The sequence below is a fragment of the Flavobacteriales bacterium genome, from assembly GCA_016704485.1.
GTDB lineage: Bacteria > Bacteroidota > Bacteroidia > Flavobacteriales_F > PHOS-HE28 > PHOS-HE28.
This window is the reverse complement of the sequence record JADJAA010000001.1, coordinates 1-115,343: the sequence shown is the minus strand read 5'-3', so window position 1 is coordinate 115,343 and position 115,343 is coordinate 1. Positions and strand designations below refer to the sequence as shown.

At 49.7% G+C, this 115,343-nt stretch carries 90 protein-coding genes; 41 read left to right on the top strand and 49 right to left on the bottom strand.

Features of this window, described 5'->3' with window-relative positions; translation table 11 throughout:
- Nucleotides 1–38: 38 nt before the first annotated feature.
- Nucleotides 39–1,271 carry a hypothetical protein gene (locus IPF95_00450; GenBank protein MBK6473165.1) on the top strand — a complete coding sequence of 411 codons (1,233 nt, stop codon included), beginning with the start codon at nucleotides 39–41 and terminating at the stop codon, nucleotides 1,269–1,271.
- Between the two features lie 11 nt (nucleotides 1,272–1,282).
- On the top strand, nucleotides 1,283–2,341 hold the full coding sequence (locus tag IPF95_00445) for a hypothetical protein (protein ID MBK6473164.1): 1,059 nt from the start codon (nucleotides 1,283–1,285) through the stop codon (nucleotides 2,339–2,341).
- A gap of 177 nt (nucleotides 2,342–2,518) precedes the next feature.
- On the opposite strand, the gene IPF95_00440 is transcribed toward IPF95_00445, so the two are convergent.
- Complete coding sequence (locus tag IPF95_00440) at nucleotides 2,519–2,725, bottom strand: hypothetical protein (GenBank protein MBK6473163.1); 207 nt, start codon at nucleotides 2,723–2,725, stop codon at nucleotides 2,519–2,521.
- 174 nt (nucleotides 2,726–2,899) lie between these two features.
- Between IPF95_00440 and IPF95_00435 the strand changes: the two genes are divergently transcribed.
- Nucleotides 2,900–4,414 (top strand): hypothetical protein, encoded by a 1,515-nt coding sequence (locus IPF95_00435; GenBank protein ID MBK6473162.1) that lies wholly within the window; start codon nucleotides 2,900–2,902, stop codon nucleotides 4,412–4,414.
- A gap of 38 nt (nucleotides 4,415–4,452) precedes the next feature.
- Here the strand turns inward: IPF95_00435 and IPF95_00430 are convergent, their stop codons facing one another.
- Together IPF95_00430 and IPF95_00425 are read right to left on the bottom strand one after the other, a co-directional pair.
- Complete coding sequence (locus tag IPF95_00430) at nucleotides 4,453–5,910, bottom strand: SusD/RagB family nutrient-binding outer membrane lipoprotein (GenBank protein ID MBK6473161.1); 1,458 nt, start codon at nucleotides 5,908–5,910, stop codon at nucleotides 4,453–4,455.
- Nucleotides 5,910–9,128, bottom strand: a complete 3,219-nt coding sequence (locus tag IPF95_00425; GenBank protein MBK6473160.1) for a SusC/RagA family TonB-linked outer membrane protein — start codon at nucleotides 9,126–9,128, stop codon at nucleotides 5,910–5,912. The genes IPF95_00430 and IPF95_00425 overlap by 1 nt, the downstream gene beginning before the upstream one ends.
- A 153-nt stretch (nucleotides 9,129–9,281) precedes the next feature.
- On the opposite strand from IPF95_00425, the gene IPF95_00420 reads away from it, so the two are divergent.
- The 3 genes from IPF95_00420 (at nucleotide 9,282) to IPF95_00410 (ending at nucleotide 17,772) form a co-directional block, all read left to right on the top strand.
- Nucleotides 9,282–10,517: a T9SS type A sorting domain-containing protein gene (locus tag IPF95_00420; GenBank protein MBK6473159.1), complete on the top strand. Its 1,236-nt coding sequence runs from the start codon at nucleotides 9,282–9,284 to the stop codon at nucleotides 10,515–10,517.
- Between the two features lie 28 nt (nucleotides 10,518–10,545).
- Complete coding sequence (locus IPF95_00415) at nucleotides 10,546–12,039, top strand: T9SS type A sorting domain-containing protein (GenBank protein ID MBK6473158.1); 1,494 nt, start codon at nucleotides 10,546–10,548, stop codon at nucleotides 12,037–12,039.
- A 495-nt stretch (nucleotides 12,040–12,534) separates the two neighbouring features.
- Nucleotides 12,535–17,772 (top strand): M36 family metallopeptidase, encoded by a 5,238-nt coding sequence (locus tag IPF95_00410; GenBank protein MBK6473157.1) that lies wholly within the window; start codon nucleotides 12,535–12,537, stop codon nucleotides 17,770–17,772.
- Between the two features lie 94 nt (nucleotides 17,773–17,866).
- Here the strand turns inward: IPF95_00410 and IPF95_00405 are convergent, their stop codons facing one another.
- The gene (locus tag IPF95_00405) at nucleotides 17,867–19,030 is read right to left on the bottom strand and encodes a hypothetical protein (protein ID MBK6473156.1); all 1,164 of its coding nucleotides are present in this window, start codon (nucleotides 19,028–19,030) and stop codon (nucleotides 17,867–17,869) included.
- 155 nt (nucleotides 19,031–19,185) lie between these two features.
- On the opposite strand from IPF95_00405, the gene IPF95_00400 reads away from it, so the two are divergent.
- The 6 genes from IPF95_00400 to IPF95_00375 all read left to right on the top strand — a co-directional run bounded on the left by IPF95_00400 (nucleotide 19,186) and on the right by IPF95_00375 (nucleotide 24,954).
- Nucleotides 19,186–19,731, top strand: a complete 546-nt coding sequence (locus tag IPF95_00400; protein ID MBK6473155.1) for a methylated-DNA--[protein]-cysteine S-methyltransferase — start codon at nucleotides 19,186–19,188, stop codon at nucleotides 19,729–19,731.
- A 12-nt stretch (nucleotides 19,732–19,743) separates the two neighbouring features.
- Nucleotides 19,744–20,370 carry a toxin-antitoxin system YwqK family antitoxin gene (locus IPF95_00395; protein ID MBK6473154.1) on the top strand — a complete coding sequence of 209 codons (627 nt, stop codon included), beginning with the start codon at nucleotides 19,744–19,746 and terminating at the stop codon, nucleotides 20,368–20,370.
- A gap of 93 nt (nucleotides 20,371–20,463) precedes the next feature.
- Nucleotides 20,464–21,135 carry a DNA alkylation repair protein gene (locus tag IPF95_00390; protein MBK6473153.1) on the top strand — a complete coding sequence of 224 codons (672 nt, stop codon included), beginning with the start codon at nucleotides 20,464–20,466 and terminating at the stop codon, nucleotides 21,133–21,135.
- Nucleotides 21,136–21,168: 33 nt separating this feature from the next.
- Nucleotides 21,169–23,007: a hypothetical protein gene (locus IPF95_00385; protein MBK6473152.1), complete on the top strand. Its 1,839-nt coding sequence runs from the start codon at nucleotides 21,169–21,171 to the stop codon at nucleotides 23,005–23,007.
- A gap of 58 nt (nucleotides 23,008–23,065) precedes the next feature.
- Nucleotides 23,066–24,595 (top strand): hypothetical protein, encoded by a 1,530-nt coding sequence (locus IPF95_00380; protein ID MBK6473151.1) that lies wholly within the window; start codon nucleotides 23,066–23,068, stop codon nucleotides 24,593–24,595.
- Nucleotides 24,596–24,615: 20 nt separating this feature from the next.
- A complete protein-coding gene (locus IPF95_00375; protein MBK6473150.1) occupies nucleotides 24,616–24,954 on the top strand; it encodes a n-acetylglutamate synthase in 339 nt (112 codons plus the stop codon).
- A gap of 30 nt (nucleotides 24,955–24,984) precedes the next feature.
- On the opposite strand, the gene msrA is transcribed toward IPF95_00375, so the two are convergent.
- A complete protein-coding gene (msrA, locus tag IPF95_00370) occupies nucleotides 24,985–25,650 on the bottom strand; it encodes a peptide-methionine (S)-S-oxide reductase MsrA (protein ID MBK6473149.1) in 666 nt (221 codons plus the stop codon).
- Nucleotides 25,651–25,869: 219 nt separating this feature from the next.
- Between msrA and IPF95_00365 the strand changes: the two genes are divergently transcribed.
- Nucleotides 25,870–27,999 carry a T9SS type A sorting domain-containing protein gene (locus tag IPF95_00365; protein ID MBK6473148.1) on the top strand — a complete coding sequence of 710 codons (2,130 nt, stop codon included), beginning with the start codon at nucleotides 25,870–25,872 and terminating at the stop codon, nucleotides 27,997–27,999.
- An 84-nt stretch (nucleotides 28,000–28,083) separates the two neighbouring features.
- On the opposite strand, the gene IPF95_00360 is transcribed toward IPF95_00365, so the two are convergent.
- Both IPF95_00360 and IPF95_00355 read right to left on the bottom strand, forming a co-directional pair.
- Entirely contained in the window at nucleotides 28,084–28,608 is a 525-nt protein-coding gene (locus IPF95_00360; GenBank protein MBK6473147.1) for a hypothetical protein, read from the bottom strand.
- 295 nt (nucleotides 28,609–28,903) lie between these two features.
- Nucleotides 28,904–30,829, bottom strand: coding sequence for a DEAD/DEAH box helicase (locus IPF95_00355; GenBank protein MBK6473146.1), 1,926 nt, complete (start codon nucleotides 30,827–30,829; stop codon nucleotides 28,904–28,906).
- A gap of 195 nt (nucleotides 30,830–31,024) precedes the next feature.
- Between IPF95_00355 and IPF95_00350 the strand changes: the two genes are divergently transcribed.
- The 4 genes from IPF95_00350 to IPF95_00335 all read left to right on the top strand — a co-directional run bounded on the left by IPF95_00350 (nucleotide 31,025) and on the right by IPF95_00335 (nucleotide 37,284).
- Nucleotides 31,025–31,195 (top strand): hypothetical protein, encoded by a 171-nt coding sequence (locus IPF95_00350; GenBank protein MBK6473145.1) that lies wholly within the window; start codon nucleotides 31,025–31,027, stop codon nucleotides 31,193–31,195.
- A gap of 11 nt (nucleotides 31,196–31,206) precedes the next feature.
- On the top strand, nucleotides 31,207–34,038 hold the full coding sequence (locus IPF95_00345) for a hypothetical protein (protein ID MBK6473144.1): 2,832 nt from the start codon (nucleotides 31,207–31,209) through the stop codon (nucleotides 34,036–34,038).
- Nucleotides 34,039–34,229: 191 nt separating this feature from the next.
- Nucleotides 34,230–35,525: a glycosyltransferase gene (locus IPF95_00340; protein ID MBK6473143.1), complete on the top strand. Its 1,296-nt coding sequence runs from the start codon at nucleotides 34,230–34,232 to the stop codon at nucleotides 35,523–35,525.
- Between the two features lie 274 nt (nucleotides 35,526–35,799).
- The gene (locus tag IPF95_00335; GenBank protein MBK6473142.1) at nucleotides 35,800–37,284 is read left to right on the top strand and encodes a polysaccharide biosynthesis C-terminal domain-containing protein; all 1,485 of its coding nucleotides are present in this window, start codon (nucleotides 35,800–35,802) and stop codon (nucleotides 37,282–37,284) included.
- Between the two features lie 24 nt (nucleotides 37,285–37,308).
- On the opposite strand, the gene IPF95_00330 is transcribed toward IPF95_00335, so the two are convergent.
- The 3 genes from IPF95_00330 to IPF95_00320 are packed head-to-tail and all read right to left on the bottom strand — an operon-like array spanning nucleotide 37,309 to nucleotide 39,492.
- Nucleotides 37,309–37,962 carry a class I SAM-dependent methyltransferase gene (locus IPF95_00330; protein ID MBK6473141.1) on the bottom strand — a complete coding sequence of 218 codons (654 nt, stop codon included), beginning with the start codon at nucleotides 37,960–37,962 and terminating at the stop codon, nucleotides 37,309–37,311.
- 30 nt (nucleotides 37,963–37,992) lie between these two features.
- A complete protein-coding gene (locus IPF95_00325) occupies nucleotides 37,993–38,739 on the bottom strand; it encodes an FkbM family methyltransferase (protein MBK6473140.1) in 747 nt (248 codons plus the stop codon).
- Between the two features lie 12 nt (nucleotides 38,740–38,751).
- Nucleotides 38,752–39,492, bottom strand: a complete 741-nt coding sequence (locus IPF95_00320) for a hypothetical protein (GenBank protein MBK6473139.1) — start codon at nucleotides 39,490–39,492, stop codon at nucleotides 38,752–38,754.
- On the opposite strand from IPF95_00320, the gene IPF95_00315 reads away from it, so the two are divergent.
- A complete protein-coding gene (locus IPF95_00315) occupies nucleotides 39,491–40,561 on the top strand; it encodes a glycosyltransferase family 4 protein (GenBank protein ID MBK6473138.1) in 1,071 nt (356 codons plus the stop codon). The genes IPF95_00320 and IPF95_00315 overlap by 2 nt on opposite strands.
- Nucleotides 40,562–40,572: 11 nt before the next feature.
- Here the strand turns inward: IPF95_00315 and IPF95_00310 are convergent, their stop codons facing one another.
- From IPF95_00310 to IPF95_00285, 6 genes are all read right to left on the bottom strand, one after another.
- Nucleotides 40,573–41,508: a DNRLRE domain-containing protein gene (locus IPF95_00310; GenBank protein ID MBK6473137.1), complete on the bottom strand. Its 936-nt coding sequence runs from the start codon at nucleotides 41,506–41,508 to the stop codon at nucleotides 40,573–40,575.
- Between the two features lie 92 nt (nucleotides 41,509–41,600).
- Nucleotides 41,601–42,008 carry a DUF2147 domain-containing protein gene (locus tag IPF95_00305; protein ID MBK6473136.1) on the bottom strand — a complete coding sequence of 136 codons (408 nt, stop codon included), beginning with the start codon at nucleotides 42,006–42,008 and terminating at the stop codon, nucleotides 41,601–41,603.
- A gap of 21 nt (nucleotides 42,009–42,029) precedes the next feature.
- The gene (locus IPF95_00300; protein MBK6473135.1) at nucleotides 42,030–45,260 is read right to left on the bottom strand and encodes a M1 family metallopeptidase; all 3,231 of its coding nucleotides are present in this window, start codon (nucleotides 45,258–45,260) and stop codon (nucleotides 42,030–42,032) included.
- A gap of 53 nt (nucleotides 45,261–45,313) precedes the next feature.
- Entirely contained in the window at nucleotides 45,314–46,279 is a 966-nt protein-coding gene (locus tag IPF95_00295; protein ID MBK6473134.1) for a YihY/virulence factor BrkB family protein, read from the bottom strand.
- A complete protein-coding gene (nadC, locus tag IPF95_00290) occupies nucleotides 46,279–47,127 on the bottom strand; it encodes a carboxylating nicotinate-nucleotide diphosphorylase (protein MBK6473133.1) in 849 nt (282 codons plus the stop codon). Before nadC ends, IPF95_00295 begins: the two co-directional genes overlap by 1 nt.
- A complete protein-coding gene (locus tag IPF95_00285; GenBank protein ID MBK6473132.1) occupies nucleotides 47,124–47,534 on the bottom strand; it encodes a DUF4783 domain-containing protein in 411 nt (136 codons plus the stop codon). Before IPF95_00285 ends, nadC begins: the two co-directional genes overlap by 4 nt.
- Before the next feature lie 75 nt (nucleotides 47,535–47,609).
- Here IPF95_00285 and rlmH point away from each other — a divergent pair, with 75 nt between their 5' ends.
- The 7 genes from rlmH to IPF95_00250 all read left to right on the top strand — a co-directional run bounded on the left by rlmH (nucleotide 47,610) and on the right by IPF95_00250 (nucleotide 55,319).
- Nucleotides 47,610–48,074: a 23S rRNA (pseudouridine(1915)-N(3))-methyltransferase RlmH gene (gene rlmH, locus IPF95_00280; protein MBK6473131.1), complete on the top strand. Its 465-nt coding sequence runs from the start codon at nucleotides 47,610–47,612 to the stop codon at nucleotides 48,072–48,074.
- 95 nt (nucleotides 48,075–48,169) lie between these two features.
- A complete protein-coding gene (locus IPF95_00275; protein MBK6473130.1) occupies nucleotides 48,170–49,087 on the top strand; it encodes a class I SAM-dependent methyltransferase in 918 nt (305 codons plus the stop codon).
- Nucleotides 49,088–49,218: 131 nt separating this feature from the next.
- Nucleotides 49,219–50,640 carry a hypothetical protein gene (locus IPF95_00270; protein MBK6473129.1) on the top strand — a complete coding sequence of 474 codons (1,422 nt, stop codon included), beginning with the start codon at nucleotides 49,219–49,221 and terminating at the stop codon, nucleotides 50,638–50,640.
- Between the two features lie 87 nt (nucleotides 50,641–50,727).
- Complete coding sequence (locus IPF95_00265) at nucleotides 50,728–52,230, top strand: hypothetical protein (GenBank protein ID MBK6473128.1); 1,503 nt, start codon at nucleotides 50,728–50,730, stop codon at nucleotides 52,228–52,230.
- A 42-nt stretch (nucleotides 52,231–52,272) separates the two neighbouring features.
- On the top strand, nucleotides 52,273–53,472 hold the full coding sequence (locus IPF95_00260; protein ID MBK6473127.1) for a glycosyltransferase: 1,200 nt from the start codon (nucleotides 52,273–52,275) through the stop codon (nucleotides 53,470–53,472).
- Entirely contained in the window at nucleotides 53,459–54,493 is a 1,035-nt protein-coding gene (galE, locus tag IPF95_00255; GenBank protein ID MBK6473126.1) for a UDP-glucose 4-epimerase GalE, read from the top strand. The genes IPF95_00260 and galE overlap by 14 nt, the downstream gene beginning before the upstream one ends.
- Before the next feature lie 109 nt (nucleotides 54,494–54,602).
- A complete protein-coding gene (locus IPF95_00250; GenBank protein ID MBK6473125.1) occupies nucleotides 54,603–55,319 on the top strand; it encodes a class I SAM-dependent methyltransferase in 717 nt (238 codons plus the stop codon).
- 3 nt (nucleotides 55,320–55,322) lie between these two features.
- Here IPF95_00250 and IPF95_00245 read toward each other — a convergent pair whose 3' ends face one another.
- From IPF95_00245 to IPF95_00215, 7 genes are all read right to left on the bottom strand, one after another.
- Complete coding sequence (locus tag IPF95_00245) at nucleotides 55,323–56,204, bottom strand: glycosyltransferase family 2 protein (GenBank protein MBK6473124.1); 882 nt, start codon at nucleotides 56,202–56,204, stop codon at nucleotides 55,323–55,325.
- 2 nt (nucleotides 56,205–56,206) lie between these two features.
- Nucleotides 56,207–57,337: a glycosyltransferase family 4 protein gene (locus IPF95_00240; GenBank protein ID MBK6473123.1), complete on the bottom strand. Its 1,131-nt coding sequence runs from the start codon at nucleotides 57,335–57,337 to the stop codon at nucleotides 56,207–56,209.
- Nucleotides 57,338–57,388: 51 nt separating this feature from the next.
- Complete coding sequence (locus IPF95_00235) at nucleotides 57,389–58,588, bottom strand: glycosyltransferase (protein MBK6473122.1); 1,200 nt, start codon at nucleotides 58,586–58,588, stop codon at nucleotides 57,389–57,391.
- 8 nt (nucleotides 58,589–58,596) lie between these two features.
- Entirely contained in the window at nucleotides 58,597–59,304 is a 708-nt protein-coding gene (locus IPF95_00230) for a class I SAM-dependent methyltransferase (protein ID MBK6473121.1), read from the bottom strand.
- Nucleotides 59,286–60,611 (bottom strand): oligosaccharide flippase family protein, encoded by a 1,326-nt coding sequence (locus IPF95_00225; GenBank protein MBK6473120.1) that lies wholly within the window; start codon nucleotides 60,609–60,611, stop codon nucleotides 59,286–59,288. The genes IPF95_00230 and IPF95_00225 overlap by 19 nt, the downstream gene beginning before the upstream one ends.
- 82 nt (nucleotides 60,612–60,693) lie before the next feature.
- Entirely contained in the window at nucleotides 60,694–62,982 is a 2,289-nt protein-coding gene (locus IPF95_00220; GenBank protein MBK6473119.1) for a hypothetical protein, read from the bottom strand.
- A gap of 47 nt (nucleotides 62,983–63,029) precedes the next feature.
- Nucleotides 63,030–63,935: an FkbM family methyltransferase gene (locus IPF95_00215; GenBank protein ID MBK6473118.1), complete on the bottom strand. Its 906-nt coding sequence runs from the start codon at nucleotides 63,933–63,935 to the stop codon at nucleotides 63,030–63,032.
- Nucleotides 63,936–64,298: 363 nt separating this feature from the next.
- Between IPF95_00215 and IPF95_00210 the strand changes: the two genes are divergently transcribed.
- Nucleotides 64,299–65,132, top strand: coding sequence for a class I SAM-dependent methyltransferase (locus IPF95_00210; protein ID MBK6473117.1), 834 nt, complete (start codon nucleotides 64,299–64,301; stop codon nucleotides 65,130–65,132).
- 71 nt (nucleotides 65,133–65,203) lie between these two features.
- Nucleotides 65,204–65,788, top strand: coding sequence for an RdgB/HAM1 family non-canonical purine NTP pyrophosphatase (rdgB, locus tag IPF95_00205; protein MBK6473116.1), 585 nt, complete (start codon nucleotides 65,204–65,206; stop codon nucleotides 65,786–65,788).
- Between the two features lie 43 nt (nucleotides 65,789–65,831).
- Here rdgB and IPF95_00200 read toward each other — a convergent pair whose 3' ends face one another.
- Nucleotides 65,832–66,821 (bottom strand): D-alanine--D-alanine ligase, encoded by a 990-nt coding sequence (locus IPF95_00200; GenBank protein MBK6473115.1) that lies wholly within the window; start codon nucleotides 66,819–66,821, stop codon nucleotides 65,832–65,834.
- A gap of 161 nt (nucleotides 66,822–66,982) precedes the next feature.
- Here IPF95_00200 and IPF95_00195 point away from each other — a divergent pair, with 161 nt between their 5' ends.
- The 4 genes from IPF95_00195 (at nucleotide 66,983) to IPF95_00180 (ending at nucleotide 72,092) form a co-directional block, all read left to right on the top strand.
- Nucleotides 66,983–67,795 (top strand): PASTA domain-containing protein, encoded by an 813-nt coding sequence (locus IPF95_00195; GenBank protein MBK6473114.1) that lies wholly within the window; start codon nucleotides 66,983–66,985, stop codon nucleotides 67,793–67,795.
- The gene (locus tag IPF95_00190; protein MBK6473113.1) at nucleotides 67,782–70,025 is read left to right on the top strand and encodes a T9SS type A sorting domain-containing protein; all 2,244 of its coding nucleotides are present in this window, start codon (nucleotides 67,782–67,784) and stop codon (nucleotides 70,023–70,025) included. The genes IPF95_00195 and IPF95_00190 overlap by 14 nt, the downstream gene beginning before the upstream one ends.
- Nucleotides 70,026–70,027: 2 nt before the next feature.
- Entirely contained in the window at nucleotides 70,028–71,119 is a 1,092-nt protein-coding gene (locus IPF95_00185) for an RluA family pseudouridine synthase (protein ID MBK6473112.1), read from the top strand.
- Between the two features lie 217 nt (nucleotides 71,120–71,336).
- Nucleotides 71,337–72,092, top strand: coding sequence for a T9SS type A sorting domain-containing protein (locus IPF95_00180; protein MBK6473111.1), 756 nt, complete (start codon nucleotides 71,337–71,339; stop codon nucleotides 72,090–72,092).
- A 69-nt stretch (nucleotides 72,093–72,161) separates the two neighbouring features.
- Here IPF95_00180 and IPF95_00175 read toward each other — a convergent pair whose 3' ends face one another.
- From IPF95_00175 to IPF95_00140, 8 genes are all read right to left on the bottom strand, one after another.
- Nucleotides 72,162–72,374 carry a hypothetical protein gene (locus tag IPF95_00175; protein ID MBK6473110.1) on the bottom strand — a complete coding sequence of 71 codons (213 nt, stop codon included), beginning with the start codon at nucleotides 72,372–72,374 and terminating at the stop codon, nucleotides 72,162–72,164.
- A complete protein-coding gene (locus IPF95_00170) occupies nucleotides 72,371–73,489 on the bottom strand; it encodes an AMP-binding protein (protein MBK6473109.1) in 1,119 nt (372 codons plus the stop codon). Before IPF95_00170 ends, IPF95_00175 begins: the two co-directional genes overlap by 4 nt.
- An 18-nt stretch (nucleotides 73,490–73,507) precedes the next feature.
- Complete coding sequence (locus IPF95_00165) at nucleotides 73,508–74,563, bottom strand: o-succinylbenzoate synthase (GenBank protein ID MBK6473108.1); 1,056 nt, start codon at nucleotides 74,561–74,563, stop codon at nucleotides 73,508–73,510.
- Nucleotides 74,560–75,471, bottom strand: a complete 912-nt coding sequence (locus IPF95_00160; GenBank protein ID MBK6473107.1) for a 1,4-dihydroxy-2-naphthoate polyprenyltransferase — start codon at nucleotides 75,469–75,471, stop codon at nucleotides 74,560–74,562. The genes IPF95_00165 and IPF95_00160 overlap by 4 nt, the downstream gene beginning before the upstream one ends.
- 137 nt (nucleotides 75,472–75,608) lie before the next feature.
- Entirely contained in the window at nucleotides 75,609–76,430 is an 822-nt protein-coding gene (gene menB / locus IPF95_00155; GenBank protein ID MBK6473106.1) for a 1,4-dihydroxy-2-naphthoyl-CoA synthase, read from the bottom strand.
- 53 nt (nucleotides 76,431–76,483) lie between these two features.
- Entirely contained in the window at nucleotides 76,484–78,220 is a 1,737-nt protein-coding gene (menD, locus tag IPF95_00150) for a 2-succinyl-5-enolpyruvyl-6-hydroxy-3-cyclohexene-1-carboxylic-acid synthase (protein MBK6473105.1), read from the bottom strand.
- Nucleotides 78,210–79,334 (bottom strand): chorismate-binding protein, encoded by a 1,125-nt coding sequence (locus IPF95_00145; protein MBK6473104.1) that lies wholly within the window; start codon nucleotides 79,332–79,334, stop codon nucleotides 78,210–78,212. Before IPF95_00145 ends, menD begins: the two co-directional genes overlap by 11 nt.
- Complete coding sequence (locus IPF95_00140; GenBank protein MBK6473103.1) at nucleotides 79,331–79,726, bottom strand: PaaI family thioesterase; 396 nt, start codon at nucleotides 79,724–79,726, stop codon at nucleotides 79,331–79,333. The genes IPF95_00145 and IPF95_00140 overlap by 4 nt, the downstream gene beginning before the upstream one ends.
- 79 nt (nucleotides 79,727–79,805) lie before the next feature.
- Here IPF95_00140 and IPF95_00135 point away from each other — a divergent pair, with 79 nt between their 5' ends.
- Both IPF95_00135 and IPF95_00130 read left to right on the top strand, forming a co-directional pair.
- Nucleotides 79,806–80,501 (top strand): response regulator transcription factor, encoded by a 696-nt coding sequence (locus IPF95_00135; GenBank protein MBK6473102.1) that lies wholly within the window; start codon nucleotides 79,806–79,808, stop codon nucleotides 80,499–80,501.
- A gap of 305 nt (nucleotides 80,502–80,806) precedes the next feature.
- Nucleotides 80,807–81,580, top strand: a complete 774-nt coding sequence (locus IPF95_00130) for a T9SS type A sorting domain-containing protein (GenBank protein ID MBK6473101.1) — start codon at nucleotides 80,807–80,809, stop codon at nucleotides 81,578–81,580.
- Between the two features lie 140 nt (nucleotides 81,581–81,720).
- Here IPF95_00130 and IPF95_00125 read toward each other — a convergent pair whose 3' ends face one another.
- Complete coding sequence (locus IPF95_00125) at nucleotides 81,721–84,453, bottom strand: PD-(D/E)XK nuclease family protein (GenBank protein ID MBK6473100.1); 2,733 nt, start codon at nucleotides 84,451–84,453, stop codon at nucleotides 81,721–81,723.
- On the opposite strand from IPF95_00125, the gene IPF95_00120 reads away from it, so the two are divergent.
- Nucleotides 84,452–84,730, top strand: coding sequence for a hypothetical protein (locus tag IPF95_00120; protein ID MBK6473099.1), 279 nt, complete (start codon nucleotides 84,452–84,454; stop codon nucleotides 84,728–84,730). The genes IPF95_00125 and IPF95_00120 overlap by 2 nt on opposite strands.
- Nucleotides 84,731–84,847: 117 nt before the next feature.
- Nucleotides 84,848–86,968, top strand: a complete 2,121-nt coding sequence (locus IPF95_00115) for a PKD domain-containing protein (GenBank protein ID MBK6473098.1) — start codon at nucleotides 84,848–84,850, stop codon at nucleotides 86,966–86,968.
- Nucleotides 86,969–86,975: 7 nt separating this feature from the next.
- On the opposite strand, the gene IPF95_00110 is transcribed toward IPF95_00115, so the two are convergent.
- Nucleotides 86,976–87,425, bottom strand: a complete 450-nt coding sequence (locus tag IPF95_00110; protein MBK6473097.1) for a GNAT family N-acetyltransferase — start codon at nucleotides 87,423–87,425, stop codon at nucleotides 86,976–86,978.
- Entirely contained in the window at nucleotides 87,422–90,541 is a 3,120-nt protein-coding gene (locus IPF95_00105; protein ID MBK6473096.1) for a UvrD-helicase domain-containing protein, read from the bottom strand. The genes IPF95_00110 and IPF95_00105 overlap by 4 nt, the downstream gene beginning before the upstream one ends.
- 192 nt (nucleotides 90,542–90,733) lie before the next feature.
- On the opposite strand from IPF95_00105, the gene IPF95_00100 reads away from it, so the two are divergent.
- The 3 genes from IPF95_00100 to IPF95_00090 are packed head-to-tail and all read left to right on the top strand — an operon-like array spanning nucleotide 90,734 to nucleotide 93,626.
- On the top strand, nucleotides 90,734–91,489 hold the full coding sequence (locus tag IPF95_00100; protein MBK6473095.1) for a hypothetical protein: 756 nt from the start codon (nucleotides 90,734–90,736) through the stop codon (nucleotides 91,487–91,489).
- Nucleotides 91,486–92,502 (top strand): c-type cytochrome, encoded by a 1,017-nt coding sequence (locus IPF95_00095; GenBank protein ID MBK6473094.1) that lies wholly within the window; start codon nucleotides 91,486–91,488, stop codon nucleotides 92,500–92,502. The genes IPF95_00100 and IPF95_00095 overlap by 4 nt, the downstream gene beginning before the upstream one ends.
- A 2-nt stretch (nucleotides 92,503–92,504) precedes the next feature.
- A complete protein-coding gene (locus IPF95_00090) occupies nucleotides 92,505–93,626 on the top strand; it encodes a cytochrome-c peroxidase (protein ID MBK6473093.1) in 1,122 nt (373 codons plus the stop codon).
- A gap of 63 nt (nucleotides 93,627–93,689) precedes the next feature.
- On the opposite strand, the gene IPF95_00085 is transcribed toward IPF95_00090, so the two are convergent.
- A complete protein-coding gene (locus tag IPF95_00085; GenBank protein ID MBK6473092.1) occupies nucleotides 93,690–95,186 on the bottom strand; it encodes an NAD(P)/FAD-dependent oxidoreductase in 1,497 nt (498 codons plus the stop codon).
- Nucleotides 95,187–95,423: 237 nt separating this feature from the next.
- Between IPF95_00085 and IPF95_00080 the strand changes: the two genes are divergently transcribed.
- The 3 genes from IPF95_00080 (at nucleotide 95,424) to IPF95_00070 (ending at nucleotide 102,565) form a co-directional block, all read left to right on the top strand.
- A complete protein-coding gene (locus IPF95_00080; protein MBK6473091.1) occupies nucleotides 95,424–99,896 on the top strand; it encodes a PKD domain-containing protein in 4,473 nt (1,490 codons plus the stop codon).
- Between the two features lie 4 nt (nucleotides 99,897–99,900).
- A complete protein-coding gene (locus IPF95_00075; protein MBK6473090.1) occupies nucleotides 99,901–101,490 on the top strand; it encodes a PD40 domain-containing protein in 1,590 nt (529 codons plus the stop codon).
- 67 nt (nucleotides 101,491–101,557) lie between these two features.
- On the top strand, nucleotides 101,558–102,565 hold the full coding sequence (locus IPF95_00070; protein ID MBK6473089.1) for a type IX secretion system membrane protein PorP/SprF: 1,008 nt from the start codon (nucleotides 101,558–101,560) through the stop codon (nucleotides 102,563–102,565).
- Between the two features lie 24 nt (nucleotides 102,566–102,589).
- Here IPF95_00070 and IPF95_00065 read toward each other — a convergent pair whose 3' ends face one another.
- From IPF95_00065 to IPF95_00005, 13 genes are all read right to left on the bottom strand, one after another.
- On the bottom strand, nucleotides 102,590–104,482 hold the full coding sequence (locus IPF95_00065) for an ABC-F family ATP-binding cassette domain-containing protein (GenBank protein ID MBK6473088.1): 1,893 nt from the start codon (nucleotides 104,480–104,482) through the stop codon (nucleotides 102,590–102,592).
- 55 nt (nucleotides 104,483–104,537) lie between these two features.
- Nucleotides 104,538–104,894 (bottom strand): LytTR family transcriptional regulator, encoded by a 357-nt coding sequence (locus IPF95_00060; protein ID MBK6473087.1) that lies wholly within the window; start codon nucleotides 104,892–104,894, stop codon nucleotides 104,538–104,540.
- A 145-nt stretch (nucleotides 104,895–105,039) separates the two neighbouring features.
- Nucleotides 105,040–105,294 (bottom strand): response regulator, encoded by a 255-nt coding sequence (locus tag IPF95_00055; GenBank protein ID MBK6473086.1) that lies wholly within the window; start codon nucleotides 105,292–105,294, stop codon nucleotides 105,040–105,042.
- Between the two features lie 110 nt (nucleotides 105,295–105,404).
- Complete coding sequence (locus tag IPF95_00050) at nucleotides 105,405–105,917, bottom strand: hypothetical protein (protein ID MBK6473085.1); 513 nt, start codon at nucleotides 105,915–105,917, stop codon at nucleotides 105,405–105,407.
- A gap of 225 nt (nucleotides 105,918–106,142) precedes the next feature.
- Nucleotides 106,143–106,655, bottom strand: coding sequence for a hypothetical protein (locus tag IPF95_00045; GenBank protein ID MBK6473084.1), 513 nt, complete (start codon nucleotides 106,653–106,655; stop codon nucleotides 106,143–106,145).
- 351 nt (nucleotides 106,656–107,006) lie between these two features.
- Nucleotides 107,007–107,642: a T9SS type A sorting domain-containing protein gene (locus tag IPF95_00040; protein MBK6473083.1), complete on the bottom strand. Its 636-nt coding sequence runs from the start codon at nucleotides 107,640–107,642 to the stop codon at nucleotides 107,007–107,009.
- 69 nt (nucleotides 107,643–107,711) lie between these two features.
- The gene (locus IPF95_00035) at nucleotides 107,712–107,999 is read right to left on the bottom strand and encodes a hypothetical protein (protein ID MBK6473082.1); all 288 of its coding nucleotides are present in this window, start codon (nucleotides 107,997–107,999) and stop codon (nucleotides 107,712–107,714) included.
- Complete coding sequence (locus tag IPF95_00030) at nucleotides 107,986–110,001, bottom strand: hypothetical protein (protein MBK6473081.1); 2,016 nt, start codon at nucleotides 109,999–110,001, stop codon at nucleotides 107,986–107,988. Before IPF95_00030 ends, IPF95_00035 begins: the two co-directional genes overlap by 14 nt.
- On the bottom strand, nucleotides 109,994–110,446 hold the full coding sequence (locus tag IPF95_00025; protein MBK6473080.1) for a hypothetical protein: 453 nt from the start codon (nucleotides 110,444–110,446) through the stop codon (nucleotides 109,994–109,996). The genes IPF95_00030 and IPF95_00025 overlap by 8 nt, the downstream gene beginning before the upstream one ends.
- A gap of 427 nt (nucleotides 110,447–110,873) precedes the next feature.
- Entirely contained in the window at nucleotides 110,874–112,850 is a 1,977-nt protein-coding gene (locus IPF95_00020) for a T9SS type A sorting domain-containing protein (protein MBK6473079.1), read from the bottom strand.
- Entirely contained in the window at nucleotides 112,847–113,080 is a 234-nt protein-coding gene (locus IPF95_00015; GenBank protein ID MBK6473078.1) for a hypothetical protein, read from the bottom strand. The genes IPF95_00020 and IPF95_00015 overlap by 4 nt, the downstream gene beginning before the upstream one ends.
- A 2-nt stretch (nucleotides 113,081–113,082) precedes the next feature.
- A complete protein-coding gene (locus IPF95_00010) occupies nucleotides 113,083–114,801 on the bottom strand; it encodes a hypothetical protein (protein ID MBK6473077.1) in 1,719 nt (572 codons plus the stop codon).
- Between the two features lie 237 nt (nucleotides 114,802–115,038).
- Nucleotides 115,039–115,343: hypothetical protein (locus IPF95_00005; protein ID MBK6473076.1), on the bottom strand; the 305-nt coding region annotated here is incomplete at its 5' end.

Here is a 115,343-nt window from a genome sequence, read left to right as displayed (position 1 = left end):
GGGTATACCTTCGCAGCCAACAATCCATCTAAGATCGAATGAAACAAGTTACTCTCGTTCTCGCTTTGGCCCTATCGGCTCCAACGTTTGCTATGGACCGTATCGTGGAGGAGTTCGGTCAAGCACCGGCTTATCCGAATATTGCCTCCGCCGTTGCGGCTTCTGTTGATGGGGATCGGATCATTATAAAGAACAGGGCCGGTAACATACCGTGGATCGAGAATATCGCAATAAACAAGAGCTTGGAATTCTTGAGCTTCGCCAACGATGATTTTTTCTACGTCCAAGGCAATTATACCGTTACTGGTGCCACCGATCGCGTGGTCAACATTGTTAGCATGCGCAATACCTCCGGTAGTATTATTTTCGGATCCGGAGGAGGGGTAAGGGCTACCACGGTGCGTATCATGGACTCCTATTTCGTGAACGGTATCATTGATATGGAGGACAATAACGTTCAAGCGGATATTGTTGGGTGTACGTTGATCAACGGTTCGGTTTCCATCAACTACGGTAACGTCGTCGGTTGTGTGATCGATGCTTCCCAGACCACGGACGAAGGGATAAGCATAACGGGCACGGCTTCGGGATTTCCGTTGGATACGTGCGCGATCGTAGGAAATAAGGTCAAAGGTCCTCTGTCGTATGAAGGGATATTCTCATCCAGCGAAAGCCAAGTGCTGCATATCCGTAACAATTTCATTGAACATGGTTGGATGGGTATCGAGATCTATGATGGAAATAATGCATCCGTACAGAACTTGATCTGGAACAATACGATCATTGCGTACACAGGTAATTCAACGACCTATGGCATTAGCTTGGCGAATACGAATGCCGGAAGCATATGGGAGGTGATGAACAATGCGGTCACGCGCACATGGACCGGAACCAGTAGGGGTATCAACAAGGACAGTGGCAACCTAGGACAGATCAATGTCTACTTCAATCACGTCACCATTGGGATGAGCTTTCCTATTTCGACCGGTTTCACATTCGAATCGAATAACACGGTGGATCAACCGATCACCTTGAATGCGGATGGAACATTTGCTAGTGCAACCGCATGCATCGATGGAGGAAATCCGGCACCGATCTTCAGTGATCTGGACCTTTCCACAGGTGATGCTGGTACATACGGAGGTTCGTACACCTTGGTGAATTTCCATCCGTTGCACACCGGTGCTGCGCGCATCTACCTCACCGGGCATCCATTCAATATTCGTTCAGGTGCAACGCTTCGCGTGAAAGGCGTAGCATACGATCGTTGATCCACTACATTATGCAGATCAGAACACTACTTTTTTCTATTGCCTTGATGGTGTGCGCATACGCCAATGCGCAGACCGGTCTATTGGAGTCCGAGTATTTCTGGGGTGCGGATCCCGGACAAGGAAACGGAAACGCCATGGTTGCAGTGGATGGTAGTTATGATGAAGCGTTGGAATCAGTACTAGCACAGACCACGACATTGCCCTCTTCCGGAATTCATTCGTTCTCGATCCGTGTTAAGGATGCTGACGGGAATTGGGGAAGTCCGTTCAGTACGGTCATTGAGATCCTGCCTGGAACAGTTGCGTTCCCGGATATCCAAGTAAGTGAAGGAGAGTATTTCTGGGATGCGGATCCAGGCACAGGGAGCGGTACACCTATGTTCGCGCTGGATGGAAATTTTGATGCAACGATAGAGGCTATCGGTGCGAACATTTCTCAGTTACCATCTGTAGGCGTACACGTATTGAACATGCGCATGCGCGACGTGAACAACAATTGGGGGCCATTGTTCCGAGTTGCCGTTGAAGTGCTGCCTAATGTGGTGAACTTCCCGGATATCCATGTTGCGGGTGCGGAATATTGGTTCAACATAGATCCAGGAGCGGGCTCCGCAATGCCCATGATTGCCAGTGATGGCAATTTCGATGGTGCGTTCGAAATGATCAAAGGAGGTAACATTCCGGTACCTGTAAGTGAAGGTGTGAACGTGCTTTGGATGCGTGCGCGAGACGATAATGGCGGTTGGGGAGATGCATTCGGGATCGTAGTGAATGTCGATACCACATTGGCTGGTACAGTTGGCATACCGGAGCCGGTGATCGTTAGCACGATACGTGTTGGTCCTAATCCAACTGATGCAAGTACAGGCTTCTACGTGGAGCTATCCGATGGAACAGCGCAAATGCATATTCGAATGCTTGATACGAAAGGCCGTGTCGTATTCGAGCGTCGATATAACGAAAGTACACGAGTGGAAGTCCCAACTGACGGACTAGCGACCGGCATCTATCCGGTCGGTATTCAGATCGGTGATACCGTTACTTGGCACTCAGTGGTTGTACGCTGAACCGCCTCGATCATCTCACCAGACCATGGTGTGGAGATCATTGATCCCGTGACCAACGGCCATTTTGTTGGCAGCGTTCAGACCAAGGTCGGTTGTAGGGTACGCGAGTCTCACAGGTATACGGCGTACATCAACGACTTGCCCTTGCGTATCGCGTAGCACCGGGTTTCCTAGTCGTCATGGGCTATGGAGATCGACGGCATCATAAGATCTGCGGATCGCATCGATCCATCCGAGACAAAGCCCTACTTCCACAGCATATTTTACTGTTGTTGAACCGCTATTCTTCTTTCCGATCCGCGCCCGAATACCAGTGCTGTTGTCATGGTACTTCGAGTGCCCTTGACGCGATCCATTTGAATGAAGGAACATGTATACTTCCATTCTAGGATAGGGTCGGTGCTTGGCCTTGGAAGTATAGATCGTGTTCGGGTGTGAATAATTGCCGTCACCATTCAGTTATTGCAAGCGTTGTTGTGACGGATATCAAGCGCACTACTAACGAGCCGTACTATTCACGAACTTGCGCCTATCGGATCGCAGAATACATTGTCTCCAGTGAAGCAACGGCATGACCGACTTGCTTTGATATGCCTCATTATCGCACTTTGTTTTTTGGTATTGGACCGCTGGGTCATGTTGGACCAATTCGGTTTTCGGTATGTTGACGATGACCAGTCCATAATGTGGTATGGTGCCGTGGAAATGTCGCAAGGTCGTTTCCATGAACCTTGCTTTTATGGCCAGAATTATAACACCATGTTAGAAGGGTTTGTGGCGATCCCGCTATTGTGGTCGGGTATACCCCCAAATATTGCATTGCCGATAATTTCAAGCGCATTCGCATTGTTCCCCTTCCTGTTACTGGGGTTGCTACTGTATAGAGAACGCGCTTACTTTATTGCGTGTACAGTACTCGTCCTTCCCATAACCATGTCACCTGAATTCGGGATGATCTCCTCCATGCCTCGCGGATTCGTTACGGGTGTTTTTCTTGCTTCATTAACCGTGCTTCCGTTGTTCTCGAAGCGTAGTATTTTTCTGTTGCTTACCCCCTTCTTCGCCATACTAGCGCTTTTTGCTAACCCGAATGCTGTGATCGTTCTCTTCCCAGTTGGTCTTTTGATATTGCTGAACTATTATGCCGACCGGAGACTATATCTGCTGGGAATTGCTGGGGCGATACCGGCTGCGGTACTCTATTATTTGGGATCCCATTATTATGACCTGCACCCGCGCAACGTAGTACATGGTGCCTGGGACCTTGGCTACTCCGTTTCACGGATACGCTGGGCCAGCCTTAGGTATTTTGATGAACTAAGCCCAGTGCTTTGGGGCAAAGGTGTGTTCGTCCTGCTTCTGCTCATTTTAATGGCAACAGTGTTTTGGGCCAGGAAGCAATGGAAGCCTGCCATAGCATTAACGCTCGGTATCGTATTCATTATCGTCTCATGCGGGTTCTACAAGGTAAATGATGGTATCCCTAGTGTTTTTTATCCATGGGCCAGAATGTTTCTTGCGATCCCATTTTTAATTGCGTTGTTCCTGTCCCAGTTCAAAATGACCTTGCCAGGACGGTCAATTGTCGTACTACCCATAATTGCTATCGGATTTTTTGGTTTCAAGAGCGTTGAGCTCTCAGTAGTTATGGAAAGACAGCTTGCTCTACAGCGGGAGAAAAGGATCGAGGTTGTTGCAGTATCCGAGTTTAAGGAACATTGCGAAAAAGTAGCACAAAGTGCACATAGTGTTAATGCTGAACTAGTGGTTGTCAGTCATGGTCTACATAAGCATTTATCGACGTACGGGTGCTCATGCTTGATCGCGGATTTCCCAAGAATAATTGAACCGGAACTTGATCGCCGCACATGGTTGCTCAAGGAATCGGCGACAAGAGTGATCCCAAGAGTGCTCTTCTTAGTACCTGGTATGATCAGGTCTTTGGATCCAACTACGCAGATAGCGCCATTTGAGATCGTATCGCAAGAGCCGTTTCTTGTTCTACTAACTGGAAATACACTTCGCACCGATTCACTGGTTGCGAAACTTGGATTTGGAATGCGGCCTTACTGATCTATCTTCTTCAGCAAAAGTAAAGTGGAAATTCCCCCTCAATCATCCCACCAGACCTTCGTGAAAAAATCATTGATCCCGTGTCCGACGGCTGTCACGTTCGCAGCGTTCAAACTCAGTTCGGTTGCAGGGTATGCGAGTCTTACAGGTACACGGCTTACATCAACGAGTTGCTCTTGCGCATCGCGTAACACCGGGTAACCGGTCCGCCGCCATTCGCTGTAGAGTTCAATAGCATCCACGTACACGAAGGTCTTCCATTTCTGTTGAATGATGTGCTCGAATGTTCCGTTGAATTGTCCCGGTCCGTTGAGGTAGGTGTCGATGTCGGCTTGCGGAATTGCGAGCTGATCCATGTGCGCTTGTATACCAAGGTCGTAATACGATTCCGGGGTCATGTTCCCTCCGTATCCTTTCAGTGCAGCTTCTGCCAGTAGAAAGCAAGTTTCCGAATAGCTCATCGTTACGCCTTCAATATCAGCATTCAGAAAATAGTCGCCGATGTAGGAAGTTGTGAACGTGTTCAGTTCGTTCGGGTCGATATCGCTTGAGAGCAAGAAGCTAGGAACGCCAACATATTGGAACGTACCGAACACAACACTTTGCGGTGAATATTCTGCGTAACGTGTGATCCGTGGGTCGCTATCAGTGGTGAATTGTTCCACCAGAAATGTACTTGGGTTGTACATCCCTTGCGCAGTATTGTCCAGCTCGTAGAATGGGTTTCGTGCATTGCTACTGTGTGGGAATCGCGCCGATCCTTGGTTCGATTGGATGAAGCGGTTCTCCGTCGTCAATTGCTGGATCACAGGTAACGCGATAGTGGGCACTTTGTCTGATATCCGTAGTGCTAACCGTAGCGTAAGCGAGTTCGCGAAGCGGATCCATTTGTCCACGTCTCCGTGATAGATCCAGTCCTGCGCACCTACATCCGGTCTTGACTGATCGAACCCTGAAACCGCCGAACGTAGTTCGTTGATCAGGTCTTGGTACACGATACTTTGCGGATCGTATTCAGGGCTTAGGTCCGGTGTATTCTCAGCGTTGATCGTGTTGTGCGCAGCGGTGTAAGGAATGTTGTCCCAGAGGTCCGTCAAACGATGATAGATGTACGCACGATAGATCCGGTAGGTATTGTATTTGTTCACGTTGATAGGGTCATCTTTGGTCAACCGCATCGCTTCTTCAATGTTGCCAAGCACATCGGCATACATCAAGCTCCACGTATTATTGATCGCATCGCCGCTCATGAAATATTCATTGCCTGCGGAAGATGTCCCATTGATGCTGGCTTGCACTTGCATCCAATTGTTGAGGCCCCAGATCTCTGTTCGTACGCCGTTCAAATAATCGGTGTGGTACCTGAACTGTGCATAAGCGAACAGGGCGTTGGGATCAACCGTTGTGGTAACATTCGGGTTCTGGTTCAATTCCTCAAATCCTTTTCTGCATGAGGAAGACGCGAGGCATAGGAAGAGCAGTGTGATGATCCTCATTAGAGATCTACTTTAAGGTTGAAGCCCACGCTACGTGTTATGGGATAGGTCGCATATTCCACACCTTGTCCGTTACCGTTGGTATAGGATGCTTCCGGATCGATATTCGGAACGTTGCTGTGGATCAACCAGAGGTTCCTTCCGCTAATGGTGATCTCAACGTTCCTGATCTTCTTGCCGAAAGCCTCTTTGTTGAAGCGATAGGTCAGTCCGATCTCTCTGAGTTTTACATAGCTGGCGTCGTACACGAATGGCTCGTGAATTTCATTTCCCCACACGGCATATTGGCTCCAATAAACTTGCGGGTCAATAGTACGTTCAACGGTCTGCCCGCCTACGTCCTGCCCGTTCACTACTGTGCCAGGCGCATAAACACCCGTGACCGAGTAGCCTCCTGTAGGGGTCCAGTTCTCTACATAATTTCCACTACCGTCCAACCCGTTCGCCGCAACACCGGCTGCAACACGGGCTGCCTCGGAAGCATACCATTCATCACGTCCTTCCAACGTGGCAACGGCATTACCTGAATAACCGTGCATGTACATGTTCGTCGCGGAATAGATGTCGCCCCCTTTTTGGATGTCGATCAGAAATGAGAAGATCCAATTCTTGTATTGGAGTCCGTTGGTGATCCCCATCCGCCAGTCCGGGTTGATGTCTCCGAGGAGGATCTGTTCTTCAGTACGAACGAACGTCCCATCGCCATTCATTAACGCATTCCCATCCGCATCGCGTTGGATACCGTAACCGAAAATAGAGCCGTAGGGTAGGCCTGGCGTGGCCGTAACGTTCACACGCCATTGATCGCCGAGGATCTCACGTTGTCCGCTGCTGTTCAAACTGACTACCAAGTTGTTGTTCTTGGTGAAGTTTATCGTGTTCGTCCATTTAAAATTCTTCGACTGAACTGGTATCGTGGTCAGCAATAACTCAATTCCTTTATTCCGGATCTCGCCTGCATTGACCACAGCCGTAGTGTATCCACTAGCGGCGGAGACCGATGATGTAAGGATCTGGTTCGTGGTGGTGGCATGGTAGTAGGTGAAATCCAACGCAACGCGATCCAAGAAAAAGCGAAGGTCCATACCGATCTCATAGCTGCGTTTCTTTTCCGGCTTTAGATCAACTAGTGGGAAGGGGTTCCGAATGTGTGAAAGGGCGACGCCATCTACTGTCGTAAGTGAATCGTATCCGATCTGCAATTGATACGGATCAGCATCCTTTCCGACTTGTGCGATGGACGCTCTAAGTTTTCCGAAGGTGATGAACCTGGGGAGCTTTGTCGCATGTTCCGAGAACACGTAGGATGCACTGGCCGAAGGATAGAAATACGAGTTGTTCTCTTTCGGCAACGTAGAGGTCCAATCGTTCCTGCCGGTCATATCGAAATAGAGGTAGTTCTTGTAAGCGACTTGTACAGAGCCATATGTTGAATTGATCCTGCGTTCGTAAAGAAAACTTCGATCCGTGCGGTTCGCAGGAGCGACGTTCTCCAATTCATAGACGCCATGTTCAATGAGGTTGCGACCGCTTTGCGAATGGATCTTCCGACGCTGATACATGGTATTCCCGCCAAGGTTCCCTGAGATCTCCCAATTGGTTCTCAGTTTTTTTTTCGCACTGATCAAGTAGTCTGCATTCACTTCCAGAAAGTCGATGGTCTCGTCGCTGAACTCTCCATTCGGTGAGGTGAATGAGCGCGAAGCAATACGGTTATGCCGGTTTTCATTGAAGTTGTCCATGCCTATGCGCCCCATGATTGAAAGCCATTCCTTGGTCTGGTGGTTCAGCGAGAGGTTTCCGATGTAGCGCTTCCGTTGATCTTGATTGACGTTACGTTCCACCGTGAAGAACGGATTGCCGATCCAACCCCAATTGGTATACCAGACCTGTTCATTCTCGCTACTGTCCTCATAGTTCATCATCGACTCAGTAGAAACATTACGTGGCATCATGATGATATTGCGTGCCGCGTTGTGGCCGTTACTTTGGTTCACCCGATTGTATGCGCGCTGGTCCGCATACGTGAATTTAGCGGCATACTCTAATTTCTTCGTGATGTGACCGGTGTTTGACAGGTTCAAATTGTTCCGCTTGAACGTACTCGTTGGTGTGATCCCTTTGTTCCGGAGATCGGTGAATGAAATGCGTATCGGAAATTTTCCTCCGTGACTTGCAGAGAAGCTGTTCGTAAGCGTGTATCCCGTTCGGAAGTACTTCTTGTAGTTGTCGGGTTGGTGCGAAAACGTGGTTGTGTCTCCATTCCAATCGATATACCTCTGCCCCAACATTTCGGGTCCCCAACTTCCGGCATACGTTGGGAGCGATGGTCGATCGGTCTCAAAGAAGGGGATGCCTTCTGGCGTGTATTTGAATTTACCTCCAGTACCCGCGCCATATTTGTTCTGGAATTTGTTCAGGATATACGCGGACTCCACAGAGGTCGTACTATTCATTCCGGACTTCCATCCCTTCGTGCCAGCCGCCGTTTTTGTGGTGATCACGATGACGCCGTTCAATGCTCGGCTGCCGTACAACGCAGCGGCGCTCGGTCCTTTCAACACGATAAGACTTTCGATATCGTCCGGGTTCACATCGGAAATAGGGCTTCCGAAATCGATGCCACCCCAAGTACCACCGGTACCGATCGTGGTGTTGTCCATGGGAATACCATCGATCACCACCAAGGGTTGATTATTGTTCGTAACAGAACTGTTCCCTCTGATCAATATTCTGCTCGAAGCCTCTGGCCCTCCAGAGGTTTTCGTGATCTGCACACCGGCAATTTTGCCTTGCATGCTGTTCACCACGTTCGGGTCGCGGATCACCGTAGCGGTCTTTACATCCATCTTTCCCACAGCGAATCCAAGTGACTTTTCCTCACGAGAGATCCCGAGTGCGGTAACCACCATTTCATTCAATTGGGTAGAACTGGGAGTCATCGAGATCACCATGTCGACCTGACCGTTCACTGCTATGACCTGATCGCTATATCCGATGAATCTCACCAATAAGCTATCTGTTGTGAGCACATTCAACGAAAAATTTCCATCGCCATCAGCGGCAACACTTGCATTGGAACTGCGCACTGCAACCGAGGCGCCGGGGAGCCCTAAGCCATCCGTCTTGTCCACTACCTTGCCCTTAAACACATACGCTTGCCCCTGACCATAAAGCCCCGAGACGATAGCAATGAGAAAGAGTAGAGTTCTGATCATGAAGATCGCCAGCAGTATAGGTGCCTGCAAAACAAGCGAATCTATGTTTGCCGTAGATGACTAGTTGTCCTGGTTCAGAAATTCACATTCACGGTCGGGTCATCCACAACAGAAGAAGTCATATAACTTAGCGCTCATCCGTTATCGAACGAAATGAGAATACTTTTTACGCTGCTGTTGGTAAACCACCTACTTCTGCTCAATGCACAGGTTACTGTCACTGGGTTCGATGGTGATACGCATGTGGGTGGTAGTACACTTACCAGGACGGTGGAGTTCCCGAGTGACCTTTCCAATGTTTCGAGCATTATAATGCACATCTCATTGAGCTGCCCGCCGGGCGGTTGTGATCCGTGGGATCGCTTCGCGCAATTATCCGTCATGTCGGATGCGGGCGATCTGATCGAGATCGGTCGATATGCTACGCCGTATGCGCTTTCGACGTGTAGTTGGACACTGGATGTAACGGACTACCGGAACTATTTGACCGGATCCACGGAATTGATCTCGCACATCGAGACCTATCAGAACGGTTGGAACATACACACCTCGTTCGAATTCATTGAGGGGACTCCGGAATTCGAGTATGTCGAAGTGACGCAGTTCTTTCAGGACAATCAGTTCACGTATGGAGATACGTTATTCTACAGTATCAATTTGCCGGACCATGATCAATTGATCCCGATCAATGCAGAGGAGGTTGTATTCCGAGTGATCAACACGGGTCACGGTCAGGGCAATACCGAGAATGCTGCGGAATTTTCACAGAAGACCCATCAGATCCATATCAACGGCCAACAAGAGTTCGAGCAATTCCTGTGGAAGCCTGATTGTGCGCAGAACCCGTGTGCGAACCAAGCGGGTACTTGGCAATATCCCAGGGCTGGTTGGTGTCCTGGCCAAGCGGTGGAGCCTTGGGATTACGACATAACGTCGCTGACTACACCCGGTTCCTCGGTGAATGTGGATTATGTGCTGGAGCCTTTCTATAATCTCTGTAGCCCATGGAACATCGATTGTGTACCGGGCAATTGCATCAATGGGAATTGTACCTATGATAGTAATGGACACACCACACCGATCTACAAAGTCACGTTACAGATGCTTATCAAGAGCAGTACACCTGTAGGTATTCCTGAGGAATTGGTTGTACTACGCAATGTTTCGATCTTTCCGATACCGAGTGAAGGCCTCTTGAACATAACCTTGAAGGAAAGCGCCAATGTTGATCTAGCAGTACTGGATATCACAGGAAAAGTGCTGCTGCAAGAACGGATGAATGGAGTTGCTACACTATTGGATCTAAGCGATAAGCGATCCGGTGTCTATGTGCTTCAACTCACTACAGAACAAGGAACGCATTTCGAGCGATTCGTAATAAACCATTGATAACCATACCGGTCCAATACCACCGAACATGAACCGAAAAGTACTCACAGTATGTCTTGCATTCTCGACCATCGGCATGATGGCGCAAACCCCAGCTGGTAACGCATTCCGGATCGATTATGCGGAATACCAGGCAACGGGTGCGATCAAGTTACTTAACGCAGGTAACAACGCAATACTGAACCCTGGGGATCAGCTTACGGTAATGTGTTGGATCCAGTTGCGAGATATTGGCGATAACCAGAAGATCATCGGTAAGTTCAACCTGGATAACACGGGCTTCATTCTGGGAGTGGATCAAGGTCGGGTGTACAGCGAAGTGTGGAATCCGACTCATTACGAAACGTTGGATGGGCTTATGAACCCAACTGCACAACATTGGCATCATATCGCGATGACCTATGAGCGTGGTGTCGCGATCAAGGCCTTCATGAATGGGATCGAAGTAAGTTCGGATCCCGTTTCCAACGCGCCGATCTCGAGTAGTACCAATCCGCTAATAATCGGTGTTTCGTCCTGGACAACCATGAGTAACTTTCAAACGTTCGGGAATATCGACGAGATAGCGATCTACAATGTCGCACTTACGGAAGCCGAGATCAAGAGCCGGATCTTCAGATCGATTTCCGGTTCGGAAACAGGGCTGATCGCGGGATATGATTTCAACGTCACCTCTGGAACGAGTGTGCCTGATCTTTCCGGAAATGGCAATACGGCCAATGGCAGCGCCACGTTCATAGGTACGGAGTGGGTTACTTCCAAGGCTCCAATAGCGGATGACAATACCGAAGTTACTCTGGAGTTGGATGCCGTTTGGAACGGAAAGAGTTTCATGGATCCACGATTCACCTCAACAACACACGGGTTGAACCTCATCGCATTCGGGCTTGATACAACGGATTATGCGGTGTTCGGTCATAACGGCGGGATCGGGATCACGGCCGATGATATCCCGACCAATGCACCGGCAGGTTTCATGCGCACCCAGCGCATTTGGCCGCTAACCAGCTTGGGTGGGGCGAGCATGGACATGGTGGTGAATATTGCGGCTGCATGTGCGGGTGGAACACCGCTCGACATTACGCAGCCCGCTGCCAACTACACGCTGCTTTGGAGACCTGCTGGTTCAACCGTTTTCGCTGCTGTTGCGAATGGTTCCAGCTTTACGAATGGTGTTGTAACATTCGATGACCACGTTCCTGCAAGCGGAGCTTACTGCATAGGTGTTGGAAATTCAGCCATTCCGATAGGTATTTCAGAATTCGAGAACAGCGTGTTCGTTCGCGTAGAACCGAATCCGAATTACGGTCAATTTTTTTTGAACTTTGAAAGTTCTGAGGTGGGCCTTGCGGCGGTGGAGATCATGGATGCAACGGGAAAGATCGTCCTACAAAAGACGATCCGCGTTAATGGTTCCGCCGTGCGCGAGCCGATCGATCTTGGTGCTGTTGCGAAGGGAATCTACATGGTGAAGTTGACCATTAGCGGAACCACTTACGATCAAAGGGTCGTAGTGCAGTGATCGCGTGAGTTTGGCGTGATAGTGATCAAGGGTATTTGCGAGTATCACATGGTAATTGCCAAGTGATAGCGGGTCCGTATTATTGGGTTAGACGCTCGTGCTTTTAGCAACTGTGAACAACATTACTTACGGCTGCTCCAACACTGCTTCCATTTAGGTCTGGTTGTTCACCTTTCGTTTGGCACCTTTTGATGAATTCTTCGCTTCGGATCTGACGGTACCAGCGGCACAACCACACACGCTATTCATCTCTCTTTTTTTAGATCCTGAAAGCTGGTAGAGAGATATCGGCGAAGGTGTTGATCGATCCCTGATGAACACTGCCGGATCCATAAAAAGCTTTGATCTACAGCGAAACCCACGGTAATACCCTAAATTCGCGATACACTTCCAGTAAACATGCTTCAACGACAACTTCTCCTTTTTATAGGATTCGCCCTGCTATTCCCGATCGCTTCATTTGGCCAGTCATCTTCAGAAACAAGTATCAGCGACGTGCGAAAGATCCTTTTGGATCAAGGGTTCATGGCCGACGATGTGGCCGATCTGGTCGTTAAGGACAACTACAGAACAGCCCACAATGGCATGGAACACACGATCCTGCGTCAGCGCTGGCAAGGTATCGAAGTGTTCAATGGTGATATCGCCATTCACCGGGCAAGCGATGGTCGCATAGTGAAGTTGAACAACGGTGTTTGGCGTTACTGCGCAAAGACGGCGGATGAGCCAGTTCCAGTAGTAACTGCATTGCAAGCACTCACGTCCACCTTGAGGGCTGACTTGCCTCATGTGTCGATCCCTGCGCAGATCGGGATCGAGCAGGATGGACGGAAATTCATTTTCGATGGAAGTGATCTTGGGGAAGAGCCTGCAACCGTGGAATTGATGTACCTGCCATTGGAAGGGAGATTACGTCTGGTGTGGAATGTGAACCACTATTCAGCCGATGGGAGCCATTGGTGGAATGTCCGGATCGATGCGCATTCAGGTATTGAACTTGATCGCAATGACTGGGTGAGCCAGTGCGGTTTCGGCGATCATCCATCTTGTACTGAAGAGGACGTTTCCTCAACAGCTCCGCTCGCACCCGCCGTAGCGAACGACATGCATGTTTATCCAATGCCTATTGAAAGCCCGAATCATGGTGCGGCGACTGTGGTGAATGCCCCTTGGGTCGCGGGTCTGAATGGCTCTCCCTTTGGCTGGTACGATACGGATGGCGTAGCTGGTGCGGAGTACACCTACACGCGTGGGAACAATGTCTTGGCGCAAGAGGATGCGAACGGGAATAACGGTACTGGACTCCGGCCCGACGGTGGCGCCACGCTGGATTTCGACTTCTCGATCAACCTTACCCAGCCACCTGCCAATTATCAGGATTTCGCGCTTACCAATCTCTTCTACTGGAACAACATCATGCACGATGTTTGGTACGAGTACGGCTTTGATGAAGCCAGCGGAAATTTCCAACAGAACAACTACGGAAATGGCGGCGCGGGCGCGGACTATGTGCTGGCTGATGGGCAGGATGGCAGCGGTACCAACAATGCCAATTTCGGGACCCCACCGGATGGCACCCGACCCAGAATGCAGATGTTCTTGTGGAACCTTACCACACCCAACCGGGATGGGGATCTGGACAATGGGATCATTGCACATGAATATGGCCACGGCATAAGCACACGCCTCGTAGGCGGACCAGCCAATTCGAATTGCCTCAACAATGCTGAACAAATGGGTGAAGGCTGGAGCGATTACTTCGGGTTGATGCTGACCATGGTTCCCGGAGACACACGCACTGGGGAACGTGGTATCGGGACCTATGTCCTTGGAGAATCCGTAACAGGACCCGGTATTCGACCAGCACCTTACACCACGAACATGGGCGCGAATGGATACACGTATGCTGATATCAATAGCGTCTCGATCCCTCATGGTGTTGGATTCGTTTGGACTACGATGCTCTGGGAAATGACATGGGACCTGATCGATGCATACGGTTTCGACCCCGACCTGTATAATGGAACGGGCGGTAATAATATCGCGATGCAACTGGTTATCGACGGCCTGAAACTTACGCCATGTAGTCCTGGTTTCGTGGATGCACGCGACGCTATACTCGCAGCAGATGTTGCCAATAACGGAGGTGCGAATCAGAACTTGATCTGGTCCGCATTCGCTCGTCGCGGCCTCGGATTCAGTGCAACTCAAGGAAGCACCAACAACACGAATGATCAGACCGAAACCTACGACGTACCCTTGGCGGATGACATTGGTATCTCGGTAGTGTTGACCCCTGGTTCTGGTGATCTTGTACTATGTGGTACCACCCCGCTGGCCGTCAGCGCAACGTTGAGGAACTTTGGCTTGCAACCGCAGAGCGGATTCAACGTCCGCTACTCGTTGGATGGCGCACCATTTGTCACCGAAGCCTACGTTGGCACCTTGGCAGCTGGGGCCAGCGAAACCTTCACGTTCGCACAGACGATAACAATAAACACAACAGGGCCACACTCGCTTTCCGTTAGCACGGTGCTGATCGGAGATGAATACCCAGGAGACGACGCGTCCGTTCAGTCCATTAATGGTGTTAACGGTACAACGGTTTCCGCACCACTTGTCGAGGATGTTGAAAGTGGGCCCGTTACTCCTGCTGGATGGAGTTTGCAGAATCCTGACAACGGCACCACTTGGGTGACCGCAACGGTTACGGAAGGAGTCCTATGCGCCTCCACCACGGCATGGACGATCAACTATTATTCGTACAACGCACCTGGCCAAGAAGACCGCTTGGTTACCCCACAGATCGATCTCTCCTCAACCACCGCGAATCACCTCCTATTCGACCATGCCTATGCGCGTTACAGCGCCACTTATTTCGATGGATTGCGGGTTGAGGTCAGTGCGGACTGCGGAAGTAGTTGGGTTCCTGTGTTCGACGAATCAGGGACCTCGCTTGCAACCGCAGCGGACAACACAGGGGCCAATTGGGAACCAGCCGATTGCTCCGATTGGACAACGAACGACATTGATCTGAGCGCCTATGATGGTCAGGTCATTACACTCCGGTTCGCAGGTGTTTGCGGATATGGACAACGACTGTACCTCGATAATGTGAATGTGAGCGGTACGGTTGTGGAAACGGTTTATTTCAGTCGCGGAAATGGCACGATGTCTGATCCGATCTGGAGTACAACTCGCATTGGAACGCCCGCTGTCGCTATCTGGGACGGTAGCAAGGACATGACGGTGCAGATCGGAAATACGATCACAGTAACTGGAGATCATACCGTAAAAGCACCGATCGTGGAAACCGGAGGGGCATTGGTCCTGAATGGGTTCACGACACTGACCGCCACCGGCGATCTACTCCAAGTGGATGGAACGATCTCAGCCGCCGATAACAGCGCAGTGGTCCTGAACGGTACAGGGAATACGACCATCATTGGAACTTCGGCATTGGATCTTTGGGACCTTGAAACCAACACTCCGGCTGGCACTGCCTTGAGTACTCCACTGTCGATCCGCGGGACACTTCAACTTACCGATGGCTCCTTCGACGCGAGTGCATCCAGTGTGACCCTCGTGAGCAACGCGAGTACGACCGGCAGACTTGGTGCCGTAGCGCCGACCGCGGACTTCATAGGTGATCTTACAATGGAGCGCTATATTCCAAGTGGAGCGACGAATTGGCGGTTCCTAGGAAGCCCTGTCGATGGTGCCACGGTTCAATCCTGGAACGATGATTTCATCACCGCAGGCTTTCCGGGTTCTGACTACCCGAATTTCGATAGCCCTGTCGGAAGTGGGATACTCTGGCCGAGCATCCGGTGGTATAATGAACCATTAGCCGGCGCGGATCAGTCGATCGGGATCACTGGTGTTCCGAACACAAGCCAGTTACTTGGTCCCGGACAAGGCTTTGCAGCGTGGTGTGGTGATTCGCTCGGAGGTACTGCGGAATTCAAATTGGACGTGAACGGAGCGCCCAACATCGCCTCCACACCGATCGCCCTACCCATGACCTGGACGGGCTCAGGAAATCCAACAACAGACGGCTGGAACTTGGTAAGCAATCCTTTGCCAAGTGCTGTTCTTTTCAGCGACATTACCCTCGGTGCCGACGTGGCCGGATACATTACCTATTACGATCCGTCCAATGGGAATACCGCTGCTTACGATAAGGTAAGCCAGATAAGTACGGGCAATGCGACCGATGTGATCCAAAGCAGTCAAGGATTCTGGCTGAAAGCGACTGGGCCTTCTGTAACCACAACAATCGGCGAAGCAGCCAAAATAGATGACAACAGCGGCGGCTTTTTCGGCGGCGATCAGATCAACATCGCTCAGCTAGTGCGATTGCAGGTGAGCAGCGCGATCAACGAACTCAGTGACGAGACGGTGATCCATTTCGGTGCCGGTTCGCCTGGTTCCGATCCTGCTGACGTCCTGAAGTTCGTCTTCGCTCACCCGGCTGCTCCACAGATAGCAACAGGTGCAAGTGGAACCCAATTCGCCATCAACGCATACGGTCCGTACAATGCTCAACTCGCGATACCTGTTTTCGTGAACGTTGCGATCAATGGCACCTACACCATTTCGGCCAGCAACATGGAAAACCTTGGATTAACGTGTTTGACACTGGAAGACCTCGAGACCGGTGCGACAAGCGTATTGGCTGAAGGCAGCACGGTCGACTTCACGATCAACGCTTCGGACGATCCGACCGCGCCTCGTTTCATTCTTCACGGTACCGCTCCAATGGACCTGCATGCCACGGATGCGAGTTGTTACGGAGTCGCCGACGGACTTGTTGAATTGGAACTTGGCTCAGGTAATTTCGATATCAACGTAACCGATGCTTCTGGGAGTATTATTCAGGCACAGGCTGGAGCAAGCGGTTCGGTGTCCCTTCAAGGAATGCCCACGGGCCAGCTTATGATCCATGTATCAGGTATTCCTGGTTGTGGCGAATTGTCACAAGCATTTTCCATCCAAGCACCAGCGGAATTAGAGATCACAGCGCTAACTAGGACTGCGCCACAGTGCGTCCATGGAACCGATGGTAGCATCCTGTTCGATGTGCTCGGTGGCACAGAACCGTACACATTCCTCTGGAGCGACAACAGTACCGATAACACATTGGTCGGAGAAGCCGGGTCCTACGCCGTATCCGTTACTGACGCGCATGGGTGCACATGGACGAGTCCAGTGATGGATATTCCTTCAGCACAAGAAGCAAGGGCTGATTTCTACGTTCCGCTTGACCCGATCCTGGTAGGTACGGAAGTCTTCCTCGCTAACAATAGTCAGTTGTCCGAGTCGTGGTCATGGGATTTTGGTGACGGTAATACGAGTACTGAATTTCAGCCTGTACACATCTGGGAGCAACCGGGTATTTACGCAGTGGAACTCACAGCAAGCAGCCGAAATTGTTCAGATATACTCGTGCGCAACGTGACGGTCGAAACAGCAACAGGAGTACAAGGCGATCCCTCCGCCGAAGCACTTCGTGTGTGGAACTCACCAAATGCGATCGTGGTTACAGCGTCTGAACGGATCGACCATGTGGAACTTATCGATGCTTTAGGACAACTTGTAAGCGCTCGTTCATCCACTTCAGAAGGTAGTCGTCTGGAGATCCCGAATGCAGACCTTCCATCGGGCATTTGGTTCGTGCGTGTTACTATGGGAACACAACAGCACACGTTTAGAGTTCCGCTGATGCGATAGTGAGGACGATAATTCTTTCGACCTCAATGGCCAAGGCAGAGATCTACAGGGCGAGATCGTGATGCTTCATGATCTGGTTTTCATGTAGGATAATTCACGGCTCCGGTACCGCCTCTTCCCATGTCTGGTTGTTCACGTTCGGGTCGGTGTTCGGGTTATAGGTTGCGTCATTGCTCGGAATGTATTCGCCACTGCTGTTCATCCAATACTGATCCGATCCGGCATCGACCTGATATTGTTGGCCATTGGTCGAGTTGGTCACCGTGTTCTCCTCGTAGATGGAATTGATCGTTTGGTGTTGCATGCGGTCCTGTGATGCACTACGGTCATTGTATGCGTTCATACTGGCATTGTTAACCGCATCCCACGTGCTTCGGTGAGTGGCTTGTTGCTGATCGAAGGCGGCTTGGTTCTGCTGCATGCGCGAATTGTGTTGCGACCAGCTTTGGTTGGCCTTTTGTTGTTCGCTGGCATTGTATGCGGCTATCTGCTGCGGGTTGTCCTGGGTATTCACTAGACCATTGATCAATGCCATTTTCGCGTTCTCATAAGTGGACTTCTCGGCTGTTAATGCTTGCAGCGATGCATACCAATAGCCATCGTTCTGTCCTTGGTATATGGTCATGTTCACGATCATGAAAAGGTGTTCACCTTCATTGTTCAGCCATTCCGTACCCATGGCGAAATTGTGTTCCTGCGAGGGCATGGCTTTGAACAATTTTCCGCTATAGGCTTTATTGCGTGCCGCGATCTGGGGTAAAGGAGCTTGCTTAATAAGTTTATGTCCGTTCTTGGCCATTCCAGGGACCAGGTCCTGCTGGATGTATGCACCGATCTCCAATGGAGCGCGCATTTGCTGGCCGGTCTGTTGGTAGCTTCGTTGAGTATTGGGGTCGTTGGAATACGAATAGGATCCGCCATTCCGGTAAAACACTTTTACACCACCAGGTCCAACAATACTTGGCTCATCTCCGGAAGCGGTGGGTGATATTCTCCAGGAAGCCGGTAGCGGCATTTGATACATGACCATCCCGGTCTTCTGATCCATTACGGGGTGCATTGTCAAGTTGTTATTGCCAGTGTTGGAGAACACACCTTGGTCATCGGATGCGAATTGATCACCGCCCGTACCTTGATCGTCCGAAAATTCGAATTCGCCGTACGCGGCATCATCATTTGGATCATTCTCCGAATTGCCACCGCAACCTGTAGTAAGGATCAGAACAAGTGCAAGGACAGGAAGGGCTAAGCGTTTCATTGTGATGTTGTTTATTGTGATGTTCGAATTGACCACTAATTTAATACGTCCAGGTGAGCAAAACCACTACATCCCCATAATGAGGGAGGTCAAGGGAGGTAAGAAAGAGGTCTATCTTTAGGGACGAACCAGTTCAGCGCACCAATGAGATCGGTATGTCACGGATAATAACCCAGATCCTCCCGACACCATTCGGGGAATTGCTCCTTGGGTCTTTCAAGGACGACTTGTGTTTGTGCGATTGGCGTTACCGGAAAATGCGTATTACAATTGATGCACGCATCCAGCGCGGACTTGACGCTTCTTTCGAAGAAGGTGATTCACCGGTCATTGAAAAAGCCATTGCACAACTGCAACTGTATTTTCGAGGTGAGCGAACAGAATTCGACTTACCTCTCAGTTTGGTGGGCACGGATTTTCAATGTGAGGTATGGCAAGCATTGCGAAATGTGCCTTACGGGAGTACATGGTCCTATTCAGAACTTACATCCAAGATAGCTGAACCAACGGCGGTTCGGGCTGTAGCGTATGCAAATGGCGCTAATGCCATCAGTATCATTATTCCGTGCCATCGAATTATCGGTGGTAATGGTGCCTTGGTGGGCTACGCCGGAGGACTGCGTGCGAAGAAGGAATTATTGGAACTCGAAGGGGCGTTGCCAAAGACCCTCGATCTATTCAGTACGTTAGCAGAGAATTAGCACTTTCTTGAAATGCGATATTTGATCATACTATGTCTCATTACCTGCGTATCGGATAATTATGCGCAGTACATGGATACGCTGTATCTGGAGAATTCAGCGTACAAATACAGTGTCACAGTGCCGTTGAAGCCAGGAAATGGCAGAACGCGCGTTTCATACTATGACGAGAATGATAGGCTGAAACAGAGAACGGAGTTCAAAAATGGTAAAATGCATGGCAAGGCGCTCTACTACTATGACGATGGTGTACCGCAACTTTTCTTGTTCTACAAAAAGGGGGAACTACATGGTAAGATCACAACCTATCATCCGAACGGTGGAATAGAATGGGTCAAGGGTTACAAGAACGGTGCGCTTCATGGGGAACGAGTAGCGTGGGATCTAAGTGGGAAATTGCTGGAAGGTGAGAATGTATTCAAGGTTCCTTTCAGCGACGTAACTACTGTTACCATGTGCTACAACGGTAGGCCTGATGGCGACTTTGTTGCGAAACACCCTAATGGAAGAATTGAGTTCGCAGGGCACCACAAAATGGGGTTCCCGCATGGTGAATTCAAGTTCTACGACGAGAATGGTGAACTGACCCGAACTGATATTTATCGGAATGGACGGTTCATTCGAATGAAGGATCAATAATGCCTTTGTTCTGGATCGTATATCATTCAGGAACCGGCCAGAAGCGTTGAAACAGGACCACGTGTACTTGATCGGTCATCAGCATTACTTCAAATGCATCCTTATCTAGTCCCGCTCCACGTGGTTTTCAAGCAGCATGCGAACGCTGTGAATGCAATAGCAATGAGCGCATATATGAAGGGTCATTTTCCATTCTTCGGAATTAAGACACCGTTACGCCGGGAACTTTTGAAAGAGCATATCGCGATCCACGGTAAGCCATTGTTGGAGGAACTACCCTTCATCGCACGATCCGCATTTTCATTGCCGGAACGTGAGATGCATCAAGTGGCTTTGGATCTGATGATGAATGCTGCAAAGAAATTGGGACCGGACGATCTGCCATTGTTGGAAGACCTCATTACAACAAAAAGTTGGTGGGATACGGTTGATGCACTGGCGGTGAACGTAGCAGGAGTGATCCTGAAGCGTTATCCGAATGAGATAAGGCAATGGAATGCGCATTGGATGAAGAGCAAGGACCTTTGGTTGAACCGAACGGCGCTATTGTATCAATTGAAATGGAAGGAGGCGATCAATGAAAAGCTGTTGTTCACCAACATCGATGCGCTGGCAACGCATCCGGATCTTTTTATTCGCAAGGCCATCGGTTGGGTGCTTCGTGAATATTCGAGTACCGCACCGGATAGCGTGCGGGCTTATGTAGATTCCCGATCATTGTCGCCGTTGAGCGTGCGGGAGGCTTTGAGGAAGTTGCCTGAATGATCCGCATGATGGAGCATCTTTGTACGGCATTGGATGGCACGCGAATCAACGACAGAAACTTTGAAGGTCGCTAGTGGCTCACAGTGGAATATGCGCAACCGCCCTTCACTAGTAGTGTTGTTCGGGTTGTGTGCGTTGATGTTGATCCTGCGTTCCACCGGTTCCACGAAGAGTGCGCTGACATGGGACGTGTTCGGGTATTATCTCTACTTGCCGGCCTACTTTATTCACGATGACATTGCTTTACGGGATCACGCCTGGCTGGATCAGGTCATGGCCACCTACGAGCCGTCATCAACGTTCTATCAGCTGGTCGATGCGGAGGATGGTGCTCGGGTGATCAAATACAGTTCGGGGATGGCCGTTGCCTATGCACCGTTCTTTTTCATAGCACATGCTATCGCAGGCCCGTTGGGATATGCTGCGGATGGTTTTTCGGAACCCTATCGTTGGTTGGTGACATACGGTGCGCTGATCTATATCCTGATCGGTCTGGCATTGCTCCGACGTGTGCTGCTGCACTTTTTCACGGAAGGATGGACAGCTATCCTAATGATCACGATCGTTCTCGGAACCAATTATTTCCAGTTGGCTGTGTTCGATGGAACGTTGCTCACGCACCCTTTCTTGTTCACGCTTTATGCAGGGCTCGTCTTGTTTACGATCAGGTGGCATGACGATCCGAAACCAGGAACGGCATTCTTGATCGGTGCGTTGATCGGGTACATAACGTTGGTGCGCCCATCTGAAATTGTATGTGTGTTGATCCCGATCTTCTGGGCTACACAAACTGGTTTTTTGGCAAAGTGGAGATCAGTGGCTCGGAATCCACATCACCTTCTTATCGCTTTGGTAGGGTTACTGATATTCATTGCACCGCAACTTTTGTATTGGCATACGGTAACTGGCGACTGGGTGTTCTACTCATACGTGAACGCCGGCGAAGGGCTGGATCTAGGATCGCCTCACGTGAAAGAATTCTTGTTCAGCTTCCGGAAAGGATGGTTCGTTTATACTCCGTTGATGGTCCTTGCGATTGCAGGGCTTTTAGCATTATGGCAAAATGGAAGGAACGTGTTCTGGGCACTAACGGTCTTTTTGATCGCTGATGTTTATCTGATCAGCAGTTGGACGAATTGGTGGTATGCCGGTGGCAGTTTCAGTGCGCGCGCCATCGTACCCTCTTTCGTGCTTTTAGCGATCCCGCTCGGTTTCTTATTGCGTGATCTGGCCACGATCGGCTGGGCTAGGACTTCGGCAATGATCGGTGTGTCCGCATGTGTCGTTCTCAATCTGTTCCAGACTTGGCAATGGAATAACCGCATTCTGAGCAAAGAACGAATGACCGCTGGATATTACGCAGCGATCTTTGGAAGGACAACCATTCCAGAAGGCGCCGAACGGCTGTTGTCCGTTGATCGTTCTTCGAGCACAGCTGAGTTCTTTGCAGATTCCACCGGATACGTGGGACGCACATTGTTCTTGGACAATTACGATGATCGACCGAACGGTGAATTGATACTGTCACAAGACAATGCGTTCGCCTCCGGCCCCGATGAACGATATGATGCGCTCACGAAGGAGGACCACGTATGGATCCGTGCAACTGCCCGCTTGTGGGTCGGTGATAGCATCGTAGTGCCGCCGTTGATGGTCATCTCGTTCCATCACGAAGGTGATGCGTACAAGTACAGGACTGAGCCGTGGGTCATACCACCGGATGCACGGAATGAATGGGTAACGAAGACCATGGATTATTTATCTCCGGAAGTGCGTAATGTGGCCGACAATGTGAAGGTCTACATCTGGAACCAAGCCGGGAATGAGCAGCGGATCGATGATCTGCGTGTTGATGTTTATGAACCGGAATGAGTTGCCCTGATCCGATCAAAAGTAGCAAATGAATGCCCGCAGTTCAATCTGGAGCAGGATGGAGCCCTGGCTTTTTTGGATCATAACGACGATCCATGTCGTACCGCTATTTGTATCGAAGTGGTTCATAACGTTGGACGGTCCTGTGCATTTGTATGGTGCGCGACTTGTGAAGGATCTGCTTCTCAATGAACCGTTCATCAGCAAGTTCTTTCACCTGAATCCCTATCCGGATCCGTACTGGTTCGGACAAGCTTTCAGCGCTGTCTTGATGGTGTTCATACCTGCTTGGATGGTGGAGAAATTGGTTTGGGGAAGTTGCATCATCGGCCTTGCATGGTCATTCCGTTTCTTCATTGGCACGATCGCTCCGGAACGTAAGTGGGCCACGTTGTTGATCACGCCTTTTCTGCTGTCACATACCATTTGGATGGGATATCAGAATTTCTGTTTGAGCTTTCCGTTGATGTTCGTTGCGATCGCATTGGTGATGCGCGGTTTACATGGGTCACGAATACACGTTTCCTTATTGGCGCTGGTATTGCTCGCTCTATATTTCGCTCACCTCTCTACGTTCTTTGTGACCATAGCCGTGATCGCAAGTGTCATCGTGTGGCTAGCGATCGTTAAGGATAGTGCCGACCCAAAGCAACTTCGTCGGGTAGTGGTCGCACTCGGAGTGTCAGCAATTCTGCCGTTATTGTTCACGGTGCTTTACTTCAGCCATGTACCCTCTGCTGAAGTTTCCAGTACCCGGATCGAACCGCTTGAACTTGTATCAATGATCTGGAGTGGTCGCGTATTCAATGGGTTTGGACTGGTCGGAGAGCATGTTGTTTGCGCGGGTATCGCATTGACCTTTTGCCTTTTCGGCATAGCGGCGATGATCTTTCGTTTCAAACAGTATGGTCGTCAAGTGCTTCGAACGGATAGTTGGTTGCTGGTCAGCTTAGCGGGTCTTGTAGCTTACTTCATCCTGCCGGATGCAATGGCTGGTGGATTCAATACCTCCGCTCGTCTGTTGTTGTTCGCGATGCTATTTCTGTGTTGTTGGCTTGTTGTATCACCTGCACCGAACATGCTATTAGTGATTATCATGGTTATCATCGTTCCGTTGGACCTGTACCATCTGAAGATCCAGAGCGAAGGTTCTGCCGGATTGGGCAAGGAATGTGATGAGTTCCTGAGCTTGAGTCCTGCATTACGCGATGGAATGGTGCTTTTGCCGCTGAACTATAGTAGCAATTGGTTGCACAGTAATTTCTCCAATTACTATGGCGTGTTCGATGATCATGTAGTAGTGATGGATAATTTTATCGCGACTACGCAATTCGGACCGGTGCAATGGCGTGATGGCATGTCGCCGCTCGATGGTGTGGGAGATCATACAGTGAGCAATAACCCGTGTGTTCTGTTGAATGCATACGCTCAGGGGACGAAAGAGCAAACGAATGCCGTCCTAACCTGGAAACGCGAGAGTGCACAAGTGGACAGTTGTTATACCGATGTAGGTCGGCAACTCGATGTTGATTTCATTGAAGGTGCAGCATCGCCGTTCAGAGATGCCATTCTTTACCTGAGAAAGTAGAATGTTTTGAATTGGAGCAAATGATAGACTACAACGAGCGGCGTTTTCGGCCCGTGAGTAATTCACCGAACGGAGAGATCTCCGAGGAGGTCCTTTTCCATTACCACCAAAAGGGTAGTGTTGTTACGTGTTCTTATCAAGGAGGCCGGATCACTCAAGGTCACCTGATCGCTCTGGTAGATGATAAAGGCTGTTTGGATATGCGTTATCACCAGGTCAACGAACTGGGAGAGTTGATGACCGGAACATGTCACTCAACACCAGAGGTACTGCACAATGGAAAACTGCGATTGCATGAGGAGTGGCAATGGACAAGCGGTGACATGTCGAAAGGAAGCTCCATATTAGAAGAGATCTGAAGGTCTGCTCAGAGTGGGAAACAATAGGAGCTATTTCAGCACTTCAGGAAGTTGTTGCTTGAATCGATCGAACCGGGGAATTGAAACTCCTTGCACATACCCTTCGTTCGGGTGCAAGCGAACGTAATTCTGGTGGTAGTCCTCGGCAGGCCAGAATTTCTCGAATGGAGTGATCTCCGTAACGATTGGATCGTCAAAGGTGCCAGAAGCGTTCAATTTTATGATCGTGGCTTCGATCTGCGCTTTTTCCTCAGGCGTAGTAAAAAATGCGATCGAGCGGTATTGGGTGCCAGCATCGGGGCCTTGCCTATTTGGAGTAGTAGGATCCTGGCTTGCGAAGAACACATCGACCAAGGTCTGAAAGCTCACCACTTTGGGGTCGTAATACACCTCAACTGCTTCTGCGTGACCAGTTGCTCCACGGCCTACCTGCTCGTACGTAGGATTCTGCTCCTTCCCACCTGCGTAGCCGGAAACCACCTCTGCTACGCCGCGAACGCTTTCGAACACCTCTTCAACGCACCAGAAGCAGCCACTAGCGAAATAGGCTTTGGTATATCCTGCGAGATCTTGGTCAGAAAGGTCAGCACCAGTTAGTTCGCTTAGCTTCAGTGCCGTTTCATTTGATGCTCCGGTCGTGTTGCAGGCTGCCAAGGAGATCAAGGATGTAAGAAGTAAAGTTGTCTTGGAGTTCATTGTTGAAGTTGTCGGTTCGAGTTGGTCGCCCTGACGAAATTGTGTTTTTAATTAACGTTCTGGTTTTGGTCTCCTCGGGCGTACTCGCGATCGTCAGTGTTATGGTATACAGCTCGTCTATCAGAGCTAACCACCTGAAATACTTGCCAAAAGGTACCCGAATTGCCGAACTTTGCGTCCCTTTTGTTGCTTACACTAGTGCGAAGTTCCCAGGAACCGATGAAACGAGCCTTGCTTTTCCCTCTGATAGTTGCGTTCTATGGATGCGGTTTTGGTCAAACGACCAGTCCTAGTAATGCCAAGGCAGTGCGTGTAATGGCAACGATCCCATCGGGCGGGACGTCCATTATGCTCAAGTGGAATAGTTACACTGGGGCTAGCGGATATTCCATTTATCGCCGAGCCAATGGTGCAACCAGTTGGGGCAGTGTTATTGTCGATCTTCCAGGATCGGCACTAAGTTATTCCGATGCTACCGTGCAAGTTGGGTCTGCGTACGAGTACCGTGTTGTGCGATCTGGGGGCGGGTCAGCATACGGATATATCCGTTCCGGTATCCGGGTGCCTGAAGTTGGATATCGTGGTCAGTTGATATTGTTGGTGGAGAGCAATGCGGCTGCATCATTGGTCGGTGAATTGGCTGAAGTGGAAGATGATCTGCTCGCGGACGGTTGGATCGTGAAACGCCATGACGTTCTTAGTTCTGCTACAGTGAATTCGGTCAGATCGCTTATTAGAGCAGACTATGATGCAGCACCAACGGAAGTGAAGGCTGTATATGTTATTGGGCACGTTCCTGTACCATACAGTGGTAGCGTTAATCCGGATGGTCATCCGGAACACCGCGGCGCTTGGCCATGTGATGGCTATTATGGTGAAATGAATGGCACATGGACGGATAATTCCGTGAATACGGTTGCGAGTAATTTCAGTTGGAATCATAATGTACCGGGAGATGGAAAGTTCGATCAGAGTGATTTCACTTCGGCAGTTGAGCTGCAAGTAGGGCGAGTGGATTTTGATGATATGCCATCGTTCCCCGAAGGCGAGCTGAATATGCTGCGCGGTTATTTCGCGAAAGCACATGAATGGAAAACGGGAGAATTCACGGTGCCAATACGAGCTTCGGTGTGGGATGATCTTCAATGGGTATCTGATCCACTGAGCATGTCGGGATATCAAAGCTCAGCAGCGTGCGTAGGCTTGGATAGTATCACGGAACTGAGTATAGCCACTGGTCCATACGTTCAGCATTATTTGAACAACGACGATCTTATCATGTATCAAAGTGGCACAGGACTTCAATTACCTGGCCCCGGAGGAACCGTACTTGCAGGCACTACCAATGGGCTATCATCGTTCGACATGGTGAATAATTCCCACGGTGCAGTATTCAACATGTCCTTAGGATCCTACTTCGGTGATTGGGACAATAGTGACAATTTCCTGAGGGCTGTTCTTGCGCGAGGCAATGGACTTGCGCATGTTTGGAGCGGTATGCCGAATTGGTATTTACATCCGTTGGCTATGGGCGAGCCGATCGGTTATTGCGCCCTGCGCTCCATGAACAATAACAATCAGGACTACACATTGCAGAATGGTGGGTGGCAAGGTCAGTCGTTGGGCCGTGTGCAGATGGGCCTTATGGGAGATCCCACGGTACGGATGTTCTATACTGCTCCACCCACCTCCTTGGTCGTATCCAATTCTCAATGGTATTCATCGTTCAGTTGGCAGCAATCCCCGGTGGCGGTCGATGGATACCATGTGTACAGGATCGATGAGGTCAACGATACCATCGTGCAGCTAACGTCAACACCTGTTACCGGAACGGCGTTCACATCCACCGAACAATACATGGCCGACACGCGGTACATGGTGCGCGCAGTCAAGTTGCGCACTACGGCATCAGGTTCCTATTTTGACCTATCCTTAGGTGCAATAGCCGTAGGCACCGGTCTGCAAATTGCGGATTGTGAGAACGTTGTCGGAGGTGCTGCCATACCAGGTAGCCCTTGTGATGATGGCGATGAGACTTCTATCAACGATGTTTATTCGAAGGATTGCAGCTGTGCAGGGTCACTTGTTGGCATTGATGAATACCAGAAGACTGGAGCCGCAATATGGCCTTCGCCTGCCGATGATGTGCTTTACGTGAGAACCGAGGAGATCGGAGGGGTCATACAGGTCAGGTCGCTCACGGGTGCCTTGGTGATCTCACGGGCCATGCTCAACACGAATGAGCAGGTGGAGACCAGTGCTTTGGATCCCGGGACGTATATATTGGAGTACAGACCTGCGGACGCGAATGCGTTAAGCTCGGTGCACCGGTTCGTTGTGCAGCATTGAGACGCGGACATAGCAGTTTCCAGATACGGGATCGCATTTGTTGGAAGCCAAACGTAATGTAAACCATACCCGATAACTAACGCTTCAGGAACGGAATCGCTCTAGCTTTTTTCTCGCTTTAATAGCACGTGATCGGACCGCTGGGTCAGGATCAACTCGTAACACTTCCGCGATCAATAACTTCATTTCAGTTGCTAGTTCGGGATAGAGTTGAACCATGCGCATGGCCACGGTGATCGCATAGGCCCGGGATGCAATGGGTTGATATGGATCAGCCAGGATCGCCATCATTTTGTCCGTGATCATTCCGTGATGCCGCTGCGGCAACTCCATGAATTGAAAACTGCGGATAATGTTGCGGTGTGTGCCTTGGTGCAGGGGCTCATCCAAGAGCGAGAGCATTTGTCCAGTCCAGCTTTTGGCTAGTTCTGGTCGATCATCGCACACCTCGGAAAGCACCCAAGATGCCATTTGCTGTTCGCGATCCGTTCCGCGCAGCACCATGTGCATCAATAGCGTTAATTGCGCAGTGTTCGAGCCAATGGATTCACGCACACGATCAATATTCTGCTTGATACGGCCTTCTGCAAGTGTGGTAGCAATATCCATCCCGCTTGTAAAAGTAGAAGAGAGAGAGGAGTAAGCAGTTAGCCGTTCGCGAAGTGCAGTGGGCAGTTAGCAATAGCAGTTTGCAGTTGGCAGTTTGCAACGCGAGCAGCTTGCCATCGTTCATACAGACAGTAAAACAGATAACCATCAACGAGTTACAGCCAAACCAACCACCAACAAGACCCGAAGCCTGATCGTTACAGTAATAGTGATTGAAGGGAATCAGTAATCCGCCACTTTAGGCGGAAAGAATCAGGAACGTCATTCCTGACCGCGCCCCGGAAAGGAATTAATACTATTTGCTCTTCCGTTCCTTTTTCGGGAACTTAGGCTTAGGCTCGTAGAATCCTTCCTTCTTTTTGAAGCCGCCGCGATCATTACCGCCTTTATATCCACCGCCACCACTGCCGCGATCGTCGCTACCCTTATAGCCTCCTCCGCCGCGATGTCCTGCACCGCTTCCGGAGCTGCCTTTGTAGCCACCTCCGCCGCCGCCTTTTCCTTTATAGCCACCGCCGCCGGAACCGCCTTTGTATCCACCGCCACCTTCACCACGTGATCCATCTCCGCCACCTCCGCGTGGGGCACCACCGCCTTGGCCACCTGCAGATTCATCAACACGGATGCTGCGTCCTTTATAGTTGGCGTTAGCAAAAGAGTTCTTCACTTGCTCGAAATGATCGGGTTCAATATCCACGAATGAATAAACGTCCTTGATCATCATACGGCCAATGAGTTCACCGCTCAGGCCGCTCATGCCGCAGATATAGCCGAGCATTTTGCCTTTGTCGAAACCATCAGCAGAACCGAGATTGATGAATAACTGCCTTCCAGTACTGAACCGCTCCGCAGATGTTGGACGCTCAGCACGCGCGCTGTGATCCTTGCGGCTCATATCCACGTTCAGGTCATACGACTTGCGCTGCGACTCCAGAATACGGTTGAAGGCCATGCTCATGAACCGTTCGATCAGTTCTTCCTTGCTGAATGCATCTAGCTCAACGCGCGCTTCTGATATCAATTCAGATAATCCTTCATGATCAACCTCCACGTCCTTCAACTTCTTCATGTAGGACATTACCTGCTGCTTACCGATCTCAGCGCCACCCGGAATACGCACATAAGTGAAGTGGGTCTTCAACGAACGTTCCAAATGACGCACCTTGTTCACATCGCGAACACCAATAATGCTCAACGAGATCCCTTTTCGCCCTGCACGGCCGGTACGACCGCTGCGGTGGGTATAATTCTCCGCCTCACCCGGAAGGTCAAAGTGGATAACGTGTGTTACATCCTGTACATCGATACCTCGCGCAGCAACGTCCGTAGCGATCAACATGCGAATGCTCCGAGCACGGTAACGACCCATAACATGGTCGCGTTGAGCTTGGCTCAGGTCACCGTGAATAGCATCGGCGTTATAGCCGTCCTTCACTAAGGCTGTTGCCAGATCCTGTGTTTCGTGCTTCGTGCGGCAGAAGACAATACCGAAAAGGTCCGGATCCGCATCAATGAATCGCTTCAATGCGGCATAACGGTCCTTTGAATGAACCACGGAATATTGGTGGTCGATGGCTTCTGCGGTCTTCGCGGAGCGGTCAATGCTCACTTCCTCGAATTCGCGCATATACCGTTTGGCAATGCGGCGCACCTCATTGCTCATGGTCGCACTGAAGAGCCACGTGCGCTTATCCGGTGGTGTGGTCTGTAGGATCTCCGTAAGGTCTTCCTGAAAGCCCATGTTGAGCATTTCGTCCGCCTCGTCCAGAACAACCACATCCACTGTAGAAAGATCAACAGCCTTGCGACCCAACAGATCCAATAAACGACCAGGCGTAGCCACAATGATCTGTGCACCACGCTGAATGTCGCGTATTTGGTCACGAATGCTGGAACCGCCATAGACCGCAACAATGCGGGTTCCCTTCATATTCGCCGCGAACTTCTCCATGTCCTTGCTGATCTGCACGCACAATTCGCGCGTAGGGGCGAGGATCAACCCTTGAATACTACGGTCCTGCGGATCCAGGAATTCGAGCATCGGAAGACCAAAAGCAGCGGTTTTTCCGGTTCCGGTCTGGGCAAGTGCTACCACGTCCTTTTCTGATTTCAACATCAGTGGAATGGCCTTTTCCTGAACAGGAGTAGGTGTGGTAAAGCCAATATCAGTAAGGGAACGAAGAAGTTCCAAACGGAGACCTAGCTCTTCAAAAGTGGACATAGTGAATGGGGTAAACTGGGTATAAACCCACCGTACGGCGGGCGGAATGGGCGGCAAAGGTACGGCGATCCAGCGAGGCAGGTTGGTCAGAACTATCTTTGGCCGCTTCAGATGGATCCTTTGGAAGCAAGTATGCCGGGCACGTTACGTACAATTCTCATTTTGATAGCCGTGTGGTGGATCCTTCGGATGTTGATGAAACGGAGCATTAACAAGCGGTCCGGAGGAAGTACACATTCCACGACCGTGCGACCACTGGATCAACGGCCCAAAGGTGAAATACGCGTTGAGAACGCTCGTCCGGACAAGGACAGTTCCGTTACGAACGGCACGATCACGGACGCGGATTTCGAAGAGATCAAATAGACAAACTACCCATGAATACGATCGCGTGGAAACGTTTCATCCCTGTTGTAGCAGCCCTGGCGCTGTTCTATGCGTTAAGTCTGATCTACTTCAGCCCTGTATTGGAAGGCAAACAGCTTAACCAGCACGACATTAAGCAGTGGCAGGGTATGGCCCATGAGGTGGAGGAGCACCGTGCTGAAACCGGTGAAGAGGCCCTCTGGACCGGCAGCATGTTCAGCGGAATGCCAGCCTACCAGATCAGTGTTATCTGGAGTGCGAACTTGCTGAAGTACGCGGATTCGATGTTCCATGGTTTCTTGCCAAGGCCTGCAAGCTTTCTGTTCCTGTACTTGCTGGGTATGTTCGTGTTGCTCAGGATACTGAATGTTAACCCGTGGCTAGCGGTGGTCGGCGCGATCGCGTTCGCATTCTCGTCCTACTTCTTCGTGATCCTTCCTGCGGGGCATACTAGCAAGGCAAATGCCATCGGTTATATGCCCATGGTTCTTGGCGGCGTGTACATGCTTTATCGTGGGAGGATGTTCTTGGGCGCCGCATTGCTTGCATTGTTCCTCGGGCTGCAGGTAATGGTCAACCACGTGCAGGTGAGCTATTATTTGGCGATCTTGCTCGTTCTCTTTGTATTGGCCGAGGCAGTGCGGGCATTCCGGGCAGGTACCGCTGCCGATTTCCTGAAACGGTCCGGGCTAGGTGTGGTTGCTGTAACGTTGGCCTTGCTGTGCAACATCGGAATGCTTTGGAGCACGCTGGAGTATGGCAAATTCAGCACGCGTGGCAAAAGCGAATTGACGATCACTCCCAGTGGGGCATCCGCGGAAGGCGTGCGTACCGGCGGTCTGGATCGTGATTATGTTACCCAGTACAGTTATGGGAAACAAGAGACCTCCACGTTCCTGATCCCCGATGCTAAGGGCGGTGCGACCGGTGCCATCGGAACGGCGCCGGAAGACCTGGCCAATGCTCCACAGCAGTTCCGCAAGAATATTTCGCAAATGAACCGGTATTGGGGCGATCAGCTCAGCACCTCCGGGCCGCAATATGCTGGTGCCGTTATCATGCTGTTGATGTTCCTAATGCTACTGCAGACCGAAGGCCGCGGTCGATGGTGGTTGTTGAGCTCATTGCTCTTGGTCCTCGCATTGATCCAGATCTCGAATGCCGCACCGTTCTCCTTGGATGGCGAAGCGACGATCGGTGGAATAAAAGCATCGGTACTATCCGGCTTACTCGTGATCATCTATTTGGTCGTTGGACTTGTGCTGATGCGAGATGCATTGGTGTATGCCTTATTCAGTGCACTGCTGCTGACACTTCTGTTGAGCTGGGGAAAGAATCTGATGCCGCTGACCGACTTTTTCTTAGAGCACGTGCCAGGGTATAACAAGTTCCGCGCTGTCACCATCATATTGGTGATCGTGGAATTGGCCGCACCGGTACTGGGTATTCTTTACTTGGATCGAATGATCAAGAACGGTGGCTGGACACCTACGATGCAAAAGAGGTCATTGATCGGGATGGGAGTATTGGTCGGGTTTCTTTTGGCGGCAATGGTGATGCCCGATTCACTGTTCAACTTCGTGAGTGACCAGGAACGCGAGTCGTTCACTGCACAGATGGAAAGCTCTCCGGAGCAAGAAGGGCAATTGCTGCAATTCGTGAATGGATTGAAGGATGTACGGATCGGAATGTTCCGTGCAGATGCCATGCGCAGTTTCGCTTTCGTTGCGGTAGCATGTGTGCTGATCTACCTGTTCGGTAAGAAGAAGGTCGGTGTGCCCGTATTGATCGCAGGGTTGGGTCTCTTGATCCTTGTCGATCAGTGGACCGTTGATAAGCGGTACATGAACAACGAAAAGGACCGTGGCCGATTAGTTCAATGGGTGGACCAGGAAGCGTATGATCGGCCGTACACTCCTGACGAAGCCGACAAAGCCATCTTGGAGGCCGAATGGACACCAGCTGCACAGACCGATCACGAAGCGAATATTGCAAGGCTCAAAGCTGAACAAGGAGGTATTAAGCCGCTCAGTAAAGAAGATGAATTGAGTGCGCGATTCAGCAGCCTGCGTAAGCATGCGGATTACCGTGTACTAGCATTGGCGAATCCGTTCAACGATACCAAGGTGAGCTACTTCCACCGCAGTTTAGGCGGCTATCACGGTGCCAAATTGAAGCGCTACCAAGAGTTGATCGAGTTCCACATTTCACCGAGTATGCAACGTGTTATCGGCATGCTTCAGAGCGGTACGAGCATCCCTGCAATGGATAGCTTGATGGCCAACGAGCACGTGTTGAACATGTTGAATACGCGCTATCTCATTTACTCTGCGGAGCGTGCACCCATCCGCAACAACAATGCCTTTGGTAACGGTTGGTTCGTTGATGATCTTAAGTGGGTGAGCAACTCCAACGAAGAGATCATGGAACTTGGATCGATCGATCCACGCACCACAGCTGTTATTGATGAACGCTATCGCGCAGCATTAGGTTCAATTGCTCCGCAGCCGGATCCGAGTGCCTCTGTGGAATTGACGACCTATGCCACAAGTGAACTTACGTACAAGGTAAGATCCGCGAAAGGTGGAGTAGTGGTGTTCAGCGAGATCTGGTATGGTCCCGATTGGAAAGCAAGCATCGATGGGGTACCTGCCGAGCACGTTCGCGCTGATTATGTATTGCGTGCCATGGCCGTGCCAGCAGGTGAGCACACGATCGTGTTCAAGGTGGAAAGCGAACCATATAATACATCCAGACCTTTCGCATTGGCGAGCAGCAGCTTGGTCCTTTTGTTAGTGTTGGGTGCGTTGGGTTATGAGTTCAAACAAAACAAGCTGGAGTGATAAGTCCTATTTATCCCGCACAGTTGTGGAACCATTTCATTTGTGTTTGGTCTCAATGCCCGTGCAGAGGCTCCGTTCAGAGTTCTACATTCTACATTCTTCATTCTACATTTCGTTTGCTTTCTTCGACCAAGCAGTCACTCCATCAGCTAATGAGCTGATCATCCCATCAGCTAATCAACATAACCTCCGTGCATCGCGTCCTCATCATCACCTACTACTGGCCACCCAATGGTGGGGCCGGGGTATACCGATGGTTGAAATTCAGCAAGTATCTTCCGCAGAATGGTTGGCAACCGGTGATCTACACACCGCAGGATCCGGAGTTGGTCTCGCATGATCCGGACTTGTCCAAAGACATTGCTCAAGAAGTAGAAGTGGTCAGGCAGCCGATCACGGAACCCTTCAGCTTGTACAAACGGTTCACGGGTCGCAAGCAAGAAGAGCGCGTGCAAACCGCATTCTTGAACGAAGGTGGTAAGCGGGGTTGGAAAGATGACGTAGCACTTTGGATCCGCAGTAATCTGTTCATTCCCGATGCACGTGTGTGGTGGGTGAAGCCAAGTATTAAATTCCTGACGAACTATTTGAAGGAGCACCCTGTCGATGCCATCATCACCACCGGGCCACCGCACAGCATGCACCTGATCGGCTTGGGACTGAAACGTGCGACGGGAATAAAGTGGGTAGCTGACTTCCGGGATCCCTGGACCGACATTGATTATTACGGACAGCTGACCTTAACCAAATGGGCCGATAAGAAACAACACCGGTTGGAGCGCGAAGTACTACAAGCCGCGGATAAGGTGGTGACGGTAAGTTGGAGCTGGGCGAAGGATCTTGAGCAATTGGGTGGTAGGCCAGTAGAGGTGATCACCAATGGATATGATCCTGCCGATGTGCCCAATCCATCAGCATCTATGGATGATGCATACAGCCTCGTACACATCGGTAGTATGGTTGCCACACGCGATTGCCCGGAATTGTGGAATACACTTGGTGAATTGGTTCGCACCGACGGTGAATTCGCTGATCGGTTCGTATTGCGGTTCGTTGGGCCGGTAGACCTAAGTGTCATCGAAAGTGCGACATCCGCAGGGCTGGGTGAACACATTGAACGCATGGGCCGCGTGGGCCATGCAGAAGCGATGCGAGAGATGCAGCGAGCCCGCGTACTGTTGTTGCCGATCAACGATACACCGAACAGCATGGGGATCCTTCCAGGCAAAGTATTCGAGTACCTAAGCGTTGGCCGCCCGATCTTGGCGGTAGGCCCGAAAGAAGGAGACATTGCACGGGTTCTAGGTTTAGATCACCTTCTAATTTCACGCACCGGAGCGAAGCGTGAATTAGAACGGATCAAAGCACTTTTCGCAACGCCAATGCAGGGCCATCAAAATCAAGCAACGAATCAATTCAGCCGCCCATCACTAGCCAACGAAGTAGCAGAATTATTGCAACGTACGTTTACAGCACAAAATCACTAGGCAGTTTGCACTGGCATTTTGCAGTCCCGGAATTTATCGTTTCGCTAGGATATGTTCTTTGGGAGTTAGACCATGCAGACAGCAAGAATCGACAACGAACAATCAAGAACAAAGAACCAAGGCACAAGGCACAAGGCAGACTACATAAGACATAAGCCGACACTCCCAATTCCCAATACCATTTACTCTGTACCAAAACCAACGAACGATCTGTGATCATCATAACCATCTGCGTTATCTGCGTTCCTGATCTGATCTTCTGATCAACTCCTCAATGGGCATCATCGCCAGACAAGCCACCCTCAACACCTTGCTCGCCTACTTAGGCATTGGGCTGGGTTTTGTGAACGTGGTTCTGCTGTACCCAAAGGTGTTGGATGCGGACCAGTTCGGACTCACGCGTCTACTTGTCTCGTTAGCGACCATTGCCGCTCAGGTAGCCCAACTCGGTGCAGAGAACACGGTGATCCGCTATTTTCCCTACTTCCGGGATCCAGAGAAGGACCATCGCGGCCTGTTGGGAATGCTGCTCCTTTTCGGCACTGCGATCGGGCTTTTTACCATGTTGGTACTGGGTGCTTTGCAAGGTGTTTTCGCGGATATTTTTTCCGATAGCAACGCACTATTCGTTACGCATGGATGGTTGTTGCTACCGATCGTATTCTCAGAGATCCACTTCATCTTATTGCGCAGTTACAGCCGATCGCTTCAGCGCACTGTGCAACCCAGTTTCATTCGCGAATTCGTCCTACGCTTGCTTCAAACTGCACTGATCGGTTACCAAGCGTGGCGCCCCATGTCGTTCACCGACTTCATGCTTTTGTACACCGCAATATTCTTAGTGAGCACGCTCTTGTTGGTGGTGGATCTTTACCGTGCAGGCCAATTCAAATTGGGTTGGGCTCACCGTTGGCTACCACGCAGATTGCGCAAGAGCATGCTCACCTACAGCGGCTATACGCTTTCTGGAAGTCTGGCGGGTATCATACTCGGCAATATGGATCAATTGATGATAGGTGCACTGCTTGGCGATGGTCTTAAATATGTAGCACACTATGCCGTGGCGTTCTATTTCGGGTCGGTAATTGCGGCACCTGCACGTGCATTGCAACAAGCTGCGGTACCAATACTAGCGGATGCTTGGAAGCAGAATGACACGGCCAAGATCCAGATGCTTTATCGTTCCTCATCGATCGTACAATTCTTGATCAGTGGGTTTTTGTTCCTGTTGATGGTAACCAGTTTGGATGGGCTTTTCGCACTACTACCAGCGGAATACGCGGGAGGCGCGAAAGTAGCGTTGGTCATAGGCCTTTCCTACATGCTCACCAGTGCGGTTCAACTGGGCGTTGGCATCATCAGTATGTCGAGATCATATCGGTTGGATGCCTTCAGCAGCATCGGCATGTTGCTCGTGAATTTGGTCGCGAACTTCTTCTTCATCCGCAGCATGGGCATAGTTGGCGCAGCGTATGCAACGTTCTTGTCGTTGATGCTCGTGAACGTGTTCCGCACATGGATCCTCTACTCACGCTATGGACTTTGGCCCTTCGACCGACGCACGGTATTGGTTGCGCTATTGATCATCGCCGTATTGGGCGTTATGCAGTTCGTACCAACAGTAGACAACCCTTACCTCAGCGTGATCATGCGCACAGCGATCGCAGCGGCCTTGTTCCTGCCCGCCGCATACGCCATGGGTCTGCTGAAGGAGTTGATGGAATTCTCACAACGCATACGCGGGAAGGTGGTTGGCTGAGTAAGCCTAAACGCAGGGAGGCCGCTAGGCTATCTTCCGGATCGCAAAGCTTAGGAAACGATCGGTCTCGTGCGTGAGCAGGATCAGTTCCCAATCGTAATTCACACAGAACTCATGCACGGCCTCGATCACACCATAGCGCACACCGCCGTCCCAGTTACAGGTGCTGAAATCATGGCCAGCCAATATCCCATTCGGTTTCACTTTCGTCCGAGCCAACTCAAGTTCAGCTGCTGTTACGGTGTAACCATGGTCGGTATCGATATAGATCCAGTCGAATTGCCCGTCGGCATAGGTCGGTAGCACATCCGTAGAAAGGCCCAGATCCAACTGCACTTGACCGCTGGTGATCTCCTTTACGAATTTGTCACGCACGATCTTTTCCAATCCGCCATGGTAGCGCGCACTTGCCCACACATCGATCAGGTGTAGCCGTGCGGGTTTTGTAATTGCCAGTATCATTTCGGAAAAATCACCATGATCCACACCCGCTTCAGCCACTACGCCGCCCTTCGGTAAGGCTTCCAAAAATGCCTTGCGATCGAGCACGACCCTTAAGTTCCGGATGTGTTTCTCGTGCAGTTCAACCCTCGGAATACGTGCGGTCTGCGAACGGCGAACGCGACCAAGCAAGTTGTTGAGTTGACGATAGATCGGTTTAAGGAAGGGAACTGCCATGGTTGATGTGGGCCAAATATCGGTATCCTTTCAGGCGCGGCCCATTTTTGAGCAGACCAACGTGTATCCATAGATCTCATAGGTCCATGAATAGGGTGCGATCGCTTTGAAGAAGGCATCACCGCAGCCCGGTCTCATATGATCATGAAGTTCGATCGCGATGGTATCAACATTTGCGATCCAGCCGAGGTCTCCACTTGAGAAAAGTTCCAGTTCAGACCCTTCGATATCGATCTTAAGCAATGAGATATGTTCGATCCCAAAACGCTTCATAAGTCCAGGTATGGTCACCGCAGGCGTATCACCGGATACATCGGCTCGCGTTTGGATCCCCGAATGCCCAAATCCCTCGGTATCCAAGTGTAAAGATCCTTCTACCGGCCATACTCCGGCTTGCACGCAGTTCACATTGGGCATTCCCGTTGTGTTCTTTAAAAGGATCCCGAAATTTTCACTGTCAGGTTCCACGGCCACAACTTTGCAGGTAGGGTTGAGCATGGTCCAGTAGCGAACTGTACAGCCAATATTTGCTCCACAGTCAATTACGGTATCGTAGCGAGCCGTACGCGGAATGAATTTGCTGTAGAAGATCTCATCGAATATGGCCATGTCCGAGGTACCCGGGCGAAGTTGGAACGAGCCATTATTACCGGGAAGGTCGATCGTGGATAACGATGGGGATGGTCTGCTTTTCAACTGTACGATCCGTGTGCCTTTTAAGACTCCGAAACGCGCAATATGCTCCAGCCATAGCGAGGTAGCTTTCTTCAATCCCATAGGTCAAATATATCAGCGGCGCTCTGCGTAATATTTTGAAAGCGTACGAAGAAGATCCTGGTGTTCATAGGTGCTTTTTCGCGAAGGTCCGATCAGTTCCAGAAATTTTGAATTATCCACTTCGTACGACTGACCTTTCTCTACAAGATCATGATCACCATTTCGATCAAGAACCTCTTCCATCATAGCAACAAGCGCTGGCAAATGGATCGGTGTGGATCCGCAGACGTTCAATGTTGCTCTTGGTTCTTTCGGTGCCTTTATGATCGGTGATAGATCCTCGATAACGTCATCAACGTCCAAGAGGTAGCGTGTTGCATTTTGGAACACTTCGAAATGTTCGTTCTGCAGAATGCGGTCCCTTAAGAAATTGGTCAATGTGTTGGGGTTCTTTGTTCTGCCGATCATGTTCGGTAGCCGAACGATCAAGTGCTTGCTAAAGCGGTCCGCGATCAATTGTTCCATCTTCCGCTTATGCAGAATGTAGGGCGAGTCCTGCAATGAAGGATCGTAAAGGCTACACGTACTGAAGTAAACAAGTTGAAAAGCGTTGTCCTGAGCGGAAAGCAGGTCGAGTTCTCGTTCAAAAGCAGAACGCTCACGTTCACTGGAGCGGCTCACCCCGGAAGCGAAAATGCAGACATGGGGATCCGCCTTGAATGCTGAAAATGCATGGGCCAACATGCCGGTTCCGATCACCATCTTTTTAGCAGGTAACGGATTGATCGCAGTCTGAATAGATTTGCGCTTCATGAAGGAAGCACGAGAAGGACCAAAGAAGCGTTTGGTCTATTGCACAAACGTTACAGCTTCTTTTTCGAGAAATGACGTCCTTCTTCTGCGTGAACATTTCGACCTCAAGTACTTTGATTTTTCTATAGGGCGCAAGATATTCACGCCGATCGTACTGTTAAGGCAATTCGTTTTCCTGTTGCGCTATCTTCCTGGTGCACATATCTCGGTTACCCAATTTGCGGGCTACCATTCCATCCTAGTGGTCTTATTGGGAAAGCTCTTCGGTGTCCCGTCGCTGTTGGTGCTAGGTGGAACGGAATGTGTCAAATTCCCATCATTCGGCTATGGCGATCATATTCGCTGGCCGTATGGATCTCTTGTTCGCTGGAGTTTGCGAAATGCCACCCACTTGGCTCCTGTCGACGCAAGTTTGGTTGAAAGCCGGTACGTTTATTCGCCTGACCCAAGAGACCCTTCGGTACAAGGTTTCCGCGGCTTATTTCCCGATATCCTTACGCCGTATACCATTTTGCAATACGGGTATGACCTTGAACGGTTCAAGCCACAAGGTGAGCGCCGACCGGGTTCGTTCTTGACCGTTAGCAGAATGAACGCACCCAATTTCTACCGCAAAGGTGCAGACCTGATCTTTGCTATGGCCGAACGATTCCCAGAACTGGAGTTCACCATATTGGGAGATGCAGAAGGTATGAGCTATCCGCCGGTTCCGAGCAATCTTAAGCTGGTACGCTCAGTGCCGTACGAGGATCTGCCAGCCTATTATGCAAGTCATGAGTTCTATTTACAGCTGAGTATGTGGGAGGGTTTCCCGAGCGCACCATGTGAGGCTATGTTGTGTGGCTGTGTTCCGATCGTTAGTTCCGTCGCAGCATTACCGGAGATCGTTGGTGATACTGGTTTCATTCTTCAAAAAAAGGATCTTACCGAACTAGAAGCGTTGATCCAAAAGGCTTTGGATTCGGATATTCCAGCTCGAAGTCAAAAAGCGAGAGAACGCATCATGAAAAGATGGCCTTCGAACGAGCGTAATAAGCTAGTGGAACTGGTACGGTCGCTTTGCAAATAGACGCGATCAGGTCACTGCACGACTAATTTTGCAACACCTAATTGTTCTCCATTTACCGTTTCCACCTTAAGGGAATAACTGCCTTCGGAGATCGTCGGTAAACGCAATTCGAACGGGTATTGCACCGCGTTCCATGTTCTGAGTTTACGACCGAGTTGGTCATAGAGTTCAATAGTGATGGAACCGCTTTCCATGGAAGGCAGGTCCAGTCGAACAGCGTTTCCGCTGAGTCCTGGATTTGGAACCAGCAGAATGTTCCGGTCCAGTGCGGATAGTTCCAACAATCCATTGACAGTAGGACATTCTCCATAGGCAATAGCCAATTGAGGACGTCTATCCGCTTCCGGTGCTAAATTCCCGTAGAACGCTAAACCATTACTGGGAAATTCATTCACGAGTTTGATCATTATGCCATGAGAATTTATCGGATCATCCACCATGTCCTGGATCAATGTTGTTACGTCAATATTTAAATAGTTCTGTAAGGCGTAGGTGCTGGCGGGTATGCTCACGGAATCCACATTCGTTGTTGTTGGTTGGTTGTTCCAAGTAATGGTATTCTCATCCCACGCAGAATTCACCAGGGACAGAATACATTGGTTCTGACCAACATGGCCGATAGATGCTACTTGGCCGAGACCATGAGGCCCAATAGCCGAAAGGCTGAGGAAGGCACCTTGAATGGTTGATCCCGATGGTATTGCACTTAAGTCGAAATCAATGATCGCTCGCCCAGTATTATTCCCGCCTTGATTTCCCGGTTGTGAGAATGCCGAGAATTGCAAAGCAGAATTGTAATTTGTATTCGCTGTATTGATACCTTGGTGAAATGCGAAAGGAGTGTCGCGACTAGAGCCGATCAGCAACATGTTTTGTGCAAACAACGAACAACTCAACAAGCTAAGTGCGACTGCTTGTACAATTTTTATTTCCAGTGATCTGAACATTCTGAGTTGAATTTGATTCCAAGATAATGAATACGTTGCTTGATCAGTGTAATTAGTTGACCCAAGCCCTTAGCCCTGCCATGTAAATACCATCACCGCACCCACACCTGCGTTCTGTAGAAGAACGCAACGTATCCGCGGACCATCAACTTACCGTCCTCTAACCACATCTTGCAATCGTAAACTTTTCCATTCTCCGGGTCGAGTATGGTGCCATCTTCCCATTCGTCGCCATCTTTCTGCATGTTGCGGATGATCGGAAGTCCTAGGATCCGTTGGCCTTTTCGATCGTCGCTGCATTTTTCACAGACCTTCTCAAGCTTGGTCTTGTCATGGATGTCAACGATATGGCCAGTTGCAATTCCGTTCGTTACAGTGATCTCAACCACGGAGCGCTTGGCACCCGTGTTATCATCGATCGTTGTCCAACGGCCGCTGATATCCTGCGCGAATGATGCTGTTGTGAAAAGAAGGCAAAGGAGTAGGGTGATCGGATTCATTCAGTGTGGCTGGCGAATGCGTCAGAAACTACGGCCAATGCCAACAACGTACCGGAATGCGAAATGTTCTGTTTCATTAGCAGGTAGCGCGCTTAGGAACAACGGCATATCAAAGCGGATGGTGAACGGTTTGATATCCACCAAAGGCCCGAATTTTTTAATGGTCAGGGCAAAACCAGCTCCGGCATCGGCGCGGGGCATGGCCATTTCCAATTGCTGTTTGCCATTGCGTGCGTCGCGGTATCCCATACTGCCGATGTCACCGAAAAGGTAAGCATCCAGGTGTAACCAGCGTTTGGTCCAGCGCGGCTTTATGCGCAAGAATTTATCCAGGTCAAGTTCGGCATTCGCGGCTACGCCTGTGTTGCCTCTGTATGTATAAACTACGGTGCTGTCCGGGGTCAGTTCAGGGGCTAAATATCCCGCATAGCCGCGTAGGTTCAGACCGCCGCCGTAGTGAAAGTGGTTTACGTTGTTACCATAAGCGCCTACCCAATCATAGGGCACAAGACCAGCGCTGCGCACGTACTTATTCTCCATCAGGTTCTCTGGCGCCCCACCGGCCATGTAGAATGCTGTTTCAATGCCACCGGTACCGGTACCGTATTGCGCTATAAGACGCACTTTCAATTCGGCCTTACCCAAGTCGAATTCATTCCAAGTCGTTAGTCGCACGTTCTCACCAAATCCAGTGGAACCGACCATGGGTTGTCGCAGGCGCAATTGCAATTTGCCCGTTCCGCCCAAGAGTTGATACTTTTTGTTGGCATAAAGATCCAGTACCCCTTGCCATTTGTTCAAGGTCCATTCCTTCGGGTACAACAGGTAGGTCAGGTCGGCACTATCCTTACGTACGAAATAGCGTAGGTCCGCCTCCACATCAAAACCCCCTTTGGGTGCTTTCCATTTAGCGCCACCGCCGTAAAGTTCCAAGCCATCAAGGTGGCGCGCTTTTAAAGAGACGCTGGACCCTTTAAGCAGTTTCTCTGTGCCATTCTCGTAACTGAAAACGAACGAGAGGGGGTCGAATGCCACATCCTTGTTACCCGGAAATGCATCCGTGAAAACGGGGTTGTCCGGTGATAAGTATTGACCAATTCCGGTGTTGAGCCATGCGCTGAAGTGGATCTGGTGTTTGTATTTCATATAGCTGCTGTTCAAATGAACACCGGCTTTTATTCCGTCGTAACCATTCCACCAAAGGTCCGGGCGTGCGAATACCTGGTAGGCATGGCGATCTGGTCTGTTGCGGATATGATGATCGAACATGATGTTCACTGGAACATGCATGCTGTTGTTCAATAGATAGACATCGCCCAAGCGGCCTGTTGTATCAATTTGAACATTCGCAATTCCAGTGGGTATATCCACGCGGGCCGTGTAGTCCCTGGCAAGTTCATCGTACCCGATCCAGCGCGGAAGTACGGTGGCATCCGTCTTTTTTTCGAACCAGGTATTGGGTATGTAATAGTCATATTTTTTACCATTGTTCGCAGTAATACGAAGGTCTATCGGCATATGCAGATCACCTTTTCTCAAGAGACGGATCTCCTGTCCTTCACTGCGGTTCTTGCGTTTCACACTTCTTATGGAGTAGTCGATGCGTCTATCGGTCTCTATCCATTGATCGAAGAACCAATTGAGGTCCGCGTGTGTGAAGTCGATAAAACTTTGCCGCATATCCTCCGGGTAAGGGTGGCAGATCTTCCATTGCTGTACATAATTCTGCATCGCTGCTAAGAAGAGCGAGTCGCCTAGCACGTATTGCAGATTGTAGAGCATTACAGCGGTCTTGTCATACACATGGCCATAGCCTCGTCCTAGTCCTTCAACGTGTCCGAATTCATCACTGTGGACATTAATTGGAGGTATTTCATTTCTAAGAGCATCATACTGGTAGCTGTAATAGACCGGTTCCTCGCGAGCAAGGCTTGGCTGAGTAAAACCACGTTCGTAGAAGTTCTTGGCAGGTGTTTCGACCATGGTATCACCGTCGATCTGTTCGAGTCCCCATATCGTCAGGAATTGGGTGAATCCTTCATCCATGAATGCCCTGTATGTTTCATTACTACCCAGCATGCCGAAGAACCAATTGTGCCCGATCTCATGCACGAATAATCCGCGGTAGTTGGGTTCATTCCCACTATCCAGTGTGAGCATGGGATATTCCATTCCGTCCCGCGCATCGGCCACGATCATTTTTGGATAAGCATACATGCCGAAGTCACGACTGAAACATTCAATGATCTTCGCTGTGTACTCTGCCGCATTCTGCCAACCACTTGCGTGGGGTTCCTGTGCAAGTGCAACGCATTTAACGCCATTCCAGGTTGCTTCACCTATGCGGTAGGTCGGGTCCGCAGTAAAGGCAAAGTCATGTACGTTCTCGGCATGGAATTTCCACACTTTGCGGATCGAAGTATCCGGAACGATCACGACAGAAGGGCGTTCATTCCATGGTTTATCCTTGAAATTGCTGAGCGCCAGTTTCGCTTTCAGTTCCGCTGGTAGCACCTCCCGTTCATTCTGAAGCCAACCCGTGGCATCCATAATATATTGGTTCGGGAAGTCGAGTTCCACATCGAATGTTCCGAAATCACCATAGAATTCGCTGCCTAGGTGCTGCTGTGTATCCCAACCGAACTTCCGATCATACACCGCGATCCGTGGATACCAATGCACGCCGTCATAATGTTTCTGGCCCCATGCATTGAACAGTTTCATTCGTCTATCGATCGCTGTTGACCAATGGGTCGCGAAATCCATACGCAACGTTATCCGTTCACTAGGAGACAGCGGGGCCTTCAGCCAGACTTTCAACACTGTGTTGTCCTGTTCCGATCGGAGCGTGTCTCCATTTGATGTGATGGCGTGAACACGCGTGCCGCCGTATGGAAGCGTTGAATAGTACTTCTTGTCCTCCCCTTCAGCGATTGACTTGTTCTCCAAATATGAACCCTTGACATAGGCTTCCTGGTACAAATGAAAGTAAACGTAGTGGAGCGTATCCGGTGAGTTGTTATGGTAATAGAGCGTAAGATCTCCATTAATTACATCGTCCATATCATTCAAACGAGCCTTGATCAAATAGTGCACATCCTGCTGCCAGTATCCCGGGTAAGGCGGTCTGTTCTTCCAGTACAACGGATTGTCCGCGTTGCGATATGAGTTCGGGGGCTGTAAGGGTGCGAAACGCTGGGCGAATGCACTGCTGATCACAAGGGTCAAAAAGAAGATCGCTGGAATACGCATGGTCAGGGGGACCAAGGTATTAAGGGAATGCGGATCGATCGATCCTCTCCCATTCACACGGGGCTGGCTGCTAGTTTCCTGATCTTCAGATTTGCACGATGATCCACCCTTGCTTTTACGATCGCGGAGTTCAACTCATGTCCAATGAGCAACGCTATCATATTGAAATAGATCCACAATTGAACGGCGAGAATAGCGCCTATGGAACCGTACAGCGCATTGTAATCGGTAATGTTGCTGAATACGAATGCAAGCGCTTGAGAGATCACTAGCACCAGGAACATGGCCAGCAATGCACCAGGAGTGATCAATCTGAATTTAGGGGAGGTCGGATCACCCGCAGCATATAGCATCGAAACGAAACCAAGAACAAGCAATGTGGAGATCAACCACTTTGCCGCGACCAGCGCATAGACCTGAACTTGGCTCGTAAGAATACTGTAATCGGTGAGCCTGTCAATGGCAATACCGCTCATGGTCAATACGGGAATTCCGATCAGTCCTAGAATTGGCAACACGAGCAGCAGACCCAAACTCAACAGTCGTTGCTTCAACGGACTATGCCACGTGTGCAGATTGGTGCTCTGGCTGAAACCTTGCAGTATCGCATCGATGCTATTGCTGGCCAAGTACAATCCGATCAAGAAGCTTACGGATAACAGTGTACCGTGCTTTTTAACCAATAGATCGTGCAATGTTGTCTCGATGAACTTGTAAACTTCCGGTGGCAATAGATCACGGAAGGTGACCAGCAGTTTGATCTGGAAATCATCGATCGGAATGAACGGGATCAGTGTAAGCAGCATGATCACGGCGGGGAAGAATGCGATGAATACCTTGAACGCGATCGCCGAGGCACGCATGGCTAGTTGTCCATCGGACAATGCTTGAAGAAAGAAACGTCCTATCCTGTATATACTGAACCCTTCGAAACCAGGTAGGACCACGTCGTCCGCACGGCCCACCAACCGCCTGAATACTCGAGAGAAGAGCACCTTGCGTTTGATCCTGTTCAACATCACAATGCTTTCAAACTGAGGTCAAGGCAGGCAAAGCTATGGGTAAGCGCACCCACGGATATGAAGTTGACGCCCGTTTCGGCATATGCTCGAGCGGTGGTCAGCGTTATGCCTCCTGATGCTTCGGTCTCGTAGGTGTCATTGATCAAGCTCACTGCTTCACGCATGTTCTTTGGCGTGAAGTTATCGAGCATTATGCGTTGGATCCCACCGGTTTCAAGAACCTGTTGTACTTCAGAGATGTTACGTGTCTCGATCTCGATCGGTAATTTCAGATCACGGTCTTTTTGGTAGGTTCTGGCCGCAGCAATTGCTTGGGGAATTCCCCCTGCGAAATCCACATGATTATCCTTGATCATCATCATGTCGTACAAACCCATACGATGATTGGTACCGCCACCGATACGCACGGCCCATTTCTCGATCTCACGAAGTCCGGGTGTGGTTTTCCGTGTATCCAGCACGCGACAGCCAGTTCCTTCAATGGCTGAAACGAATCTGTTCGTCAACGTAGCAATACCGCTCATGCGCTGCATGAAATTCAGTAATAACCGTTCAACGACAAGGATGCTTCGCACAGGTCCATGGATGATCATCACCACATCGCTGGGTTTCACCTGTGCGCCGTCTTCAAGGAATACCTTGGGGATCAATTGCGGGTCATAGCGTTCAATGATCGCCAATGCCAGCTCAACACCCGCAAGGATACCGGTATCCTTCACTAACAATTGCGCAGCACCATTGGCACTAGCGGGTATCGTGCTAAGCGTGGTGTGGTCACCATCACCGACATCCTCGGCAAAGGCGCGGTCGATCAATTCCTCGGTCAACGGTGGAAGCACGATCAAAAGTCGTTCTTGCTCGGCTCAATGCGAAGCTGTTTCACTTGGAATTCCTCACCGGTCTTTTTCAGGAAGAACGTGGTCCTGAATTGAGCATCCTTTGTTTTCAGGATACCAATGAAGTATTTATCGCCGAACTTGCTCACGCCACTGTGCTCAATGGCAAGGTCCAAAGGGGGATGCTCGTTGAAGAACTTGCGAAGTATCTGCTCAGCCTGAGCTTTGCTATATACATCGGAGGCATCCAGTACCGTAAGATCCAAGTTCGGGATGAAATGGTCGGCAAGGTCTTTTGAATTACCGGTCTTCATGGCTTGTACAACTTTATCTTTCACCGGATCCTGAGCTTGTAGCCCCACGAAAGGCAATAGGAAAGTAAAAAGTAGTGCGAAGCGGATAATTGATCGTTTCATTTGTTGCGAAATTGGGCAAATACCGGGCCATATGCAGTAGTGTGTCCACCATAACTTACTAACACCGCTAAGGGCATGAAGATCAGGCTGATACTTGTAGGACGAAGCGAACGTGGGTTCATCACGGAGGGCATAACACATTATACGCAACGGCTCGCAAGAACGTTTCCGGTTGAGCAGGTAGTGCTTCAGGAGGCCGGCAAGGGCGACATTGCCTACCAGCAACGTACCGAGAGTGAGCGCATATTAGCCGCCTTCAGGCCCGGTGAAAAAGTAGTTGTGTTGGATGAAAAGGGTAAGGCATTGACAAGTCCACAATTTGCTGGTCAACTAGGTGGTTGGCGGGATCAGGGAGTTCGACAAGTAGCATTCGTGATAGGTGGGGCATACGGGTTCACGGATGAAGTTCGCCAGCGCGCGGATCTGATCATGTCACTTTCAGCAATGACATTTCCCCACCAATTGGTTCGGGTGTTGTTCGCTGAGCAATTGTATCGTGCGTTCGCAATTTTGGGAGGAAGCCCTTATCATCACGAATAAGGCAACCTTTTGCTCATTTGGCCGTCAATAGCAGATCTTAAATAGTTTTGTCCGTGCATACCGGAATTGTAGTGCATAATTTGATCTAGGAAAGGATGACGAGTGAGTTGGGGCCGAGGTATTCGTTCAAGTCGATCAAGACATGCAATATGTGCGGTTCAGGTCCAGAGCAACACGATCTGATGGGCCAACGCTTGAACGGCTCTCAAGGAAGCAGGCCTTGGAAGAAGAAGGGCGTAACCACAAGCGTGCAGAAATGCAAACGGTGCAAGTTGATATTTTCCGATCCAATGCCTATTCCATTGGATCTGCAGGATCATTACGGAGTTCCCCCGGAGAATTATTGGGTGGATGGATACTTCAAGGTGGAAGAGAATTACTTCGGGCATAACTTGAACCGCTTCCGGTCCTTGATGGAATTCAAGCCAGGAATGACCGCATTGGATGTCGGAGCGGGAATAGGTAAGGCCATGATAGCCTTGAACAAAGCAGGGTTCGATACATACGGATTCGAACCATCGGAGCCATTCCGAAGCCGTGCGATCGAACGTATGGGCATAGACCCGGACAGGATCCAGTTGGGCGACATTGAAAGCATCGAATACCCGGAAGGTAAATTCGATCTGATAAGTTTTGGCGCTGTTCTGGAGCATTTATACGATCCCTCTTTCTGTTTAGGGAAAGCAATGCGTTGGCTCAAGCCGGGCGGATTGGTCCAGATCGAAGTTCCATCATCACAATGGCTGATCCATAGATTGATAAATGCTTCATACGCGATCCGTGGAAGCAATTACGTTGCAAATCTTAGCCCAATGCATCCGCCTTACCACTTACATGAATTCGGCGTTAAGAGTTTTGAGGAAAATGGTAAGGTGAACGGTTATGGGATCGCATTCCATGAATTCTATATCTGCCAAACCTTCATGCCAAGCATTTTGGATGGACCATTGAAATGGATCATGCGCCGAAGCGGTACTGGCATGCAATTGAGCATCTGGTTACGCAAGTCATAAGCGATCGCACATTGTTGCTAAGTAAAGGTGATGGATCTCCGTATGCTCTTCATCAGCGATCCTTTGGGACCAAGCGATCCAAGCGAGTCATTGTTTTTTAGTTTCTTTTGTTGAATTGCGCACTTAAGATCATGATGGAAAAGCAAGGCATATTGACCAGGTGCCTGAACGCCCGTACGACGTTCAAGGTATTGCTTGTGCTGAACTTGCTTCAGGTACTGGTCATATTGTGGGCCACTCGGAACGTGGTGTTAAGTGACACGTGGTCCTATTTGGCACTTGCTGAAAGCCTACTGCATGGAGAATACAGTTTGTGGTGGGAGCTGCCGACTGAGATCCCGGACACCTTTAGAGCACCAGGATATCCGTTGATATTGGCAACTTTAATTAAAGTGTTCGGCAATTACAAGGTAGTTAAGGTGGTCAATCTATTCTTGTATTTCGCAGGGGTTTTTCTGTCATTGAAAGTGATCGAACGTTTCGATACCCGCTTAATGGCAAGGAACATATTCTTGATCCTGTTGATCCCTTCGATCAATATTCCCTACTACATAATGCAAGCTTACACGGATATACCAGCACTGTTCGGGATCTGTGCGGTGGTTTTTATCGCCACTAGACCAGGACCGTTACCTTGGTATCTTGCCTTGATCCAAGGTCTGCTTTTTGCATTTCTGTTCCAATTGAAACCGGTCTTTCTTCTATTACCGGTGGCCTATTATTCCGTGATGTGGTTGGTGGAACGAAAGCAATTCCAGTTCCGCACACATGCACTATCATTCGGCATTTTCGTGCTTTCCTTGCTCCCTTTTGGATTCTGGAATCTGAAGCATCATGGTGTTTTCCAGGTGACGCCATTGCAGGGTGGTGGAGGGTATATGCATTTTGGATTCTGGTGTGGGAAAATGCCGAACTACACCGATCACATTTCGCTGCGCAACTTCACGGGTGACGAGGTCTTTGATTTCGTTCCGCCATCAACGATCCCTGCGAACATCCAGGAATTCGAATCGGAATGGGCGGATATCCTCGCGATCGTGGATCCGCTTAAGACCAAGGTCGATAGCATTATGCTTGCATCCCGTCCGTTGGTTACCTACAGCGTGGAGAACACGTTCAATTCTGAGTACACAAGAACACGAGAGAAATTATTGATGGACAAGGCGATCGGGCATATGCTTGATGACCCTTGGTACACGATCAAATACAAGGTATTCTCAGCCGTTAGGTTATGGGTGATCGGGATACAGGTTACGGATTTTCGTGAAGCGTCCATAGGAGGCAAGGTCAAGATGCTCTATGCAACCATCACTACAGGTGTTATTTTTCTTCTGTTCATTGTTCTTGTTCCACTGGCGCTCTGGCGTAAACGGTTGAGTATTGGGAGAATATGGCCTCTTGCAATTGTTGTGGTATATGCATGGCTCATACATGTTCCGTTCACTATACAAAGTAGATATACTATTTGCGTACGATTTACGATGATGGCACTGGTGGCACTTGCCATAGCATCTCTGTGGTCCAAAACAGAAGACACCATCACACCGGCTTAATGATCGGTCGGATACTGTTGGTTCAGGATAGGATAGTTGATCCGGTGTTGATCTGCCGTGATAAGAGTGTTCGTTCAGATCCATGAAATGATCACCCTTTTCAGCACATACTATTTTGGTGAGGCGGAGATCGCTTATTGGGAGTGGGCGGTCGCAATAGTATACGTGCTAGGGTTGTATGTCTATTTCGCTCGGATAAAGAATGTTCGGATCAGAAAGGAGCCAGAGTACAAGTACCTCCTATGGGGTCTTATGGCAAAACTTTTTGCCGGTATCGTTTTCTCCTTGATCTATTTCTATTACTACCAAGGAGGAGATTCGGTGGCTTATTTCTACGGAGCGGTTTCCATGCGGAATTTGGCGATGGTGGACCCGCTGGCGTATCTGAATCAACTATTCGGAGATAACACGCTTGAGAACTGGAATGTTTATACGTGGGAAACCGGCAAGCCATTTCAATATCTGTATTTTGATGATAGAACCTTTTTCGTGATCCGGATCACGAGCTTATTGGCCATTCTTTCATTCAATAGTTATCTGAACGCCTCATTGCTGATAGCTAGTGCTTCATTCTTTGGGATCTGGGCTTGTTTCCGGACCTTTGTGAGTTACTTTCCGCAGCAGACCGGCAAGCTTGCGATAGCGTTCTTGTTCATGCCTTCGGTCATTTTTTGGGGGTCCGCCATCCTTAAGGACACCTTCACGATAAGTGCTGTTTTCTGGTTCATTCATTCCATTGATGAGATATTCTTCAAAAAGAGGAACATAACATCCAGGGTGATCATTCTGGTGTTGAGTTCGATGATCATGGTCCTGATCAAACCATACATCTTCATGACCTTGTTCCCGGTCATGGTTCTATGGTTGTTCTATTTCAGGGTCGTACAGATAAAGAACCTACTCGTCAAATTCGTGGTCGTACCAATAGTAATGATCGGCACTGGTGCTCTGTGTTTATCGATCTTGGATAGCTTGGGGGATAGCTTGGATAAATTCGCGCTTGACGAGGCTTTGAATACCATCGAGGTTACACAAATGGACCTTGCTAAAGTCGATTGGTATGGAGCCAATTCATTCAACATTGGCGAATTCGACGGGACATGGTCAGGGGTATTCTCGAAATTTCCGGTTGCCACCAACGCAGCACTCTTCCGGCCGTACATATGGGAATCCTCGAGCGTAGTAGTCGCCATGAGCGGCTTGGAGAACCTTTGGGTCCTTTGGCTCACGCTATTGGTCATATGGCAGGTTGGGCCAGGATTCGTGCTCCGCGCGATGATCGGGAATCCATTGATCTTGATGTCCATGTCATTCGCCTTGTTATTCGGTTTCATTGTTGGCGTTACCACACCGAATTTTGGTGCGCTCGTGCGTTTCAAGATCCCGCTGATACCGCTTTACATAAGTGCATTGTACCTCATTAAATATTTGGGCCAATTGAAACGGGTAAGAGAAAATCAAGGACTTCGTTTTGATATTCGTCAATTCCGAAGAGGATCGGCCCATCTTGATGAATTTGCAGGAATACAAGGCAAACGACACAAGACCACCTACGCGAAACCCGGCGCTTCGCTCAAACCTACGGTATGACATTAGGTGTAGCGTATACGAACACAATAGCGGATTTCGTTGATGCGTGATCCGGAGCATGTATTGGTGATCACGTATTGGTCATATGCCGATGCCTTGGTCCAGACCTATACGTTGCCTTACCTGCGTATTATGCTGGGCGTTATGCCGGAGGGTAGCTCCATTCACATTGTAACATTGGAAAAGGATGGAAATGAAGATCCAGTGCAGGAGGCAGGAATTATTCACCATCCGTACGCGTATCATTCATTGGGAATTCGTGGGTCGTTCATGATCATCGGACTGGTGCGTTCATTGGTCAGCGTGGTGCGCAGGTCCAGTATCACAACGATCCATGCGTGGTGTACACCAGCTGGCATGATCGGGTATTTGGTATCCAAGATCACCGGGCGCCGTTTGGTATTGGATAGTTATGAGCCACATGCAGAAGCCATGGTGGAGAACGGAACATGGTCATCAGGTGGTTTTGCGTTCCGGATCTTGTTCCTCTTCGAACGATTACAATCCAAACGGGCCAGTGTGCTCATAGCCGCCACGGAGGGCATGCGGGATTATGCAAAGAAGAAGTATGGTATTACGGATAAACCGTTTTATGTCAAACCAGCATGCGTTGACCTGAAAAAATTCAGCGCAAAGGACCGCAAGGACCCGGAATTATTGCGCTCTATGGGGCTAGAAGAAAAATTCGTGATCGTATATGCCGGCAAGTTCGGAGGGATCTATTTGGATAAGGAAGTATTCGAATTCCTGCGCGAGGCTTATGATCATTGGGGAACACGCGTTCAGGTGCTACTACTTACAGGGCATACGTTGCAGGAGTTGATGCCATGGATCGAACAGGTCGGGCTGCCGCAAGAGATCTTTACGATCAAGTTCGTGTCGCATGCGGATATTCCGAGATATATGGGCCTTGGCGACGTTGCATTGACCCCGGTCAGGCCCGTTCCGACCAAGAGGTATTGCACGCCGATAAAGGATGGTGAGTATTGGGCATTAGGATTACCAGTGATAATAACTGCTGGGATCTCGGATGATTCGGATATCATTGCGGCGAAGGGGATCGGTGCCGTTTTGGAAGGTCTGGACCAACGGAGCTATCGGAAGGCGCTTAGAACGATAGATCACCTGCTGGCAACCCATACTCCGGATCAACGTTATAGGACCGTGCGAGCAGTTGCAGAGAAGTATCGCACTTTTGATATCGCGAAGGCGATCTATGAAGATGTCTATGGAGAAAAGTAAGAGGAAGATACTGGTCACCGGGGGAGCAGGTTACATTGGGTCACACACGATCATTGAACTGTTGGAGAAATGGGATGGAGAGGTCGTTTCGATCGATCATTTTGCGAACTCGGATCCAGCGACCTTCGATCGGATCGAGCGGATCATCGGTAAACGCGTTAGGAACCATGCGGTCGACCTGTGTGATCGTGCTGCACTGGACGAAGTCCTTGCGAAAGAGCGAGGCGTACATGGCGTGATCCATTTTGCGGCGTTCAAATCGGTTCCGGAGTCAATGGCCGATCCGAATAAGTATTATCATAACAACATAGCCTCATTGCTGAATATTCTTGAAGGTTGTGTGGCCCATGGAATAGGAAGTTTCATATTTTCCTCATCCTGTTCGGTCTACGGCAACATCGCTGATCTTCCGGTCAGCGAATCCACACCGCTGGGACCTGCTGAATCACCCTACGGTTACACGAAACAGATCGGCGAGCGGATCGTGCAGGACTTCACGCGGGTGAATCCTCTGCTACGATCCATCGCGTTGCGTTATTTCAATCCGGTCGGAGCACATGCATCCGGAACCATTGGAGAAGCGCCGATAAATCCCCCAAGCAGTTTGGTGCCTGTGATCACCCGCACGGCGAGTGGTAAGATCCCATTATTGACCGTACATGGCAATGACTACGATACGGTGGACGGCTCATGCATACGGGATTACGTTCATGTTTCCGACATAGCATCTGCGCACGTGCTGGCGATGGAGTATTGTGCGAGAATGAGCGCAACGGAAAGGTATTCGGTCTTCAATTTGGGTACGGGCAACGGAGTAAGCGTATTGGAAACGATCGCGGCATTCGAGAAGATCAGTGGCCTGAAATTGAATTATACCGTAGGACCTAGACGCGATGGTGACGTAGCTGCGATCTATTCCGATACGACCAGGTCGGAAAGAGAACTGGGTTGGGTTGCGGAACGCGATCTGGAGGAAATGATGCGCTCGGCATGGGCCTGGGAGCAACATATTGCACAATAGAGGGGCGGATCACCTTGAGTCCATCGGTTCGATATCGATCAATTTTTGAATTTTACTAAATTTCACCGTTCATGAATATGCTCGATCGTTGATAGCTTGAAATTGGAAAATGGGAATTACCACACCGCGTAAAAAGCCGAAACACGTTCTGCTGTCGCTCATTTATCGGTTGCAGAAGCTGCTTCCAATGAGCACAAAGCGAAAAATGAAGCTCTTCTTGGATCTGGAGTGGATCTTTGATCGGTTGGCAATGGAGTCTTCCTTCAAGTTCTACGAGACCAAGGATCATCCGTTCCGGCGATTCGCGAAAGAATTCCTGTTGCATCGAATACGCGCTGAACATGTGGTATTGGACATTGGTTGTCATCAAGGACACATTACAGCAATGGTTGCAACAAAGGCGAAGACAGTCGTTGGTGTTGACCATGACAGTGCGGCGATCGAGTTTGCAAAGCGTTCCTATACTGGCCCCAACCTGACTTTCCTGCACATGGATGCCATGACGTACCTCCAAGGCAATTCCATGAAGTTCGATGTGCTTATCCTCTCCCATATTCTTGAGCACTTGGATTCCCCCGAACAGTTCCTGTCGGATTTCAAGCAGTATTTCGATCATATCTATATCGAGCTACCTGATTTTGACAAGACCTACCTGAACCACTACCGGCAAGACCTTGGCATGGCATTGATCTACACGGATGACGACCACGTATCTGAATTCGATCGAATGGAGCTACTGACCATGTTGTCGAAAATTGGTATCAAAGTGGAAGAGAGCGAATACCGTTTCGGAGTGCAACGTCTTTGGTGTAGCGTAATAAGATAAGTGCTACTCCAAGGCCATTCGTCTGGTCATGGCCTTATGTTTGGATCTGAGAACGATACCAGGCTTCTTCAACCATGCGCGGATGAGCCATGGAATTGCCTTGACCCTGTTTTTTCCGTTCACCCACCAGCTGCCGCCAATGGCCCAGTAGGCATTTGCCATTACAACATTCCAGAATGCCGATCCTGCACTTGGATCTGTCTTATGGGCCTTGTTCAATAAACGTAAATGATCATTCTGGTAGAGCACAAGATTTCTGCTCATACTTGTCGAATGGACGCGGTACAGAAAAAGGCCTTGTTGCACATGAGCATAGGAGAAAGATCGGGCCAGTGTTAAAGCAATGCCCTGGTCGGCGGCGTTGGAAAGGTCGGTATCGAACCGGACGCCAGCATCGAAACAACGCCTGTGAGCAAGTAGATTGCTCGCTGCAGTTGGTACTGCCGGATCAAGGCCCAATAGGATGGTCTTGGCAACATCACCATCAGTGCCCTTCAGAGTTTCACCGGTCAATTCAGAATCGGCATTGCAGATCAGTGCATCGCTGAAAACCCAGTCAACGTTCCGTTCATTCAGCGTTGCGATCTTAACCTCGATGTCATTGGGTAGCATCAGGTCATCCGCATCAAGGAAGCGGAAATAGGTCCCTTTCGCATGTTCGATACCCGTGTTCCGTGCGCTACTAACACCCTGGTTGGGCTGCTTGATGATCCTCAAGCGAGGATCATTGATCCCACTGGCAATTCGCGTTGTTCCATCACTGGATCCGTCGTCGACAAGGATCACTTCGATGTCATGGATCGATTGTTCCAATGTCGATCGAAGGGTGGAGTCTATCCAACGTTCAGCATTGTATGCCGGAATTATGACTGACACGAGCGGCATGGTCATTCAACAGGTTTCAGGGCGTTGCGATACAGGTCTACGGTGCCTTGCCACATCACATCGAATGAATACATCGCCAAAGCTGTTTTCCTTCCGGCAATTCCAATGGACCTGTGGTCGGACCTTAACAATCGTTCAACTCCTTCGGCCAGTGCCTTGCCTGTTCTTTCGGTAACCAGAATACCATTTTTTCCATCCTCTATTGCGTCTGCGGCAGCGCCGGTGAACGTACTAACAACGGGAACGGAATTCATCATTGCCTCTGGATAGACCAATCCGAACGGCTCCAGAATGGCTGCATGAAAGTAAACATCCAAAAGGCCATAGAACGATGCCATTTCGGAGCGATCGATCCAACCCGTAAGTACCACATTATTCTTCAGCCCAGATTCTTCGATCATCGTGCGGATCTCAGGTTCTTCTGCTCCGCTGCCGCACAATAGAAAAAGTGCATCCGGATGTTCTTTCACGAGCTCCATAGCTGCTGCTAGGATCAGTTTATATCCTTTCCATTCAATGAAACGGGCAACGGTTCCAATGATGGGGCCCTTGTTCGCGGTGCCGAAGCGTTGTTTTAGTCGGTCCATTACAACAGGGTCCTGCCTCGTGAACTGTTCAGAAGGAATACCGTTGTGTACCAGCGTGATCTTGTGTTCAGGAGTTCCTTCCTTGTGGATCAGGAACCGTTTGCTTTCGTTGGAAATAGCGAGAACATGCGTGGCCATTCGCGAATTGAATCGGTCCACTGCCATCCAATGTGGAGCATGTAGGTAGTGATATCCAGTGTCCTGTTTCGTGATCACACGGACCTTTACACCAGCGAGCTTTGCTGCGATCAACCCCGGAACGGAATCATCGAATAAATTGCAATGCACAATGTCCGGACGATATTTTCGCATGTATCGCCAGAGCCGTGGCAGCGCCATCAGCATGTCCAGTTTGCGATGCGAATCCCTATACCGTATCCATTCACACTTGAACCCTTTCGCCTGCATCTCGTCCATGATCCCTGGCCGTTCCGGGTACATGATCAAGAAGGTGTAGGTCGGATCTCCTTCCTGCACGGCACGATCCGTGAACCACGTCAAATAGGGGACATGGTCGTTGTTGGCGAATGTGTGCAGGACGTGCATTTCAAGTGGTCATATTCCTCATCTGTTGATCTCTCACATGGATAAATGGGTTCAACTGGATTCTTGTTTCGAGGTTGCGATACGGTAATTCAACAATATCCTGTTCCGCACTGGCTCTTGAGCGAACCGTTCCAATGCCGCTTTGGCTATCGCATCCCGATTGAACAGAAGTGGCTCCTTCAGTATTTTGACAAGCGCATCGGCCATAGCTTGTACATCACGAGGCGGGATCAAGATACCGTTTGAGTCGTTCACCATTTCCGGGATACCATTGATATTCATGGAAAGTACAGGCGTTCCGCAACAAAGGCTTTCCAGTATCACACAGGGTAGATTCTCCGTGGTTGTTGGGAGTACGAACAGATGCGCCGTCTGCATATGCTCAGCCATTTGTGCTTTGGTGAGCAAACCCGGGAAACGAATGTCCAAATTGGGAATGAGTTTAGTGCACCGAGCCTGGATACGCTCCATGAAAGGACCATATCCCGTCCAATCAATGATCGTGTCCTGTAGTATGGATGACGGAATTGATGCAAGTGCATCGATGAAAAGGTCCGGGTCCTTTGGTGGCCGCCAAAGTGCACCAAGCATAATGCGAAAGGGCTTTTTGGGTGGGTTCCCGGCAGGTATAAAGACCGGTGCGGCAATATTGGGTACAACATCAATTCGTTCTTCACGCACACCGAAATCATTCTTGAGAATACCAGCGAGGTTCTTTGAAACGGGCATAACGCGAACGATACGATCGTTGCTGAACCATTTTAGGATCGAAGCGCGTTCGGCTTGTTGTTGCTTCGCCGGCAGATCAAGTATTCCCAAGTGATAATGTGAAGCATGTTCCGTAACAACGACCGGCAGATCAAGCGCTTCGGCAATAGGCAAAGCATGCTCGGTGATCTCGTTCCTTACATGAATATGCATGAGGTCGAAAGGACGTTCGGAATGGAGTTCTTTGGCAAGTTCCGTATAAGCTTTCCGGACCAAGTATTCAAAAGATCCGAACCTTCGGATGGGTGTTCGGATGGTGATGGAATGTACCCTGATACCATCAGCATTGCTGGTTCGTATTTCCCGAGAGGGCCATGGTCTATTCCCCTTCACCAAGTGTACATGTACCACCTCCACAGTGCAACTGTGGGCAACGGCAATAATGTGTTCCTTGATGAATGTACCAGCGACACTATTCCCTTCGGGCCACCAAGCGACAACACAGAGAACGTGTTGATGAGCGATGCCTTGGGTCTGATCCATAACAATGTTCACCGTTGGCGTTTGAACGCACTGCTTAGCCGATCGAACCACGTTGGTTCAGGGCGAGGGACTTCTTTGTACGCATGAGCCACGGGTGCGGGGACGAGTACGAGGGAAAAATAGTCCGGCATGTCAGACCAGATCGAATAACGTTCAAGTGAAAGTACGGTGAGGCCGGCGTCATGCACTGTGGTTATCAATTGCGGAAAGTGCAAAGCAAGGTCTACAACTTGCATAAGTTCCGGCCTGTTGGTCCGGACCCAATCGGAGTAGAAGGGGTCAGGTGAATGAATGATCACTCGTCCTCCTTCTTTGAGCAAATTGGTGAATCGTTTGAATAATTTCAGGTGAAGATCCAGTGGAATATGTTCGAGGATATCCGGAAGAACGATCAGGCCGAATTGACCACTGATCGGTGTTTCTACAACATCTCCCGTGACGAACCGGACATTGGGCACCTTGGCGAAGGTGGCTATTGCATGTTCAATGCTGGCCGGGCTCATGTCCATGGCGAGAATTGAACCGTGCGGGTATGCGGTGGCAAGTAAGCCGGTAACCGTGCCAATGCCACAACCCATTTCCAGGATCCGGATATCCTGTTGCGGAGCGTTCTTGACCACGAGGTCGCGAATGCTGAAGTGCCGCTCATTAACGCCTGCGCGCACTTGGCGATCGACATACTGGTCGTAGTAGTCTGCTATGTTGTTCTTTTCCATGAACTAAGATCCCTGAAATATGCAAGGTCGGATAAACGAAGAAAGAATAGATCGTGCACGGCGATCTTCAGGCGGAATCGTATGACAAGCACAACTACCGTCAAGGTCATTAAATATGAGAACGTGCTCACGATAGCAGCTCCGGCAATTCCATGGACGGGAATCACTAAAAGGCCAAGAACGATGGTGAATACGGCCCCCACACCAGTGGCTAACAGATTATACCGCTGCATATTCGCGTTGATCACCAAAGAAGCTAAAAGTTTGAACGCACTACTGAATACTATCCCTGGGAGAAGCAACCATAAGGCCAGTACGCTGCTGGAGAATACGTCTCCGAAAAGGAAGGGGATCAGCCATTGCGCGATCAAGGCCAGCATTATTGAAATGACCAGCACGGAGGTGAAATTAAGCCGAGCTACTACTTTGTAGCGCTCAAGCATTTCATCTTTTACTTGACCGAACAAATAGGGTTGAACGACCCGTGTAAAAGGTTCGGGAATATAGAAGAGCAGTTGACCGACACCGACGGCTACAGCGTATAGACCGAGTTGAGAAGCCCCCCAATAGTGATCCACTACCCAAACATCGAAACGGTAGTTGATCAAGTTCACCAAATTGCTTGAATGCCCTACCATGGAGAACGCGAGCACGGGTCCTATTATGGACCAGGTCCAGATGGGCTTGGGCATGATCTTTACGATAAAACCATAAACGGTACACCAGACAATGCTCTGTAATGCCATTGTAGCGGCAGCCACCATCAGAACCATTGGCAGCACATCCTCCGGTTCCAAATGTTCTCTGAACAAGTAAAGGGCGGAGAATCCGATCATATTCGAAGAAGCATTGAGAATGCTCATGCCATTCAGTACTTTGAATTTTTTCAGACCCAGCAGTACGGCAGCCATGGCCCCATTGACCAAGCTGGAGATCACGGTGAGGTACAGGAATCCATAGTACGCCCAATGCGTGCGACCGTTAGGCATGAAAAGCTCGCTGAGTGTCCCAATTCCGGAAGCACAGAAAAGTAGGAACGGTACAAGGATCCCGTTAAGCAATACCAAGGATGCGGCAACCCCTACCAATGAGCGAATGTCACCTGGGTTCTTCGCCGTAAAATAACCAACACCGAAAGCCAGATTCAAACTAAGCAGCATGGCGAGCAATGCGCTGTCATTTGTCAAAAGGGCATACTCGCCTCGCCCCACATCGCCCAGCATGCGGGTCATGAGCGTGCTGGAAACGAAGTATAGAAGCAGGGTAGGTGCTTGTGTCAAGAACGTATAGAATATACCTCGTTTCATTGACATCCTGTGGGTCCGAACTTCATCGGTTCGTACAACGGAGTCCCCGATCTTCTGAGCGCGGAATTTGTGGTAAGTGGTTTCAAAACCTGAAAGGTAGGTTGTCGAGGATGTTCTTGAATCGTTGTGCCCGGGCAAACTCAAGTCTTTGCTCCTTCGCGGAAGGTGCTTCGCCGTTCGCTTTCCATTCCGCGAATTGCGCTAACGCGGATGCGTGATCATCGGTCATGTTCACAAGTCCTTTATGGTCCGCATATTCAGAGAACCAGCTACAGAAGAATGGCTTTCCCTGTGCAAGGAATTGGATCGCTTTCTGGCTGGATATACGGTTTGCCGGGTGGTCGCGTTTCATATACAGGAATCCGAAAGCAGCATTTGCGATCAGGTCCTTAAGTTTTGAATAGGATACTAAAGGTTTCAGTACCACATTCGGGTATTTGCCGCTAATGATCTCCAGACCGGTCTTGTTGGAAACCTTCACGGGTCCCACGATCATCCACGTTATATCCGTATGCTTCTTGATCAGCTTCTCCCACAGTACGAAATCGTGCCGGTCATTGATGTTACCAATATAAAGCCCATAGCCGGTTTGTGAGACTTCGGAATGTTCATGAGCTGTACCGGTTGCCATGTCGCTTTCGGCAAGACCGTGCGGAACATGATGGACCGATGCGTTGAATTTTTTGAAACGCGGCATCAGGTCGCGTGCAATACAGAACACATGGTCACAATCCTTCGCGAGCATTCGTTCTCCACGCCATTTGAATGCGTGGTCATCCGCACAATGATAGATGGACAAATAGGCACCAATATGATCCGGAGCTGAAAGTCTGCTCGGGTCGAAGGTCCAAAAAACGGGATCTTGTTCACCTTCTCGCCTCAAATATCTACGGATCCTTCGGGATATGATCCTGTCGTTCAGTGGTCCTAGCGCACCGCCTAAGAGTGGAATAGCATTCCTGTACGAGAGGATACTTATCCCTTCCGGGGTTACGCGTTTCTTAATGCTGGGCATGAACAAGTGAGAAGGCCTCCAATGGTCCGAAGGGTCGATGAAATAGACCATACGGAATGCATTCAGTGCAATGGCGTAGCGGTGCTTGCTGTATCTGGGGCCGTCCCAGCCTTCATTTGAAACGATCAGGATCGGGCTATGCTTGGGCACTAGCGTGCGCGTATCCAATGATGCTGTCGCGCTATCTGAACTTCGTTGTGCGGATGATATGGCCTTTTCTGTCTCCCTTCGTTCGATCACATGGGATAACTCAGTGAGGATCCCATCTATGAGTTTATCGTAATCCACCGAGTCAAGGTAGCTGTCCACCGCTGCGCTATCCAAATTAAGACGACCGTCCAATACATCGCCGATAAGGCCCACGAAATGTTCCTCTGTTTCCGCTTTGAAATGCCCCTTGTTCTCCAATGGAATGATATAGCTGTTATTGGTAGAGACAACAGGGCAATGTTGAGCGAGATAGGTCAACACCTTCAATGGAGTTCTACCTGCGGTTAGAGGAATTGACGAAGTTGGTTCGATCCCATAGGTCAGCAACCCCACGGCTGCTCCATGCACGAGTTCCTTCAACTCACTAGGATGCTTTACACCCAGGTATGTTACGTTGGTCAAGGCGAAAAGTTGATCACGCAGTTCTTCTAGGTGCCGTTCGAGTGGGAACAACTGACCCAGTATCAAGAATCGAAGATCAGGATAACGCTTTGCGCATTTGATCACCAGATCATAATTCACGAATTGACTTAGTCCGGTTGCAAGGATCGCATACTTTCCCCACTGGTCGGATAGGCTGTTCTCCGGTTTTTGATGGATGCGATCCTCCGCACGGACCCCATGTGGGAACAAAAAACAGTTCGCATTCAATTTCCGATAATATTCCAGATACCAAGGATTGATCGCAACCACCAGATCCGATCGTTTTGCGAACGAACTATCATTCCGCAAGCTTTGGTAAGGATCCACAACATGATAGATCACGCGGGTATTGGCATTTCGAAGCGTGTTATGCTCCAGCACACGTGTGGGATGAAAGCTCCAATGGATGACCTCGCCTTCTGGGACGAGTTTTCGGATCTTCAACGCGTTCAAGCGCGTAACCTGGTCTGCAAGCCAGTTTGGTAAGAATCGCAGAGGAAGGTTGTTCCTGTATTCAACAACGCTCAACCCTTCTTTTACCTCGCGCACCTTCACTTTGAAGGAAAAGAGATCGCTCCATTGCCACCGTTCAGGTAGGCTAACGAAAAAGACCTTATTGTTCTTTGCAAGGGAAGCTGCATAGTGGTGCTTAGAATACCACATATCGCCCCATGGTTCAAGGGAATACAGGAAAATAGTTCGCTTATTAGTGGGGGTAGGCATACTGTCTTTATGGGCGGTGGTAAAGATCGTTGTATTGCGCTGAGCGATCAACTGGTCCGGCTTGGATCCATTAACCCGATCGATCGCGCTATTTCGGGTTTACAGATCAAGAAGTTCAAATGCTCGCTTTTCGCTAATGAGGTCACTTGTCGAGGTGGCCAGGTCACGTCGTCAATATTGAAGTATACATAATCGATACCGCTGATGATCTCTGACACTTCCGAGGCTACTTTCTCGTTCAGTATCTCGATCAGCATGGACGGTCGGTCTTTTCGGATGAGATCGGCGAAACCGCGTAACACGGCCGGTTCGTGCGTTTCAACATCGATCTTCAACAGATCCACGGACCGTTGATCGAAGTGCTTTAGAATATCGGTCACCGTGAACGAGTCCAGTTCGACCGGTATCAGGTTTGAATTATAGGTATTCCAATCCTGTTCCGCAGAAATGGAATACACATGTTCCTGATACGGCTGATCGTAGATGGTTGCTTTACCAGTATGATCGCTAACAATTGCCAGAAGGGGTTTGATCCTGTTCTTGTTCAATTCGACATTCGTTTTCAGTTTGCGATAGATCCGTTCAACTGGTTCGACTGCAACGACCAGGGCATTAGGGGAAACGGCACTTGCTATTAACGCAAAGACGCCTGTATTCGCTCCAATATCCAAGATCACGCTGGAAGACCTGCTCAACAACATCCAGATCCTGATCGATATTGGTTCCCATCCTTCAACACCTTTCCAGAACAGTTCATTCTCTATCACATAACCATAGTGTCTGATCCTGAAACTTGCTTCGGGATCGATCCTAACGGTAAAATCACCACTGAAATGCAGGTGCTTGAATATCCTTTCAGGTACAATTCCAAGAGATCTCAATGGGCTGAAAAGTGCCTGTTTCAGTGGAATAGCGCGATAAATGGAATTTAAGATCCTTTTAACTGAGGACATTTACGATCGAGGTTGATCCATTATACAACTTTATGATGAACGATAACAATGGGTAACAATGTCGTTCGATCACAAGGACGCGAAGAAAATTGAAAGGTGGCCTTGATCCTGTGAAGTTTTCCGGAATTACCAACCATGAAACGTGGGTCGAATCATGGTTCTCAGATTTCAGGATCCAATTCTGGTGTGTAAAGATCAGAATAGGATGTTACTGCGCTATTGACCGGCCATTTCCAAGCGAAGGCGGCATTGGAACCTAGTTGGAATAGCCTCGGAGTCGTGCCCTAAGAGCTATCCTATTTTCTTTCGTACTGATCAGTGCCGAAAAGGAAATTCTACTTTAGGCCCGGGTTGAACCTTCGCATGGAGAAAAAGCTTACATCCAAACAGGTGACGATCATCGTTCTTGTACCGATCGGAGTGCTCGCATTCAGCGCGTTGCTCTATCATTGGTTCGGGAACGTGGCTTTGATCGTCCCGCCTGTTCTGATAGGAATATTCCTTGCCTACTTACTAGTGGAATCGCGGCATTATCAATTGGGTCTGTTCGTACGATCGCTAGAAGAAAGTCGCGCTCAGTATTTGCAGATCGAATCCATTTTAGGGCTCACGTGGGCCATCGATCCACTTATTCCGTTGCCTTCCACGCGAGGTTGGGCGGCTTCACCCGACCTATTGCGTGCGGTATATGGTCATGTATTGGAGGAACAGCCGCAGCTGGTCGTTGAGGCGAGTAGCGGAACGTCAACCATAGTTATTGCTTATGCACTGAAGAGGTTAGGTAATGGAAATGTCATCGCGCTTGAGCATGAGGCGGAATATGCCGAACGCACGCGGCAGAACATCGCGGCGCACGGTCTGTCGGATCATGCAACGGTTGTCCTAGCACCTTTGGTCATGCAAGAGTGCAAGGGAGAGACCTATGAATGGTATGATCTTTCAAAACTAGAATTGCCTGGCACCATAGATCTGTTATTAGTAGATGGCCCACCGGATACGATACGTCCTATGGCCCGTTATCCCGCAGTTCCGTTGCTTGCGGAATACTTCAGTGCGAAGATCGGCGTGTTCCTTGATGATGGTGGTCGCGAAGATGAACGACGTACGGCGGAGCAATGGGCAAGTGAATTCAATGCGCATTCATCCGAATATCTCTACCTTGAAAAAGGAGGTTGGCTGCTGCGTTTCCATAAATGATCGGCACATCAATAAGGTCCATCGGTCTTGTTCTGATTGCCAATGATCGTCCTTGACCTCATCTTCACGCCATGACCGAATTGTTGATCTGCACAGGAAATCCCGGAAAGGTTGTTGAACTGAAGGACCTACTTCCCGCCTCTTTCAAGCTATTGATGCTCACGGATGTGGGGTTGCCAACTGATCTGCCAGAAACAGGAAGAACATTGGAAGAGAACGCCTTACAGAAAGCGCGTTTTGCATTTGAACGAACGGGGCTGACATGCGTTGCCGATGACACCGGGTTGGAGGTAAGCGCGCTGAATGGTGCGCCAGGTGTTTATTCGGCGCGTTATGCAGGTGATGCGAAGGATCCGAAGGCGAACATGACCAAGCTACTTCTGGAACTTCGCGGCAAATCAGATCGCACTGCCCGGTTCCGAACTGTAATGGCGTTAGTGAGCAAAGAAGGTGAGCATGAATTCATAGGCGAGGTAAAAGGTCGTATCACGGAGGCTCCACGTGGGAGCTTAGGCTTTGGTTATGATCCGATCTTCTTGCCTGAAATGAGCGACCTTACGTTCGCGGAGCTGGAGTCCAAACAGAAGAATGCGATCAGCCATAGAGGCAATGCCGTATGGAAATTGGTGCGTTTTCTTCACGAGCAAGGACGATGAGCTGGGTCAGTTCAACGTATCGTGGACCCACGGATAATTAGGATCAACCGATCAGTTCTGCAACGATCCCATTGACCACCTCTTCGACGCTAAGTCCTGCCGCACGGATCATTTTCGGGAAAATGCTGGCCGGGCTGAAGCCTGGCGTTGTGTTCACTTCGATGGTGACAACTTCAGTGCCCGTCCAAAAATGATCGACCCGTACCATTCCTTTACAGTTCAAGGCCTCATAGATCGCTGAGGATCGATCCTGGATGGTCCGGGTTACGTCTTCAGGAATATCCGCAGGCACTATCTCTTGCGTATCAGCCGCGTGATATTTGGCTTCATAATCAAAGAAATCGCGACTGGTCTTGATCTCGCAGATCGGCAGCGCTCTTACTTCTCCTTTCAATCGGACCACACCACAGGTCAGTTCACGGCCGGTGACCATTGCTTCGCATAATACAGCACTGTCCTCGGCAAATGCCAGAACCAATGCAGGTGCCAGTTCAGCTTCGGTCTTCACCTTGCTAATGCCTAGACTACTGCCACTGTTATCGGGTTTTACGAAACAGGGGAGGCCAATATCCTTAAGAATTCGTTCTTGTGTCTCGTCATACTGGTCATGGATCAGAAAGGATGGAGCAACCGGAAACCCGAATTGCCGCAAAAGACCCGTTGTGCTGAATTTGCTCATGGTCAGTGCCATGCACAACACGCCACCGGTCTGATACGGAATGGCCATAATGTCCAAATAACCTTGGAGCTTCCCATCCTCGCCAGGCGTTCCATGAATCGCAATTAATGCCCCATCGAAACGTTCAAGACCATTTCCTCGATCCGCGGAGAAAGTGCCGCGATCAAAGGTCAGAACGTTGCCATCCGACGTTTCACAGGTCCACTTGGTGCGATCAAGGGTAACAAAGGCAGCGTCGTATCTGGACCTGTCCAAGGCACCCATCATGGTTGCAGCGCTCTGTAGACTGATCACTGACTCGCCAGTGTATCCGCCACGCAATATGGCAATGAATGGAAGGGTTGTGCGGGCCATGTTCAACGATATGGAGCAAAGGTTGGGTCCGATGAGGTCCTAGTGCATAACGCAATGAAGAAGTGTCAACGTCTGGTTGTGAATGGAGAGCAAACGCCACGCAACTATCTTAGCCGCCTTATTGCGCAGACCTGATACTGCGTTGATAAGCTAGGTTGGTCATGTTGCGGAATCCACTTTTCAAATTTCTATTACCGCTCCTCGCAGTAGGTATTATCCTGTTCGGTGGCTGGCTTTGGCTTCGGAACTACACGAAGCACAATGATGCTCGACGGGTTCCGGATATGAAGGGACTCTTTTTCGAGGAAGCTCAGAAGATGTTGGCGGAGAGGGACCTAACTGGATCGGTAATCGATTCGATCTATACGGATGATGTGCCTAAAGGAAGTGTTGTGGACCAGGATCCCGCAGCAGGATTGGACGTTAAGCCAGGCCGTAAGATCTACTTGGTATTGAATGCAAGTCAGGCCAAAATGATCAATATGCCCAAGCTTGTTGATCTGAGCAAACGGCAAGCAATATCGGTCATGGACATCATCGGGTTGAAAGTGGAAGAATTGCAATATCGTCCGGATCCGTGCGTGGATTGTGTTATCGCTCAAGTTTATAAAGGCAAGCCGATCCTGCCTGAAAGCCGCATCCGTCGTGGGGAAGCAATTACACTTGTGTTAGGTCAAGGGCAGAATGGTTCACGCGTTCCAGTGCCGGATCTACGCGGTCTTACCAATGCTGAAGTTCAGGCCGTATTGAACATGTCCAGTTTGAATTTGGGAGTTATCGCAACATGCGATGGATGCAATACGGGCGGTGATTCTGCGTTCGCGAGGGTGCGGAGACAATCCCCAGGTGCTGGAGCAAACAACATGATCTCACTAGGAAGTACGATCGATATTTGGCTAACAGCGGATACTACAGGGTTGCATCCGGATGCCGATCGTTCCATTTCAAAAGACAGTACCAATGCGAGTAACTAAGACCCTGGTAGTAATGGCACTCAGTGCCTTATCGCTTTTCGCTAATGGACAGGGCGAAGTGGTATCTCCCTTATCGGCAAGGCCGTTGGAACAACCGGAGGGGTACGCCAAATCCATGCATCACACGCATTTCAATTATCAATTCGAAACACAATCGTTGCCATTGATGGACGATTTTTCCATAGATCGGACCCGAAAACTATGGGCATCGCCTACGGATCCCGGAGTAACCTTGGACCAAACGATCTATGCATTGGAGGTTGCTGGTGTTTCGGAATTCGATATGACCTTCGCAACGGATACGACATTCTACTACACGATAGATGCACAGGATCCCCCGGTGACCACACGCATTGCGTTACCAAGTTTTATCGTCACTGTTCTTGATCTGGAAGTATACCCACCCACGGAGACCATGGTCACGGCATGGCCACCTTATTCGGTCTTCGATACGTTGGCCAGCCCGCCGAACGATACGGTGTTCCAGTTGACGCCGGCATTGGTTCAGGATTCCCTACTGGTCTATACAGTTCCACCTGTTGGAGGAACCTATATAATGAACGGAGTTTCCACGCCCTTGATCCTTTGGGCAGATGATGACGTGTACATCAACGATACTTATCCGGTAGACCCACCTACGATCGGCGTAGCCACTTTCGACGGTCTTTCCAGAACGGGGTATCCATACAATTTCCAACAATACACGGCATACGGTATTGCGGATCACATGACCTCGGTACCGATCAACTTACAATATTCCCCGGCCGATTCTATCTACTTGAGCTTCTTCTATCAGAACCAAGGACTAAGTGGCGATGGTGTCGTTCAGCCCGGAGATAGTCTGGCGGTCGAATTCTATGCCCCTAATGAAGATGTATGGGTGCGTGTATGGCGTAAGAAATATGAAGCGATAACAGATTTTCAACAAGTGCTGATCCCGATCATACAGGACCGGTTCTTGAAGAACGGGTTCCGAATGCGCTTCCTGAACTATGGATCGCTGAGTGGTTCATTCGATCACTGGCATTTGGATTATATGCGCTTGGGAGCACAGCGTACGTACAATGATGTTACTTTGGTGGATGTTGCGTACGAGTATCCCGAGAATACTTTGTTGAATACGTACACTTCTGTACCATTCACCAAATATGCCCAAGCACCGAGCGCGCTCATGGTTCCTTCAGTTGGTGTTGAACAGTGCAACCTGGATGTGAATGATGCTTTCATAACGTTTGGAATGACTGCTTCACTTACGGATGGATCAGGTGCGACCAATATTTTTAACGGAACCAATACCATGAACAATGCATCGAGTTGTTTCGTGAGCCAGCATGGAGTGAACGATAGCATGTTCACATACGACACAAGCCTTTCAACCGACGCCGCATTCTGGAAAGTGAAATTCTGGACCATGGCAACACCGGATATAAATAGTTACAACGATACCACATCGTTCGTTCAGGTTTTGAGTAACTATTATGCTTATGATGATGGTTCGGCAGAAGCGGGGTATAGTCTAGCTAGCGCTGGAGCGAAGGTGGCATTGCAATACGATCTTCTTGGGGGCGATTCGCTACGGGCAATCCGCATGTACTTCAACCCTGCGGCTAACCCTCCAGGAGATACGCCACCCTATGATGGTCTGTTCCTGCTAACGGTCTGGTCGAGTATTTCACCGGAGGTGATCCAGCATCAGAATTTCACATTTGACAGCCCGGAATACCGGCAGGATGGGGTCGGCTACTTTGTGGAGTATCCTTTGGATACCGCGATATACGTTGATGGTACGATCTACATCGGATGGGTACAGACGAATAACACCAAGATGTACTTGGGACTTGATCGTAACACCGACAATAGCAACAAAGTTTTCTACAAGACCGGAACAGCTTTTCAGCCGTCCACGATCCCAGGGTCATTAATGATGCGTCCGGTAATGGTAGCTACCTATGATCCATGGATCGGCATTAATGAGACGACCGGTCAGCAAGAAATTCAACTCTATCCGAACCCTGCGAACAACACCATTACCATTCGAACAAGTGAAGATCCAGGACCCAATGCAATGGTGCAATGCATTGATGCTATGGGCCGAATTGTTCACCAGGAACGCTATGTAGTGAACGGTACGCTCGAAACAAGTGCGTTTGCAGACGGAATCTATGTGATCCGTGTGAACGACGAGGACGGGCGTTCGATCGCAATGGGACGAGCAGTTATCCAACATTGAATATGTCGAACGAGAACGATGCCTTGGGAGAGGAACAAGAGCTTTACGAACACCATCGCATTGTTTGTGACCCAGGTCAATCCCTGTTGCGGTTGGATAAATACCTCTTCGATCGCTTAGCGAACACATCACGTAATCGGATCCAGGTCGCGGCCAAAGAAGGCAACGTGCTGGTGAACGGCAAAGCTGCAAAGCCAAGTCAAAAAGTAAAGCCCGGTGATGAGATCAGTATCGTACTGCCTTATCCGCAGCGCGATACCGAAGTATTACCAGAAGATATTCCGTTGAACATTATCTATGAGGATGATCACATTCTCGTACTCGACAAACAAGCTGGATTAGTTGTTCATCCCGGCCACGGTAATTGGACCGGCACTCTGGTGAATGGCCTTTTGTTCCACCTTGGAAAGAACCTGCCATCCACACCGGGCGCGCAGATCCCACGCCCGGGTCTTGTGCATCGCTTGGATAAGGACACCAGCGGCGTAATGGTGGTTGGTAAGACCGAGGAAGCGCTAACACACCTAGCACGACAATTCTTCGATCGCACGAGTGACCGCAGATACAATGCATTGGTCTGGGGTGATTTCGATGAGGACGAAGGTGTAATTGAAGGTCATATCGGTCGGTCGCCAAAGGACCGAACGGTGCAGTTCGTTTACCCGGATGGTGATCAAGGAAGATCAGCACTTACGCGTTGGAAGGTGATCGAACGGTTCAGGTATGTGACATTGATCGAGTGCAAATTGGAGACCGGTCGTACCCACCAGATCCGCGTACACATGCAGTATACCGGCCACCCGTTGTTCAACGACTCTGCTTACGGAGGTGATAGGATCCTCAAAGGCACTACATTCACGAAGTACAAGCAGTTCGTCATGAACTGTTTCAAGGAGTTACCGCGACAAGCCTTGCACGCTCGTACCTTGGATATCGATCATCCGTTCACCAAGAAGCGAATGCATTTCGAGAGCCTATTACCTGCTGATATGACCGCCGCTATTGAACGTTGGCGGTCTTACACCACCATCAAAGGAATGGATAATGATGATGAGGAACCATTGGACAAGGAGGCGTTGAACAATATGAAGTAGTGTGGTGTGCAGATCCACAAGCAGCATGACCATGCTAAGAAGATTTCTGATTATATCAGCATTATGTTCTAACATAGGTGTCTACGCACAGGATATTCCAAATGGTGGTTTTGAATTGTGGGATTCCACCTTCTTCGATATAGGTTATTATTTGCCTCCTGTAGGTTGGTTTTGGGGGCATCAAGGTCCTTCTTGTGTCCCTTTTAATGCATTGGCAGTGCCAGATTCGAGCGCTTACAGCGGGTATTTCAGTGTCAAATTAGAGAACTTCGTTTGTGTGAATGACCTTGGAAACGCATACCTCGCGGTAGGGAATTTATACACTGGTGTATATGCTCTCCCTCCATTTGATAATGCATTTTCAATTTTAAGCCGTCCAGAAACGTTGGAATTCCACTATAAATTCCATCAGGAAGGTGAAGACTCCGCTTATGTGCGTGTGATGCTGTTGAATTATGATAGCCTGACTCCAGGGCTAAACTTTAATCAACGATTTGATACCATCGCTTTTTCCACAGGATATATACATGAAGAGGCCACTTCATTCACTCCGTTCAGTGTGCCGATCAACTACTTGAGCAGCGATAATGCAGCCTTAATGCATATCTATTTCTCCACGAGCAAAACGCTAACAGAAGGCCACCTTGGCAATACTCCACCGAACGTGTATGCCTATCCAGGTACTGCGCTGTGGTTGGATGATGTGCATCTAAGTGGCGGTGATGTGGGTGTATCTCCAGTGCATGCTATGACAAGAACAGCAGTATACCCGAATCCAGCGCATGATCTGATCCGCTTCAACCTTCCAAGTTCAAAGGTAATGCTGTATGATGGACAAGGTTGTGTCGTTAGATCATCTGGGCTTTCTAACAGTCTAAGTATGGACATAACCGGTCTGAGCCAGGGTCTCTATGTATTGGAACTGATACTTCAGGACGGCACTGTGATCCGGGAAAGGATAGTGGTGGAATGATCCAAGTGAGCTGATCTTGTACTCCAATTGTATTCGAAGTAATACCATTTGTTATGCGAATAGGTATGATCAACCGCGTTGCCACATATTCACCAACATGGTGATCAGCAACGCCGTTCCAAACACCCAGAAATACATTTTCCAGTAGGACCGTTGTTGATAGAATCGTTTATCGTATGCGCCCTGTTGGGTAAGTGAGTGCCACAGCCAATGCATTGGCCAGACCACGATCACAAAGGCAAGACCATAAATGAATACGAGCAAGAGGAACAGCTGTGTCATACCGGTTCTCCAATGCGGATCACCTTACCGCTATCCGTCCGTGCAAACGAACGTAGAGCGCGCACACGTCGAGGCAATTCATGCGGATCCAATACATGCATGAGCTTGTCCATAACCTCGGGAAGCACAATGTCCGCTGGTTCGTTGGCTTCAAGTACCAGGCAAACGGCTTGTCCCATTTGGTCATCCGGAGTTGACGTGAAGTAATGTGGATAGGGGATCACACCAGCTGTGCGTGTTTCCAATTGTTCCGGGAAGATCTTTTTGCCACCGCTCAAGATCACGTTATCCCATCTGCCGAGCCATCGGAACGTTCCATCATCGATCAGCTCCACGATGTCATTGGTCACATGTTGTTTTACTGAAAGATGCGGTGTGTTCACTACGAGACAACCGCGGAGATCGCGCTCGAACGAACAGTTGCCGATCGCACGAAACGGCATATCGGCGTATGAAGAAATTCCAGCAGGTCCTTTCTTGTTCGCTGCGGAATTCAATGGCCTGATGGCGACATGAGTAACTGTCTCGGTACTTCCGTAGCTCTGATGAACGGCAGTTCCTAGATCGCGAATATCCTCGATCAACGCGTTGCTTACAGGTCCGCCGCCGAGCAGGATGGTCCCGAATTGCAGTTCAATGCGTTCCCGATCCTCCTGAACGCCACGATGCAATTGCAACGGCACCATTGCCGCGAATTTGAATCGATCTTTCTTTTCTAATTTTTCCAATATGGATCCTCGCGGATCGATCACATGCAGGTCCAAGCCGAGCACCATCGCACGCACGATCATCATCTTTCCTGCGATGAACTCGCCCGGAAGGCACAGCAATACGCGTTCACTTGCCTTAAGGTCGAATGTTCTGGCTGTCAGTTTTGCGCTTGCCACCAAGTCCCGACGAGGTATCTGGATCAGTGAGGGTGACCCCGTGGTACCGCTGGTGTGTGCCTGAAGGGCTCTGCTTTTATATGTTGCGAGCTCGATCAATAGGTTGCTGATCGGCCCGGCCCATTTACCTGAGTTGGGGTCCATGGCCATAAGTTCCGCATAGTTGATCAGGTCTTTCCCTACCAACAGTTCGCCATCCAAGAGCAGCCTATCGAACACGAATGCCATGAGCAGCGAAGTTCGGTACTAGAAATCGAAGCGGCTAAGATCCCATTGTTTTTCTGGCCTGTACCACAGCGCGCCGCCTTCGGTCTCCAACGGCGACGGAACATTGTTCTGATACACTTTTCCTGTGCCCAAGCCCTGTGGTACCGATACATTCAACGTTGCTACCCACTGTGCAATAGCATTCAGTCCAATGCTACTTTCCAACGCCGAGGTAACCCACCAACCAATGTTACGCGCTTGAGCAAGATCGATCCATTCTTGGGCCGCTGCCCATCCACCCACGAGGCTCGGCTTTATCACGATATGCTGTGGCCTGACCAACTCCAATAACTGGATCTTCGCATCCCGGTGGTTAACGCCGATCAGGTCTTCGTCCAGCGCGATCGGAATGGGAGTTGCAGAGCAGAGTTCGGACATGGCTTCGTACTGCCCCGGAGGTATCGGTTGCTCAATGCTCTCAATTTCCAGATCGGCCAACTGTTGCAAGATCTCTATCGCATTGCGCGCATTGAAAGCGCCATTGGCATCCACACGCAAAGCGATATCGCTCGCTGAGAACTCTTTGCGAACGGACTTCAGAAGTTCCAGTTCGTCATCGATCCCAAGAGCTCCGATCTTCATTTTAATGCAACGGTTGCCTCCTTCGATCTGTTCGCGAAGGCGTTTCCGCATGGTGTCCTTATCACCCATCCAGACCAGGCCATTGATCGGTATGCCGCTTTGCCCAATGGTGAAGGTCGAAGGGAACATGAGCTTCGTATCACCAACTTTCAGATCTTTTAGAACTTGTTCCACTGCGAAACGAACACTCGGAACGGGAACAAGATCCGTGATCAGTCGATGCTCCCAATCACTCGTCCGTGCGCAGAGTTCGGCAAGTTTCGTACGCACCTGTTCCGGGCTTTCTGAACTGTGCCCTGGAAATAGTGCAGCCTCGCCAATGCCTTTTATTTCTGGGCGATCAGTATGCCACGCGATCAAATACCAAACAGTTCGCGCGTTGATCGTACCCTTGGATGTACCCAACGGAAAGGCAGGCTCTAACGTGCGTTCTATCCACCGTGCGTTGATCATAGGTCAAGGACTAAGCCCAACGAAAATGCCAGTGCCAAAAAGAAGGTGCCAAGAGCAAGGACCTTCAATTGTGGATCCAGGGCACGAGGCTCCTTATTCGCACCAACGATCTTTAAATGAACGAAAAAGAGAAGCAGAACAGGTACATAGATCCATGCTAACAGCGAGTGATAGGTCAGTGCAGTAAACGCGAACAAACATGCAATTCCGATCATGATCAGCGCGGTATGGTAGCGCTTGGCTGAAGCAGAACCCATGCGAACGACAATGGTTCGTTTACCACTATTAGCATCGTTCTCAATATCGCGCATGTTGTTCAAATTGAGAACGCCCACACTGAACATACCGAAAGCGATCGCTGGTAATAGGAGTAACGTACTAAATGCTTGTACATGCAGATAAACGGTTCCAAGAACACCGATGATCCCAAAGAACAGGAACACACTAACATCACCAAGGCCAGCATAGCCGTAAGGTTTACTGCCGAACGTGTAGCGCACTGCCGCACCGATCGCTGCAATACCCAGGATCAAAAAGGTCAAGGTGGAAGCCGAAAGTCCGAACGCGGAAACGATCAATGCCAATCCACTTACGAACGCCAAAATGCCACAGATCCAGAGAGCTCGCAACATGGCTGTAGGCGAAATAGCACCGCTCTGTACTGCACGCTGCGGCCCAACGCGATCAATATTATCCGTACCGTGCTGGTGATCGCCGAGGTCATTGGCCAAGTTGCTCAGGACCTGCAATAGAACAGCAGTAACCAACGCCAGCACAAGAACGAATGGTTTGAACGTGTAGCCATTGATCACTTTACTCGCATGGAATGCGATACCACTCCCCACAACAATGCTGCTCACCGCCAAAGGCAAAGTGCGCAATCGAAAAGCATGGATCCAAGCGTTCATGTTTCTGCACTGATCACTTTGGCTTCCGGATATTTATAGCAGATTGCTCCAATTGCCTGCTGCTATTCAGATCATAACAATCATGTCTTTCCGCGTATGTCACTCCGGGCCACGACCCGGAGAGCGTTCTATTATCGTCAAGGAAACTTCTGGAATTTCTGGAAATCCGGTGTTCGTTTCTCGAGAAAAGCGTTGCGTCCTTCTTGTGCTTCGTCCATCAGGTAGTACATCAACGTTGCGTCACCTGCAAATTCCATCAGGCCACGTTGACCATCGAGTTCAGCGTTCAAGCCGCGCTTGATCATGCGCAGAGCAAGCGGGCTCCGTTGCATCATGATGCTGCACCATTCAACGGTGGTGTCCTCCAATTCCGCAAGCGGAACAACCTTGTTCACCATGCCCATATCCTCCGCTTCTTTTGCTGAATACTGTAAGCAGAGGAACCAGATCTCGCGTGCTTTTTTCTGACCAACATGACGTGCCAGATAGCTACTTCCGAAGCCTGCATCAAAGCTGCCAACCTTCGGACCGGTCTGCCCAAAACGGGCATTATCAGAGGCGATAGTAAGGTCGCAAACGACATGCAGAACGTGGCCACCACCAATTGCAAAACCGTTCACCATGGCAATCACCGGCTTTGGTATCTCCCTGATCTTCTTGTGCAGGTCCAATACATTCAATCGCGGAATACCATCTGTGCCGATGTAGCCTCCGCGACCCTTCACGTTCTGGTCGCCACCACTGCAGAATGCTTTATCACCCTCACCGGTGAATACCACGACGCCGATCGCTGGATCCTCGCGCGCGATCTCCATCGCATCGATCATTTCGGTATTGGTCTCCGGACGAAATGCATTGTACACTTCTGGTCGGTTGATGGTGATCTTTCCGATCCCCTCGAAGAACTCGAAACGGATATCGGTATATTTTTTAATCGTCTTCCACTCGCGTTCTGCCATTTTCGTTACGTTCACTTAATAAACCTTTACGTCTCTTAATTCTGATGTGTCGTTCACTTCTTCAACTCTTCAGTTCCTCTCAATCTCAAAAAATAGTCACGCAACACCTTCGGCGATAGTTCGGCATCGGTGATCACGTGAAGCACACCTGGTCTAGTGTGTTCAGCGTATAGTGCGTCCAATCCTGTCATAAGCGACGCATGGTCCGTCGCAGCATAATAGGGTAGATCGTATGACTTTACGAGCGCTTCGATCTTGCGTTGATGTGGACTATCGAACCAATGCAAAAGTGCGGGATCGCGATCCGGTCCCTCGATGTAGCGGAATATATTTCCACCTCCATTGTCGATCACGATCACGCGAAGGCTCGGACTTAGGTTCGCATTCCAGAACGCATTGCTGTCATAGCAGAATGCAACATCACCTGTGATCAAGGTTGTTGGATGCTTCGTTGCAAAAGCAGCGCCAACGGCCGTGCTGGTACAACCATCAATTCCGCTGGTTCCACGATTGCTGAAATAGCGATGGTTGTGGGTGCGTTCGAACAGCTGAGCGTAACGGGTCGGTGTGCTGTTCGCAAGATGTACATCGCTGCCATTCGGGATCCGTTCCATCAACGCATGGAAAACGGTAAGGTCGCAAAAAGGCGCTGTGGCAAGTATCCGGTAGTGCACTTTCGTAGTGGCTTCATCAAGTGCATTCCACTGCGCGGCGTAGCACTCTGGAGTGTAATCCACGGGCATCTTCAAATGCTCCATGATCGAACGCACCGTATCCGAAACCTGTGCGAAGAACACTTCCGGTGAAACTGCGATATCGTGGGTCAAGCTCTGGTAGGTATCGAAATGGCGCTGTCCGTTATCGATATGCCAATGCAGTTCCGGAGACCATTGGCGGAGCAAGGTTTTAATTCGTTTGCTCACGATAGCGCCACCAAAGGTGATGAGCACCTCAGGTTTCAGAGTTTCCGAGTTCTCGTCATTAACTCCTTCGATCACACGATCGATGCCGGTAATGAATGCATCATCATCCAAGTTCGATGTCGCTTCGGTATGAATGGAGATCTGTGGCAGCGCAGCGAGTTGTTGTAATTGCTTTCGCATACCATCACTCCACACACCTTGGCCGGCGAGGATCAAGATCTTCTTCTTGGCAGCGATCTGCTTGATCAACCAACGTGCATGCTCAGGCAGCACGAAGCTCTCGGTCATTATCTGTGCGATAACGCGAGCAGGTTGCGCGATCTCATCCACGGTGCCATACAGCGGTTCGGCGAACGGCACATTCACATGCACAGGACCCGGAACCGGGATCAGGGTATGGTCGAAGGCTTCATTGATGAGCCTTCCACAATTCCAACGCGCCAGCTCATCCGTAAGTATGCGGGGCAGTTGCACGCTGCGCTTCATGTGAAGAGCCAATACGCCTTGTTGCCGAATGGCCTGTCCTTCACCTTGGTCCACCCATTCTTCCGGACGGTCCGCGGTGATCACCAAAAGTGGAATGCGTTGATAGAATGCTTCGGCAATGGCTGGTCCATAATTCAGTACAGCGCTTCCAGAAGTACAGATCAAAACTACGGGAGCATGTAATTGTTGGGCCATCCCTAGAGCAAAGAATGCGGCACTGCGCTCATCGATCACCTGTAGGCATTCGATCTCCTTTCGCGAATTGAATGCGATCACCAAAGGCGCGCTACGTGAACCAGGACTGATCACTGCATAACGGACGCCTTTTTCGGCACAAAGCCTTGCCAGCTCAGCGGCGGCGTAATGGTCACTAGTTGGCATCGGCGTGCGAAGATACCGGACGCGGCAACGCCTCCAGCAACTTGAGCCAGGTTTGTGCTTTGTTCGCGGTTTCCTCCCACTCGTTCCTTGGGTCACTGTTCTTCACGATACCAGCGCCAGTAAATAGCGTAGCCGATCCATTATTGATCTTCATACAGCGCAGGTTAACAAAGAGTTCCGTCTCCCCATCAGCACTCCAAGGTCCCCAGAATCCACTATACAATTGACGCTTGTGTTGTTCAATTGAAAGTAGGTGCTCGTGTGCTGCTTTACGAGGTGTACCGCATACTGCGGCTGTTGGGTGTAATGCAAGGACCAGGTCCGCGAGAGACCGCCCTCCCAGATCCGCTTGTATGGTTGTGCGCAAATGGGCCAAATTGCCTGCACCGATGACCTCTGGACCATACGTATGCGTTTCCCGAAGACCAAGGTTGATCATAGTGCCGAGTATCCCTGTAGTGACCAAGGCTTGTTCATGCCGCTCTTTTACGCTCCATTCGTCCGGGTCATTCGGCGCATCATCCGCTCTACGCGTAGCGGCCATGGCATCAACGCGAACGGTATCTTCCAAAGCACTCATGAATCGCTCAGGCGAAGCACCTATCCATGTTCCGTGATCAGGGGTGTGGACCAAGGCCACGAAAGCCTGAGAATAAAGATCCAATGACGTTAAAAAAAGAGCAGGAACGGACTCAGCGTCCAATGGTGTTGTAACGGTCCGGGATATGACGACTTTTTCAAGCAGTCCTTTGTCTATGGCATCCAACGCATTACTCACTGCATATTCGAAGTTCCTTTGGTCAACATCCGTTCCTGGTTCCGTTACGGTTGTTCGAGTGCCTTCAAATTCCGGGAAAAGGTCACAATCGGCCTGCGGGTCCACGATCACAAGATCTTTATCCGCACGAATGAATTGAATACGTGTCGGGTCCAGCTCGAATGGGGCCAATAGGAATACCTCGTTCAATTCATATAGAAGCGATCGGTCCACGCTGTCCAGTTCCGGGGTTCTTTGTACCCAGAGTTCGATCGGTTTTCCCGGCCTGCGGAAACAGGCGAAAGTGAGTCCACGTTCAAGATAATTTGCCAATGCTGCCTGTAGTCCGCTATTCATTTCTCCGTTTTCTTGGTCAACGCAATGATCATGATCACCAGCCGACAAACCGCCACAAGTTCATTCGCATCATTGGTCACTTTAAAATCCCAAACGTGTGTGGTTCGTCCTTTATGCAAAAGTGTTCCGGTGCAAGTTACGTATCCGGACCGCACGCCCTTCAGATGGTTCGCATTCACCTCAATGCCCACCACGCCATGGGTTTTCATATTGATCAAAAGGGAAGAACCCATGCTACCTACCGTCTCTGCAAGCGCGGCAGTAGCGCCGCCATGAAGGAGGCCCATTGGTTGATGCGTTCTGGCGTCAACAGGCATTCTGGCCGCAAAGGTCCCAGGTGGGCTCGCTATGAATTCCATCCCCAAAAGTTCTACCAACGAGTTCTTGCGCATGGCATTGGCTTTCGCAACGAGTTCAGGAGTGAATGACATGCCGTAAAGGTAAACGGGGTTACTTTGTAACGAAGGACAAATGGAAGAGAAACGGATCTTGCTGGTTGAGGACGAAGAGTCTCTTAGGCTTACATTGAAGCTCAATTTCGAGTTGGAGGGTTATGCTGTCACTACGGCGATCACCGGCCCGGAAGGATTGGAGCGGATGCGTGGTGCACATTTCGACCTGGTGATCATGGATGTTATGTTGCCCGGTCTGGATGGCTATTCAGTGGTAGAGACCATTAGGCTGGAGGGTGATACGACACCGGTCCTGTTCCTTACTGCGCGGATCGCTCCGGCGGACCGGATCCGAGGATTACGTACTGGCGACGATCATTTGGGAAAACCATTCGAATTGGAGGAATTGTTGCTTCGTGTTGCTAATTTGATCCAGCGGTCCACTGGTAATCAGGCCCATCCCGTTGTCAGTACTTTTGATTTCGGTGTGAATCACGTGGATTTCAACAGTTTTGAGATACAAGGAGTTGATGGAGAGATACGTACTTTGAGCCACCGTGAGATCATGCTCTTACGCCTGCTAACAGAACGGGAAGGGGAGGTTGTTTCGAGGGAAGAGATCCTTCAAAAAGTCTGGGGGTACAACGTATTTCCGACCACCCGTACGGTTGATAATTTCATCGTTGGCTTTCGGAAATACTTTGAACCGGACCCGCGTTCGCCGAAGCATTTTCATAGCATACGCGGTGTGGGGTATAAATTCACGAAGGGATAAATGCCTGTGAATGAGGAGTTCTTGTGACCTCAATAAAAAGTATTCTAAGGAGGCAACCCTAATGCTGCCCATGCGTCTTATTCAACGCAGGACCATTACTTCCTTACGATCCTGCGGTTCCAAATTCCTTGCAGGTTTGTCGAGCAGGGGTCCGCAAGGATCCCTGTTCGGCATTTAAGGGTGTTTCGTCGAAAGGGGTTGCTTAAAGTTGCCGATAGTATTATCTTTCGCCGATCGAATGAAGCAACCCTTTGGTTGTTCCTTCGTCAATCCTGATAGAAACAAACCCCGATCAAACGCTCCATATGAAGCACTCTATCCTACGTATCACCGGTCTTTCCTTGGCAACTGCACTTATTGCCACTAGTGCAATTGCTCAAAGTCCGGTCGACATCGGACTACATCACAACGGAACTATGTTAGAGGTGCATGTGCGCCCACAATCAGATTTCAACGGGATCTTCTCTTCCTTGGTATATACCATTAAATGGGATAGTAATTCTGGCGCAAGTTTGGGTGATGTTACACAAGAACAACCGTCGAGCCAATACATCCCAACAGCAAAGTCGGGTGATACGCACCAAGTGGGTACTACGAACTACCAGGTGTTTGCAGGTTTCGGCATGGCACCAATGAGCAGTGCTTCTGCACAATGGGTAGCAGGGGAGGATTACGTTATCGCTAAGATACCTGTTACAGGAAACGCTGATTTCGAATTGATCAACGATTCATGGACAGGTGAAGTAGTCAACAATGCCAGCTATTATGTTGCACTTGGTGGAGCGAATAGGACCGGTATCATTTATAAGTCGTTGGCCACTGCGGATGAAGATGGGGTAACCATTCTTCCGAATCCTAGCAACGGACAATTCACGTTCAGTTTTAGCAACAACGAGGCCATGGACGTTACTATTGAATTGGTGAATACCCTAGGCCAGACCGTAATGTCCGAAGAGGTGCGCGCCTTGAACGGACCATACCGCAAGGACGTTGATCTGACCTCTGCAAGCAGCGGTCTCTATTACTTGAAGATCAAGCGCGGCGAAGACACTACCACCCACAAAGTGGTGATCCGCTGAACAATTTCGGCATTGAATTGAAAAAGGGGCTCCGGCCCCTTTTTTGTGTTCAGCTAATTTGCAATTATCTTCAGTTGATCATGGGAGATCCACTTTTGCGTTGAATTGGATGTTGAAGAAAAGTTATAGAAACCCGTTCCTTACCCTACAACACAGCATTCGCAATATAGCGCGTTCGCATCATGGGTGAACGGTATGGTCGGGTCCCGCAATTCGTTCACAAGACTGCCTAATAGTGAACCTATCTTCGGTAGCATATCTCGGGTAATATCCTCCGTATTCATGACCTTCAAGAATAACCCATCGCTTTGCGATGCGCGCTGCAAAGGAATAATACCCGTGCGCACCAACGGTACGAGCGGGTTCTGCATCATATAGCACCACGCATAGATCATCAGTTGCAACGCAAAGCGGCGATCGGCATTTAAGGCATCACGCTCCAGGGTGCGCAAGACCAGATCATTGGCCTGAACGCTTCCTGTTTTCAGGTCGAGGATGTGATGGATCCCCTCACGCAGTTCGATGCGGTCGCAACGCCCTTTCAATACCGTTCCATCCGGTAAAGCAGCTTGTACTTCGACCTCCAGATCCAGCACGGTGCTGGGTTGATGTGTTACGCGATCTGCTTCTGCATGAATATACTTCGACATGGCTTGGCCAGCCATTGCAATGCGCAGCTTGAAGTAGCCTTGGTCCAAGGTTGAGTCAGGGAATTTCTTGGACAGTTTTGTGTACAGCGCTTGCTCCGCACCAGTAGCAATTTCTCGCAATTCAACAGCATTCAATTCAATATCCTTGAACGGCGTGAACAGATCTTCCAGAACGCCATGCACTGCATCACCTAACACATCGCTTCCCAGTTTTTCATCAACCTCCTCAGCCGTTCGGATCTTCAGAACGTATTTATAATAGAAGTCGAGTGGACAAGTGAGCCAAGTTCCAAGTGCGGAAGGAGAAAGGCCTTTTTTCAGGATCTCACCAATACGTCCTAGAACAAGGTCATCCTTCGCAACCGAGATCGGTAGCGACCGGCGTGCTGGAAAAGGAGCACTTATGGACTCATGCTCGAAGACCGTGCCACTGGTCCTATCAAGCTCATGTTTCCATTGTGCGATATAACGTGATGGCCCACCAGCGCGTTTTTCGTCAGTGTCGTATACAGATCGCAGGTCGGTTGCGTGTTGGGCAAGTCGATGGAAATGATACGCTGTTATGGATTCGGAATCGCGAGCCAGTTGCAGCTTGTATGCTCGACGAACTTCAAATGGGATCCAACTCTGCTGCGGTGTGTTCCGCGGTAGGGTGCCATCGTTCGCACCGAGCAGAAGAACGTGCGTATGATCGATGGCTCGTGCTTCCAAGAAACCCATGATCTGCATGCCTTGTAAGGGTTCTCCGAAGAACGCCAATTGCTCCTCACGTACCAGCCGTTTCCGCAATTCAGCGTAGCTCTTCAGGTCGATATCGGAAGCACTTGCACGCGCCAAGGCCAGATGCAGTCGACGCTGCAATTTCGCCATTCGGAACAACTGCTCTTGAACCAATTGGTCATTGGATCGGATCTGTTTCGCATAGGCTAGCAAGGCATTGAAACGTTCCGGAAATTCGATCGCTGTTCGGGTCTCCAGTGGTGTAATTGCTTGTCCTAATTCCAACGGTGCATAGAGCCCTTGCTCACTGGCTATTTGCAGGATCACATCCATGTCCGGTCGTGTGAGCTGCAATGTCCGTAGCTCGGCAATGGTCTGGCTGGTGGCTGCGCCTTGGTGCAGGAACGGGTGTAACAGAAGTCGTTCCAACGCATCAAGTTCGTGGCCGGTCGCAGTCGCCTTGGTGTGCAATTGGATGAACGCTTCAGTAAGTCCATGTACTGGGAGTGAAGCGAGTGGCATACCCATGGTGATGTTGATCGGCCCGATATCCGGAGACAATGACTCCAATAAGGGCATTAGGAGGTCCTCATCAGCCAGGATCACCGCAGTGCTCGTCCGTTCTTCAAGCGGAAGTTCTTTTAAGTACTGGGCTGCGTATTTGGCTTGTGCGACTTTGCTCGGTACAGCAATGGATCGGAACCGGCGGGGTAGCGTGTGGATCAGATCCACGGGAGGGATATCACCAGGACCCAGCGCATCAATGGAACGCCGGAGATAGATCCCTGCTTCTTGATCATGATCGTCCAAATAAAATACATCTGCATCCCATGCGAACCGTGCTTTCCCTTCGGTCCGCAGCAGTTTCATAACCGCTGTGGAGGCCGGGTCCAGCGCATTCAACCCTGCGAACCAGACCATTCGCCACGGTAATTTCAATTTCGAAGTTCTGGCCAGATCGGATGCGTGTCGAGCGATAGAGCCACTTGTGCCGATTCCTGCAGCATTCATCCTTCGCACCATTTCCTGATGCAAAAGCCCGGTATTACGCCATTGGTTGATCAGGCGTTGCTGACCTTTGCTGAGTTCTCCTAGTCGTAAGCTCCAACTCTCGATCTCCTCATAACTTCTTAGGTCGCGGTAAAGCTGTTCCAAGTCCAGCAAATGGGCATCCACCTCACTGAAGTCGCGCAGAGTAATGGGTGACCATTGCATGAACTCGGCTATGGGCGCGGCTCGCTCGCCATCTACAGCTTTATGGGCTTCATAAAGCAAGAAGAGCATTTCCATGGTCTGTCCTTGGCGCAGACCGGAGATCTGTTCCATGAACGAACCCATGTCCAACATTTCGGGACTCCAGATCGTTCGTCCGGCGAGTTCTGCTAAGTACTTTCGCAGATAAAGACCGGCACGTCGGCTGGGCAGCACCACGGCGATGGTATCAAGTTCGTGCGCATGGTGTTCCAGCAGTTTCGTAGCAAGCCGATGAAGAAATGGTTCCATGGAAGAGGCGGAAGATAGCGCGTTGAAGGGGTTAGGCGGTGATTACCCGGTCTATCGCAAAATGCAAGGTGGAATACGATTCTACAGGATAGAAAGTGCAACCGCCTTTAGTGAGATCCAATTGATAGGGAATAGGCGGGTGTTGCATTCGGTCAAAGCCACAGCTTATCCGGAAATGGTCCGGATACAGGACATGTTACAAGATACGGGGACATATGATCCATTATCTGAAAAGGCATGGGCCATTGAGTTTGATAAGGTAGTTCCCAGGTCTTGAGCGGAAAGGAATTGGAGTTTCGTTCGGCAACACCTAAATTTATTCCTCCTCCAAGCCCCCGAATTGTCGATCTCGGGCAACGAGGAGCTTACCAAAACTGTCTACAGAGTGTTGATCATGGTTAGGCGTATAACTCTCACGATCCTCAGCGGCCTTTTGGCTCTGATCGGACATGCCACACATATCGTTGGTGGTGAGATGTTCTATGATCATCTGGGCGGCAATACCTATCAGGTAACGTTGGACATGTATCGTGATTGCGGACCGGCGAATACGAACGGGACCGGTTTCGATGCTCAAGTGACCATCGGCGTATTCGATGCCAACGGTGGATGGGTGGATGAAATGATCGTGGACTTCTCGGGTGAGGAAATTATTCCAGTAGTGCTCAATAACCCTTGTTTGGCAGTTCCTCCGAACGTGTGCATCGCTACAGCGCGCTACGTGGCCATATTCAATTTGCCACCGGCTGCGGGTGGTTATGATGTAAGCTATACCCGTTGCTGCCGCAGTCCGAGTGTGCAGAATTTAAGTGATCCGAACGCACAAGGTATTACGACCACCGTGCATATTCCGGGCATTGCGAATGCGGTCAACAGCTCGGCACATTTCAGTGATTACCCACCCGTAGCGTTGTGTGTTGGTGAGGATATGGTATTCGACCATTCTGCGTCGGACCCGGATGGCGATGTATTGGTGTACTCACTCGTATCACCTTATCAAGGTGGCGATGCAATAGACCCGCAACCCGCACCATTCCCACCACCATACCAAACGGTAACATGGTCTACCGGTTATTCAGCAGCATTCCCTATTGATGGTGCTCCGCCATTGGCCATCGATGCATCGACCGGTGAACTAACGATCCATCCAACTGTGCAAGGTGAATTCGCGGTCGGTGTCATGGTTCAGGAACTTCGGAACGGTGTTATATTGAGCGAAACGCGGCGCGATTTCAAGTTCGTAGTGGTGCTCTGCGACATGGATATTTTCTCTGCCGTTCAGGAACAGGATGATTTCTGTAGCGGGCTAGCACTCGATTTCGAGAACGTTAGTGTGAACGGAAGTTTCTGGGAGTGGAATTTCGGTGATCCATCCACAACACAGGACGTTTCCGATGAACTGGACCCTACGTGGACATATGCTGCTCCGGGTACCTACACCATAACCTTGGTAGCGAATCCTGGATGGCCTTGTGCGGACACGAGCACCTCCGTATTCGAAGCACACCTTCCGTTGGAACCGACGTTCGCCACTCCTGAGGTGCAATGCGCTGGTGAGCAGTTGGAATTAGTGGCTTTGGGTAATTTCACATCTGCCGCTGTTGTGAGTTGGGACCTTGGTGCCACTGCTTCTCCGAGCACAGCCACTGGTACAGTCGTGCAAGCCTCCTATTCCGGCCTAGGCCGCTATCCCATTTTGCTTTCTGTTACAGAGAATGGTTGCGAAGCGAGTTATGTGGATTCCGTTTCCGTATTCCCATATCCCACTGCCGATTTTGATAGTGAACGTGAAGCATGTGTTGGTGAGCAATTCGATTTCATGAATAACTCAACGGCACCGACAGCGTTAACCTATTCCTGGGATTTCGGGGATGGTGGAACCTCGTTGGAGGAATCACCAACGTACGAGTACCCCGAAGCAGGAACATATACCGTAAGCCTTACGGTGGCGACCGACAGTGGGTGTATTGCTGAACGTACAATGGTACGACCCGCGCAAATAGTTGTACGTCCTAACCCTGTCGCGGCGTTCAGTGCATTGCCGAATACGGTCTCGCTCTTTGATCCAGCAATTGAAGTTGAGGACTATGCAAGTGGGGCGGTGGATTGGAGTTATTCGATCGAAGACAACATGATCTCTGATCCGGAATTTGAATATCTCTTTGAGGAGGCCGGAGTGCGCACGATCCTACAGACCGTTACTTCCGAATACGGGTGCGTGGATACTACTTCACGCACGGTATTCGTTACGGATCATTTATTCTTTGCTCCAACGGCATTCACTCCGAACGGTGATGGAAAGAATGACACCTTTGCTCCACTGGTGCGTGGCGCACGGTTGTACGAATTGGTCATTTATGATCGCTGGGGTCAAGAGCAGTTCCGTACCACTGATCCACGTGCTGAGTGGTCCGGCGAAGGTTTCATGACCGGCACATTCACGTACATCGCGCGAATTGCGGAGTATGGCTCCTACAGCAAGGAGTACATGGGCCATGTTACGTTGTTGAAGTGATCGCGGATCAGCCTTTACGGATCATGTTCACATGCATGATCCCGTCCCACATATAATCTTCGCTTTTTCGAACATACCCGAAGCGTTCATAGAAGGATTCCAAATACGTCTGTGCGGCCAATGCGGAACGGTCGGTACCGAAATTGTCGCGTAATGCGCGTAAAGCGATATTCATCATTTCGGAAGCGAAGCCCAAGCCTCTTTCATTAGTGCGCACCACGATCCTTCCAACATGTGGAAATCCATCTGATCCAGCTGGAAGTATCCGTGAACAAGCCACGAGTTCCGCTTTATCATTATGTCCAAGAATGTGGATGGCGATCGGGTCTTGACCATCGATCTCATTGTAGATACATTTCTGTTCCACCACGAAAACATCTTCTCGTAACCGCAACATATCGTGCAGCTCGGTCAGTGATAAAGCATCGAACGGTTTTATGTTCCAATTGATCTTCATGATTCCACGAGTTGTAGCGATCTATCCAGAACGTAGAGCAAAGCACCTTCCACCTTCGCATGGCCCAGCTCCCGCAAGTATCCCATGTAGGAGCGGACTTGGTCATGATGGTCAGGTGAAGGTTGACCTGTCTTGATATCCAATATCCTCACATGATCACCATCAAAAACCACGCGGTCCGGGCGTTGTGATCTTCCATTAGAGACAATGATCGTTGCTTCATTTCTAACGGTCAGGCCCTTTTTGAACCACGGGTCAAGTTCGGTAGAAGACAGTAGTTCTGAAAGTTCGATCTTGAGTTCTTGAGCTACTTCGTAGGTAATGGATCCAATGGCCAAAGCTTCTTCAAATGCAATTTCAAGATCATCGGGTGTGGCGATCCGGGCCAATAGCTCGTGTATTGCATTTCCATAGGAACGGTACGGGTCCGGATCAGTTGGTTCCCACATATCAGGAGCCTCCATGCGCATCACCAAGGAAGCAGTATGGGCAGGATCTGCAACATCCCTCAATGTTCGATGTAGAGCCGCAGCTTGCGTTTTCCAAGGCTTTTCACGGATGCCATCCTCCAAGATCTGTTCCTGACCATGTTCTGCAATGAAATTCAGCAACTCCTTCGTTGTACCATCGGCGTTACCCTCAGGAACCAAGGAGTACAACCGTTGTTCCGGTCTTGTAAATGCTACGTACAGAAGATTGATCGCATCCAGTTGTCTCAGCGTTTCTTCTTCGAGCAATTCCGGAAGTTCGGCAGTTCGCAAAGCGGCGGATTCGCGTACAAGGGCGATCGGTGTATCCGGCACCGCATCCCCAGGATCCACCCAGAAGCATTCACCGAAATTGCCGCGTGTGGTCATGTTCGCGTTGGGTACGATCACCACGGGGAATTGAAGCCCTTTGGATTTGTGGACCGTAAGTACTTGCACTGCATTTCCATTTGCGGGCGGGGCGATGCTGCGGTCCTTTCCTGCACGTTCCCAATGGGCAAGAAAGCCACCGATATCCTGACCATGTTGCGTGCTGAATGCCTGTACTTCATCGATCAGCGCTAACACCGGTGCATCTTCCGCTGGCAGAATTCCATTCGCTCGTGCAAGCTGCGCAACCAATGAGGATAGTGTTGTTTTCAGTGATGGTGAGCCATGGCTCGATAACCATTTTCGGAGGTCTTTTACAGGGTTAGGTAGTGCAGTTGTCCCAACTACAGGTGTTGCGAAATGAACACCTTCAAGTGCAGCGAGTATCGCTTGGAATTGAATTGCTCGCGTCGCCGCCGCTACATCACCGGTATGCAAAAAGCGCAACAGTTCAACCAATAGCTCCACACTATTATCTCCTCCAAGCTTTAATCCATCAGGTGAAACAACAGCATGTCCATTGGCGACCAAGTGATGCGCCACGGGACCTCCTAACGATCTACCACGCACGAGAACGGCAATGTCGCCGGGCGAGAAACCGTCATCGATCGCTTCTTGGACGCACTTCAATGTGAAGTCAAGAAATGCTTTCGAACGTTCTTCTCCTTTCACATCCTTTGGAAGGACTCTGATCTGGACCAGCCCGGGTTCTTCGCGGCTCGTTTCCTGATCGTGTCGTGCATAGACCGATCGTAGATCTTCCGCGAGCAGAACACTCAATGGTGCAAAGAGGTTGTTGTTGAATGCAACGATGGAGCCAGCGGATCGTCGATTGAATGCTAGTCGTTCACCTTCGTTGAAGTATCGCTGAAGTGTGTCTTCTCGTTCAATTTCCAAAGGTTGGTCACCTCTTCCGAATATCTTTGGTAGTTGCGTGAACAAGCGTACCTCACCATTGCGCCAACGATAGATCGCCTGTTTGGCATCACCCACTAGTAGCGCACTGCCACCCGTGGAAAGTGCATTATCGATAAGTGGTAATAACGCTTGCCATTGCAACAATGACGTATCCTGGAATTCATCGATCAAAAAATGGGAATACCGTTCGCCCATGCGCTCATAGATGAACGGGACAGGTTCATCCTTAACGACTTCGGAAACCTTTCGTGTGAGATCACTGAAGAATGCTACGCCGTCCTCGCGCTTAATGGCCTCCAGTTTCACGTCCAATGCATGCAACGCAAAAGCGGGCATAAGCTCACGCCCTACCGCGCGTTGAATGGTGTAGTTCCTAAGGCCAGTTTCGCGCAAATTTTCAGCCTCGTTGAAGATTCTTGTTAATGGATCGCTTATTGAATCCAAGGCTGTTATCGCAGATGCATCTGCTTTTCCTGAATGCCATTTTCCGGTTTCGATCGGCTTTAGTTTGTTCACTCCCGGTGTTTCCCAGCCATCACTGAACGCTACGAGTTTGTCAAAGTACCCATGGATACCGCCTTTGCCGTATGCCATGTCTTCAACATTGATACCATTCTCTTTGATCAACTTCATAGCGGCATTTCCCAATGCCCTCACTTGTTGTCTGAACACGATCTCTTGAGCACGCAATCGACTTGCAAGTGCAGTTACTTGCTCAGGCCGAAGATCGCCAAGTAATTTCAATGGATTGATGGAATTCTCCTTGGTAAGCTCTTGGCTAAGCTCTGAAAGTGGTTTCGACGGGTCCCATTTTCGCTCTTCATGAAGCAACTGTAGGCAAGCTTCGGAAAGGATCGTCGTGGTTGCGGGATCAACTCCTGCTTCGGAGATCAGTTCATGTACGGCGCGGTCCAAATAGTAGCTCTGCTCCGTTGTCATCTGCAGGTCATGATCCAATTGCAGATCACGCGCAAAGGGCTGCACAACTTTCCGAGTGAATGCATCGATGGTACTGATCGCTACATCGCTCCAATGGTGTAGCATGTGCTGGAGACAACGCGTTGCACGTTCGGCGATCGCTGATTCATCAAGACCCGTCTTTGTGGTCAAGTGCGTCATCACATCCATCATTCGCCCATCTTCTACGTTCAATGACGCCAGTTCATCCAAGTAGAGGATAACGCGTTCTTTCATTTCCCCAGCTGCTTTATTCGTAAAGGTCAACGCAAGCACATTCCGGTAAGCCGCTGATTCTTCTGTTGTCAAGCAAAGGGTCAAATAATGCTTTACCAATGTATGCGTTTTACCTGCACCTGCGCTACTGTGGATTACTGTGAACATGGATTGGCGAAAGATACTTCGAGCGAGGTCCATAGAGACCCCGTCTTAAGTTTTGCCCTATAGTGACACAAGTCACCGCATTTTTGGCCCTTGAAGCCCTAAATTTGTATGAATGGGACATGTGGTTTGTTACCAGACAACCGAATTGCTCCGCAGAACGTTATGAATAGTAAGATGGAAATTAAAAGTAGTATGAAGTGGATATTCTCCGTTGTGATCGTTGCTGCAATGCTGAGTAGTTGTAGGCACGACCCCGTGATCGAGCCTGTTGCAGAGTTGAACACTGTGAGTGGGACGCTTCGATTACACGTGGTTCCTGAATGGGAAGGTGCACCTTTGGCGCTGTTCTCGGAATATACCAACGTCTCGAATTATCGCACTACTGTTGAACTCCTGAAGATGTATTTCAGTGAGATCGAATTGGCTTCCGTTAATGGATCGGTACCAGTAACCGATATTGAGTTGTTCAACTTGGATGGACCAAAGCAAGCGGAATGGTCAGTTCCGGTTGGCACGTACACCGCGTTGTACGCTGGATTGGGCGTTCCTGAAGATCTGAACCATACCGATCCCTCGGTATATCCAGTGGATCATCCATTGGGTATTAATAGCGCTACATACTGGACGTGGAATTCTGGCTATCGGTTCGTCATGTTCGAGGGTCGTTATGATCCTGATCCGCTGAGCATGGATCCGTTAACGAGTTCATATTCGATCCACACCGGATTGGATACCTGCTATGCTTACTTGAACTTGATCCCCTCCACGCCAATTACAATAATGGAGAACGGAACTACCGAGATCACGATCCGTGTCGCTGTGGATCGGTTCTTTTACTCCTCAACCGAAACAGTGGACCTGGCCACGGAGAATGCTTCACATGGTAATAATTTGCCATTGGCGTTGAAATTGACACGGAACATGGTCTCCAGCATAACATTGGATTGAAGAGTGTTCTACATATTGCGCTAGGACTATTGCTTGTTACGGCATGTCGGAAAGCCCCGGACACCATTGCGGAAAGTAACGGCGAAGTACCGTTTCCTCTGGAATTACCTAGCGGCCTCCCGTTCCCGCCAATTGCTGAAGGGAATCCGTTAACGATATCCTCTGTACAATTGGGTAAGGCCTTGTTCTTCGAACCACGCTTGTCCCGTGACGGTACTGTTAGTTGTAATTCATGTCATTCAACCACGCACGCTTTTAGCGATACAATGGCGTTGAGTATGGGAATTGATGGCCAATTGGGTATGCGGAATGCGCCTACGCTCGGAAATGTTGCGTATCACCCCTATTTCTTTCGTGATGGAGGAGTACCAACGCTGGAGCAACAAGTAATTGCACCCATTCAGGATCCGGTGGAAATGGACCATCATATCCAGAATGCGGCAGTGGCCTTGCGCGACGTTGAACCCTATGCATCGTTGAGCATCAAAGCGTATGGAAGGCCTATTGATGCGTATGTCGTTACACGGGCCATTGCGAATTATGAACGCACGTTGATCAGTGGTTGGTCACGTTTCGATCGGTTCATGTATCAAGGGGAATTGACGGCATTGTCGAGCTCAGAACAGAACGGTTGGGCCTTGTTCTCCAGCGTTGAATTGAATTGTACTGGATGTCACAACGGCTTTGATCTCTCGGATCATTCATTCCAGAACATCGGTCAATACTTGGAATACGCGGATCCAGGTCGTGAAAGGATCACATTTCAACCTTTGGACAACGGAAAGTTCAAAGTACCGACACTGCGGAACATTGCATTGACAGGGCCATATATGCATGATGGTGCCATGACGACGTTGGATGAAGTGATCGACCATTTCGAGAGTGGGGGACAAGCACACCCGAACAAAAGCCCGATTTTAACGACCTTTGTATTATCACCACAGGAACGAACGGATCTTATCGCATTCCTGAATGCGCTCACGGACGATCGTTCCCTTGACCAAGTACCATGAACATGGGTATTGCACAAACGTTTTTTTCGATCACATTGGGTGTTGCCCTATTGGGTTCATGCAAACCGGAGCAACCATTGGAGCCCGATACGCCGGCACCACAGCCAGTTGGGACTCCCTATGCATTGGCAATTCCGCAAGGTTTTCCACAGATGCCCATTCCTTCGGATAACCCCATGACCGTTGAGGGTATTGCATTGGGTCGTTTTTTATTCTACGAAGAACGCTTGAGTGGAGACAATACGCAGAGTTGTTCCACTTGTCATTCACCAGCTTCGGCATTCAGTGATGCTCCCAATCAGTTCAGTACAGGGATAGATGGTCTGGAGGGTGATCGAAATAGCATGGCTTTGATGAATTTAGGGTGGGGTACGAATTTCTTTTGGGATGGGCGTTCTGCCACCTTGGAGCAGCAGATATTGCAACCCGTAATGAACCCGATCGAAATGCACGAGACATGGCCGAATGCGGTCGCCAAGTTGCAGGCGGATGAAGCATACCGTCAGTTGTTCGAATCTGCATTCGGGGGAACGGATATTGATTCACTAAGAGCGGCAAAGGCAATTGCTCAATTCTTACGCACGCTGATCAGTGGGAATTCCAGATTCGACCAAGCACTTCGTTTCGAGATAGCACTAACTCCTGAAGAGCAGAACGGCATTCAGCTGACACAACTGGAGGGTGGATTTCCGCCTGATGTACCTGCAGGACAGGGTGGTGCTGATTGTTTTCACTGCCATCCGCACGGCGGAAGTTTATTCACTGATGGAGTGATAAGGAACAATGGTTTGGACGCCGTATTTACCGATCTCGGTCTTGGCGGAATTACAGGACTGCCTCAGGATATGGGCAAATTCAAAACACCCAGCCTACGGAATGTGGCATTGACCGCACCTTACATGCATGATGGTCGTTTCCAGACATTGGAGGAGGTAATAGAACATTACAATTCGGGTGGTCATGCGTCCACGACCATTGATCCGAACATGAAGTACACAACGGGTGGGCTGTCTTTGACCCCACAGAAGAAAGCTGAATTGCTGGCTTTCTTGAACTCTCTAACGGATTTGGATTACGTTAACAACCCCGCGTTCTCGGACCCGGGTATCCCACAGCCTCAGTGAATAGAACAAATGGATCCCAAAGGTGTGTCCATCGCACCCTTTCTCTCAGCCCGTTGACGTTGGTCAAGCAGCGACCAGGTCTTTCAACGCTGGTGTCCACGTGTAGCATCGCATGCGATCATCGAATACGCTTGGATTGAATACGCTCTTGCCTAAAAGCATGCGAGCACATTCCTGAACACCTTCCGTAATACTTGGGTGCGGATGGATCAATTCGGCCAGTTCATTGATCGGAATGGAGAGTTTGATCATTAGGGCTACAGCTTCTATGGCACTGGAAGCATGTTCGCCAACGGCGCGCATACCGAGTACGCGCATCTGATCATCGTTCGTGACGATCACTTTGAAGAATCCTTTGGTACGGCGCATGGCGATCGCACGGGCAAGACATGAATAGTCGATCCGCGCAACGCGATATGAAATGCCACGTTGCTGGCATTCGCGTTCGTTCAAACCAACGCCCGCAACTTCCGGGTCCAGGAACATGATCGTACTTGCATTATCATAGGAAAGCGGTTCAGTACGTCCACACCAGATGCGTTCAATTGCATGTCGACCCTCCATTTCGCCGAGATTCACCAACATGTTCTTGGATGATGCATCGCCTACGATATGGATCCAAGGTTTTGATGTTGCGGTATCATTGATCACAGGACATTTTGTTTCCGGGTTGAACTCAACGCCGGCATTTTCCAGACCTAGGTCACGGATATTCGGTGTGCGACCCACGGAGACCAACGCCTTTTCCACGCGTATCGTCTCCGATCGACCATCCGGATAGGATAGGGAATATTCTACTTGGTCATCAACAACACCAATGTGGTCCAACTTAGCTGAACGGTGAATTACGACGCCGCGTTTTTGGAGATTCTTAGCGATAAGGTCGGAAACGTCACTGTCCTCGAAAGGCAAGATCCGTTCGGCACGATCCACCAGATGCACTTTGGTACTCCCGAGATTGGAGAAGATCGTAGCGAATTCACAACCGATCACACCAGCTCCAATGATCACAATGCTCTTAGGCAAAGCTGTAATGTTGAAAATACCATCGCTGGTCATGATCCGCACTTCGTCCACGTCGATACCTGGAAGGGACCTAGGTCTGCTTCCGGTAGCAATGACAACATTGTCCGCTCGAACGTGTATTGAACCGGATCCATTTTCAATGGAGATCATGTTCGGACCGAGAATACTGGCAACTCCTCGTTCGTGTTTTAGTTTCCCGGCTCCGTGCTTATAGCCTTGGGTCATTAGAAGCTGGATGTGGCACGCATAAAGGTATTTTCGATCGAAGATGGCCTCTTGCATGGACTTGTGGATCTCCCCCCAAGTAAGTCGGAAGGGCTCCCTATCCCGTCCTCGCATAAGTTCGTTCGTGCTCGATACGCGCTGCGATACTTCCCATAGGGTCTTGGAGGAGAGCGCTCCATTATAGATTCCGGTTCCACCTACGCGATCCCGTTCTACGAGCAGTACATTCTTTCCGAAGTCCAATGCACGCATTGCGGCAGCATACCCTGCAGGGCCTGCGCCGATCACACATAGGTCGTAATGTTCCATTGGTCTTACTTGATTATTTGGATGGTCATCGGTTCGCAATTGATGCTGTGCGGTCACCTCTATACGTGAATAGTGGTGAGCAGGTTATCGTAAGCGATCGACGGGTCTGGTAAGAACTAGGCAGGTCAGGTCTATCCTGATAATTGTATCCTTTCCAGGCAAGCGTGCGTACAACGGCGTACTATCAACTGACCCGTGCTTAAAATCCGGAACGTCATATTCCTTACCTCAACCGTGTTGTCATTGTCCGTAATTGGCCAATGTCCGCAGCTTTATGACTATGATGGTGTGCCTTCAGGTACTCCCACCTGGTACAGTTGTTCCGGTGCGAATTATACGTTGGTACTGGCTACGCCGAATGCAGTTGCCGATTACAGTATTGATTGGGGTGCTGGCGGCCCGTTACAGATCGGGGCATCACTTGCGCCGCCCCAGACAGTAACGCATCTGTATCCTGTATCGGTAGCTGAGTACACTATCACGTTCACTGAGTTGGCCACCGGCTGCCAGGTCATCGGTACGTTGATCATGGAGGAAAGCTCCAGTGCGTCCATTCAGATCCCTGTTGGTGGCCTTACGCAAGTGTGCGCCCCGCAGGCCGTACAATTCACGAATAGCAGCACGAACGTATCGCCCAACACTGTATTCGAATGGGACTTTGGAGATGGAAGTCCAATACAGACCATGGATCACACGAATTTTGGTCAGACCATCTCACACATGTACATGCCAGGTACGGTCAGTTGTGAGACCACAGTTCGATTGACAGCAGCGAATGAATGCAACACGTTGCAGGGTGGTGTGAGCGTTGCAACGTTCAATCCGATCCGGATCTGGGATCTCGACACGGCGGTGATCACCCCATCCGCTACGCTGCTCTGTTGGCCGGATAATGAAGTTACTTTCTTGAATAACTCGTTGCGTAATTGCATCAATCAGGGTAATATCTATCAGCGGTATGAGTATTGGAATTTCGGTGATTATTGGGGAACGGGACAGGACTCTATCCTGAACTGGACGCCTTGGCCGGTTTCATTCCCGCACACCATTGCGTATCCTGCAATAGGTTCATATGATGTGGTGATGTTGGACAGCAATGTCTGTGGTATTGACACGGCTCGCATAACGATCAATATTATTCCACCACCTTCAGTAACACTTTCTGTTTCACCTGATACAGTATGCGCCGGTGAGACCGTTACATTCAACCAGACCACGAACGGTGGTGCGAATTACTTTGAGTGGGACTTCGACAATGGTGCGGGATTCAATTGGACAGCAGCAGGCGATCAAAGCCATACGTTCAATACTGTAGGTACGTATACAGTAGGATATACGGCCAGCGTGCAAAGTGCCGCCGGCTGTGCAGATACCGCGTATGTGGATATTGTGGTACTACCTAGCCCAACGGCAGCATTCACCTTGGACATTAGCGCTGCTTGCAATACCCTGACCGTTAACTGCACCAATACCACTGCCGGTGCATTACAGTATTTGTGGGATTTTGGTGATGGTTCAACGAGCTCGTTGTTGACCCCAGCGCCGCACACCTATAATACACCCGGTGAGTATACGATCTCATTAACAGCTACGAATGCGCTGCAATGCTCTGATGTTACAACACGGATCGTGAATGTATTCGAACCGCCCGTGGTGCAGATCGGAGCACAGAATGTATGCGAAGGGGAGACTGCAAGTTTTATTGACCTTTCAACATTCGAGGTGGGGAATGAAATAACGACCTGGAGTTGGGATCTGGGCGATGGAACCACAAGTTCCGATGAGTCCCCTTATCATCTTTACACAGGATCAGGCACCTATTCAGTGACGCTTGACGTAACCACTCCGTATTGTGCAAGTAGTGGTGCTCTTAGCGTTACTGTGGAGGCCAAACCAATTGCTGATGTGACACCCAGTGCACAGATCGGCTGTTCTCCTATGTTGGTTGATCTAACGAACAACAGTATCGGTGGTACTACAGCAGACTGGACCTTCGGTGACGGTGGCACCAGCACCAGCTGGTCTGCAAGTCATACGTACATCAACACAGGAACACAGGATAGCATATATACCGTTCAATTGATCGTTGGTACAGGAACAGGTTGTTCGGATACTACAACGACATTGATCACGGTAAGTCCGCCGGTTCATGCTCAATTCTCGCATAATGCAATGCCGGGTTGCGCGCCATTCGATGTGGATTTCACGAATCAAAGTACCGCAGCGAATTCGTATGAATGGAATTTCGGCGATGGTACGACTTCGACTTTGGTTTCTCCATCACATCAATATGTGAATATATCTTATTTCTTGGACATACACACGATCACGTTGATCGCAAATTCAAGCTCGGGCTGTGCAGATACCGTTAGTCAACAGATCTTGGTATATCCTACACCCGAATTCAATTTCACAGCATTGCCGGATAGCGGTTGTAGCCCTTTGTCTGTAACGTTCCCTTCAGTGGTCGGTGCGGTCAGCTATGAATGGGATTATGGTGATGGTACAACGGGAACAGGGCCATCGCCAACACATATCTATGTGAATAATAGTACCAATGATCTTCAGTTACCGGTAACGTTGATCGGAGCAAATGCATTCGGTTGTATGGATACGACATCTTCCATCGTCACGGTATATCCTGATCCTACAGCACAATTCTCGTTGGATACCGTGGCTGGCTGTCATCCATTCACTGCCCAAATGACCAACCAAAGCACCGGAGCAAATGAATTCCATTGGACATATGGTGATGGTATGTCCTCTGATACGACAGATGCTGTTCATGCACATTCATGGACCAACTATTCCGGTCCTTGGGCAACGAATTTCAATGTCTCGTTAACCGTTTCCACAGATCATGGTTGCACCAGTACCGTATCAGAAACGATCCAAGTTTATCCTTTGGTTACATCTGGATTTGTAACCGATACTTCAGGGTGTGCCCCATTGAATGCTGCATTTGCCAACGTGAGTTCGGGTGCCAGCGCTTACACATGGGACTTTGGTGATGGACAGACCGATACGTTAAGCTCGCCCTCCCATATCTATGCTAATCAAGGCTTGAACGATGTTGTGTTCAATGCTTCATTGATCGCGACGAATTCATTTGGTTGCACGGACACAGCCTATGCACAGATGTTCGTTCATCCGCAGCCAATAGCGCAATTCGTTCCAAGCTCACAGGCCGGTTGTCAGCCATTATTGGTCGATCTGGAGGATCTGAGCATTGGTGCAACGAACCTTGCATGGGATCTTGGAGATGGCCAAACAGTGAACGGTGGACCAGGTAATGTTTCCCATACTTACAGCAATACCTCTTCGGATCCTGTTTTATATGATCCTGTTCTGATCGCTTCTACCATCCACGGTTGTTCGGATACCGCAACAAGTCAGATCGAAGTCTTCCCGCCAATAACAGCGGTCTTTAGTATAGATACGGTTGTTTGTTCGCCATTCATTTCCAATATCATCAATTCCAGTGTAGGTGCGGTAAACTATCTATGGACCATGGGCGATGGCGTAATACTCGCTGAGCAGAACCCTATACACACCTATGTGAATTCAACGAACTCCATCCAGACCCGGGTCATCACGCTAACAACCACTTCAGCATATGGTTGTACAGCGACATCGTCAGTTACAATTCAGGTACATCCTGTACCGAATGCAGCTTTGCAAGCAACCCCGTTCACACAGCAATTTCCGAATGCAACCGTGAATTTTGCGAACAACAGTGCTGCGGGTGCCTGGACATACTTATGGAACCTAGACGATGGAACGACCTTTAATACGCAAACGATCACGGCGCACACATATAGCACGTGGGGTACATATCAAGTTTCACTTATCGTAAGTAGCGCGATCTGCTCCGACACCGCAATACAGGAGGTCGTGATCCTACCTCCATTACCAACAGCTAATTTCATCGGTTCAGGAGAAGGTTGTGTTCCGTTGACGGTGGATTTCACGAATACATCTTGGCAAGGGTTGACCTATCTGTGGCAATTTGGTGATGGAAGCACCAGTTCTGCGGATGATCCCATCTATACATTCAACGTTCCTGGAACGTACACGGTGACATTGACCGCATACGGACAAGGGGGAATGACAAGCTTAGCAACAAAGGTCGATTCGGTGATAGTACATCCTAAAGCTACTGCATTTTTCGTATCACAACCTGAAGAGGTAGTAGTACCGTCGGAGACCGTGTATTTCTACAATCTTTCCAGTAACGCAACTGATTATTCATGGCAGTTCGGCGATGGCGTTATATCCACGGATATGAACCCCGAGCACAACTATTTGGACCCAGGTACGTATGACGTGGTAATGATCGCAAATAATCAGTGGAATTGTCCCGATACCTTCACGGTGATCGGTGCTGTTACCGGCGAAGCTGCTGGTGATCTACAATTCCCGAATGCGTTCACACCTGCGCTGGATGGACCTACGAATGGTGAATATGATCCACGCAGTTTCGAGAACCACTTTTTCTTTCCGTTGCATAGCGGAGTGGAACAGTTTGACCTGAAGATCTATGACCGATGGGGCGAGTTGATATTCGCTACCACCGACATCATGATCGGTTGGGATGGTTATTACCGTGGAGAACCTGCGAAACAGGATGTCTACGTCTGGAAAGCATTTGCCAAATTCAGTGACGGTCGCGAGACCGTTCAAAAAGGTGACCTCACATTACTCCGTTGAAATCATGAAGATTTTACTCACCACGATCACGATCTGTGTAGCAACCGCTTTGTCGGCGCAGAACAATTACAAGCGGATCCATAACGAAATGTTGGATCAGGCCAAAGATGCTTTGGATCATGATGATCTGGAGGAAGCCGCCAAGCTTTACAAGCGATTGTTGCCGGTCGATACCACATTCTCCCCCGTCTATTATGAAATGGGGATGTGCATGATACATATGCCGGGACAGAAAGACAAGGCGGCGGCAATGTTCGAGCATGCGGCACGTCATGGACATATTGAAGCTATTTACGAATTGGGTATGGCGCGCCATCGTCAGCAACGATTCGATCAAGCACTTGATCTTTTCACCAGTTACAAAAGCTTGAAAATGCGGGAGCGGAATGATGTCGAGGTCGAACGTCAACTAGCGATGGTCACAAAAGCCAAGGAAATGGTAAGACAACCGTTAGAGCTGGAGATCCGCAATATGGGTTCAATGGTCAATTCCGAAGCTCATGATTATTGTCCTCTTGTAACGGCAGATGGCAACACGATGTTTTTCACTTCACGTCGCTCAGGTACGACCGGTGGACTCAAAGACCCAAGTGGTCAGTGGTTCGAGGATATCTATTCAGCAAAACGGATCGATGAGATCTGGACCAACGCGGTCAATGCTGGACCGAGCCTGAATTCAATGGTCCATGATGCAACCGTGGGTCTGAGTCCGGACGGTAGCTCGATGATCATCTACCGCACGCAGAAGAATCTGGTCAGCGGTGATCTTTATGAAGCACGCATGCATAGTCGCGAATGGCAGTTACCCGAGTTGATGACCGATAAGATCAACTCCACTGCACATGAGCCAAGCGCGAGCATTGCACCTGGCGGTGATGAGATCTATTTTACCAGTGATCGCGAAGGTGGCCATGGTGGGCGTGATATCTACCGCATCCGGCGATTACCGAACAACGAATGGAGCATGCCGTTGAACCTAGGTCCTACGATCAATACGGAATATGATGAGGACGCACCTTTCATTCATAGCGATGGAACCACGTTGTTCTTTAGCAGCAATGGGCATAACACCATGGGAGGTTATGACATTTTCAAGTCGGTATTGTTGGATCCTGATATGAACGGATGGGGTACTGCGGAGAACATGGGTTACCCACTGAATACAGTGAACGACGATATTTATTTCTGTTTGAGTGAAGATGGATACACGGGGTATTTCTCTTCCGAGCGTCCTGGTGGTATGGGTATGCAGGACATCTATCAAGTGGTGTTCCCAGGGTCACAGCTGAACTACGTGGTTGTTCGCGGTGTTGTAGCCGATGCAAGTGACGATCCGTTGAGGGCACGGATCATTTTGACCGATATGACAGGAGAAGAGATACTGGGTGTATACAATAGTAACCAGACGACCGGTAGGTACCTGATGGTATTGGAACCTGGTCATCGGTACAAGATAGCAGTAGAAGCCAGTGGTTATGCTACCTACGCCAGTGAGATACATGCGAAAGCCGTGATCAGCGATACACGCGAAATGCCATTTGACATACTTATGATGCCAGGTGGTGCAAGCGCTGGTATTAGTAAGAATGACTAACAGCGTACCGGCATATGGAAGTACACTTCAAAGAGTCCGCCCACAAGCGGACTTTTTGAAGTTGCTCATGTACACGTACCGCAATGTATTGTTTGCATCGTTCATCGCGATAGCAACATTCCAAGTAGTTGCACAGGATGCACAGTTCACGCAGTTCTATGCTTCGCCGACCTATATGGGGCCGGGCTTCGCAGGCACTGGACTACAGACCCGATTCGGGTTGGCTGTTCGTGATCAATGGCCAGCAATTCCCGGAGCTTTCGTAACCGCAAATTTTGCGATGGATCATTACTTGAAAGAGATCCATAGCGGTGTGGGATTGTTGGTGACCCACGACAAAGCTGGATCTGGAGGACTTCGTTACTCGTGCGTTGCAGGTCAGTTCGCCTATGAGATCGAATTGAAACGAAAGGTTTTCATTCGTCCGGCACTTCAACTTGGCTGGGTGAACCATTCCGTCGATTATTCGGATCTGGTCTTTGGGGACCAGCTTGCGCGTGGAGGTGAAACAGGTATCAATACGGAACGGCCGCGTACCAGCATCGGGTACATGGATGCCGGGGCAGGTGCCTTGTTCTTTACACCGAAATTATGGCTAGGCTTCTCGATCCATCACCTCAATAAGCCGAACCAGTCACTGTTGGAGAACACCTCAGTTGTTCCGCGAAAATTCAGTTTGCATGGCGGTTATCTTATGACGATGCACACTCCGGTGATCATGGAACATCCGCAAAGCGTGGTCTTCGCGTTCAATTTCAAATCGCAGGGTAAGTACGATCAGTTGGACATAGGTGCCTATTTCGAACGTAATCCTTTTTACGTTGGGCTATGGTATCGCGGGATCCCGGTGTTCAAGTCGTATGCGCCAGGATATGGCAATAACGATGCTGTTGCTGTACTCGTAGGGTTCATCGTGAATGATCTTCGCATAGGATATAGTTATGATCTAACCATTTCCAAATTGGGAGGAGGAAGTGGCGGTGCGCATGAACTGACCCTAGGATACGAGGTCGCCAGCCGTTATAAGCGTCGGTCAGCATCGAAGCGTCGGATCGTTCCGTGTGCGAAATTCTGATGCTGATCCTCGCGGGAACTGGAATTACTCTTCCTTCTCGCTCAATACCAACCAGCGGTCGGTTATGCGTTCCAGCTCGGAAGTGATCTTTTCCAATGCGACCGAGTGTTCCATGATGGCATGATGATCCGCACTATCGGCGACCATTTTTCCAAGCAGCTCAGTTTTTTTCACCTCGAGCTTGGGCATTTCCTTATCGATCTTCTTCAACTCCAAGCGTTCGGCAAAAGTGAGTTTGTTCTCTGGCTTGCGGTCCTTGCTCTTCTCTACGACGATCATTGGCGGAGCAGTCTTTTTGATCGATGCCAAAGCCAGTTCATCCTTTTCGCGTTCGCGTAATTCGGTAAAGGATCCGATCCATTCCTTGATCTCGCCTGCACCCTTGAAGACAAGCAATTTCGTACACAGTTTGTCCATGAAAAAACGATCATGGCTAACGATCAGCAAACAAATATCCAGGTCCACGAGAAAATCCTCCAACGCATTGAGCGTAGGAATATCAAGATCATTCGTAGGTTCGTCCAGGATCAGAACGTTCGGGTTCTTCATAAGCACTGTACACAGATACAGTCGGCGCTTCTCACCACCGCTCAGCGTGCTTACGTATTGGAATTGTTTGTCCTTATCGAACAGGAAGCGTTCCAACAAACCACTTGCGGTCAGTGTTTTGCCTTTGTTCAACGGAATAAGTTCGGCGATCTCGCGCACCACTTCAATGATGCGTTTGTCCTCCGTAAGTTTTAATCCCTGCTGGCCGAATGTGCCCAGAACCACCGTGTCGCCGATGGTCACTTTACCCATGTCGGGTTCCTGTTGTTTCGTGAGCAGGTCGATGAACGTACTCTTACCAATGCCATTAGGTCCAACAATACCAATGCGGTCACCGCGCTTCAAGGAATAGTTGAAGTGCTCCACGATCGGTTTGTAGGTCTCAGGATCATTGCGATCCCCGAATCCCATGGTGAGGTTACGTGCTTCGATGACCTTGCCGCCCAATCGCTCTGTTTTCACATCGATCTTCACTTGTTCGCGATCGAATTTTTTGGTGGCATCCGCTTTGATCTTATCGAATGCATCCAAGCGGCTCTTGCTTTTCGTGCCACGTGCTCTAGGCATTTTGCGGACCCATTCCAGCTCGCTCTTCATGAGGCCGCGCAAATGGTGCTGAGTGGCATCCCGCACATCATCCAGCAGCGCTTTCTTCTCCACGTAGTAACTGTAGTTGCCTTTGAAGCGTGTGAAATCACCGAACTCCATTTCAATGATCTCGTCGCACACGTTGTCCAGAAAATAGCGATCGTGCGTCACCAACAATACGGTCATGTTGGGTGCATTCAGTTCATCCTCCAATTGCTCGATCATATCCACATCTAGGTGGTTGGTCGGCTCGTCGAGGATCAAGACATCCGGGGCATGGATCAAGACCTTTGCCATGGCAAGGCGCTTCTGCTGGCCACCACTTAATGTATTGACAGGTTGCTCCATATCACGCAGTCCGAAGCGGTGCAGCAGGACATTTACACGGGCTTCATGATCCCATGCTTTATTCTCCTCCATGAGCTCAATGGCCTTTTGCATAGTATCTGCATCAGCACCCTTGGCTACAGCGTGTTCATAGGCTCTCACGGCGTTGGTCACAGGGTCGTTCTGGTCCAACATTTCATCCAACAAGGAATGGGTGGAATTCATCTCCACGCTCTGGTCCAAATAACCGGTGGTCAGGCCCTTGTTGAAGGTAATGATGCCACTATCCGGCTTTTCCAGTCCGGCAATGCATTTAAGCAGGGTGCTTTTTCCGGTACCATTCCGAGCAACGATCGCGGTTTTCTGACCACGCTCCAGACCGAAGGAAATATTCTCGAATAATTGGCGTGGCCCGTACCGTTTGGCAAGGCGTTCTACAGAAAGCACGTTCATGGGGCGCGAAGGTCGGTATTGGTTCGGTGCCACGACCCATTTTGGACCAATATCCTTACAACCGAGCCAAACTATCCATCAGCTCCTGCTTCTTCCTTCGGCTTACAGCCACGTTCGTACCATCGCTCATGATCACTTCGCCACCTTCTCCGCGAATGTATTTGGTGATGTGTTTTACGTTGATCAAGTATGAATGGTGTACGCGAATAAAACGCTCAGGGTCCAAGATGTCCTCGAACTCCTTCAGCGTTCGGCTGATCACCAAGCGTTTTTTATCTGTTTGATGGACCACAGTGTAATTGCTATCACTTTCGCAGTAGGTAATGTTGTCCACATCCACCATTTCCAAACCCTCCGCGACCGGCAATGCAATTCGTCTTTCCGCGCTCTTGGGTTGCGTTAAGTTCTTCATTAACGCCATGAATTGATCCAGGCGTCTGTGGTGTGCGTTCTGCTTGAAGCACTTTTGCGATAGCACTCTCCAGCTCGTCCGGATCACAGGTTTCAGAAGATAGTCCAAGGCGCTGAAGCGAATGGCCTTAACCGCAAAGCCCTCATCAGGCAGTCGTAAAGATCACATGTGGCCTGTCAGGACCTATCGTTTGGAGCAGATCGAACCCGGTCTGATTGCCCATTTCAATATCCAGGAATAGGATCTTGGGTTTAACCTTGCCGAGTAAGGCAACACCATCCGGCACATTGGTGGCCATACCCAATAACTTGATGTTCTTATGCTTCCGTTCGAGGATACCGCTAAGGGCATCTCTACAGTGTTGTTCGTCGTCCACGATCACGGCGGAGAGTTCGGTCATTCTTGGTTCGCTTTTGTTGCGAGGCGAAAGATAGCACTCTAGGACCGAACGAGTATATAAAAACGGAGAAGGGCCGCATCTAGCGGCCTCATTTCCGAGATGCAAAAGGCTTACAACTTTGCGGCAATGGCATTGCTAGCCAGCATGTTCTTGGCCTGTGGTGTAGGCACGAGCAAGGTGCGAACACCCTCTCCAAGTAGGGTGAAGTAGATCTTGCCGGCCAAGCCATCATATTCCATTGGGTAGTTCTTGTCCTGGCGCTCTAGTTGCACGTAGAATTCTACGTTTTCTGGGCGTGCGAATGGGCCTTTTGCTACTGGTGCATTGTGGGTATCGAGTAGGATCTCTTTGGTGATGTGTTCTTCGCTGGTAAGGATCACGCTAACGGTCTCGTTGGTAGGCACTGCGAAATTGTACTGGCCATGGCAGCCGATCATTACATCCATGGTATCCACGCCATCGGTAACGATCATGGAAACTTCAGCATTGGTGGATTGGGCCATTAATATGCTGCCTTTAAAGACCACGTGGCCTTGTGCATTGGCGAAGAGTGAGCATGTTACAGCGATGATGAAGAGAGCTGTGTGGAGAAGCGTGCGTTTGTGAAGTGGTTGGAAGTTCATTTGAGTTGGTTTTGTTAGGGGTGTGTGTTGTTGTTCGACAGTGCAAATCTGCGGCTGCCTTAACCCCTGGCGAAGCAGGAATGAGCAAGTGGCGGGTGGGAGAGAGCAAGTGGCGGAAATAGGTTGAAGGCCATGATGAACATGCATTTCGGAATACAGACTTTAAACCCCGGAAACGGAAAAAGGCCGCTCTGAGGCGGCCCATTTTCCGAAGAAGGGATTTACTTACAACGCTGCGGTAAAGGTGTTGGAAACCAGCATGTTCTTTGGTTGTGGCGTAGGAACGATCATCGTCCGAACACCTTCGCCTTGTGGTGCGAAATAGATGCTTCCTGCGAGACCGCTGTACATCATGGGCTGCGTCGTTGATTGAGGCTCCAGCTCCACATAGAACTCTACCTGCGCCGTGCGAGCAAATGGACCCTTAGCTTCAGGAGCGTTGTGGGTATCAAGCTTGATCTCTTTGGTGATGTAGTTCTCGCTGGTCAGTATCACGCTAACGATCTCGTTGGTTGGGATAGCGAAGTTGTATTTGCCATGGCGGCCGATCATCACGTCCATGGTGTCGACACCATCAGTAACGATCATGGAAACGGCTGGGCTGGTGATATCGGTACGGAGCACACGGCCTTTGAAGATAACATGGCCTTGGGCGTTGGCCATTACGGAGAATCCGATAGCTATCACGAAGAGGATGGTGTGGAGTAAAGTGCGCTTGTGGAGAGGTTGGAAGTTCATTTGAGTTGGTTTTGTTAGGGGGTGCGTGTGTTGTTGTTTGACAGTGCAAATCTGCAGCTGTCATCACCTGGCGAAGCGGGAACGAGCAAGTGGCGGGTGGGATAGAGTAAGTGGCGCAAACGCCATGGCCCCCCAATGGATATGCTAAGCAGAAATCTTTCTGAACACCATGGAAATGGAACAGGGCCGCCTCTTTCGAGACAGCCCTGTTACTGCTTTATTTGGTCCATTTCGTTGCCCGAATCGGATGGATCCGCACGAAAAATTTACCACCTTTCGAATGATCGGGTCGCAGATCGACTAAGGACAGAACTTGACCAAAGAACTTTTTTCACCAAATACATGACCGATCTATTGCTTTACAAAGCGTGCATGCATTTCATAGGTGCCATTCGCGTTGGTCAACGTAAGGAAGTATGCACCAGCGTCAAATCCAGCCAAGGAAAAGTCGAATCGTCCAGAACCATTTACCGGTCCCATGGGAACGCTCCAAACAATCCTCCCACCGGCATCCATTATACGCAATATCATGCCATCTTCCGGTAGTTCGTCAAAGTAGACGGTTGCATTGTCCAACATGGGATTCGGAACCACTATTGGGGCACCGGACTTGAACAGCACATGCACAACATTTGATGGTTTTTCAGTTCCGTCAAGATCGACCTGGATCAATCGGTAATAGTTACTGCCAGCGTATGGGAAATCATCCACGAAAGTGTAATCGATCAAAGAGACGGACGTTCCAGCGGAAGGCAGGCTGCCAAAACGGTCGAATGAGATCGCATCCATTGATCGCTCCACTATGAAATGGGAGGTATTCGTCTCAGAAACCGTAGCCCAATTCAATTCTACGGATCCTTTTATTGGTCTAGCGTGCAGATCGAGGAGGTCCACAGGGAGCACGGTACAGTCCAATGAAGCTCCATTGGTCAAGTTCCAGCCAAGATCGAAAGCTTGACCATTTGAGCTGAAATTATCGATATACAAGATGTGATCTCACCTGCAAGAACATTGATGGTGCTCACGAACCGATCCCCACTAGCACTTTCTGTAGCGTCAACGGCTCCATTTCCAAGTCCGGTAGGTCCATATGGTGCGGCATACGAACAACGCAAAGGGGGCACCTGTAGGAGGACATGCAATAGTGTTCATCGGTCCCCAAAGTGCAAAGTCGTAATCCGTAGGTACAGTTGGTGTGATCGTAAACCCGATCGTGCCTGAGGCACTTGGCGAGAAATAATACCAGGTTCCTTGGCGTTCGCCGCTAAGGAGACACCCTTGGTTGGCAGTATTCAGGTCATTGACATTACCCGTGTTCGAACTGTTGTTATTAAAGTTGTCCACTACAGATCGTAACGCCTCCAGCGCAATCCTGCGGCGCGGCCGGTGGAGTTACGCAATCCACAGACTGTGCAAAAGAAACACCAGCAATAGGTGAAGATCCGGAGTTGAAGAAGACGCCACCATTCAACATACCGAGTGAATAACTGTTCTCATACTGGAACGGGCCTGATGCATCGTAGGTAAGTACAATAACATCATTAATGTTCATGCCCAATAGCACCTGTGTATTTGCTCCTGTTACCGTGTACCACGTATTCGCACCTCCGTTAATGCTAACACCAACTTGTGATGTACCCCAACCATCGCCCCAGCTATCGTACAAATTGAGGATATAAACACAATCTCCAGTAGGCGGCGGTGGTGGCGTATGAACACAGATAGAGAATGAACCATTGCTGTACGCACCGTATGCCCAGAAGCGTATATAAACGGTAGAGCCTGGTGCTAAGCCATTAAGGGTCAATGCGGGCATTAACCCTGTGCCACCATCGTCATCACAAGCGATCTGCACGAAAGGCCCCGCACAAGAAGGGGCCGTGTATACGGACATTCCGCCATCGGTAATCACTCCGGCGGCAGTTTCAATGATCAAGGAGCCGTTCGCAGGTACGACGGCTGAGAACCAGACATCACTGGTAACATAGGTAGCGCAAGTTGGTGGCGGTGGCCCTGTGGTTCCGGTCGAATTTGATGTGGTGCTGGCCGTGAAGGCGCAGTTCGTATTGACAGTTAGACTTGTGGCACCACAAGGATCATCATTGCCCTGAGGAGGTGGAGGTGTACCACAAATGATGTTCGCTGCCCAACCCGCCCTAACTCCTGAACCATCGGAAGTAAAGTTCAGTGTTATGCATCCACTTGCATCGGTCGAGGTTATAGCACCCGGGCTCACCGTTCCACTGTAGGATCCAAGAAGTGGTGAGGCCGTTGTGGGACCATTGTAGATATTTACGAAATCCCATCCTGCTTCCGTATTGAATGCAGTGAAATTAATGGTCACTACATCCCCTGGAGTGGTAGGGCAATAGGTCGCCGTGAAATTGGTGCTGTTCGCATAGTTCCCACCAGCGCCGCCTGGATCGTACACCGTAGTTCCACACGCAGCCGGAGGAGGTACTGGGGGAGCGCAGGTGACATTTCCAAGCCAACCAGCCGCAACACCTGAACCGTCCGAAGTGAAATTCAAGGTTAGGCATCCACCAACTGCGCTTGAGGTAACGGGACCCGGTATCGTGGTGCCGCTATAAGTACCTAGAACCGGAGATGCCGTTGAAGGACCGTTATAGATCGTGACAATATCCCAACCAGCCTCCGTAGCAAATTGTGTGAAGTTCAACGTGACCATATCACCGGCCACGGATGGGCAATATGTTCGTGTGAAGTTGGTATTGTTGAGGTAGTTCCCACCTCCCGCTGGATCGGAGAATGAATTACCACAGGCAGGTAGCGGTGGAGGGGGTAAGTTCAGACCGAAAAGACCAGGACATGGGCTATTGGGTGTTGGCCATGTATCGAACCAAATAAAATAGTTCGTTCCCGCGACAAGCGGCACGTTAATGGATGTGTAGGTTCCAACATTTCCATCACCGTAAATACATGTACCACCTCCATTAGGGCAACCCGCCCAAATTTGTATGGAACTCCAAGCCTGTCCGTTCACCCATGCATTATAGGTTCCCGAAGTGGTTGGTGTGAATGAATAAAGCGCTTCATTTCCATTCTTGTAACCTGCATTGTCACCAGTTCCGCATAGCGCGCCTGGCACGTTCGTGGAATTAAGGTCATTGGCCGCACCACAAACCAGGGATTGGTTCACAATAGGTAGAGTTGCAGGGTTTATCACCGTTGCACCAGGGCAAGTTGTAGCAAATGAGTTCTCATTCATTGCCAACAAGACAATAGCCATGAAAATGATCCGTGCCAATGGTCTCAATGACGAGAATAGGTCAACGTTCGTAACAGAATTAGATCCGGATGCGGCAAAGCGTAACGTTCTATTCATTCTTCAATGGTTCTTGTTCGTTCATTGCCTTATAAACCTCAGGGTGTGCCTGTATCCACGCCTGTTTTTCAGCATTGTACACCGCTTCATCATGAGCTGGAGCACCAGTATTCTTCAGAATGGGAAAGTTATTCGCTGTTGCCTTTTGCGTCGCCAACACGTCAATGGCAAAGTTCCCACCTCCATTCGTTCCGAGGTCCGAGATCAGTTCGGCTACTTCTATGGACGCGTCCAAACGCACTTTCAAGTGTTGTCCGGAGATCGATACGAGGGCTTCAGGATCGAGCGAACGAACCACTTCGTAGACCATTTTCTCATGTATTTCGCCATCCGTTGCCTGCAATACGTAGGTATTCGAGACCTGTCCGTATAACGGCAAACCCACAACGAAAAGCAGTGACATCAGCACAACTTGGTAGAGAGGTCGTTTGTCCAAGATATTCATTGAATGATCCAATATGTTGGTTGAATGGTCCTGCAAGATAGAATAATGATCCGGTCATTACCAAACGCATTCTCTCATATGACGAACAATATCCAATGTGGTTGCCTCAAGCACAGTGAACATCGGGCACGGAATCCCTTAGGATAACTGCTCAGTACAAGTATGACGCTACTTATTTACAGTTTTGTGACTGTCTCCGAGTTTGTTATGGTCGACAGCCCAAGGTCCGGAGATTGTTGAGCGCATCTCAAAAGAGTTCTTGAATGCGCGTAGATGGGTCACACGATGATCTGCGGCGCGAAAGCCACGCATAGGGGTGGTTATGGGGGATCAGAACCCGGATCGTGCATCAGGGTCCGTCGCAAGGGTCACATTCGCATTCCGCATGAGTGCGGAACGAAGCATGATCTTGAGATGCGCTCTGGTCTTATTCCTTCATGAATCGACCAGAACCGATCTGGTTTTCCTGTCGATCGAACAAATGGATCGAATAGATGCCCGCGTCCAGATCACCAACAGGAATGTTCACGAAGGATGGTTCATTAGCAAGAGCAACACGGATCACCCTGACCATCCGCCCGCTTCCGTCGAAAATGTTAAGGACCACTTGGTCCGAATAGCCAACAGGTAGGTCTATCTGGATCGATGAATTGGCTGGGTTCGGTCTGGGAAGAAGTACGTTGTTATCGCTTTTGAATTCTACCGGGGCTACACTGGAGTATGTGTGTGATCCGTCAAGGTCGAGTTGTTTCAAACGATAGTAATTGATGCCTGTTCGAGGGTGTTCATGGAAATACTCATAGTCGATGGTCTCTAGTGATGTTCCTGCGGCAATTACGTGGCCGATGGGGTCGAAACGCTCGGCATCGATTGAATGTTCAATAATGTAACGATCTGAATTTGACTCGGTCTGGGTCTTCCAACTCACCAGGACACGATCCTTGAGAGCTAGCGCATTGAATTCAATCAATTCAACCGGTAGTACGGTGCAATCAAGCATATCCGGGGTGCTCAGGTTCCACGTGAGGTTGAATGATTGCCCTGTAATATCGAAATTGTCCACATACATTACATAGATCTGCCCTATGTTACCTGCTCCAACCGCGATCGGCCTAACGAAACCGTTCACTGCGGGACCCCAATCCGGTTCAGAGAGGTCCAAGTTTCCTGCGGACAGACCAGTTTGATAGGCTACGTTGCCGGGATATCCCGGAACATTGGGTGGGTAAGCCCATGTACATCGCAATGGAAAAGTTGCAGGTGGACAGGCAATTGTGTTCATCGGGCCCCAAATTGCAAAATCATAATCCACGTTCACGGGATTTCCTGAAGAATTGGTCGGTTGCAACACGAATGCCATTGTTCCTAAGCTTTGCGGAGAGAAGTAGTACCATGTACCTTGGCGTTCACCAGCGCTGAGACATCCTCTGTTCGTAATGTTGAGATCTACTGAACATCCGGTGTAATCCGCTGAGTTATTAATGGCTTGACTACCGCAAACAGTGATCCCACCAGCGCAATCCTCGGCAGGTGTCGGAAAGAATTCCGGGCCTCTTACACAAAGGTCGAATATTCCCGAACTGTTGTTGTATCCCCAGTATCGGATATAGTACGTTGCTCCTGGTGTTAGGGCATCACAGCGTCGGTCAATATCGGGCATCAGTCCAGGGCCACTATCATCATCGCAGCCATTCGGAACCAACGCTAAACTGCCACATGTGCCTGAATACAGTTGCATAGCGCCGTCATTCAATGTTACCGAATTCGAATTGATCCTTACTACACCACTTGCAGGCGCGGTGAACTGGAACCAAATATCCGTATTTGGGGCTGAGCTGCATGTTGGTGCCGGTGTTGTTCCGGAAGCTGTGGCACCCACATTGGTGAAATTCTGGACGAAGCAGTTCTCGATAACAGGTAGAACAATGGCACCTCCACAATTGTCATTGGTCATTGGTGGTGGTGGGGAGGAGCATGTAATGGACAACGGTGCACATCCTCCTGAGTGCGCGCAAGTGTTAAAGAAATTCACATAGCGATCAACAAGAACACGAAGTTGGCCGGTGTAGGTGGCCACCCATGTTACTTGCGATTGCAGACCGCAGAAGTCATCATTGAATCCTATTGAACCGCCGCCGGCATTGTTGTATAATGTTATGCGTGTGTCATAGGTCGCCCCGCATGTACTGAATACGTATATATTACCTGTGGTTACAGCAATACGTGCATATTGGCCGGCATTCAGGCAAGGAACGCTCATTGAGCCAGGACATGGTGGAGTTATGGTTCCACCAGCCAGTAACGTATTGTTATTCGTACACTGTGAAAATGTACTGAAAGGTGCATAGAAAAGTAATAATGCGCCACAGATGACGGCGATATGGGGAGAACGATCGCGGATCATAGTTTTTTGCTTTTTGAACGAGTGCCGATCAACGTAGCATCGGAAGCAATTGGATAAGAGATCTTCCAAAGGGCATCAATTGCATTGTGCCGAGCTTGGATCTCTCCAAAAACTTCCGTTCTACCAAATATATGTAGATCACGTAATGTCATGTCAAGTTTATTTTGCCTTGAGGGTAGATCGCCATAGCCTTCGCAATGCGATGGAGAACCACCTAATGAAGTATGCATGATCATTCCTTGATAAAGCGCCCGCGACCTGCAAGCATTTGGTCGTTACCTATCAATTGTATCATATAACTACCCACCTCAAGGTCGTTCAAGGGAATGTTCACGAAGGATGGTCCGATCCAAGCGGGAATTGAAACCGATCGTACAATACGTCCCCCGGTATCGTATATTGTGGCCATACATGACCCGGCTGAGCTTTCCGGAAGGTCTATCTGTATTGAGGAACTTGCCGGATTTGGTCGAGGAACCAATGTGGCAAGGCTCTTCTTGAACTCGATCGGGACAATGTCCGTGTAGGTGAACGTACCGTCCAGATCCACTTGCTTAAGGCGATAGTAGTTGACACCGTTATTCGGGTCAGGGTCATCAAAGGAATAGTCGATCGTGCCGAACGAATTACCGGCAGCGCTCAACGATCCGATGGGTTTGAAATCTGTTGCATCGACTGAATGTTCCAATGTGAAATGCGAACTATTCGATTCTGTTTGGGTGATCCAAGACAGTTCGATCACTTCATCGACAACTTTAGCCTCGAAATCCACGAGTTCGACAGGAAGCACAGTGCAGTCCAACATGCCTGGTGTACTGAACGTCCAAGTAAGGTCGAATGTCTGGCCTGAGATGTCGAAATTATCGACGTACATCGCATAGACCTTGCCTACATCGGTGGCGGCAACAGTTATCGGTTGCACGAATCCATTAACGAATGCACCTCCATCCGTTTCTGAAAGGTCATCATTCCCCGATGCAAGTCCGGTGCGGTATGCGACGTTTCCTGGATAACCCGGTACATTGGGTGGGTATGCCCAAGAACATCGTATCGGAGAACCGCTCGGTGGGCAGGAAAGTGAGGTAGTTGGTCCCCAGATCGCAAAATCGTAATCCATATCCACTGGAGATCCGGCACCATTGGTAGGTTGCAATAGGAATTCCATTGTTCCCGTGTTGTTCGGTGAGAAATGGAACCAAGTTCCTTGTCTTTCATTGGATGCCAAGCAGCCTCTGTTCGACCCGTTCAGATCTACGGTGCAGCCGGTGTAATCCGTTGCGTTACTGACCGAATGGGAACCGCATATCGTACGGCCACCGGTGCAGTCTTCTACTGGTTCGGGGAAGTAGCCCGGCCAATAAACACAAAGGTCGAATGTTCCAGTTGCGCCACCGTATCCCCAATAACGGAGATAGTACGTGGTATTCGGTGTGAGAACTGCACACCGTCGATCCAGGTAGGGCATATATCCAGGGCCACTATCATCATCACAACCACCGGTTACAAGTGATAAGCTGCCGCATGTTCCAGAGTAGAGCTGCATTGCGCCATCGGACAAAGACCCGGAACTTGATAGGATCCTTACCACGCCACTGGCCGGTATTGTGAACCTGAACCAGACATCGGTATTCGGAGCGCTGCTACACGTTGGTGCGGGGCTTGTTCCGGAGGCGGTCGCAAGAAGATTCGAAAAGTTCTCAGGGACGCAACTCGCCGTAACGGGAAGGTCAATGGCCCCGCTACAATCATCATTGGTTATTGGGACGTTGCATGTTATCGATACGGTAGCACAACCACCTGTATGAGCACATGCGTTGCCTCCGGTCCATCGATCAACGAGTACGTGAACCGTTCCGGTGAAGGTTGCTGTCCAAGTTATTTGTGAACGTAGCCCACAGAAGTCGTCATTGAAAGCCAATGAAGCACCTCCGCTACTGTTGTACAGTGTCATACGCGTGTCGTAAGTTGCTCCATCGCAAGTGCTGAAAACATAGTATTGCCAGTGGTTACGTTAACTCTAGCATATCTCCCGGATGACACGCATGTGATCGAGGTCGTCCCTGGGCAAGTAGGAGTTACCATACTGCCTATAACTGTATTGTTATTCGGGCATTGGGCACTGGATCGTGATGCACTCAAGTTCAATACTATTATGGCCAGAAAGAGAATGAAGTTGCGCGTCATGGACCTATTTATCATTGTCTTTAGAACCTGGCTGCTCACCGCTGATCAGGGCATTATACTCTAGTTGATGTGTTTGTATCCATTGTGATTTTGCAGTCTCATACCGTGAATTGTCCTCGATCTCGTTCCCAGTATCGATCATAGTTGGAAAGAGGATGTCGGAGGTCTCATTATTCCGCTGTTCATCACCCGCGGCTCCAGTGGGGTTGAATCCGATCAGCACAAAACCATGTGGTTCAATGAGCGTACCGAGCTGTAGAAAAGTGACAGTGGTAGGTGAGTTGAATAATAAAGAACGCGTTTCACGGT

Coding starts and splice junctions, on each gene's coding strand:
- IPF95_00335 (MBK6473142.1), top strand. CDS start 35,800: ATGGGCATCATCGCCAGACAAGCCACCCTCAACACCTTGCTCGCCTAC.
- IPF95_00235 (MBK6473122.1), bottom strand. CDS start 58,588: ATGGATCAGACCCAAGGCATCGCTCATCAACACGTTCTCTGTGTTGTC.
- IPF95_00215 (MBK6473118.1), bottom strand. CDS start 63,935: ATGTCCTCAGTTAAAAGGATCTTAAATTCCATTTATCGCGCTATTCCA.
- IPF95_00385 (MBK6473152.1), top strand. CDS start 21,169: ATGGCACGCGAATCAACGACAGAAACTTTGAAGGTCGCTAGTGGCTCA.
- IPF95_00030 (MBK6473081.1), bottom strand. CDS start 110,001: ATGAATAGAACGTTACGCTTTGCCGCATCCGGATCTAATTCTGTTACG.
- IPF95_00300 (MBK6473135.1), bottom strand. CDS start 45,260: ATGCGTATTCCAGCGATCTTCTTTTTGACCCTTGTGATCAGCAGTGCA.
- IPF95_00105 (MBK6473096.1), bottom strand. CDS start 90,541: ATGTTCACAGTAATCCACAGTAGCGCAGGTGCAGGTAAAACGCATACA.
- IPF95_00265 (MBK6473128.1), top strand. CDS start 50,728: ATGATCACCCTTTTCAGCACATACTATTTTGGTGAGGCGGAGATCGCT.
- IPF95_00060 (MBK6473087.1), bottom strand. CDS start 104,894: ATGAAGAACTTAACGCAACCCAAGAGCGCGGAAAGACGAATTGCATTG.
- IPF95_00350 (MBK6473145.1), top strand. CDS start 31,025: ATGAAACGGAGCATTAACAAGCGGTCCGGAGGAAGTACACATTCCACG.
- IPF95_00160 (MBK6473107.1), bottom strand. CDS start 75,471: ATGAACGCTTGGATCCATGCTTTTCGATTGCGCACTTTGCCTTTGGCG.
- IPF95_00270 (MBK6473129.1), top strand. CDS start 49,219: ATGATGGAAAAGCAAGGCATATTGACCAGGTGCCTGAACGCCCGTACG.
- IPF95_00365 (MBK6473148.1), top strand. CDS start 25,870: ATGAAACGAGCCTTGCTTTTCCCTCTGATAGTTGCGTTCTATGGATGC.
- IPF95_00295 (MBK6473134.1), bottom strand. CDS start 46,279: ATGTTGAACAGGATCAAACGCAAGGTGCTCTTCTCTCGAGTATTCAGG.
- IPF95_00400 (MBK6473155.1), top strand. CDS start 19,186: ATGTCACGGATAATAACCCAGATCCTCCCGACACCATTCGGGGAATTG.
- rlmH (MBK6473131.1), top strand. CDS start 47,610: ATGAAGATCAGGCTGATACTTGTAGGACGAAGCGAACGTGGGTTCATC.
- IPF95_00360 (MBK6473147.1), bottom strand. CDS start 28,608: ATGGATATTGCTACCACACTTGCAGAAGGCCGTATCAAGCAGAATATT.
- galE (MBK6473126.1), top strand. CDS start 53,459: ATGGAGAAAAGTAAGAGGAAGATACTGGTCACCGGGGGAGCAGGTTAC.
- IPF95_00130 (MBK6473101.1), top strand. CDS start 80,807: ATGAAGCACTCTATCCTACGTATCACCGGTCTTTCCTTGGCAACTGCA.
- IPF95_00025 (MBK6473080.1), bottom strand. CDS start 110,446: ATGAATATCTTGGACAAACGACCTCTCTACCAAGTTGTGCTGATGTCA.
- IPF95_00115 (MBK6473098.1), top strand. CDS start 84,848: ATGGTTAGGCGTATAACTCTCACGATCCTCAGCGGCCTTTTGGCTCTG.
- IPF95_00125 (MBK6473100.1), bottom strand. CDS start 84,453: ATGGAACCATTTCTTCATCGGCTTGCTACGAAACTGCTGGAACACCAT.
- IPF95_00380 (MBK6473151.1), top strand. CDS start 23,066: ATGGAGCCCTGGCTTTTTTGGATCATAACGACGATCCATGTCGTACCG.
- IPF95_00405 (MBK6473156.1), bottom strand. CDS start 19,030: ATGAAACGCTTAGCCCTTCCTGTCCTTGCACTTGTTCTGATCCTTACT.
- IPF95_00020 (MBK6473079.1), bottom strand. CDS start 112,850: ATGATCCGCGATCGTTCTCCCCATATCGCCGTCATCTGTGGCGCATTA.
- IPF95_00075 (MBK6473090.1), top strand. CDS start 99,901: ATGAAGATTTTACTCACCACGATCACGATCTGTGTAGCAACCGCTTTG.
- IPF95_00245 (MBK6473124.1), bottom strand. CDS start 56,204: ATGCCGCTCGTGTCAGTCATAATTCCGGCATACAATGCTGAACGTTGG.
- menB (MBK6473106.1), bottom strand. CDS start 76,430: ATGGCAGAACGCGAGTGGAAGACGATTAAAAAATATACCGATATCCGT.
- IPF95_00200 (MBK6473115.1), bottom strand. CDS start 66,821: ATGGCCCGCACAACCCTTCCATTCATTGCCATATTGCGTGGCGGATAC.
- IPF95_00250 (MBK6473125.1), top strand. CDS start 54,603: ATGGGAATTACCACACCGCGTAAAAAGCCGAAACACGTTCTGCTGTCG.
- IPF95_00090 (MBK6473093.1), top strand. CDS start 92,505: ATGGGTATTGCACAAACGTTTTTTTCGATCACATTGGGTGTTGCCCTA.
- IPF95_00325 (MBK6473140.1), bottom strand. CDS start 38,739: ATGGGATTGAAGAAAGCTACCTCGCTATGGCTGGAGCATATTGCGCGT.
- IPF95_00355 (MBK6473146.1), bottom strand. CDS start 30,829: ATGTCCACTTTTGAAGAGCTAGGTCTCCGTTTGGAACTTCTTCGTTCC.
- IPF95_00195 (MBK6473114.1), top strand. CDS start 66,983: ATGTTGCGGAATCCACTTTTCAAATTTCTATTACCGCTCCTCGCAGTA.
- IPF95_00390 (MBK6473153.1), top strand. CDS start 20,464: ATGCATCCTTATCTAGTCCCGCTCCACGTGGTTTTCAAGCAGCATGCG.
- IPF95_00395 (MBK6473154.1), top strand. CDS start 19,744: ATGCGATATTTGATCATACTATGTCTCATTACCTGCGTATCGGATAAT.
- IPF95_00055 (MBK6473086.1), bottom strand. CDS start 105,294: ATGACCGAACTCTCCGCCGTGATCGTGGACGACGAACAACACTGTAGA.
- IPF95_00065 (MBK6473088.1), bottom strand. CDS start 104,482: ATGAACGTGCTTTCTGTAGAACGCCTTGCCAAACGGTACGGGCCACGC.
- IPF95_00345 (MBK6473144.1), top strand. CDS start 31,207: ATGAATACGATCGCGTGGAAACGTTTCATCCCTGTTGTAGCAGCCCTG.
- IPF95_00010 (MBK6473077.1), bottom strand. CDS start 114,801: ATGACACTGTACAACAGTAGCGGAGGTGCTTCATTGGCTTTCAATGAC.
- IPF95_00440 (MBK6473163.1), bottom strand. CDS start 2,725: ATGGAAGTATACATGTTCCTTCATTCAAATGGATCGCGTCAAGGGCAC.
- IPF95_00320 (MBK6473139.1), bottom strand. CDS start 39,492: ATGAAGCGCAAATCTATTCAGACTGCGATCAATCCGTTACCTGCTAAA.
- IPF95_00145 (MBK6473104.1), bottom strand. CDS start 79,334: ATGAATAGCGGACTACAGGCAGCATTGGCAAATTATCTTGAACGTGGA.
- IPF95_00305 (MBK6473136.1), bottom strand. CDS start 42,008: ATGAATCCGATCACCCTACTCCTTTGCCTTCTTTTCACAACAGCATCA.
- IPF95_00450 (MBK6473165.1), top strand. CDS start 39: ATGAAACAAGTTACTCTCGTTCTCGCTTTGGCCCTATCGGCTCCAACG.
- IPF95_00425 (MBK6473160.1), bottom strand. CDS start 9,128: ATGATCAGAACTCTACTCTTTCTCATTGCTATCGTCTCGGGGCTTTAT.
- IPF95_00120 (MBK6473099.1), top strand. CDS start 84,452: ATGGAAGAGGCGGAAGATAGCGCGTTGAAGGGGTTAGGCGGTGATTAC.
- IPF95_00240 (MBK6473123.1), bottom strand. CDS start 57,337: ATGCACGTCCTGCACACATTCGCCAACAACGACCATGTCCCCTATTTG.
- IPF95_00070 (MBK6473089.1), top strand. CDS start 101,558: ATGTACACGTACCGCAATGTATTGTTTGCATCGTTCATCGCGATAGCA.
- IPF95_00285 (MBK6473132.1), bottom strand. CDS start 47,534: ATGAAACGATCAATTATCCGCTTCGCACTACTTTTTACTTTCCTATTG.
- IPF95_00100 (MBK6473095.1), top strand. CDS start 90,734: ATGAAGTGGATATTCTCCGTTGTGATCGTTGCTGCAATGCTGAGTAGT.
- rdgB (MBK6473116.1), top strand. CDS start 65,204: ATGACCGAATTGTTGATCTGCACAGGAAATCCCGGAAAGGTTGTTGAA.
- IPF95_00260 (MBK6473127.1), top strand. CDS start 52,273: ATGCGTGATCCGGAGCATGTATTGGTGATCACGTATTGGTCATATGCC.
- IPF95_00230 (MBK6473121.1), bottom strand. CDS start 59,304: ATGGAAAAGAACAACATAGCAGACTACTACGACCAGTATGTCGATCGC.
- IPF95_00045 (MBK6473084.1), bottom strand. CDS start 106,655: ATGAACTTCCAACCTCTCCACAAGCGCACTTTACTCCACACCATCCTC.
- IPF95_00140 (MBK6473103.1), bottom strand. CDS start 79,726: ATGCGCAAGAACTCGTTGGTAGAACTTTTGGGGATGGAATTCATAGCG.
- IPF95_00085 (MBK6473092.1), bottom strand. CDS start 95,186: ATGGAACATTACGACCTATGTGTGATCGGCGCAGGCCCTGCAGGGTAT.
- IPF95_00015 (MBK6473078.1), bottom strand. CDS start 113,080: ATGCATACTTCATTAGGTGGTTCTCCATCGCATTGCGAAGGCTATGGC.
- IPF95_00225 (MBK6473120.1), bottom strand. CDS start 60,611: ATGAAACGAGGTATATTCTATACGTTCTTGACACAAGCACCTACCCTG.
- IPF95_00415 (MBK6473158.1), top strand. CDS start 10,546: ATGAACCGAAAAGTACTCACAGTATGTCTTGCATTCTCGACCATCGGC.
- IPF95_00110 (MBK6473097.1), bottom strand. CDS start 87,425: ATGAAGATCAATTGGAACATAAAACCGTTCGATGCTTTATCACTGACC.
- IPF95_00420 (MBK6473159.1), top strand. CDS start 9,282: ATGAGAATACTTTTTACGCTGCTGTTGGTAAACCACCTACTTCTGCTC.
- IPF95_00190 (MBK6473113.1), top strand. CDS start 67,782: ATGCGAGTAACTAAGACCCTGGTAGTAATGGCACTCAGTGCCTTATCG.
- IPF95_00375 (MBK6473150.1), top strand. CDS start 24,616: ATGATAGACTACAACGAGCGGCGTTTTCGGCCCGTGAGTAATTCACCG.
- IPF95_00210 (MBK6473117.1), top strand. CDS start 64,299: ATGGAGAAAAAGCTTACATCCAAACAGGTGACGATCATCGTTCTTGTA.
- IPF95_00445 (MBK6473164.1), top strand. CDS start 1,283: ATGCAGATCAGAACACTACTTTTTTCTATTGCCTTGATGGTGTGCGCA.
- menD (MBK6473105.1), bottom strand. CDS start 78,220: ATGCCAACTAGTGACCATTACGCCGCCGCTGAGCTGGCAAGGCTTTGT.
- msrA (MBK6473149.1), bottom strand. CDS start 25,650: ATGAACTCCAAGACAACTTTACTTCTTACATCCTTGATCTCCTTGGCA.
- IPF95_00430 (MBK6473161.1), bottom strand. CDS start 5,910: ATGAGGATCATCACACTGCTCTTCCTATGCCTCGCGTCTTCCTCATGC.
- IPF95_00330 (MBK6473141.1), bottom strand. CDS start 37,962: ATGGCAGTTCCCTTCCTTAAACCGATCTATCGTCAACTCAACAACTTG.
- IPF95_00275 (MBK6473130.1), top strand. CDS start 48,170: ATGACGAGTGAGTTGGGGCCGAGGTATTCGTTCAAGTCGATCAAGACA.
- IPF95_00165 (MBK6473108.1), bottom strand. CDS start 74,563: ATGATCAACGCACGGTGGATAGAACGCACGTTAGAGCCTGCCTTTCCG.
- IPF95_00135 (MBK6473102.1), top strand. CDS start 79,806: ATGGAAGAGAAACGGATCTTGCTGGTTGAGGACGAAGAGTCTCTTAGG.
- IPF95_00310 (MBK6473137.1), bottom strand. CDS start 41,508: ATGTTCAGATCACTGGAAATAAAAATTGTACAAGCAGTCGCACTTAGC.
- IPF95_00050 (MBK6473085.1), bottom strand. CDS start 105,917: ATGAACTTCCAACCACTTCACAAACGCACGCTTCTCCACACAGCTCTC.
- IPF95_00170 (MBK6473109.1), bottom strand. CDS start 73,489: ATGGCATTCGTGTTCGATAGGCTGCTCTTGGATGGCGAACTGTTGGTA.
- IPF95_00220 (MBK6473119.1), bottom strand. CDS start 62,982: ATGCCTACCCCCACTAATAAGCGAACTATTTTCCTGTATTCCCTTGAA.
- IPF95_00315 (MBK6473138.1), top strand. CDS start 39,491: ATGAAGGAAGCACGAGAAGGACCAAAGAAGCGTTTGGTCTATTGCACA.
- IPF95_00185 (MBK6473112.1), top strand. CDS start 70,028: ATGTCGAACGAGAACGATGCCTTGGGAGAGGAACAAGAGCTTTACGAA.
- IPF95_00175 (MBK6473110.1), bottom strand. CDS start 72,374: ATGACACAGCTGTTCCTCTTGCTCGTATTCATTTATGGTCTTGCCTTT.